Below are 112,143 nucleotides of genomic sequence, written 5' to 3'. Positions count from 1 at the left end.
GCCATTCGTATTAGATTATCTTATGGTTCATCATGCGTGGAAAATACGTAGCCAATTGATAGCCGAATGAAAGAGTCATTCTGATAAAATTGGAGGTTCCCCTCTAAGTTCAGGAAGGCTGCATAGCATGGATTCGTCATCGGACAAAAAAGAAGAACTGCGCCAACAACTGCGTGCTGCAGCGCTCGAATACCACCAGTTCCCACGTCCGGGAAAGATCGCCGTCACCCCGATCAAGGGCCTGCTCAACCAGCGCGACCTGGCCCTGGCGTACTCGCCGGGCGTCGCCGCGCCCTGCGAAGAGATCGTCAAGGACCCGGCGGCATCGTACAAGTACACTTCGCGCGGCAACCTGGTGGCCGTGATCTCGAACGGTACCGCCGTGCTGGGCCTGGGTAACATCGGTCCGCTGGCCTCGAAGCCGGTCATGGAAGGCAAGGGCGTGCTCTTCAAGAAGTTCGCCGCCATCGACGTCTTCGACATCGAGATCAACGAAAGCGACCCCGATAAACTGGTCGACATCATCGCTTCGCTCGAGCCTACTTTCGGGGGCGTGAACCTGGAAGACATCAAGGCGCCCGAGTGCTTCTACATCGAGCGCAAACTGCGCGAGCGCATGAAGATCCCGGTCTTCCACGACGACCAGCACGGCACCGCGATCATCGTCGGCGCTGCCATCCTGAATGGCTTGAAGGTTGTTAACAAGGACATCAAGAACTGCAAACTGGTCGTGTCCGGCGCCGGCGCCGCGGCCCTGGCCTGCCTCGACCTGATCGTCGACCTCGGCTTCCCGATCGAGAACATTTTCGTCACCGACCTGGCCGGCGTGGTCTATAAAGGCCGCACCGAACTGATGGACCCGGACAAGGAACGCTTCGCGCAAGACACCGCGCACCGCACCCTGACCGACATCATCCCGGGCGCCGACATCTTCCTCGGCCTGTCGGCCGGCGGCGTACTGAAACCCGAGATGGTCGCGCAGATGGCGCCGAACCCGATCATCCTGGCGCTCGCCAACCCGAATCCGGAAATCCTGCCGGAAGACGCGAAAGCCGTGCGCAGCGACGTCATCATCGCGACCGGCCGTTCGGACTACCCGAACCAGGTCAACAACGTGCTGTGCTTCCCGTACATCTTCCGCGGCGCGCTCGATTGCGGCGCGACCACCATCACGCGCGAAATGGAAATCGCGGTGGTGCACGCGATCGCCGACCTGGCGCACGCCGAGCAGTCGGACGTGGTCGCGACCACCTACGGCATCAACAACCTGGCCTTCGGTCCGGAATACCTGATCCCGATGCCTTTCGATCCGCGCCTGCTGACCCACATCGCGCCGGCCGTGGCCAAAGCCGCGATGGAAGGCGGCGTCGCCACCCGTCCGATCGCCGACCTGGACGCCTACGCCGAGAGCCTGCAGCAGTTCGTGTACCGCAGCGGTTCCTTCATGAAGCCGCTGTTCCAGGTGGCCAAGAGCGCGCCGCCTGAACTCAAGCGCATCGTCTACGCCGAAGGCGAGGACGAACGCGTGCTGCGCGCGGTGCAGGTCGTGGTCGACGAGCGCCTGGCGCGCCCGATCCTGGTCGGCCGTCCGGCCGTGCTGGAGCAGCGCATCGAGAAGTTCGGCCTGCGCCTGAAGCAGGGCGTGCACTTCGACGTCATCAACCCCGACTTCGACGAGCGCTACCGCGACTACTGGCAAACCTACCACCAGATGGTGATGCGCCGCGGCGTGACGGCCGACATGGCGAAGCTGGCGATGCGCCGCCGCCATACCCTGATCGGCGCGATGATGATCCACAAGGGCGACGCCGACGGCATGATCTGCGGCACCTACGGCACCACCTGGACCCACCTCGACTTCATCGACAAGGTGCTGGGCAAGCGTGCCGGCGCCAAGGTCTACGCGGCGATGAACTTCGTCATCACCGAGGAACGCCAGCTGGCCATGGTCGACACCCACGTCAACGAGAGCCCGACGGCCTGCGAGCTGGCCGAGATCACGGTGATGGCGGCCGAGGAGCTGGAGCGTTTCGGCATCACGCCGCGCGTGGCGCTGCTTTCGCACTCGAACTTCGGCACCTCCGACAGCGAGCCGGCCCGCAAGATGCGCGAGGCGCTGGCCCTGGTGCAGCAGAAGGCGCCGCACCTGGAAATCGACGGCGAGATGCACGGAGACGCCGCGCTCGACTCGAAGCTGCGCGCCAAGATCATGCCGCAGTCGACCCTGAAGGGCGACGCCAACCTGGTCGTCATGCCGGACATCGACTCGGCGAACATCGCCTACAACCTGCTCAAGACGGCGGCCGGCAACGGCATCGCGGTCGGCCCGGTGCTGCTCGGCTGCGCCAAGCCGGTGCACATCCTGACCCCGTCGGCGACCGTGCGCCGCATCGTCAACATGACGGCGCTGTGCGTCGTCGACGCGGTGTCGAACCGTTGAGATGATTTGAATGGCCGGGCTGATGAAAGTTCAGTCCGACTCACGATCCATTGAGTGGACTCACAGGCGAGCGTGCTCGCCTGTTTTTTCGTTCCAATACAAGTAACAATCCGTAAGCGTGCACCTACTGCAATGCTGCCTGATCAATAATGCCTGCGCCTGACAGCCTGTTGTTATGTTGCGCCTGCATCCATATTAGGCAGTGTCCTCTGTTACAATATGGGGTTGTCAGAAAAGTATTCGCCGTGCACGGCACTCATCCGGAATTCTCATACTATGCAGAAAACAACAAAAAGAGCCGTCATCACTGGCATTACTGGCCAGGATGGCGCTTACCTGGCGCAATTGCTGCTTGAAAAGGGTTACCACGTCACCGGTACCTTCCGCCGCGCCAGCTCCACCAATTTCTGGCGCATCGAGGAACTCGGCATCCAGGCCCACCCGAACCTGTCGCTGGTCGAATACGACCTGACCGACCTGGCATCGAGCCTGCGCCTGATCCAGACCGCCGAGCCGGATGAAGTCTACAATCTGGCTGCGCAAAGCTTCGTCGGCGTGTCCTTCGACCAGCCGCTGACCACCGCGTCGATCACCGGCCTGGGCGCCGTCAACCTGCTCGAGGCGATTCGCCTGGTCAATCCGAAGATTCGCTTCTACCAGGCGTCGACCTCGGAAATGTTCGGCAAGGTGCAGGCCATCCCGCAAATCGAGGACACCCCGTTCTACCCGCGCAGCCCCTATGGCGTGGCCAAGCTGTACGCCCACTGGATGACGATCAACTACCGCGAGAGCTACGGCATCTTCGGTTCGTCCGGCATCCTGTTCAACCACGAGTCGCCACTGCGCGGCCGCGAGTTCGTCACCCGCAAGATCACCGATTCGGTCGCCAAGATCGTCCTGAACAAGCTCGACGTGCTCGAGCTGGGCAACCTCGACGCCAAGCGCGACTGGGGCTTTGCCAAGGAATACGTCGAAGGCATGTGGCGCATGCTGCAGGCTGAACGTCCGGATACCTACGTGCTGGCCACCAACCGTACCGAGACCGTGCGCGATTTCGTCGACATGGCCTTCAAGGGCGCCGGTCTGGCGCTGGAATGGACCGGCAGCGGCGAGAACGAAACCGGCCAGTGCACCAAGAGCGGCAAGACCCTGGTGCGCATCTCGCCGAAGTTCTACCGTCCGGCCGAGGTCGATCTCCTGATCGGCAATCCGGAAAAGGCCAAGCGCGAGCTGGGCTGGGAGCCGAAGACCACGCTCGAAGAGCTGTGCCAGATGATGGTCGACGCCGACCTGCGCCGCAACGAGCAGGGCTTCTCCTTCTGACATGGCGGGCGCGATCCACGACCAGCAGCGCAATGCGAACCTGCGCGAAGGCGAGGGCAAGCGCGCCCTGATCACCGGCCTGCGCGGTTTTACCGGGTTTTACATGGCCCGGGAACTGGTGGCCGCTGGTTATCGCGTATTCGGCACCGTCATGCCGGGCAACGATCTCGGTACCGACGTGCTGGCAGTCGATTTGTGCGACCGCGAAGCCGTTGCCGCCATGGTCGAACAGGTGAAGCCGGATGTGGTGGTACATCTGGCAGGCATCGCGTTCGTCGCCCATAGCAACGTCGAGCAGATCTACCGCGTCAACGTCGTCGGTACGCGCAATCTGCTCGAGGCCCTCGCCGCGGTAGAGCACAAGGCTTCGTGCGTTCTGCTGGCGTCCTCGGCAAACGTATATGGCAATGCTAGCGTGTCCGTCATCGACGAAAACGTGCCGGTCGCGCCAGCCAATGACTATGCCGTCAGCAAGCTGGCGATGGAATACATGGCGCGCTTGTGGATGGACAATCTGCCGATTGTTGTCGTGCGTCCCTTTAATTACACTGGCGTTGGCCAGGGCGAGAATTTTCTGCTGCCGAAAATTGTCTCGCACTTCCGCCGCAAGGAAGCGCGCATTGAGCTGGGCAACCTCGCCATCGTGCGCGACTTTTCCGACGTCCGAATGGTTGTGAGCAGCTATCGCAAACTGCTGGCCGCCGCCCCGGCGGGAGAAACGTTCAACATATGCTCGGGGCGTAGTTATTCGCTCGGCGAAGTCATTGAACTGGTTTCCGAAATTGCAGGTTATCGCATTGACGTGCAGGTCAATCCTGCTTTTGTGCGTGCGAACGACGTTCTCAGCCTGTTGGGAAGCAACGACAAGCTGGCGCGCGTTATCGGGCCGCTCGAATCCCGGCCGCTAGTGGACACTTTGCGTTGGATGGTCCAGAGCTGACCAAACAGGCTGGTCCGAGACAGCAGGCCCTAGTGGCATGCCTGTCCTTTTCCGATCGTATCTATGCGTGTCCTCCACTTCTATAAAACCTATTATCCCGATACCGTCGGCGGTATCGAGCAGGTCATCCGCCAGCTGTGCGTCGGTACCGGCCGCCTCGGCGTGGCCAATACCGTGCTGTCGCTGTCGCGCGCGAAAAACCTGGAGCCGATCGCCTTCGAAGGCCATACCGTGCACCGCGTGCCGCTCGACTTCGAAGTCGCCTCCAACGCCTGCTCGGTGGCCTCCCTGGGCGCGCTGGCGCGCCTGGCGCGCGAGGCCGATGTCGTGCACTACCACTTCCCGTGGCCGTTCATGGACCTGGCCCACTTCGTCGCGCGCGTGAAAAAGCCGACCGTGCTCAGCTACCACTCCGACATCGTGCGCCAGAAACACCTGCTGCGCCTGTACCAGCCGCTCAAGCATCGCTTCCTGCGCAGCGTCGACGCCATCGTCGCGGCCTCGCCCGACTATCTGGAGTCCTCGGCGGTACTGGCGCGCTACCGCGCCAAGACCCGCGTCATCACGTATGGCCTGGACCAGGACACCTATCCGCAGCCGGATCCGGCACTGCTCGCGCAGTGGCGCGCGCGTGTGGGTCCGAAATTCTTCCTGTTCGTCGGCGTGCTGCGCTACTACAAGGGCCTGCACGTGCTGCTCGAGGCCGTGGCCGGCACCGACTATCCGGTCGTGATCGTCGGCGCGGGGCCGGAAGAGGAGCGCCTGAAGGCCCAGGCGCGCAGCCTCGGCCTGAACAACGTGATCTTCGTCGGCGCCGTCGGCGACGAAGACAAGGTCGCCCTGCTCACCCTGTGCTATGCGCTGGCCTTCCCCTCGCACCTGCGTTCGGAAGCTTTCGGCGTCTCCCTGCTGGAAGGGGCGATGTACGGCAAGCCGATGATCTCCTGCGACATCGGCAGCGGCACCACCTACATCAACATCGACGGCGAGACCGGACTGGTGACGCCGCCGGCCGACGCCCAGGCCTTGCGCGCGGCGATGCGCACCTTGTGGGACAACCCGGACATGGCGCGCCAGATGGGCGTGCGCGCGGGGCAGCGCTTCCAGGACGTGTTCACGGCCGAGCAGATGGCGCGCGACTATACGGCGCTGTACCGTGAAGTGATGGCGCGCCGCGCAGCCACGCCGGGTGTGGTAACGCCGGGCGTGGCGCCCGGCGCCGGCCAGGCCAGCCCGGAGTAGGCGCTCAGGCGGCCAAGGCCGCGGGCGCTTCTGCCGGCGCTTCCGCCCAGCGCACACGCACGGTGCGGATCGCCGGCAGCTGGGCGACGAACAGGTCGACCAGGGCCGGGTCGAAGTGCTTGCCCTTCTGCTGGACCAGGTAGTCCACCGCTTCCTCTTCGCTCCAGGCCCGCTTGTAGGGCCGGATCGAGGTCAGGGCGTCGAACACGTCGGCGATCGCCACGATGCGCCCGGTGAGCGGAATCGCTTCGCCGGCCAGCCCGTTCGGGTAGCCGCTGCCGTCGTATTTCTCGTGGTGGGTCAGCGCAATCTGGTGCGCCAGCTGCAGCATGCCGTCGCCATGTTCGCCGATGATCTCGGCGCCGATCGTGGCGTGGCTCTGCATCACCTTCCACTCCTCCGGATCGAGCGGCCCCGCCTTTTGCAGGATGCGGTCGGGGATGCCGATCTTGCCGACGTCGTGCATCGGCGCGGCGTGCAGCAGGTCGTCCGCTTCCTGTTCCGTCATGCCGGCCGCCAGGCCCAGGATCTGGGCGAAGTGGCTCATGCGGATCACGTGCAGGCCGGTCTCGTTGTCCTTGTACTCGGCCGCCAGGCCGAGCCGCTGGACGATGGCCAGGCGCGAGGCTTTCAGTTCTTCCATCCGCACCAGCGACAAGTGGGTACGCACGCGCGCGCGCACCACCGGCGGGCTGACCGGCTTGGTGATGTAGTCGACCGCGCCGGCCTCGAAGCCTTCCAGCTCGTCGGCCGTGTCGGACAGGGCGGTGACGAAGATCACGGGGATCGGCGCCGTGAGCGGATTGGCCTTGAGGGCCGCGCACACTTCATAGCCGTTCATCCCCGGCATCATCACGTCGAGCAGGATCAGGTCGGGCTTTTCCTTGTTCGCCAGCTCGAGGGCGCGCGCGCCGTCCTTGGCGAACAGCAGGCGGTAGTGGTCCTGCAAGATCTGGCGCAGCAACTGCAGGTTGCTCGCTTCGTCGTCGACCGCCAGGATCAGTGGGCGGTTACTGGTCATGCTCATTACTTCGTTTCCTGTAGCGTACTTATGCGGGTTGTCGTGTCAGGCATCGTGTTCGCCCAGCGCCTCGAGCGCGGCGTCGAGCTGCTGCTGGGCGAGGTCGAAATCGAAATCGGCCAGTGCCGCCTGGACCTGGGTGACGCGGGCGGCGGCCGGGTGGCCGGCCAACGCGGCCGCCAGGGCGGCCAGTGCGGTGTCGTCGAGGGCACCGCGGGCGAGCGCGTCACGCAGCGCATGGCCGGCGCGCAGGGCGCGCGGGAGGTCGGCAGCGCTTGTCGACGACGGCAGGGCCGCCGCCTGCGCCGGGCGTTCGGCGCGGATCATCAGCACCGCTGCCGCATGCGCCGCCTCGACCTTTGCCAGCGCTTCCGGCAGCAGGGCCACGCCGGCCAGCAGCTGGCCCTTCTCGCCTTCGGCCAGCTGTTCGAGCTCGGCCAGCGCATCGGCCAGCAGTTCCAGGCCGACGTTGGCGGCCACGCCGCGTGCCTTGTGGGCCAGCATGCGCAGCGACGGGTAGTCGGCGCCCTCGAGGAAGCCGCGCAGGAACTGCGGCAGCATCGCGTGCTGGCTGTGGAAGTGTTCCAGCGCGTCGCGGTAGGCTTCTTCCTTGCCGCCCCAGCGGTTCAGGCCCGCGATGCGGTTCAGTACATGGCGCTCCAGCACCGGCGCCGGCTCGGCGCACTGGCCCGACCCCAGGCCCAGTACGCGCGCGATCTCGTGCGACAGCGTGATCCAGTCCACCGGTTTCGACGCGAAACCGTCCATGCCGACTTCCGCGCTGGCGCGGCGGTGTTCGGGCAGCACGCTGGCCGTCATCGCGATCACCGGCACGCGGGCGCGCCCGGTGGCTGCCTCGTGTTCGCGGATGCGGCGCGTGGCCGTCAGGCCGTCCAGCACCGGCATCTGGAAGTCCATCAGGACCAGGTCGAATTCCTGGCGCGTGCACAGTTCGACCACGGCGCCGCCGTCGGACACCGCCGTCATCGTGTGGCCGCGGCGCGCCAGCAGCAGCTGCAGCAGTTCCAGGTTCTGCGGCACGTCGTCGGCGGCCAGCACGCGCAGCGGCGGCAGGGCGGCGGCGGTGCGCACGCGTGCCTGCTGCGGGGCGAAGCGCGCCACCACCAGCGGCAGCACCACGTGGAAGGTGGTGCCTGCGCCGACCACGCTCTCGGCCCAGATCTTCCCGCCCATCAGCTCGACCAGCTGCTTGCTGATCGTGGTGCCGAGACCGGTGCCGCCGAAGCGGCGCGTCATCGAGGCGTCCGCCTGGGTGAACGGATCGAAGATCGCCTGCAGGCGGTCCTGGGCGATGCCGATGCCGGTGTCCTTCACGCTGAAGTGCAGCTGGCCGTCCTGCTGCTCGGCGCGCAGGGTGACGCTGCCGTTTGCCGTGAACTTGATCGCGTTGTCGAGCAGGTTCGTCAGCACCTGGCGGATGCGCAGCTCGTCGCCGCGCAAGTTGGTCGGCAGCGCCGGATCATAATGAATGTCGACCTGCAGGCCCTTGGCGCGGGCATTGGCCGCCAGGGTCGAGGACAGTTCGTCGATCAGGGACAGCAAATTAAAATCGTTGATCTCGAGTTCGACCGCGCCTTTTTCCAGTTTCGCGGTGTCGAGGATCTCGTTCAGCAGGCGCAGCAGCGAGCGGCCGTTGCTGCGCACCGTATCCAGGTGGCGTCGCTGTTCCGGCGCCAATTCTCCGTCGAGCAGCACGTCGGTGAAGCCGAGGATCGAATTCATCGGCGTGCGGATCTCGTGGCTCATGTTGGCCACAAACGAGGCGCGCGCGGCCGCGGCCTGCTCGGCGGCGTCCTTGGCGTCGCGCAGCGCGTCTTCCATCGTGCGGCGTTCGCTGATATCGAGGATCACGCCGTCGAGCCAGGCCAGCTTGCCCTCGTCGTCGCGCACGCCGGTGCCGTTTTCCCACAGCCAGCGGGTCGAGCCGTCGGCATGCAGCAGGCGGTATTCGACCAGGTAGGGGCGGTCCTCCGCCAGCGCCGATTCGATCGCCTCCGACACGCGCACGCGGTCGGCTGCGTGGATCAGGGCGCCGAAGCTGCGACGGGCCGGGGCGCCCGGCGGATCGCCCACGAAGTCGCGCGCCGGGTAGCCGGCCACGCGTTCGACGGCGTCGCTGATGAAGACCATCGGGTGCGCGCCTTCGATGCGGCTGCGGTAGGAAATGCCGGGGATGGTGCCGATCAGGGAGCGGAACTGCTGCTCGCTGGCGCGCAGGGCGGCCACCATTTCGCGCCGTTCGGTGATGTCGGTGACGAAGCAAACGAACAGTTCCTGGTCGCCCAGGCGTGCGTGGCCGACCGCGACGCGGATCGGCACCAGGCTGCCGTCGCGCCGGACGGCGTCGACTTCCTCGTTGTTCGGCGCCGCGTGGGCGCTGCTGTCGCGCAGGTAGCCGAGCAGGCCGCCTTCGTTGCTGCGTTCGGCGTCCGTCATCAAGAGGCGGATGTTGCCGCCCACGATGTCGTCGCGGCGCCAGCCGAAGATCTTCTCGGCCGAAGCATTGAATTCGAGGACCGTGCCTTCGCGGTCGATCGTGATCACGCCGTCCACCGTGGTGGTCAGCAGGGCGCGCATCCAGGCTTCGCTGCGCGACAGTTCGAGATAGATCTGGCGGTAGCGCAGCAGGCCGTTCGCGCCCAGCACGACGACCGTGAACAGCACGGTGACCAGGGAGATCGCCAGTGCCAGGAAGGTCGTGTTGGAGGAATATGCCGCGTCCGGGTCGACCGTGCCGACGAAACGCGCGGCCGCCATCGCCGTGTAGTGCATGCCCGTGACGGCGCAGCCCATGACGACGGCCGCCAGCAGCAGGCGCTTGCCTTCGCTCAGGTTGCGCAGGCGCGCCAGGCCGAAACGCACCCACAGCGCCAGCGTGGCCAGCACCACGGCCACCACGATCGACAGGCCGAACATCAGGGGGTCGTAGCGCAGGTCCAGGCTCGTGCGCATGCCGGCCATGCCGGAATAGTGCATCGCACCGATACCGGCGCCCAGCAGCACGCCGCCCACGATCAGGGTGCCGGTGCCGATGCGCTCGCGCGCGATCAGGCTCAGGGCCACGAAGGACGCGCCGATGCTCGGCAGGTTCGACAGGATCGTGATCATCGGGTCGTAGTCGACCTGGGTGCAGAGGTTAAAGGCCAGCATGCCGATGAAGTGCATGGCCCAGACGCCGGCGCCGAGCGCCAGGCTGCCGGTGAACAGGAACAGGGTGCGCTGGTTGGTCTGCTGGCGCGCCTGGCCGGCGATTTGCAGGCCCATCCATGAGGCGAAAATGGCCACGAGCAGCGACAGCACGACCAGTTTCGGGTCGTAGATGCCGTAGCTGAGCATCGATGGATCGTCAGGCAACATGAAGAACGACATGGGGATTTCCGGCAAGAAGAGCGCCCAGGACGGGCGGCATTATCGTCAGTATGACATTTTCCATACGGAAAGTCTTGTGTGGATTTGTCGGAATTGCCGAAGATGCAAGCATTCTGTCGCGGCTTTGCCACCATATGGACGAGCTTGCCGCCACAGCGCCGGGTTCGTCATGCCAATCGGGTATGCTGTGCGCATGCAGGACGCTTTCCATGAGGCCCGATAGAGGTGCGCGACATGCTGATTCGACAATTTCGGTGGATGGCGCTGGCGACGCTGGCATGGCTGGGCGCCGGTACGGCCCTGGCCGACGTGCGCGTCGTGGCCGGGGAGGGGGCACGCCGCCCGGCCGCCCTGACCATCACCACCGAAGCCGCCGCCCCGTCGAGCATGCTCGACGGCGAGGGCAGGGTGGTCGGCATTTCCACCGACAAGGTGCGCGCCGCTTTCGAGCGTGCGGGCCTGGCTTATACCATCGAACTGCTGCCCTGGAAGCGGGCCTATGCCGCCGCCACCGACCGGCCCGATGCCTGCGTCTATTCCACCACCCGCACCCCCGAGCGCGAGTCCCTGTTTAAGTGGGTCGGCCCGATCGACAGTGCGGAATGGGTGCTGATGGCGCCGGCCAACCGCCGCTTCGCGCTGCGTTCGCTGGAAGACGCGCGCCCCTACCGCATCGGTACCTACAACGGCGATGCGCGCGACCAGTTCCTGCGCAGCCGCGGTTTCAAGGTCGACTCCGCGCCGAACGATTTGACCAATCCGCGCAAGCTGCTGCTGGGGCGCATCGACCTCTGGGCCGCCGCCTTGCGCATCGGCAGCCCCGTGCTCGAGCAGAACGGCTGGGCCGGGCAGATCGTGCCCGTGCTCGTGTTCAACCGGATTGACGTCTACCTCGCCTGCAACCGCGCCGTGCCGAACGAGGTGATTGCCCGCCTGAACGGTGCCATCGACGCGCTCGAACGGGACGGAACGATGAGCAAGATCGAGCGGTCCTACGATAACTGGTCGGTCAGGCAGCAGGGCAGGTAGCACCGAACGCCACCTGGACGGTCGCCGGGTGCTACTTTGCCTGGCTCCGTTGCGTCCTCGCCAAGCCTTTGCCAACATGGCCCCGTCTCATTACGGAGGTCATCATGCAGCGCGTGTTCGCCGTTTCCCTGATCAGCCTTGCCCTTGCTTGCGAGCCCGCCCTTGCGGAACCGGCCGGCGCTCCCTCGGCGCCGTCGCAGGCCAGCGCCAATCTCTCGGCCGTCGTGGTCGGCGGATCGATCCTGACGCTCGCCGCCGCCGGCAGCGTCGTCGTCGCCAGCGTGCGCACGGTCGGCGACGGGCTCGAGATCGTGCTCGAAAGCGCGGTCGACGCCAGCCGCGCCACCATACGTCTTTCGAGCAAGGCGGCGGGCGGCCTGTCGCTGGCCACCGGAACCGTGCTGGAAGTGGTGACAGCCTCCACCGGCCAGGTGCTGGTCATGTCGGGAAAGGCAATCGCCTTCCTGCCGAACGAAGCGGGCAAGGCGCTGCTTCATCATGCGCGCGCCATCTAAGTTGCTGGCAGGCGCCTTGCTGGCCGCCGCCTGCGAGGTCTATGCGGGCCAGGCCTGCGCCGAAAAACCGCTCACCTCGAGCGAGGTAGTGCGCTCGATGGACCTGGCCCAGCGCACGGTGCAAGCCCTGGAGGCCAGCGGCGCGCGCGTGGCCCTGGTCGCGCGCGCCGGCCAGGACCTCAGTCGCTACGGACTGCGCTATTCGCACATGGGAGTCGCCGTGCGCGACCATCCGCGCGGGCGCTGGACGGTCGTGCATGAACTCAACGATTGCGGCACCGCGGCCTCCGGCCTCTACTACGAGGGAATGGGCAATTTCTTCCTGACTGATTTATACCGTTTCGAGGCGCAACTGGTGATTCCCGGCGAGGCATTGCAGGAGCGCATGGCGGCTCTGTTCGCCACGCGCACACCCTTGCGCATGCACGAAGCGCATTACAACATGCTGGCCTACGTCTATTCGACCCGCTACCAGAATTCGAACCAGTGGGTGCTGGAAACGCTTGTCGCGGCCAGCGCGCCGACCGGCCAAGTGGAAACGCGGGAAGAAGCGCAGGCCTGGCTGAAGGGGATGCGCTACCAGCCGCCGACGGTCGAGGTCCCGGCCGCGACGCGCCTGGGCGCGCGCATGTTCCGCGCGAACGTCGCCTTCGATGACCACCCGTTCGACCGGCGCATGGCGGGGCAGATCGATACGGTGACGACGGATGCGGTCAGGCAGTTCGTGCGCGCTGTCGATGCGTCGGTCAGGACGCTGGTGGTCGACTGAGGGTTTCGGTGCCGCAAAAGCAAAACCCCGCGTCCTTCAGGGAAGAACGCGGGGTTTTTGTATTCGAGCGTTGGTGCCGGGAACCGGAATCGAACCGGTACGCCTCGCGGCGCGGGATTTTGAGTCCCGTGCGTCTACCTATTCCGCCATCCCGGCAACGCGCTCCGCATTATCGCTGATTTGGATTGCACCGGCAACAGTTTCCCGGTTTGAAAGAGCCTCGCGCCGTGGGACGGGAGGCGGGGCGGCGGCCGGTCCGGCCAGGGCCGCCTGCAGGGCGCGCAGGGTTGGGATCGGGCCGACGACTTCGAGCACGTGGGGGCGGATGCGCACGCTGATCGAGTGCGTGCGCCAGGCGCTGACGCCCGCCTTGGCATAGCGGATGCCGTCGGGACCGGCGCAGACTTCTGAAAATCCCATGCCGCCCAGGGCGCTGTCGAGGGTGGCGCGCATGTGGCGGGCATCGAAGCGGGTGCTGACGTCGAGCCGGCCGGGGGCGCTCTTGCACAGCGGCAGGGCCAGGCCGGCCAGCACCGGCAGCACGATGCAGGCGAGCGGGGCGTCGGGGTCGGCCACGCGCAGGACGAGCACCAGCAGCGGCAGGCCGATGGCCATGGTCAGCCCATAGGCGGCCAGCGGAGACAGGCCGCGCAGGCCAGCGCGGCGTGGCGCACCGACGATTTCCGAGAACATTACGCTTTTCATGTTGTCTCCTCTATGGGGCACTGCGATCGCATGGCTTTTGTCATTGTCGGCTTCGCTTGCGCCCTGGAGTTGACGTGACTCAAAGAAACTGGCGGGAACGCGTGCCTGGCGGCTGCGCTCCGCGCCGGCGCGCGTCAACGTGCCGAACCACCGCCACCTTGCCGATGGAGATGCCATGAAACGACCATTGTTATTACCGGGAGCCCTGCTTGGCGCCGTGCTCTCGCTTTCCCTCGCGGGCGCACCGCAGGCGCGGGCGCAGGCGATCGAACGCAGTACCGCATTGAGCACGGTGCCCGACGGCGCCGGCGGCTTCAATGCCTTTTATGGCGACACGTTTAGCGGCGAGCAAAGCGGCAGCGCCTTCGTCGACCTGTTCACGTTCACGGTCGCCGGCACGCCCTTCGATGCCGCTGCGTCCGTTACCTCGTCCTTCCTCGATTCGCCGGGCTCGAAGGACCTCTTGATCACGGGCTTCTCGCTGTACCGCTACGATCCGCAGACGCTGGCGGTGATCGGGAATGCGATCGCCGGCGTCGACCTGACGGGCTTCGGCAGCAATCCGGTCGATTCCTGGGCGGTATCCGGACTCAACCTCGCCAGCGGAGCCTATGCGCTGCGGGTCGACGGCCAGGTGGTGGGCGCGGCGGGCGGCAGTTTCGGCGCCGACCTGACGGTGTCGCCGGTGCCGGATGCGCCGGCGTATGCGCTGCTGCTGGGTGGCCTGGCCTGCGGAGCGCTGGCCTGGCGCCGCGTGCCGGGGAAAAAGAAAGCCGCCTGAGGGGCGGCTTGGGGAGGCTTAAGGAGCGCGCCGGTACAGGCGGAAGCGTTCGTCGCGGTCGGAGGCGCGCCGGCCTTCCCACAGCAGCGTGGCGCCGCGCGTGCCCCAGGTGCGCGACAGCGTGCGGTCGTCGCGCGTCTTGAAACTGTCGTGCAGCAGCACGTAGTCACATTGGCTGCCTTCGATGCCTTCGACGCCGGCGAAGGGCAGACGTCCGTAGTAGGCGAACGAGGCGCGCTGGGCCGGGCCGACATTGCTGTCGATGCAATTGGCGTCGTGCGGCAGCTTGGCTGCGAGCGCCTGCGCCACGCCGGCGTAGCTCTTGCTGTAGTTCAGGTCTGGCAGGAACAGGGTCATGAGCAAGACCCACAGCAGGATCAGGCCGCTCGAGGAGAGCACGACGGCGCGCCACAACACGGTGCGCTGGCGCGACACGCGCCAGCGCACCAGCCAGATCCAGCCGATCGAGACGGCGGCCGCCACCGTGAAGGCGACGATGCCGAATTCGGGCACGAAGCCGGGAACCAGTTTCAATGCATTGTGCGAGAGCTTGGCCGGCCAGCCGGTCAGCTTCGCGATCCAGAACAGCCAGACCAGGGCCGCGAGCGTCGTCAGCGCCATCACCGAGAACCAGTCGATGGCATTGATCGCGCCGCGTTTCATGGTCGGCAGGCCGAAGGCGGCCATCAGGGCCAGCGGCGGCAGGAGCTTGAGCAAATCGCCGTTTTCCGGCGTCGGATCGCACAGGAACAGCAGGGTCAGCGCGCCCAGGAAGGTCAGCGGCAGCACGATGTGCAGCATGTTTTCCTGGCGGCGCCAGGCCCAGATCGCCCAGCCGGCAAACGGCCAGGCCGGCCAGAAGAACCAGACGCCGATGCGGAAGAAGGCCTTCACCGAGGTCCAGCTTGGCATGGCGAGCTGCGCCATGTTGGTGCCGAACCAGGACGCCACCGGCGAGTCGCCGTAGGGTTGGATCAGGGTGGTCGGCAGCACCCAGACCAGGGTCAGGGCCAGGGCGGCGGCGGCGGCCACGCCCATGTGGCGCAATGCGTCGCCGGCCGGGACGCGGAAGAAGCGCGTGCACAGCAGCAGCGCCAGCAGCAGGACGATCGGCGACAGCGGGCCGCGCGTGAGCGTCAGCGCGCCCAGCGACAGGCCGACCAGGGCCGCGTTGCGCACGCTGGCCGTCTCGATGTAGCGCACCGCGCGGTAGAGGAAATAGGCGACCAGCGAGCCCTGCAGGGTGACGGCCAGGGTTTCATGGCTGTAGAGCAGCAGGCCGAGCGAGCCGAGGTAGATCAGGACGGTGGTGTCGGCCAGGGTACGGCCATAGGCGTCCGGTTCCGGCTGGCCACCGAAGGCCAGGCGCAGCGGTTGCGCTTCGGGCCGGCGGCCGAGGTGGAAAGCGGTGTACCAGAGCGACATGCCGCCCATTACGAAGATGCCGATGTTCGAGACGCGGGCGGCAAGCACGTCGCCCAGGATCCAGCCAAATAACTTGATGCAAACCGCACCCAGCCAGAACGTGAGCGGGCCGTCCTCGAGCGCGGGCAGGCCGGCGATGTTCGGATATAGCCAGTCGTTCAGGCCGCCGCGTGCCATCGTCCACATGATGCCGAAGCTGCCGGCGTCGTCCTTCCACGGGTCGCGGCCGATCAGTCCCGGCAGGATATACAGCAGGCCGAGCGCGAACAGGGCCCAGCGCGGCAGTGCCAGCGTGGCGGCGGCGGGGAGACGGACTGGTTTCATCGATAAGTCTGATGGTGGCGATTAATGTCGCGCTAGTATAACGAGGAATGAAAAGATGAAAAAAAAGAAGCCGGGAACCGGCTTCTTTTTCGAGGGAAGCCCGGGGAGGGCTTCTGTACAAATGGCTTAGCCGTTCGCGACCGAGGTCTTCGAACCGACGGCGCCGAACTTCTGGCGGAACTTCTCGACGCGGCCAGCGGTGTCGACGATCTTGTGCTTGCCGGTGAAGAACGGGTGCGATTCAGCCGAGACTTCGATCTTGATCAGCGGGTATTCTTTGCCTTCGTGGGTGATCGTCTCGCGGGTAGCGATGGTCGAACGGGTCACGAATTTGAAGTCGCACGACACATCGTGGAAGACGACTTCGCGGTAATCTGGATGGGTATCGGTTTTCATGTTTCTTGCCTTGGGTATGTTTGGTAGCCAAACAGCACTTCGTCGGTCGTCTTGCTTCTTGACCCGATTGCCGATCACTTGCCAGGGGTTGAGGTACTGAACCCACGATTATAAAACGGTTGGGGGTTCAAGGCAACCGTGGGGGTGTTGTGACATTTACGCGCGGGCATGCCCGCCCTACGTTACGCAACGGCCTGTGGCTGCGATGTACCGTAGGGCGGGCATGCCCGCGCGTAAACGATGCGCACCGACCGCGCGAACGAAAAAAGGGCAGCCGCAGCTGCCCTTCGTTGATGCTTTAACGGTAATTAACCGCCGCGGCGCATCATGTCAAAGAATTCGATATTCGTCTTCGTCGCACGCATCTTGTCGAGGATGAACTCCATCGCCTCGATCTCGTCCATCGAGTACAGCAGCTTGCGCAGGATCCAGATCTTTTGCAGCTGGTCCGGCTTGATGAGGAGTTCTTCGCGGCGGGTGCCCGACTTGTTCAGGTTGATGGCCGGGTAGACGCGCTTCTCGGCCAGGCGGCGCTCGAGGTGCACTTCCATGTTGCCGGTGCCCTTGAATTCTTCGTAGATGACGTCGTCCATGCGCGAGCCGGTTTCGATCAGGGCGGTCGCGACGATGGTCAGCGAGCCGCCTTCTTCGACGTTGCGGGCGGCGCCGAAGAAACGCTTCGGACGCTGCAGCGCGTTGGCGTCGACACCACCGGTCAGCACCTTGCCCGAGGCCGGGATCACGGTGTTGTAGGCGCGTGCCAGGCGGGTGATCGAGTCGAGCAGGATCACGACGTCCTTCTTCATTTCGACCAGGCGCTTGGCCTTTTCCAGCACCATCTCGGCAACCTGTACGTGGCGGGTGGCCGGTTCGTCGAAGGTCGAGGCCACGACTTCGCCGCGCACCGAACGCTGCATCTCGGTCACTTCTTCCGGACGCTCGTCGATCAGCAGGACGATCAGGGTCACGTCCGGATGGTTGGCGGTGATCGCGTGGGCGATGTGCTGCAGCATGACCGATTTGCCGGACTTCGGCGACGCCACCAGCAGGCCGCGCTGGCCCTTGCCGATCGGCGAGATCAGGTCGACGATGCGGCCGGTGATGTTCTCGGCGCCGTTCATGTCGCGCTCGAGGCGCAGCGGCTCTTGCGGGTGCAGCGGCGTCAGGTTTTCAAACAGGATGCGGTGCTTCGAGGCTTCCGGCGATTCGCCGTTAACCTTGTCTACCTTTACCAGGGCAAAGTAGCGCTCACCATCCTTCGGGGTACGCACTTCACCTTCGATCGAGTCACCCGTATGCAGGTTGAAGCGGCGGATCTGCGACGGCGAGATGTAGATGTCGTCGGTCGAGGCCATGTAGCTGGCATCGGGCGAGCGCAGGAAGCCGAAGCCGTCGGGCAGCACCTCGAGGGCGCCGTCGCCGAAGATCTGCTCGCCGGACTTGGCGCGCTTCTTGAGGATCGCGAACATCAGTTCCTGCTTGCGCAGGCGGGCTGCGTTGTCGATGTCGAGGCCGATGGCCATCTCCAGCAGCGCGGAGACGTGCATTGCCTTCAGTTCAGATAAGTGCATGTTGTGTGGGTGTCCCGTGACGGGAAATATAGGTAGGGGAGGGAACTACGTGGCTTAGTTAAACGTTGGGGAAACGGCCGGAGCCGGCCGGATCCCGTCCGGACAATGGCGGCAGTGCGGGCGCGCTGCCGCCGCTATGCGTTTTACTTCAGATGTTGCTGTCGATGAAGGCGGTCAGCTGGCCTTTTGCCAGGGCGCCGACTTTCTGCGCAGCGACGCTGCCGTTCTTGAACAGGATCAGGGTCGGGATGCCACGGATGCCGAACTGGGCTGGAACAGCCTGGTTGGCGTCGACGTCCATCTTCGCAATCGTGATCTTGCCGTCGTATTCTTTCGCGACTTCTTCGAGGATCGGGGCGATCATCTTGCATGGACCGCACCACTCGGCCCAGAAATCGACCAGTACCGGACGCTCGGACTTGAGCACGTCGGTTTCGAAAGAAGCATCGCTGATGTGTTTAATGTTTTCGCTCATGTTTTCCTCAAAGAGAGGTAAGGATCAATGTACGCCTGGAGACAAGGCCGGTTTTCTGGCTCGTCCGGCTTCCGCTTGTTGTAAGATCAGTTGCAACACAATGGTGGAGGCAATGTGCGCGAACTCAATGGGAAGGGCGTCTGGAGGACGTCAGGCGGGGGATTTAGGCCGAATAATACCTGAATTTCCAAAAAAGTGTTCGGGCGTTTGTACAAAATCTTAACACGCCTTCAGCACACTACGGCCGAGCGCAACTGGTCCAGCGCAATGGGCTTGCGGAAGATACCCGCCACGCGTAAGCCGAGCACCCGCGCCAGCTCGCCGGCGGCGTCGCGCACCCCCGAATCCATGCCCGACAGCAGGATCACGCTACCGCGAAATCCGCGCTCGGCCGCGGCCTGCAGGAACTCGATGCCGTCCATGTCGGGCAGGGCCAGGTCGCAGATCAGGACGTCCGGGCCTGCCTCGGCCAGGGTCGAGAGCGCATGGCGGGTGCTCGCCTCGGGATAGACCTCGCGCACGCCGATGGTGTGCAGCATGTCCTTCAGCATCTCGAGCATGAAATTGTCGTCGTCGAGCACCAGCACGCGCGGTGGCTGGCCTGCCTCTGGTACGGCGAGGTGATTCATACAGTTGGTTCCGGCGAATAATTGACTGTCAGCGATTATGGGCGAGAACCGGCCTCAGCGGCACATGCCGTTCAAAATTTTTGCCGATGTGTGCGTCAGACGCTGCCGTTAAACTGGATCAGGTGGCCTGGATGCCACATGGTGACGACCGAAGCCACGGCGCCCTGCGAGGTCGTCCTGCGTTTCAAGACCAGGCAGGGCGAGCGCGCGTCGATTGCAAGCAGTTCCGCCACTTCGCGCGGCGCGCCCAGCGCTTCCAGGCTGTAGGTGGCGCCTTGCAGGGGCGCAGCCACCATCAGGTGTTCGTTCGGGGTGATGCTGGAGAAATCCTGTTCCAGGTAGGCCGGCGCGCAGGCCGGATTGACCCAGCGGTCCTCGAGCTGGATCGGCACCTCGTTTTCGAAGTGGACGATCAGCGAGTGAAACAGCGGGACGCCCGGCGCCAGCTCGAACTGCAGGGCCAGCGCTTCGCTGGCCGGCGCCCCTTCCAGCAGATGCAGGCGGCTTGCATGGCGGTGCCCGCGTGCGCGCACTTCGTCGGCGATGTTGCGGATCTGGACCAGGGTAGCCTGGTACTTGCGCGGCGCGACATAGGTGCCCGAACCCTGGCGCCGGGTCAGCACCTGCTCGGCGGTGAGCTCGCGCACGGCGCGGTTGACCGTCATGCGCGAGACGCCGAACTGGCGCACCAGCGCCTGCTCGGACGGCACCAGGTCGCCTTCCTTCCAGCGCCCGGTGGCGATTTCGCCGACCAGGTAGTCCTTGATGCGCTGGAAGATGGGGGTGCTCGCTTGCGCGCTGGATTCGTCCAAACTGCTCTCCGAAAGGGGATAATGATGACCGTGAATGATGGAATTCTAGCATCGCGAATTCGAAAGCAAGCGGCAGGGTGCGCGGCATCGCCCATGCTGGCAGGATGACGCCATTCACCCACGGAGAATAAGCGCCATGAAGATCGAGACCTTCGCCGAACCCTATGCCAGTGCCGATGCGCGCTGGGCCGCCGTGCAACAGCGCGACCGCGGCGCCGACGGCGTCTTCTATTATTCGGTGCGCACGACCGGCGTGTATTGCCGGCCTTCCTGCGGCGCCCGTCCCGCGCTGCGCGCGAATGTCGCCTTCCACGCCAGCTGCCTTGACGCCGAAGCCGCCGGTTTCCGCCCCTGCCTGCGCTGCAAGCCGGACCAGCCGCCGCTGCCCGAACGTCAGGCGCAGCTGGTGGCCGAAGCCTGCCGCCTCATCGACGCCGAAGACACGCCCGACCTCGACGCCGTGGCGCGCGCGGTCGGCATGAGCCGCTTCCACTTCCAGCGCGTTTTCAAAACGCATGCCGGCGTGACGCCGAAGGCGTATGCCGCGGCGCGCCGGGCCGCGCGCGTGCGCGAGGCCTTGCTCGATACCGGCAGCGTCACCGATGCCGTGTATGCGGCCGGCTTCAATTCGAGTTCGCGCTTTTATGCCGGCAGCGAGGCGATGCTCGGCATGGCGCCTTCTCGCTTCAAGGCGGGCGGCGCAGGCGAGGAGATCCGCTTCGCGGTGGCGGCCTGCTCGCTGGGGGCGATCCTGGTCGCAGCCACCGAACGCGGCATCTGCGCGGTGCTGATGGGCGACGATCCGGAGCCGCTGGTGCGCGATTTACAGGACCGCTTCCCGAAGGCGAACCTGATCGGCGCCGATGCCGGTTTCGAACGCACCGTGGCGCAGGTGATCGGTCTGGTGGAAGCCCCGCGCATCGGCCTGGATTTGCCGCTCGACGTGCGCGGCACCGCGTTCCAGCAACGCGTGTGGGCGGCGCTGCGCGCGATTCCGGCCGGCGAGACGGTCAGTTATACCGAACTGGCGCAGCGCATCGGCTCACCTGCGGCCGTGCGCGCGGTGGCGGGAGCCTGCGCGGCCAATCCGGTGGCGGTGGCGATTCCCTGTCACCGCGTCGTGCGCAATGACGGCGGCTTGTCCGGGTATCGCTGGGGAATCGAGAGAAAGGCGGCGCTGATCGCACGGGAAAAGGACGATACCGGCCGCGCTTGACCCGTAGGGGTGGTCGAGGCCAATGGTCTTGACCACGGTTTCATTGGGCGGGTTTCCCGCCCACGCGTTCAACGCACGGGTGATTTGGCGGGCACGAATTTAGCGCTGCTTCGCCTCATCCGCCAGCGTCTTCGCCAGCCGCGTACGTCCCGTCTCGGCATACGCCTTGCACGCATTCGCATCGGCCAGCTTTCCCTTCGCCTGCCGCTCCATCAAATCGTTGGCCTCCGGATGCGCCGTCACCAGGATGTCGCAGGGCAGGGCGGCCACCCGGGCGATCGAGCGCTCGATGTCGGCCTTCGCATGCGGATACACCGTATTCCCGCTGTAGCGGAAGCCTGGCCCGGTGATCGCATTCAGGCTGTCCGCATACACCATGTTCATCGGCCTGCCGTTTTCGAAGGCCATCCAGGTCCAGCTGATGCCGCCCTTGGTATGGCCGGGCGTGTAGTGCGCCTTGATCGACACGGGCCCCAGTTCGACGGATTCGCCATCGCGCACGGCGCGCACCGGCGACACGGGCGTCATATCGGGCATGTTGTTGCCGAATTGCGGGTCGCCCTTGTCGGTCTTGCCCGTTTCCAGCACCGGTTTCGCGGCCACGCTGGTGAGCACGGTCGCGCCGCTCAGGCGCTGCAGCTCGGCGACGCCGCCCACGTGGTCGAAGTGCTCGTGCGACGTGAGGATGTAGCGGATGTCTTCCACTTTGAAACCGAGCTGGCGGATGTGCGCGGCGATCTGCACGGCCGCCTTCGGGGTGGCACCGTCGATCAGGATGTGTCCGGCGGGCGAGGTGATCAGTACCGAACTCAGGCCCGCGGTGCCGACGTAATAGCTGTTGCCATAGAGTTTGAAGGGGTCTTGCGGACCCTCCCATTCGGCCGCGACGGACAAGGCGGGGACAGCGAGAAGGCAGGACAGGAGGGCGGCGATGCGTTTCACGGGGATTCCCTATTCAGTGGTTGGATTGCTGCGGCGAAATCATAACGAAAAAACAGGTGCACGGGGCCGGCGCCTGTGTCCAAGCCCGGAGGACTTCGCTACACTCATGTTTTGCATTTCATAAACGTCAATTGGAGAGTCCATGCAGCCCACCCTGAAACAGTGTTCCGCGTTCGTCCTCGCCGCGCTGGCCCTCGCCAGCGCCCAGGCAGACACCGTCATCGTCAACGCCAACGGTTATACGCTGAACACCAAGGGTGACCTGGTGCAGTTCGCCGCGCTCGCTTTCGACGACAACGGCAAGATCCTCGCCGTCGGCAGCGCCGCCGAGGTGGCGGCCAAGGCGCCGAACGCACGCCAGGTCGACGTGAAAGGGCGCACCGTGCTGCCGGGCCTGATCGACGCCCATGGCCACGTCTTCGGCCTGGGCCAGATGCTGACCCAGCTCGACCTGTCCCAGACGGCCTCGCTGCCGGACGCCCTGAAAGCGATCGGCGACTACGCGCGCGCCAACCCGGGCCAGGGCTGGCTGCGCGGCCGCGGCTGGAACCAGGAAAACTGGAAGCTGGGCCGCTTCCCGACCGCGCTTGACGTCGATGCCGTCGTCAGCGATCGCCCGGTCTGGTTCGAGCGCGTCGACGGCCACGCCGGCTGGGCCAACAGCCGCGCCCTGGAAGCGGCCGGCATCACCGACAACACCCCGGACCCGGCCGGCGGCAAGATCATGCGCGACGCCGCTGGCCGCGCCACCGGCGTGCTGGTCGACGCGGCGAAGGAACTGGTGGTCAAAGTGCTGCCGGCCCAGACCGAGCTTGAGGGCCGCAAGGTACTCGAGCGCGCACTCGCCGAGATGGCGCGGGTCGGCCTCACCGGCGCCCACGATGCCGGCCTGGGCGTAGCGGAAGACCGCCTGTACCGCGCCTATGCCGACCAGGGCAAGCTGACGGCCCGTATCTACGGCATGATCGGCGGCACCCAGGGCGACTTCGACGTGCTGGCCAAAAACGGCCCCCTGAAAACCTACGGCAAGGACATGTACGCGCTGCGCGCCGTCAAACTGTATTCGGACGGCGCGCTGGGTAGCCGTGGCGCCGCCCTGATCAAGCCGTATTCCGACGAACCGCATTCGCACGGCCTGCTGTTCTATAAAACGTCCGAGATGGACGCGATGATGAAGAAGGCGATGGCGCGCGGCTACCAGGTCAACGTGCACGCCATCGGCGACGCAGGCAACCATCAGATCCTCGATATCTACCAGAAGGAACTGGCGGCAACGAAGAGCGCGGCCCAGCGCCACCGCATCGAGCACGCGCAGGTCGTGACCCAGGCCGACATCGGCCGCTTCAAGACGCTCGGCATCATCCCGTCGATGCAGCCGACCCACGCCACCTCCGATAAAAACATGGCGGAAAGCCGCGTCGGTCCCGAGCGCATCAAGGGCGTCTACGCATGGCGCAGCTTCCTGCACCAGGGTTCGCGCATCGCCTGTGGTTCCGACTTCCCGGTGGAGTCGCCGAACCCGTTCTTCGGCATCCACGCCGCGGTCACGCGCCAGGATGCATCGGGCCAGCCGATTGCCGGCTGGTACCCGAACCAGGCGATGTCGCTGAAGGAAGCCTTCCGCTGCTTCACGCTTGACGCAGCCTATGCGGGCCATGCCGAAAACAGCTTAGGCTCGCTGGAGCCGGGCAAGTGGGCCGATTTTATTGTCGTCGACCAGGACTTGTTCAAGGTCTCGCCCTACGACATCTATAAAACCGGCGTGCTGCAGACCTGGGTAGCGGGCAAGGCGGTGTACACGAAATAAACGTGTGACAAAATGGATTGACGAGCTTGTATAGACAACTTAGACTCCGAGCATGACTTGGCTGGCGGGCGACCGCCGGCCCTTCCTCACTCCCAGGAGCTGCCATGACCCAAGAATCGTCCTTCGATCCGCGCTTCGATCCGACGCGCACCATCCGCGCCCCGCGCGGTACCGAACTGAACTGCAAGAGCTGGCTCACCGAAGCCGCCTACCGCATGTTGCAGAACAACCTCGACGCCGAGGTGGCCGAAGACCCGCAGCGCCTGGTCGTCTACGGCGGCATCGGCCGCGCCGCGCGCAACTGGGAGTGCTACGACCAGATCCTGGCGAGCTTGCGCGAGCTCGAGGACGACCAGACCCTGCTGATCCAGTCGGGCAAGCCGGTCGGCGTGTTCCAGACCCACGAGAACGCGCCGCGCGTGCTGCTGGCGAACTCGAACCTGGTGCCGAAATGGGCCAACTGGGAGCATTTCAACGAGCTCGACCGTAAAGGCCTGTTCATGTACGGCCAGATGACGGCCGGCAGCTGGATTTATATCGGCACCCAGGGCATCGTGCAGGGCACCTACGAAACCTTCGCCGAAGCGGGCCGCCAGCATTTCAATGGCGACTGGGGCGGGCGCTGGATCCTGACCGCGGGCCTCGGCGGCATGGGCGGCGCCCAGCCGCTGGCTGCGACCTTCGCCGGCGCCGTGTCCTTGACCATCGAATGCCAGCAGAGCAGCATCGATTTCCGCCTGCGCACGCGCTACCTCGACAAGCAGGCGAAAGACATCGACGAAGCACTCGTCCTGATCAAGGAACACACGGGCAAGCGCGAGGCGATTTCCATCGGCCTGCTCGGCAATGCCGCCGACGTGCTGCCGGAACTGGTGCGCCGCGCCCGCGCCGGCGGCCTGGTGCCGGATTTAGTGACCGACCAGACCTCGGCCCACGACCTGATTCACGGCTACCTGCCGCAAGGCTGGACGGTCGAGGAGTGGAAGTCGGCGCAGGCCGATCCTGCGCAACATGCGCGCCTGAAAGCGGCAGCCGCCGCATCTTGCGCGAAGCACGTGCAGGCCATCCTCGACTTCAAGGCGCTGGGCGCCTACGCGGTCGACTACGGCAACAACATCCGGCAAGTCGCGAAGGACGAGGGCGTCGAGCATGCCTTCGACTTCCCCGGCTTCGTGCCGGCCTATATCCGCCCGCAGTTCTGCGAAGGGCGCGGTCCCTTCCGCTGGGTGGCGCTGTCGGGCGACCCGGAAGACATCTATAAAACGGATGCCAAGATCAAGGAACTGTTCCCCCACCACGCCCAGGTGCACCGCTGGCTCGACATGGCGCGCGAACGGATTTCCTTCCAGGGCCTGCCGGCGCGCATCTGCTGGCTGGGACTCGGAGAACGCCACATCGCCGGCCTCGCCTTCAACGAGATGGTCAAGAATGGCGAACTCAAGGCGCCGATCGTGATCGGGCGCGACCACCTCGACACCGGTTCCGTCGCCAGCCCGAACCGCGAAACCGAAAGCATGCGCGACGGGACGGATGCCGTCTCCGACTGGCCGCTGCTGAACGCCATGCTGAACACGGCCGGTGGCGCCACCTGGGTCTCGCTGCACCACGGCGGCGGCGTCGGCATGGGCTACTCGCAGCACTCCGGCGTCGTCATCGTGGCCGACGGCACCGACGCGGCGGCCAAGCGCCTGGCGCGCGTGCTGGTCAACGACAGCGGCTCGGGCGTTATGCGCCACGCCGACGCCGGCTACGAATCCGCCATCGCCTGTGCCAAGCGCACCGGCTTGAATCTCCCGATGATCAAGTAAGGCAGCACGAACATGAACCACGAACCAATCCACGGCTGGACCCTGAACCCTGGCGCCTTGAGCCTGTCCGACTTGCGCGCGGCCTGGGCCGCTCACTTCCCGATCGCGCTGTCGCCTGAAGCGGCGGAACCGATCGCCGCGTCGGCCGCCCTGGTCAAAACCATCGTCGACAAGGGCGACCCGGCCTACGGCATCAACACCGGCTTCGGCATCCTGGCCAAGGCCCACATCCCGAACGACCAGCTGGAACAGCTGCAGCGCAACCTGATCCTGTCGCATGCGGTCGGCACCGGCGAACTGATTTCGGACGCCGTCGTGCGCCTGATTTTGCTGACCAAGATCGGCAGCCTGGCGCGCGGCTATTCGGGCGTGCGTCCGCTGATCATCGAGACCCTGATCGCGATTTACAACGCGGGCATCATGCCGGCGATTCCGGCGCAAGGCTCGGTTGGCGCCTCGGGCGACCTGGCGCCGCTGGCGCACATGACCCTGGCCATCCTCGGCGTCGGTCCGGTGCGTTATCGTGGCGAGATCATGGAAGCGGCCGACGCCCTGCGCGCAGCCGGCATCGAACCGGTCAGCCTCGCCGCGAAAGAAGGCCTGGCCCTGATCAACGGCACGCAGGTCTCGACCGCGCTGGCCCTGCACGGCCTGTTCATGGCCGAACGCCTGGTGGAAGCGGCGATGGTCACCGGCGCGCTGTCGGTCGACGCCGCGCGCGGCAGCGACGCGCCATTCGACGCCCGCATCCACGCCGTGCGCGGCCAGCCTGGGCAGATCGCGGCAGCGGCCATCTACCGCGAACTCGTAAAGGGCAGCGCGATCCGCGCCTCGCACCTGGTCGGCGACGAGCGCGTGCAGGACCCGTACAGCCTGCGTTGCCAGCCGCAGGTGATGGGCGCCGTGATGGATCTCGTCGCCAACGCCGGCCGCACGCTGCTGATCGAAGCGAATGCCGTCACCGATAATCCTTTGCTGTTTCCCGACGATGGTGCGATTGTCTCGGGCGGTAACTTCCACGCCGAGCCGGTCGCCTTTGCCGCCGACACGCTGGCGCTGGCGATTGCCGAAATCGGCGCGCTGGCCGAACGCCGCATCGCGCTGCTGATCGATGCGAATTTGTCCGGCCTGCCGGCCTTCCTGGTGCGCGAGCCGGGCCTGAATTCCGGCTTCATGATCGCCCACGTGACGGCGGCCGCGCTGGCCTCCGAAAACAAATCGCTGGCGCATCCGGCCAGCGTCGACAGCCTGCCGACCTCCGCCAACCAGGAAGACCACGTCAGCATGGCCACCTTCGCGGCGCGCCGCCTGGACCAGATGGCGCACAATACGTCGGTTATTGTCGGGATCGAGCTGCTGGCGGCAGGGCAGGGGATCGAGTTCCACCGTCCGCTGGCCAGCTCCGAGCACCTGGAGCACGTGCACGCGCAGCTGCGCAAGCGTGTGGCGCCTTTCGATGCCGACCGTTTCTTCGCGCCGGACATCGAAGCGGCGCGCCAGATGGTCGTCGCCGGCGAGTTGTCGGCGTCATGCAGGGAGTTGTTCGCAATCCTCCATCCTTAACTCAGACAGGAGTCGTAATGGATTTCCGGTTCAAGGCAGGCGATGCACCGATGCTGCTGTCGATGCCCCATGTAGGCACCGACATTCCCGACGAAGTGGCCGCGCACCTGGCGCCCTGCGCGCTGGCCAGGGCGGATACCGACTGGCACCTGGCCGAGCTTTATGAGTGCGCGGACCGTCTCGGCATCTCGACCTTGACTGCCCGCTGGTCGCGCTACGTCATCGACCTGAACCGCCCGCCCGAGAACACGAACCTGTATCCGGGCCTGGACACGACCGGCCTCTGCCCGGTCGATACCTTCGGGCGCGAAAGCCTGTACCAGGAGGGGAAAGTGCCGGACCAGGCCGAGGTCCAGCGCCGCCTGGAGCGCTACTGGCGCCCCTACCATAATCAGCTGCGCGCCGAACTGGCGCGATTGCTGGCGCTGCACGGGCGCGTGGTCCTATGGGATGCGCACTCGATCGCCTCGCGTGTGCCGCGCTTCTTCGAGGGCCGGCTGCCGGACCTGAATTTCGGTACCGCAGAAGGCAAGTCCTGCGATCCGGGGCTGGAGAATGCGGTGGTGGGCGTGGCGCGCGCCCAGGACCGCTTCAGCATCGCCGTGAACGGCCGTTTCAAAGGCGGCCACATCACCCGCTTCTACGGCCAGCCGAAAGAGGGCGTCCACGCGATCCAGCTCGAGATGTGCCAGTGCCTGTACATGGACGAGACGCCGCCGTTTGCGTATCGGCCGGAAGTGGCGGCCGAGGTGCAGCCGCTGCTGGCCGACATGATGGGAGCGGCACTCGACTGGGTGCGCGCATGAACGCCCTGTTCGCGCGCCATGCGCTGCTTCCTGAGGGCTGGCAGGGCGACGTATTGATCGAATGGGATGCGCGCGGCAACCTGACGCGGGTGGAGCCCAGGGCGCGCCCGCCGATCGGTGTGGCCCGTGCCGACTATGTGGTGCCGGGCATGGTCAACCTGCACTCGCACGCCTTCCAGCGCGCGCTCGGCGGGCTGACCGAAAAGGCGGGCGACGGGCCCGACAGCTTCTGGACCTGGCGCGAGCTGATGTACCGCTTCGCGCAGCACATCACGCCCGAGCAGGTCGAGGCCATCGCGGCCCAGCTGTTTTCGGAGTGCCTGCGCCATGGCTACACGGCCTTGTGCGAATTCCACTATATCCAGCGCGACCCGGCAGGCGCCATGTACGCGCGGCCGGCCGAGATGGCCGAGCGGGTCGCGGCCGCCGGCCAGCAGTCCGGCATCGGACTGACCGTGCTGCCGGTCCTGTACAGCCACAGCGGCTTCGGCGACCAGCCCCTGAAACCCGAGCAGAAGCGCTTCCAGACCGACGTCGACACGGTGTTGCGCATCGTCGAGGCGCTGGCGCCGCTGCGCAATGGCCAGCTCGAGGTCGGAGCGGCGCCGCATTCGCTGCGTGCAGCCGGCATCAAACAGATCCAGGAGCTGATAGCGGCGCTGCCGAAGGAGCGGCCGCTGCACATCCACATCGCCGAGCAGCAGGGCGAAGTGCAGCAGAGCCTGGACTTCAGCGGCCGGCGTCCGGTCGAATACCTGTTCGACCAGCTCGCTGTCGACGCGCGCTGGTGCCTGGTGCATGCCACCCACCTGAACGAGGCCGAAGTGGCGCAGCTGGCCACCAGCGGCGCGGTGGCGGGACTGTGCCCGAGCACCGAGGCCAACCTGGGCGACGGCCTGTTCCCGCTCGCCGACTACCTGGCGCAGGGCGGGCGCTGGGGCATCGGCAGCGACAGCCACGTGTCGCAGAGTCCGGTGGAGGAATTGCGCTGGCTCGAGTACGGACAGCGCCTGATTCATCAGCGCCGGAATGTCGCCGCCACGCCAGCGCGGCGCGACGTGGCGCTCAACCTGTGGCAGGATGCACTCCTTGGCGGCGCCCAGGCGGCCGGACGGCCGGTCGGGGCGCTGGTGCAGGGACGCCGGGCCGACCTGCTGGTGCTGGACGCCGCCCATCCGAACCTGGACGGAGTGCTCGACGCCGACGTGCTCGGCCGTCTGGTATTCTGCGGGAACGACAACCTGGTGCGCGACGTCCTGGCAGGCGGGCGCTGGGTGGTGCAGGGCGGGCGCCACATGGCGCAGGAAGCGATCGGGCGCCGCTACCGGCAAGCCCTCCAACAGTTGCGCGAAGGTTAAGCATGAGCGAGGCGTGAGCATGAACATCCTGATTCCGTTTGCCGGCCTGTCGGCGGTCCCGTGGAAGAACGGCGGCGGCAGTACCACCACCATCGCGATCGGCCCGCCCGAGGCCGGCTTCGACGACTTCGACTGGCGCGTCAGCCTGGCGACGATTTCGGAGGACGGCCCGTTCTCGCGTTTCCCCGGCGTCGACCGCACGCTGGCCCTGGTCGACGGCCACGGCATGACGCTCGACATCGACGGCAGCGAACGCGTCATCATCTGCGAGAGCGGCCCGGTGCTGGCTTTCGATGGCGATTCAAGCGTCACTGCCAAGCTCAATCGTGGCCCGACCACCGATTTCAACGTCATGACGCGCAGCGAGCGCTGCTACCACCAGTTCGGCCGGCGCCGCCTGGACGGCAAGTCGCGTTTCGTGGCGCGCGCCGATTTGACCCTGATGTTCCTGGCCGAGGGCGACACCCTGGAAATCGCCAGCGACGCCGAGCGCATCAACCTGGTGCGCTACGACGCCGTGCTGTTCGATCCGGGCACCATCTGGTCGATCGAGGCGAACCAGGCGGTGATCTTCATTGTCGATATTTTCTACTACAACGAAGAAGAGGAATTCGAAGATGAGTGAGCGCCACGGGCCGCGCTTTGATGCGGTATTTGCGAACGTGAACCTGGCCACGATGGTCGACGGCTATGGCGAAATCCAGGATGGCGCGATCGCCGTGCAGCATGGGCGCATCGCCTGGCTCGGCCCGCGCCGCGAGGCGCCGCGTGCCGCCGTCATCCACGACTGCGACGGCGCCTGGCTGACGCCCGGCCTGGTCGACTGCCACACCCACATCGTCCACGCCGGCAACCGCAGCGACGAATGGGAAGCGCGCCTGGAAGGCGCCAGCTACGAAGACATCGCGAGAAATGGCGGCGGCATCATGTCCACGGTACGCGCCACCCGCGCCGCCAGTGTCGAAGAGCTGCTGCGCCAGAGCGCGCCGCGCATCTCGCAGCTGCTGGCCGAAGGCGTCACCACCCTCGAAATAAAATCCGGCTACGGCCTGAACCTGCAAGGGGAGGCGAACCTGCTGCGCGCCGCGCGCCGCATCGGCGAACTGCTGCCGGTCAAGGTGCGCACGACTTTCCTCGGCGCCCACGCGCTGCCGCCCGAGTTTACCGACCGTCCCGACGACTACATCGCCGAAGTCGCCGAGCGCATGCTGCCGCTGCTGGTGAAGGAAAACCTGGTCGACGCCGTCGACGCCTTCTGCGAACACATCGGTTTTAGCTATGACCAGACCGAACGGGTATTCGCCGCCGCCAAAAAACTCGGCCTGCCGGTGAAGCTGCATGCAGAACAATTGTCCGACCAGCGCGGCGCCGAACTGGTAGCGCGTTATAAAGGCCTGTCGGCCGACCACCTGGAACACCTGACCCCGGCCGGCATCAATGCGATGGCCGCCGCCGGCACGGTTGCCGTGCTGCTGCCCGGAGCCTTTTATTTCCTGCGCGAGACGCAGGCCCCGCCGATCGCCGCCCTGCGCGCCGCCGGCGTGCCGCTGGCGGTGGCCACCGACTGCAATCCGGGCACTTCGCCACTCAGCTCGCTGCTGCTGGCGATGAACATGGCCTGCACGCTGTGGCGCCTGACGCCGCGCGAAGCCCTGCAGGGCGCCACCATCAACGCCGCGCGCGCCCTCGGCCTGCAGGACCAGATCGGCACGCTGGAAGTGGGTAAGCGGGCGGATTTTGCGCTGTGGGACATCAAGCGGCCGTCCGAGCTGGCGTATGGAATCGGCTTCAATCCCTGCCAGGCAGTCGTGAATGGCGGAGTGATGCGGGCGCGGGATATCGAGCTGCCAGCGGGGTTTTGAGCGACCTGGAAAAGATCAGCTGACAAGACACGTGCTTGTCGCTGATCTGTCGAGCACTACTCATCTTTTAAAGAGACTGCAACTTCGACCGCGTCGTCGATACCGCCCGGTGCAGCATGCGCTCCGCATGAAAATCGTTCTCACGCTGCGCCGCGATCGCCGTCAGGCTGCGGTTGTAATTGTCGAGGCGTGAACGCAGCCAGGCTTTATACAGCCGCCTCGCGATCGGTCGGAAGATGAATCCCATGATGTCTCCCCTTGTGCGAAGAGCACATTGTCGAGGACACCACTTCCTTGCATTTGTGATCACTCAATCGTGCGACACCCCCGGCTGAAGCTTGAGCAGCGTCAACTCGCGCATCTCCAGCTCGGTAATGATAAGTATCGGAGAATCCGTAAGAGAGGTAAGCAATTGTAAGAACAACCACTTCCGGCGGTTTCATCGGGCTATAGTGAAATCGTTGATTTCCAGTCTCCCCTCCCCATTGACATAATGGGTTCGCCCACGGCACCTTTCGGTCCCGTGGGCTTTTTATTACCGCATCAATCAGCGCGGCGCGCCAGGTGATCGAGCGCCTCGCCTGTCACGCGGCAGATGCGCCATTCCGGCAGGATCTCGGCGCCCATGGTCTGGTAGAAGCCGATCGCCGGTTCGTTCCAGTCCAGCACCGACCACTCAAAACGGCCGCATTTGCGCTCCACCGCGATCTGCGCGAGCTTGGACAGCAACGCGGTGCCGTAGCCCTTGCCGCGGTGCGACTGGCGCACGTATAAATCTTCCAGGTACAGGCCCTTCTTGGTGAGGAAGGTCGAGAAGTTGTGGAAGAACAGGGCAAAGGCGACGACTTCGCCGTTTTCCTCGCCGATGATCGCTTCGCAGGCCGGACGGGTGCCGAACAGGCCCTCGTGCAGCAGCTCTTCGGTGGCGACGACCATGTGCTCGAGTTTCTCGAACACGGCCAGCTCGACGATCATCGAGTGGATGTGGGTGACGTCGGCCGGTTCGGCGGGACGGACGGAAAAGTGGGTAGCTGCGCTCATTGGGTTTCGGTTGCGTTGTTCAAGGTAACAGGTTGCACGGGTTTGGCTGCGGGTGCGAGCAGGGCCCAGGCCACGCTGCCCAGGCACAGGACCATGCCCAGGAACTCGACGGGACCCGGGCGGTAATGTTCGAGTTTAATCGACAGCAGCACGGACAAGACGGGCGTGATGACGCCGATGTAGACGGCCTTCTGCGGTCCGATGCGGTTGATCAGCGTGAAGTAGGCCAGGAAGGCGATCACCGAGCCGAAGATCGACAGGTAAAGCAGGCCCAGCGTATAGGAAGCGGTCGGCGGCAGCACGAAGCGCTGGCCCGTCAGCAGCACGTAGAGCGCAACCAGGGCCGTGCCCCAGAACATCGACCAGGCCGTGGTCAGCATCACGTTGCCGGACTGTTCGCGCACCTTGCCGACGACGATGCTGCCGGCCGAGCTGGCGATTGTCGCCACCAGGGCGAGAATGACGCCCAGCAGGAAGTGGCCGCTGCCGCCCGCCTGCACGTCGCGCCAGGCGGTGCCGATCGAGTGATAGAAGAGCAGGGCGACGCCGCCGGTGGCGACCGCACCGGCGCCCCAGGTACGCGGCGCGATCGGCGTGCCGTAGAACACGCGGCCCAGCACCGGCGTCCAGAACACCATCAGCGCGAACAAGACCGCCACCAGGCCCGACACCACGACTTCCTCGGCCTGGTAGGTGCAAATATACGAGAGGCCGAAGGTCGCCATGCCCTGCAACATGACCCACTTCTGGGTGCGCCAGGGCAATTGCAATTTATAGCCGCGGCCGATGCAGAGCACGAACAGCACGCTCGACGCGAGTGCGAAGCGGTAGACGACGGACACCGCCGGCGGCACCTCGCCCAGCTGCAAGGTAATGGCCCAGAAGGTCGAGCCCCAGATCAGCGAGGCAATGGTAAACAGGACAGAAGAAGGCATCGCGGAAGTATACGTGCTTTCCCTGTTTCCCGCCGTCTATACATTGGAAAAATGGGGCCTCATGCCTCCGCTGTCGCAGTGCCGCATCACGCAGCAAAAGTAGCTGCTCAGTGCGTTACGCGCGTCATATAGCCATTGCTCAGCAGGCGCACCCGTTCGCCCGGCCGGAACAGTTCGTCGGCGGCCTGGGTAATCGCGCGCAATTCGCCGCTGTCGAGCCGGACCGTGATTTCGAGGCCGGGCCGGTTGTTGACGTTCGCTTCAGTGCGTTGGCCGAGCACGCCGCCCGCGATCGCGCCGACGATGCTCGCCGCGGCGGAACCCCTGCCCTGGCCAACCGTGGAACCGGCCAGGCCGCCGAGCGCCGCGCCGCCCATGGTGCCGACGCCCGAGTCCGGATTGGCGATGAGGACATTGCGCACCGACTCGACCGTGCCGGTGCGCACGACTTGCTCGTTCTGGGTCTGGTAAGCGCGATAGACGTTGCCGGAGGGCGAAGGACTGGCGCAGCCGGCAAGCAAGGCCGCGAGAAGGAAGAGGGTAGACGCTTTCATGACGGCCTCCGAAAACGTGAGACGTTTCGGAAAGCTTACTCTTGGAGGACGGAAGGCGCCACACCCCGGTGTAGCGCCAAGCATACTCAATAGGCCAGGTTGAAACGGCGATACAGGAAGCCCAGCACGAACAGCGGCCCGATCAGCAGGAAGCGCAGGTCTTCCAGGAAAGAAGGTTTCTTGCCCTCGATCTTGTGCCCGATGAACTGGCCGATCCAGGCCACGACGAAGATGGCGATCGACAGCGGCAGCACCGTCAGCGGCGGCATCGCGGCCAGGATCGCCAGCATCAGGATCGACATGGCCAGCATGCCGACCGCGAAGGGCTTCGACAGTTGCAGGTAGTACCACATCGCGCCGATCACCGCGGCCAGGGCCAGCACCGGATGGATCGCCCACAGGATGCCGAGCAGAGAAAACACGATGACCGGCACGCACACGAAGTGAATCAGCTCGTTGGTCGGGTTGCGGTGGCTCTCGCTGTACTGGGCGAGCAGGGCATGAATGTCGCGCGAAGGTGTGGTCACGTCGGTCTCCGGTTGGAATTGTTATGCGAACGATTCTACACCGGAGCAGACCGAAAAATCAGGCCGCCGCGCTCGCCGGCACGGGCGCAGCGGGTGCCGCCCCGAGCCGCATCTGCGGATGATTCGCGAACAGTTCCGACACCCATTCCACGAACACGCGCACCTTGGCCGACATGTGGCGGTTCTGCGGATACACGATGTGCACCGGCAGCGGATCGCTGACCCAGTCCGGCAGCACCTGCACCATGCGTCCCTCCTCGACGTGGCGACTCAAGAGGTAGTCCGTCATCTGGATGATACCCAGTCCCGCCAGCCCGGCCTGCACGTAGGCGTTCGAATCGTTCAGGGCGATCACGCCCGGCATCGGCACCTCGATGCGTTCCCCATTGCGGTTGAAATCCCAGTCGTAGACCTTGCCGGTCTTGGCCGAGAAATAGTTCACGCAGCGGTGCCGCGCCAGCTCGTCCGGATGCTGGGGCACGCCGTAGCGCGCCAGGTAGGAGGGCGCGGCGGCGGTCACGAAATTGATGATGCCGACCCGGCGCGCGATCAGGCTGGTGTCTAACAGGGGACCGCCGCGCACCGCGCAGTCGACGCCTTCCTCGACCAGGTCGACGGGACGGTCGGTGCTGCCCAGCTCCAGCGTGATGTCGGGATAGCGCTCGAAAAACCCAGGCAGCGCCGGCACCAGGATCTCGCTCGACAGCCCGGTCGGCGTGTCCACGCGCAGCCGTCCGCTCGGATTGATGCGCATGCGCGACAGCGATTCCTCGGCCTCGCGCACGTCCGCCAGGATGCGCACGCAGCGTTCGTAATAGGCGGCGCCGTCGGAGGTGACGGTCACCATGCGGGTGGTCCGGTGCAGCAGCTTGGCCGAGAGCGAGGCTTCCAGCGCCTGCACCAGGGTCGAAACGCTGGCCTTGGGCAGGTCGAGCACTTGCGCGGCGCGCGTAAAACTGCCGGTGTCGACCACCTGCACGAAGACTTCCATTGCCTGCAGCTTGTTCATGTCGGCTCGATTTAACTCAGTTTTAAGCTTATTGTTCGGAATTGACGAACAATGGATTCGTAATTGCCGTCTTTATCAGATTGTAGTAGATGTCTATAGTGTGCGTACTGGAGCATCAATAACGTGGCATTTGGGAGCAGGACATGAACATTCGGGACAGCGTGGTGGCAACGATCGCAGTAGCGGTCAGTACCCTGGCGATGGCCGGGGTCGTCGGCAGCGGCGCCTATGCGCAGGCCGCAGGCGCCGAGGCACGTGGCGTGCATGCGCTGTCGACCGTCATGGCGCACACCCTGTGCACCGAATCAGTGACCCTGGCGGCCGTCTCGCCGGAGGTGGCGCGATGAACGACCGCCTGGATACCATGAACGCGATTGCCGACGAGGTCCGGGTGCGCGAACTGGAAGTGAGCGGCGAGCAAGGTCTCTTGAGGGCGCGCCTGTACGCCGCCGGCCCCGTGAAAGGCAAGCGCGATACGCTGGTCGTGTTCTTCCACGGCGGCGGCTTCATTGTCGACGACCTCGACGAATCGGACGGCTTCCTGCGCCGCCTGGCCGGCGTCAGCCATACCCCGGTCGTGCTCGCATCGAACTACACGCTGGCCACGGTGCGTCCCTTCCCGGCCGCGGTCGAGGATGCCCACGCCGTGCTGCTATGGGCCAAGAAGAACAAAACCAAGCTCGGCTGGAATGGCAAGCACCTGCTGGTGGCCGGCATCGAAGCCGGCGCCAACCTGGCTGCGGTGTGCGCCCTGATGTCGCGCGACCGCGGCGCGCCGAAACTGGCCGGCCAGATCCTGATCATGCCGATGCTCGACCCGGGCCTGTCGACCTGCTCGATGCGCGAAATGCCGCAATGCGTCGACCAGGCCAAACTGGCCGACGGCTGCGCCGCCGCCTACCGCGGCTACCTGCCGAACGCGGCCGACCGTACCCACCCGTACGCCTCGCCGCTGCAATCGAGCCGCCTGAAAAACCTGCCGCCGGCCCTGATCCTCTCGGCCGACGACGACCCGCTGCGCGACGAGGCCGAAGCCTACGGCGCCAAGCTCGCCAGCTTCGGCGTGCCGGCCACCGTCAAGCGCATGCTACCGGCGCCGCAACTGGCGGACGACCGCAACGAGTGCGCCTGCGAACGGCCGGCGCTGGCGGAAATCGCTTCCTTCATCGCTGAGCTCGAGGAGCAGGGGGCTCCTCAAGCCTAAGCCAGCACCTTCCTGAATTTCCAACGCTACTAAAAGGGCACTGCGCCATCCGGCGCGGGCGGGGCCCGCTTTTTCCTGTGATCTGACACGGGAGGGACGGGTGTCGCCTACTGATTAACATTCTCACAAGAAAAAGGGGTCAACATGAGAAATCTGACACAACTTACCAGCGCAGCAAAACCGCTGATCGCCGCACTGGCCACCGCCGGCCTGGTCGGCATGTCGCTCGCCGGCTGCGAAGACGCGACCGGCAAGACGGCCGCACCCGCCGCACCCGCCGCGCCGCCCGTCTCGGCCGCCATCGTGCTCGAGAAGCCGGTGGCCGAGACCCAGGAATTCTCCGGCCGCCTGGAAGCGGTGGAACGGGTCGAGATCCGCTCGCGCGTCAGCGGTTTCATCACCGCCGTCAACTTCAAGCCGGGCAGCGAAGTCAAAAAGGGCGACGTGCTGTTCGTGGTCGATCCGCGCCCTTACCAGGCCGAAGCCACGCGCGCCCAGGCCGCCGCCGCCTCGGCCCGCGCCAAGGCCGATCTCGCCAAGCGCGAACTGGCGCGTGCCGAGAGCCTGATGGCCGATAAGGCCATCGCCCGCCGCGAATTCGACGAAGCGTCCGCCAGCCAGAAGGAGCTCGACGCGAGCGCCGCCGCCGCGCAGGCCCAGTACGAAGCCGCACGCCTGAACCTGGCCTACACCCGCGTGGTGTCGCCGATCGATGGCCGCGTCTCGAAAGCCGAGATCACGATCGGCAACCTGGTCGACCCGGCCGCGGTGCTGACCTCGGTCGTCTCGCTCGATCGCATCTACGCCAGCTTCGACGGCGACGAGGACACCTATCTGCGCGTCGGCGCCAAGGCGAGAGATGGCGCACCGGTGGCAGTGCGCGTGGGCCTGGCCAACGAGGAGGGCTTCCCGCATGAAGGAAAACTCGAATTCGTCGACAACCAGCTCGACACCCGTACCGGCAGCGTGCGTATGCGCGCCACCTTCGAGAACAAGGATGGCGCCCTGGTGCCGGGCCTGTTCGCCCGGGTCCAGCTGGGCGCGGCCGACAGCCGCAAGGCGGTCCTGATCAACGAGCGGGCTGTGGGCACGGACCAGAGCCGCAAGTTCGTGTTCGTGGTGGGGCTTGACGGCAAGGCCGAGTACCGTCCGGTCACGCTCGGTCCCGTGGTCGACGGCCTGCGCGTGGTGCGCAGCGGCGTCAAGGCGGGAGAGAAGATCGTCGTCAACGGCCTGCAGCGCGTGCGTCCCGGCGCGCCGGTGGCGCCGCAGATCGTTCCGATGGACGGCAGCGCGCCGCTGGCGCTGGCAGCAGCGACCACCAAGGAGTAAGCCATGAACTTCTCACGCTTCTTTGTCGACAAACCGATCTTTGCGGTCGTGCTGTCGGTGCTGGTCTTCGTCTCCGGCCTGATCGCCATCTTCCAGTTGCCGGTCTCGGAGTACCCGGACGTGGTGCCGCCCTCGATCGTGGTGCGCGCCCAGTACCCGGGCGCCAATCCGAAGGTGATCGCCGAGACGGTGGCCGCGCCGCTGGAAGAGCAGATCAACGGCGTCGAGAACATGCTCTACATGTCCTCGCAAAACACCTCCGACGGCGCCCTGATGCTGACGGTGACCTTCGCCATCGGCACCAATGTCGAACAGGCCGAGACGCAGGTGCAGAACCGCGTCCAGCGCGCGCTGCCGCGCCTGCCGGAAGAGGTGCGCCAGATCGGCGTGACCACGGTGAAAAGCTCGCCCAACCTGACCATGGTGGTGCACCTGAATTCGCCGGACGGCCGCTACGACGACCTGTATCTGCGCAACTACGCCACCCTGAACATCAAGGACCGCCTGGCGCGCATCGAAGGCATGGGCGAAGTCCAGCTGTTCGGCTCGGGCGACTACGCCATGCGCGTCTGGCTCGATCCGCAAAAGGTGGCGGCGCGCGGCCTGGTCGCGGGCGATGTCGTCGATGCGATCCGCGAGCAGAACGTGCAGGTCGCGGCCGGCGTGATCGGCCAGGGCCCGGCCAAGGGCGCCGAGTTCCAGCTGACCGTTAACACGCAAGGCCGCCTGTCCACCGTCGAGGAGTTCGGCGACATCGTGGTGAAAACCGGCGAGGATGGCTCGACCACGCTGCTGAAGGACGTGGCGCGCCTGGAGATGGGCTCGAATTCCTATGCCCTGCGTTCGCTCCTGAACAACAAGTCGGCGGTGGCGATTCCCATCTTCGAGGCGCCGAACGCGAACGCGCTGCAGCTGTCGACGGACGTGCGCGCCACCATGGCCGAGCTGTCCAAAGAGTTTCCGGAAGGCGTCGAATACAGCATTGTGTACGACCCAACCCAATTCGTGCGCGAGTCGATCGACTCCGTCATTCATACGCTGCTGGAAGCGGTGGTGCTGGTCGCGCTGGTCGTGATCGTGTTCCTGCAAAGCTGGCGCGCCTCGATCATCCCGCTGCTGGCCGTGCCGGTATCGGTGGTCGGCACCTTTGCCGTGATGCTGATGTTCGGCTTCTCGATCAACACCCTGTCGCTGTTCGGGCTGGTGCTGGCGATCGGCATCGTGGTCGACGACGCCATCGTCGTGGTCGAGAACGTCGAGCGCAATATTACCAACGGCTTGAGCCCCCACGACGCGACGATCCAGGCGATGAAGGAAGTGTCGGGCCCGATCGTGGCCATCGCCCTGGTGCTGTGCGCCGTGTTCGTGCCGATCGCCTTCGTCTCCGGCCTGACCGGCCAGTTCTACCGCCAGTTCGCGCTGACCATTGCGATTTCCACCGTGATCTCGGCTTTCGCCTCGCTGACGCTGGCGCCGGCGCTGTCGGCGGCGCTGCTCAAGGCGCATGACGCACCGAAGGATGGCCTGACGCGTGCGATGGATAAAATCTTCGGGCGCTTCTTCGCCGCCTTCAACCGCTTCTTCGGCCGTGCCTCGCACCGCTACGAAGGCGGCGTGCAGACGGTCCTGCGCCGCAAGACCATGTCGCTCGCCGTGTATGCGGTGCTGGGCGTGGCCGCGCTGTTCATGTTCAAGGCGGTGCCGCCGGGCTTCGTGCCGCAGCAGGACAAGGCCTATTTGATCGGCTTCGCCCAGCTGCCGGACGCCGCCTCGCTCGACCGCACCGACGCCGTGATCCGCCGCATGTCGGCCATCGCCAAGGAGATTCCCGGCGTCGATTCCTCGGTCGCCTTCCCCGGCCTGTCGATCAACGGTTTTACGAATGCGCCGAATGCCGGCATCGTGTTCACGACCCTGAAGCCCTTCAGCGAGCGCCATGGCAAGGAACAGTCGGCCGAGGCCATCGCCGCCGAGATCAACAAGCGCATGGGCGCGGTGGAAGACGCCTTCGTGATGGTGCTGCCGCCGCCGCCCGTGAACGGCCTCGGCACCACCGGCGGCTTCAAGATGATGCTGGAAGACCGCGGCAATCTCGGCTACGACGCGCTGTATAAAGCGGCGCAGGCGATGCAGGCCAAGGCCTGGGCCGATCCGCGCCTGGCCGGTGTGTTCTCGAGCTACCAGATCAACGTGCCGCAGCTGTTCGCCGACATCGACCGCGTCAAAGCCAAGCAGCTCGGCGTGCCGCTGCAGACCATCTACCAGACCTTGCAGGTGAATCTCGGCTCGCTGTACGTGAACGATTTCAACCAGTTCGGCCGCACCTACCAGGTGCGGGTGCAGGCGGATGCCCAGTTCCGCTCGCAGCCGGAGCAGATCGCGCAACTGAAGGTGCGTAACGTGAAGGGCGAGATGATCCCGCTGTCCTCGCTGATGCAGGTGAAGGATAGCTATGGCCCGGACCGTGTGCAGCGCTACAACGCGTATGTCACGGCCGACATGAACGGCGGTCCGGCGGCGGGTGTGTCTTCGGGCCAGGCGCAAGCCATCTTCGAGCAGATCGCGAAAGAAACGCTGCCGAAAGGGATCGCCTACGAATGGACCGACCTGACTTACCAGGACATCCTGTCGGGGAACACCATGATCTTCGTCTTCCCGCTGTGCGTGCTGCTGGTGTTCCTGGTGCTGGCCGCGCAGTACGAGAGCTGGACCCTGCCGCTGGCCGTGATCCTGATCGTGCCGATGTCGATCCTGTGCGCCCTGGTCGGCGTCAAACTGACCGGCGGCGACAACAACATCTTCACGCAGATCGCCCTGTTCGTGCTGGTCGGACTGGCCTCGAAGAACGCGATCCTGATCGTGGAATTCGCCCGCGAACTCGAACACCACGGCCGCAGCGTGGTTGCCGCCGCCCTGGAAGCGAGCCGCCTGCGCCTGCGTCCGATCCTGATGACCTCGATCGCCTTCATCATGGGCGTGGTGCCGCTCGTGTTCAGCAGCGGCGCCGGCGCCGAGATGCGCCATGCGATGGGTGTCGCCGTATTCGCCGGCATGCTGGGCGTGACCTTCTTCGGCCTGTTCCTGACGCCGTTGTTCTACGTCCTGCTGCGTACTTTTGCCAAACGTTTCGAGAAAAAAGCCGTCGCCCCTGTCGTGGTGGCGGTGGAAGGAGTCGCACAATGAACTCGATGATTGCACGCGGTATTGCACCGCTCCTCGCTGCACTGCTGCTGAGCGCCTGCGCCGCGCCGGCCTTCAAACAGCCGGTGCTCGATACACCGGTGGCGTTCAAGGAGGCGGAACCGGTGCTCACCGCCGCCGACGGCAGCCGCTGGGCTCCGGCCCGCCAGGCCGAACAGCAGCCACGCGGCGAGTGGTGGCTTGCCTTCCAGGATCCGAGATTGACCGAACTGGTCGACGAAGCGACCCGCAACAACGCCAGCCTGGCTGTCGCCGCGGCGCGCGTAAAACAGGCGAGGGCGATCGCGGGTATCGCCCAGGCGGACCGCATGCCGCAGGTGGGCCTCGGGGTCCAGGCCCAGCGCGCGCGGCCATCGGCCCTGGACGCCGGCCTGCCGCAAGGCAGTCCGGTCGCGCCACAGAACAGCTACAGCGCCAGCCTGAGTGCGAGCTACGAAGTCGACCTGTTCGGCCGCGTCAGCGCGAGCGTCGAGGCGGCGCGCCAGGATGCTGGCGCCAGCGAGGCGAGCTACCGCTCGGTGCTTTTATCTCTGCAGGCCGACGTGGCGCAACAATGGTTCCGCCTGCGCGCGCTGGACGCCGAACTGGCTACCGTCGACAGCGCGGTCCGCCTGCGCGAGGAGAGCGTGCGCGTGAACCAGCGCAGGTTCGACCTGGGCGACATCGGCGAATTCGACCTGACGCGCGCAAAGACCGAATTGTCCGCCACGCGCGCCGAAGCGATCGGCCTGCAGCGCCAGCGTGCGACTGCCGAACACGCGCTGGCCGTGCTGCTGGGCCGCCCGGCCGCGCGCTTCACGGCATCGAACAGCCCCTTGCCGGAGAGCGTGGCGCTGCCTGCGATTCCGGCCGGGCTGCCTTCGAGCCTGCTCGAGCGCCGGCCCGACATCGCCGCCGCCCAGCGTGCGATGGAAGCGGCGAACGCGCGCATCGGGGTGGCGCGCGCCGCCATGTTCCCGGCCCTGAACATCAATGCGGTGGGCGGCGGCGTCGGCGGCAGCATGGCGGACGTATTCAACTGGAGCAGCCGTTCCTGGGTGCTCGGCGCGTTGCTGTCCCTGCCGATCATCGACGGCGGCCGTAACAAGGCCAACGTGACGCGCAGCGAGGCGGCGCTGGAGGAATCGGTGGCGGCTTATCGGGAGCGGGTGCTGGCCGCCTTTGCGGAGGTCGAGGACAACCTGGCCGGCGTGCGCATCCTGGCCGAGCAGGGTGTCGAAGTCGACGATGCCGTGCGCTCGGCACGCCGCTCGGCGGAACTGGCCCGCAAGCTCTACGACGCCGGCCGCTCCAGCTACCTCGACCTGCTCGACGCCCAGCGTAACCTCGCGAGCGTGGAGCGCAGCGCGGTCCAGCTGCGCGGCAACCAGGCGCTGACGACCGTCGCCCTGATCCGGGCGCTAGGCGGCGGCTGGGATGCGCCGGCGGCGTCGGAGCCGCTGGCGGCGCGTTAAGCATTTCAGAGGTGCCCTTTGCGGCGGACCTGGTGCGGTCCGCCGCTTTTTTATGTGCGGCTTGCCTTGGCCCGGCGGGGCTACAATCGCGGCATGAGCACCGCTTCCACATTGCTGACCGGCCTGGCCCCGGTTCTGGACACCAATGTCCGGATCCTGATCCTGGGCAGTTTTCCGGGCGCGCAGTCACTCGCCGCGGCCCAGTACTACGCGCATCCGCGTAATCAGTTCTGGAAGCTGGTCGGCGCCCTGGTCGGCGAAGACCTGACTGCGCTGCCTTACGCCGAGCGTTTGCCGCGCCTGCTGGCGCACGGCATCGGCCTGTGGGACGTACTGGGCGCCTGCGAGCGCGAAGGCAGTCTCGATTCCGCCATCCGCAAGCCGGCCGCCAACGATTTCGAGCGCCTGCACGAATTGTGTCCTGCGCTGGAAACGGTCGGCTTCAACGGCCAGGCCTCGGGCAAGTTCGCGCCGCAGTTCGCGCAGGCCGGCTACCGGACGCTGGTGCTGCCGTCGAGTTCACCGGCGCACATGGCGATGACGTTCGAACAAAAGCTGGAGATCTGGCGCCAGTTGCTCGTCGATGGCGGCGCTGGCCTGCCGGCGCCGCGCCAGGGCTCGCTGCTCTGAGCGGCGGAAAACCAGGCTCGTCCATACGTCCTTTTCCGATCCGTGTTACACTGCTTGCAGTCGTCGAGGCCATGAGGCCCTGGCGACATCCAGCGGCAGCCCGCAACGCGATGTGTGTAACGTCGCCGGCGACCAGCACCGCAGGATTGATTCGAGATACATTGGTCGACTTACACCGATGGGGGCACCACGCAGATAGCATGGGCGTCCAGGGCTCCGCACCTTGCAGATAGCATGGGCTGGAGCAGCGATACAAGCATTGAAAAACCATTGAAACGAAGCTCGCAGCATGCGAGCTTTTTTTTCTCCTCGCGCAGGTCGGCGTCCGGTTGCAGGCCCGGATCCAAGCCGCCGCCACTCTCTCCGCTTTTAGCGGCCTTTTCACTCTTTTCTCCGGTCCAGTCCTCGCGGGCGCTGGCAACCGGCGGCATCTTCATCGCGCTTTTGTTACGCGCCGGCTCGCGGCTTCAACTCTAAAGGAAGAACAACATGGCAAAAGAAGAACTCATCGAAATGAATGGCCTCGTGACCGAAGTGCTGCCTGAACTGCGCTTCCGTGTCGACCTGGACAACGGCCACAAGCTCGTTGCCTATACCTCGGGCCGTATGAAGAAGAATCACATCCGCATCCTGGCGGGCGACAAGGTGACGCTGGAGCTGTCGCCGTACGACCTGAACAAGGGCCGTATCGTGTTCCGTCACATCGAAACGCGCGGCGCCCCGGCGCCACGCACCGGCGGCTTCCAGCGCCGCCGCTGATCCATCCCCCGCGGCCGCAATCGACAGGCGCAAGGCCTTTCAGTTGCGGCGCGGTGCGTTCGTCATACCGCGCAAGTGCGCCAGCTTGGCCGCATAGCGCTCCCGTGTATCGCTGCGTACGCTGTTCTCGCGTGCCAGCGTCAACTGCTTCTCCGCCGTTGTCAGCTCTCCCAGCTGGAGGTTGGCCAGGCCCAGCCAGAAATGGAACTCGTCGTTGTAGGGCGCGCGCGCCACTTCGCGTGCGAACAGTTTGCGCGCCTGTTCGAACTTCCCTGCCTGGTAGGCCTTCATTCCCTGTTCAAAATAATGGTAAGGCGGCGCCGGATACAGGCGTGCCACCCGCTGGGTCATCGCCTCGGCTTCGGCCTGCTTGCCGTTCGCGGCGAGGACGGGGGCCAGGTTCTGCATTACGATCAGCGAGTCCGGCTCGCGCTCCAGTGCCACGCGAAACACCTGCTCGGCCATGAGCGGCTGGCCGCTGCGCTGGTAGATCACGGCCAGCGTGTTGTAGGCGCTCGCGAGTTCCGGATTCTTCAGCAGGGCGGCACGCGCCCACCAATAGGCTTGCGCATTGTTACCGAGGACGAGTTCCTCGGCGGCCCGGTTGTTCATGTACAGGGCGATGATTTCGGTTTCGTCGAGAAAGGTGACGCGGTTGCGGCTGGCGCCGAGCTCCGGAATGAAGTCGATGGTCAACATCGACTCGGGGTCCTGGTCGTGGAAACGTCGTGCGCTCGGCGCCAGGCTCAGGTTCACATGGGAGCTGACGAGATAGGTGGCGCGTTCGCGGTTCCAGGTTTCCTCGACCTTGACCTCCTGGTAGCGCACGGTCATGCCGAGCTCGCGCGCAAAGGCGGCGGTCATGATGACCAGCGACAGGCAATTGCCCTTGCGCGCGGCGTAGGTTTCGGAGGCGGTGCCGGTGTAGGTGGCGTCGTAGTCGAGCTTGAGGTCGCGCGGATCGTAGAGCGCATGCAGCAGGCCCATGACGGGGCCGTGTTCGCGCAGCGTCGCCTGGAACTGCGGGCTGCGCACGTGACGCTGCATGGCCGGGCTGAGCGTGAACAGGTCGTCGGCGTCGACCGCTTGCGTGGAGGGGGCGAAGGCCGCGTCCTTGAGGAGGGCGGCCACTTTGGTGTCGGACACCGGGGAGCCCAGCTGGGCACAACCGGACAGCAGGACGAGCAGCGACAGAATCCAGGTTCTCATCATTGTCTCCCAAGCCGGTTGCGATGTTTCAGTATCGTCCTGCAGGGGCGGCCTGTCAAAGCCTGCGCGAAGCGCTAATGATCGTCGTGCAGCGCTTCTTCCAGTTCGTCCAGCAACTCGGCCGTCTCGTCCTCGTCGAGCGAGAGGTAGGCGCATGCGCGTTCGCCGCCCTTGTCCCATTCGGGCGAGCCGGCGTGGCCCTGGTAGCGGCGGATCGCGCGCTCGGCCAGCAGCGAGAGGGCGATCAGCGAGCGCACGGCGTCGTCGGTGTTCTCGTCCTCGATCACGGCGTAGTCGTGGTGGTGCAGGATGGCCCACGACACCTCGCTTGACAGGCCCCAGTTGCGCGCCAGCAGGGTGCCGACGGCCGCGTGGTTGGTGCTGTGGCGCTCGTCCTCGAGCGCCGTGAACGCACGCTCCGGCTCGGCACCGGCGTCGAGGAAGGTGGTTTCGTAGTCGGGGAAGCGCTTTACCAGCAGCGGCATGCCGGTATCGCAGAACAGGCCGAAGGTATGGGCGATGTCGGGCGCGCCGATGCGCAGGCGGCGCGACAGGAACACCATCGCGTGCGAACGCTTGGTCGAGAAGTCCCAGAAATTCGCCAGCGCCGCGCTCTCGACGGGAATCGCCTCGCGCGCCAGCAGGCCGGTCATCAGCGCCGCCACTTGGTTGATCCCCAGGAACAGGATGGCTTGTTCGATCGACTTGGCGCGACGACCGCCGAACAGCGAGGAATTCGCCAGTTTGAGCAGGGCACCGGCCATGCCGACGTCGCGCGCGACGATGCGGCCGATGCGCTCGGGCGACGGGTCGCTGGAGGCGAGTTCGGCCTGCAGGTCGGCCAGCAGGGAAGGGCGCGGCGGAATGCGGATCGACTTGATCAGCGCATCGACAGGGTCGGACGGCGCGGCGGCTGCCGGAGCCGCAGGCGCAGCGGCACGCGTCGGGGCGCGTGGGGCGCTACGCGCAGGAATTGCTTTTGCGGCAACTGTACTCATGGGAAGAAGGTGCTTATAGGAAATAAAGCGAAGGCTGCCATGATAAACGATGCTGCATTTCCTTGCAGCAACAGGGCGCTTTCCGCATGGCTTGTGTGGCAAAACGGACAGAAGGGTGTTGTTGGAACGCCTAAAATCGTTTGTATGAACTCAGCCAAGCTTGCAGGAATTGATTTTTATGCACCGAGTGAGATCGTTGCGCGCCAGCTGATCGGGGTCGTGGTGCTGGTCGACGGCGTCGGCGGCCGCATCGTCGAGACCGAGGCATATGACCGCGAAGATCCCGCCTCGCACGCCTTTTCCGGTCCGACCGAGCGCAACATGGCCATGTTCGGTCCGCCGGCGCACTGCTACGTCTACCGGTCCTACGGCATCCACTGGTGCCTGAACTTCGTCTGCCGCGAGGAGGGACATGGCGCCGGGGTCCTGATCCGGGCGATCGAGCCGCTGGCGGGACTGGACGTGATGCGCGCGCGGCGCGACGCCGAGGATGTCACGGCCCTGTGTTCCGGGCCCGGCAAGCTGTGCCAGGCCCTGGAGGTGACGCGCGCCTTCAATGGCCGCTCGCTGGCGCAGCCGCCCTTCGACCTGGCGCCCGCGCCGCCGGGACTGGACATCGTCAGCGGCCCGCGCATCGGCATCTCCAAGGCGATGGACGTGCCCTGGCGCTTCGGCCTGGCCGGGTCGCGCTTCGTCAGCCGTCCGTTCCGCTGAAGCGCTCGGCCCGTCCGCCCGTAGAGGCGCCGGGCAGGGCGCGTGGGGCGCCGCGCATCGGGCTGCCGGGCGCGCGGCGATCGAGTGGATCCTGGAACTCGGCCGATTCTTCCGCTTCGGCCAGCGTCTCGAAGCCCTCGATCTTGAACACCGAGACGGCGCGCGCCAGGTTGACGGTCTGCTCGTGCAGGCTTTCGGCGGCCGCTGCCGCTTCCTCGACCAGGGCCGCGTTCTGCTGGGTCATGTCGTCCATCTGCCCGACCGCGCGATTGACCTCGGCGATGCCGTCGGCCTGCTCGGTGCTGGCCACGCTGATGCGCTCGATGATGTCGTTCACCTGCTTCACCGAGGCGACGATGTGACCCATGCTGCTGCCCGCTTCGTTGACGGAAGCGGCGCCGCCGTCGATGATCGCCACCGAATCGGCGATCAGGGCCTTGATTTCCTTGGCCGCCGCCGCCGAACGCTGCGCCAGCGTGCGCACTTCGGACGCCACTACCGCGAAGCCGCGGCCCTGCTCGCCGGCGCGCGCCGCTTCCACCGCCGCGTTCAGGGCCAGGATATTCGTCTGGAAGGAGATGCCGTCGATGACGCCGATGATCTCGACGATCTTGCGCGAACTGGCCTTGATCGATTCCATCGTCGTTACCGCGCGGTCGACCGCCTGGCCGCCGTGATCGGCCAGGCGCGCCGCTTCGGCCGCGAGATCGGTGGCCAGGCGCGCATTATTGGCGTTGTCCTTCACCGCCACCGTCAGCGTTTCCATCGCGCTGGCGGTCTGCTCGAGCGAGCCGGCCTGCATCTCGGTGCGGGTCGAGAGGTCCAGGTTGCCGGTCGCGATTTCTTTCGAGGCCGTGTCGATCGAGCGCACCGAGGTCAGGATCGAGTGCAAGGTCGTGTTCAGGGTGGCGATCGTGTGATCCAGCGCGCGCGAAGTGTCGGCGATTTCATCGCGCCCGGTGCTGGCCGTCGGGCTGGCCAGGCGGCCTTCGGCCAGCTCCGACACCACGTCCGAGATGGCGCGGATATCGAGCAGCATGGCGCGCCGCACCAGCACCGTCACCGTCAGCGACAGCGCGATCGACAGCACGACCAGCACCGCCATCGAGACGCCCAGCGTACGGAACTCGGCGCCGGCGGCGGCATAGGCTTCCTCGCTGAGGCGCGTCTCCAGCGCCGCCAGCTGGGCCAGCTGGGTATTCAGGGTGCCGAACTCCTTTTCCGCCTTCTGCATGGAATTGGTCGCGATCGACTGGTCGACCGAGGCCATCTCGATGGTGTCCAGTACCGCCTTGCGATAGGCGCCGAGTGCGGTCTGGGAGGCGTCGATCAGCTTGCGCTCGGACGGTTCGGCGACCTTCGCCAGCGCGTCCAGGCGGTTCTTGATGTCGGCGTGCTTGTTCTTGATGTCCTTGACGAGGGCATCGAGCCGGTTCTGGGCGAAGCTGCCGCTGACCCAGGCCAGCAACTGATAGATGTTGGCGTGCGCGTACTTGGCGTCGCCGGCGACGTCGGCCGTGTCCTGCAGGCGCGCCGCGCGCACCTGCACCATGTTCTCGAGCGAGGCATGCTGGCGCACCATGCCGTAATAGGCGGCGCCGGAGAGCAGCGTCAGCAGCACCAGCACCAGTCCCGGCGCAAGCAGGAGCTTCGGGCCAATCCGTAGTTTTTTCAGCATGCTTCTTTCTCCAAAATGAAAGGGCGGCCGCAGCCGCCCCGGATCTGACTGTGCTTACTTCTTGTAGAGGCCGGCTTCCAGCACGACGCCGTCGACCAGCAGGATGTAGGTCGTCTTCGGCTCGATCTTGCCGCTGGTCGGGTTCTTGTACATGTAGTCGACCCAGCCCTTGCCCTTGGCGGCAGCCAGCTCGATGATCTCGCGGCGGTATTTCTTGCCGTTCGCATCCGGCACGTCGGTCAGGTCCTTGCCGACGATCGAAGGGTTGTACGGATGGGCCAGCACGATGCCGGTCTTGACGTCGCGCAGATCGACATACAGTTCGCCCTGGACGAAATCCGGATCCTTGGCGTTGATGCGCTTCATCATCTCTTCCTTGCCTTTGGCCTTGACCAGGGCGGCACCGCGCTCGGCCATTGCGATCGCATCCTTTTCGGTCGGTTCGTTGGCCAGTGCACCGGAGCAGGCGAGTCCGAGGCACAGGGCGGTGGCAGTGGCGAGCAGCTTCATGAGAACAATCCTTTCGGTGGGTCGGCTGGGGGGAAACTTTCCTAAGTGCATTGGGAAATGTACGCCGCACTTTCAACAGGCAAATTGCGCTAACTCAAGTGCATAAAACGAGTGCGACGACAGCGCCACATGTCTTGCAACAAACACTCAATGCTTACCGGAAATTTTGTGTCGGTTTAATTGATTGTGTGCAATTCCAAGACACGCATGGGTCATAAGATGAGTTCCCGCCGGCAATTTCTTACTCAAGAATTCGCCTGTCGTCCTCCCCCACCATCTTTCCTTTTCAGGAGCATGCCGTGACCACCACCGACTCGACGCCCGCCAAGTTCAAGCCTTATACACGCCAGACCATCGCGCTTGCCCGTCAGTGGCAATGGATGAGCCCGGAGTTGCAGGAAGCAACCCAGGTCGTCTCGCATGTGCTGCCGTTTCGCGTCAACGAATACGTACTCGACCAGCTGATCGACTGGGACAAGATTCCGGACGACCCGATCTTCCGGCTCACTTTCCCGCACCGCGACATGCTTCCAAGCCGAGAATACGAGCAGCTGCGCGACCTGGTGCTGCACAAGAAGGACGACGCCGCGATCGCGAAACTGGTGCACCAGATCCGCATGCGCATGAACCCGCACCCGGCCGGCCAGATGACCCATAACGTCCCGCGCGTGAACGACGCGCCCCTGAAAGGACTGCAGCACAAGTACAAGGAAACCGTGCTGTTCTTCCCGAGCTCGGGCCAGACCTGCCACGCCTATTGCACCTTCTGCTTCCGCTGGCCGCAGTTCGTCGGCATGGACGACATGAAGTTCGATGCGCGCGAATGCACGGAACTGGTGTCCTACCTCAAAACGCACCTGGACGTGACCGACGTCCTGATCACCGGTGGCGATCCGATGATCATGAACACGCGCTCGCTCACCGAGTTCCTGGAACCCCTGCTGGCGCCCGAGCTGGCCCACATCCAGAACATCCGCATCGGCACCAAGTCGGTCGCCTACTGGCCGCAGCGCTACGTCTCCGACAAGGATTCCGACGACCTGCTGCGCCTGTTCGAACGGGTGGTCAAGGCCGGCAAGAACCTGGCCATCATGGGCCACTACAACCATGCCGTCGAACTGCGCCACCCGATCGCCCAGCAAGCCGTGAAACGCATCGTCGGCACCGGCGCCACGCTGCGCATGCAGGGCCCGCTGATCCGCCACATCAACGAAGACCCGAAAAGCTGGGCCGAATTGTGGACCACCGGCGTGCGCCTGGGCGCGATCCCGTACTACATGTTCGTCGAGCGCGACACCGGCCCGAGCGATTATTTCGCGCTGCCGCTGGCGAAAGCCCACGAGATCTTCCAGTCGGCCTATTCGATGGTGTCGGGTTTGTCTCGCACCGTGCGCGGGCCTTCGATGAGCGCCTTCCCCGGCAAGGTCGTGATCGACGGCGTGGTGACGATCAACGGCGAGAAGCTGTTCGCGCTGCAGTTCCTGCAGGCGCGCAATCCCGACTGGGTCCGCAAACCCTTCTTCGCGAAATACGATCCGGACGCGACCTGGCTCGATCACCTGAAGCCCGCTTTCGGGCGTAAAAAATTCTTCTTCGAAGAGGAGAGCGGCGATCACGGCCTGCACGCCGCGGCCGGCCGCGTGATTCCGATCGTGCAAGCCACGCACGACCGCCGCGCCAGCGACAACCAGCCCAGCGCCGCCTGATCCGGGCCGGATCGGGACGCCCTATGGCTAACCAGGACTCGCCACGCCTGTCCGGCGTGGCGGTTTTCTTCTACGTGTTCCTGCCGTTCGCGCTGGGACACTACCTCTCCTCGCTGCTGCGCAACGTGAACGCCGTGCTGGCCTCGAACCTGGTCGGCTCGCTCGCACTCACCCCGGGGCAACTGGGCCTGCTCACCAGCGCCTTCTTCTTCGCCTTCGCGCTGGTGCAGCTGCCGGTCGGGATCGCGCTCGACCGCTACGGGCCGCGCAAGGTGCAGCTGGCGCTGATGCTGGTCGCGGCCCTGGGCGCACTGCTGTTCGCGCGCGGCACGAGCTTCGGCCAGCTGGTGCTGGCGCGCGCGGTCATGGGCCTGGGCCTGGGCGGCTGCTTCATGTCGGCCGTGAAGGCGATTTCGACCTGGATCGCGCCTGGCAAGCTGCCCTCGGTGCACGGCTACCTGATCGCGGTCGGCGGCTTGGGTGCGGCGTCCGCCACCATGCCGGTGCGGATGGCGCTCCAGTACACCGACTGGCGCGGCCTGTTCCTGCTGCTGGCCGCGGGCATCGCCGCCAGCGGCGCCCTGATCTGGCTGTTCGCGCCGCGCTGCGCCGCACCTGCCGGCACGCGTCCGCCCATGCTGGCCTCGATCCTGAGCGTGTACCGCACGCCGGCCTTTCGTTCGACGATCTCGCTGGTCCTGCTGCCGCACGCGGTGTTCTTCGGGATCCAGGGCCTGTGGATCGGGCGCTGGCTGTCGGACGTGGCACGCTTTCCGGACGATGCCGTGGCCTACCTGTTGTACCTGGGCATGGCGGCCGTCATCTTCGGGGCGATCGCGGTGGGCATGATCACCGAATGGGCCGGCAAGCGCGGCGTCACGCCGCTCGACGTGGCCGGCGCCGGTATCGCCTTGTTCGTGCTGGTGCAGGCGGCCTTCGTGGCCGGCTACAGGCCGAGCTTCCAGCTGCTGTCGGTGCTGTTCACGCTGGTGGGCACGATCACCGGCATCGAGTACGCGATCGTCGCCCAGAGCATGCCGCGCGAACTGACGGGACGCGCCGCCACCTGCCTGAACCTCCTGATCTTTGTCGGCGCCTTCCTGGTGCAGGCCGGCTTCGGACTGGTGGTCGGGCTGTGGCAGCCGGATGTGGGCGGACGCTACCCGGCGACTGCCTACCAGGTGGCCTTCGGGGCGCTGGTCTTGCTGCAGGTGCCCGGCTTGTTCGGCTATGCGCGGCGCCGGTTTGGCGCCAGGCCGGAAGTGGAAGCCGACATCGAGGAGGCGCGCACACCCGCCTGAGCGGTGCATTGTTTGCTGGACGGAATCGAGCGGAGCGGTATCGGCTTACTGGCTAGAATCAAGCGATCCGTTTGTTCGATCCGTCCAGGAGACATCATGCGCGCCCGTTCTTCCTTCATCGTGGCAGCCGCCATCGTGCTTGGCCTGTCCGGCTGCGGCGACAAATCCACCCTGCTTGCCGGCGCCGGCGTCGGTCCCGCCCCCTTCCTGCCGGCCCCGAAGCAAAGCCTGATCCCGACGGTCGACATCGCACCTGCCAAGGGCTGGAACGGCGGCAAGCCGAACGCCGCCCAGGGCCTGGAAGTGCACGCGATTGCAAGCGGGCTGGATCATCCGCGCTGGCTGTACGTGCTGCCCAACGGCGATGTGCTGGTGGCGGAGACCAACGCGCCCGAGCGCCCGGACGACAAGAAAGGCATCAAGGGCTACATCATGGGCAAGGTGATGGCCAAGGCCGGCGCCGCGGTCCCGAGCGCGAACCGCATCACGCTGCTGCGCGACGTCGATGGCGACGGCGTGGCCGAGCTGCGCAGCGTCTTCCTGCAAGGCCTGTATTCGCCTTTCGGCATGGCGCTGGTGGGCGAGACCCTGTATGTGGCGAATGCGGACGGCATCGTCCGCTTCCCGTACAAGGAGGGCATGACCAAGATCACGGCCGCGCCGCAGAAGGTGGCGCCGCTGCCGGGCGGGACGATCAACCACCACTGGACCAAGAACATCATCGCCAGCCGCGACGGCAGCAAACTGTACGCGACCGTCGGCTCGAACAGCAATGTCGCCGAAAACGGCATCGAAAACGAGGTCGACCGCGCTGCCATCCTCGAGGTCGACATCGGGAACGGCGGCACGCGCGTGTTCGCCTCGGGGCTGCGCAATCCGAATGGCATGGCCTGGGAGCCGCAGAGCGGCGCCCTGTGGACGGTCGTGAACGAGCGCGACGAAATCGGCAGCGACCTGGTGCCCGACTACCTGACGTCGGTAAAGGACGGCGCCTTCTACGGCTGGCCCTACAGCTACTACGGCCGGCATGTCGACGAGCGCGTGAAACCGCCGCGCCCGGACCTGGTGGCCAAAGCGATCGCCCCCGACTACGCCCTCGGCGCCCACGTCGCCGCGCTCGGCCTGACCTTCGCGGAAGGCGCGAAGCTGGGGCCGACGTTCGCCAGCGGCGCCTTCATCGGCGAACACGGGTCGTGGAACCGCAAGCCTTTATCGGGCTACAAAGTGGTGTTTGTTCCCTTTGCCGGCGGCAAGCCGAACGGCCAGCCGGTCGACGTGCTGACCGGCTTTGTCGACCGGAACGGCGACGCCCTCGGGCGTCCGGTCGGGGTGGCGATCGACAAGGCGGGCGCGCTGCTAGTGGCGGACGATGTCGGCAATGTCGTCTGGCGCGTACGCCCCGCAGCGCGGTAGGGTGGGCGCCCCCGTGCCCACCAAAAGCATGCGCCGCGTTAGCGCATCGTCCCGGTGGGCACGGGGCGCCCACCCTACGGCTCTTACGCGCAGCTATCCACGAACCACAACGGCACCGAGGTCCAGGCAATCCCCGCAAAGCCCAGCAGCGCGGTGAGGGCCGCCGCCCAGTCCAGCAGCGCCGTATGCTCGTCGCCGCCAAAGGCCCGGCGCGCGCGCCAGGCCAGCGCAGCGCAGATCGCCAGCGCGGCGAGCGTCATCAAAGCCAGCGGCAGGCGGTGCGGATTGCCCGGCGCGAAGCCGGCCGGACTGCACTGGGCCGCCACCAGCACATAGCTGCCCGCGAAATGCGCCGCCCAGACCAGCAGCGGCAGGGTGCCGCGCATGAGCTTTCCGAATAAGCGTTCGCGCATCGATCACTCCATCAGCAAGGGCACGCCGTGCACCGCCAGCGACAGCACGATGCCTTGCAGCGTCGTGTAGTGCCAGAGCAGCGCCGTATTGTCGAGCGTTGCGCGGCTGGACGGCGACAGGCGGCCGCTCCAGGCGCGCGCGGCGAGATAGATCCCGACCAGCGCCAGCACGACCACATGCAGGCCCTGGTAGCTGAGCAGGGCGCCGATCGTCGCGCTCCATGCCTGCGCCTGCGGATCCAGGCCGGCCAGCTGGTAGCCGTGCAGGTCGACCAGGAAGGCGGCGCCGGTGCAGCCGAGCGCCGCCAGCGCCAGCCAGGGCAGGCGCCGCGTGCCGAGGCTGCGCACCGCCCACAGCATGCAGGCCGATCCCGCGGCCAGCAGGGCGCCGGCCATCAGCGGCCAGCGCAGCGCCGGCAGGCTCGCCGCCGGCGGCGGGCAGACTTCCAGGCGCATCGAGATGTGGATGTAGGCGAAGACGAAAGAGGCGAACACGGTCGCGTCCACCACCAGCATGATGATGGTCGCCCACCAGGAATGCGAGGCCCTGCCGCGCGCGCCGACCGGCAGCACCAGCGTGTCGGAGACCTTCGCCTGGCTGATCGGCGGCGTGCGGTCCGAGCCCCACAGCCAGGCGACGGTTGCGGCGATGGCCGTGATGCCGCAGGCCCAGGCCACGACATGCATTTTGACCGTCAGCAGCAGGAAGAAGCCCGCCGTTCCGGCTGCCGCCGTGAAGGGCAGCCAGCTGTCGGCCGGCAGCACCAGCAGGTGGCGCGGGGTGGCCGCGACCGGGCTGGTGACCAGGGTCTCGCGCTGGCCGCTTTCGGTGCCGGGCAGGTAATGCTGGCCGGCTTCCACTTGCTCGCACAGATTCGGCTGGTCCCACAATGGATCGGCGGAGCGCACTTCCGGGATGCTGCGCGCGTTATAGGCTTCGGTCGGCAGCCATTCGAGCGTCGACGCGTTCCACGGATTGCCGACGGGCTGCTCGGGCCGGCGCAGGGTGCGCACGACGTCGACCAGGAACAGCAGCACGCCCGCCGCGAGCACGAAGGCGCCGACGGTCGAGACCATGTTCAATCCGTTCCAGCCCATCTCACCCGGATAGGTGTAGACCCGGCGCGGCATGCCGAGCAGCCCGGTGATATGCATCGGGAAAAAGGCAATATTAAAACCGCCGAACATCAGCCAGAACACCCATTTTGCCACGCGTTCGGACAGGCGCTGGCCCTTCAACAGCGGCAGCCAGTAGTACATGGCCGCAAAGACAGGGAATACCATGCCGCCGACCAGCACGTAGTGGAAGTGCGCAACGATGAAGTAGGTGTCGTGGGCCTGCCAGTCGAAGGGCAGCAGGGCGACCATGACGCCGGTCAGGCCGCCGAGGACAAAAATGAACATGAAGCCGCCCAGGAACAGGGCGGGCCCGGTCATCCTCACCTTGCCGCGCCAGAGCGTCGCGATCCAGGCGAACACCTGGATCCCGGTCGGCACGGCCACCGCCATGCTGGCGGCCGACACGAAACTCATCGACATCACGCCCAGGCCGGCCGTGAACATGTGGTGCGCCCACAGCGCGAAGCTGAAGAAGCAGACGATCACCAGCGCCACGATGATCGCTTTACGGCCGACCAGCGGCGTGCCGGCAATCGTCGGGATCATGGTCGAGACCATGCCGGCGGCGGGCAGGAAGATGATGTAGACCTCGGGATGGCCGAAGAACCAGAACAGGTGCTGCCACAGAATCGGATCGCCGCCGCGCTCGCCGATGAAGAAGGGCCAATCAAACGCGCGCTCCATCTCCAGCAATGCCGTGCCGGCGATGATGGCCGGGAAAGCGAACACGATCATCACGGCCACCACCAGCATGGCCCAGGCATACACCGGCATGCGCGACAAGGTCATGCCCGGCGCTCGGGTGAACAGGATGCCGACGATCAGTTCGATGGCGCCGGCGATGGCCGAGATTTCAATAAAACCGATTCCGAGCAGCCAGAAGTCGGCGTTCAGCCCCGGAGAATACTGTTTACCTGTCAGCGGCGGGTACATGAACCAGCCGCCGTCGGGCGACAGACCGAAGAACAGGGTGCAGAAGAAGGCCAGGCCGCCGATCGCGTACGCCCAGTAGGCATAGGCCGAGAGGCGTGGGAAGGGCAGGTCGCGCGCGCCCAGCATGTTCGGCAGCAGGTAGACCGAGATCGCTTCGACGATGGGAATCGCGAACAGGAACATCATCACCGTGCCGTGCATGGTGAAGACCTGGTTGTACACCGAGGCGCTCATCAGGCCGTTGTCGGGCACTGCCAGCTGGGTGCGCATCATCAGGCCGAGGATCCCGGCCAGCAGGAAGAACAGCAGCGCGGTGCCGATGTAGAGCAGGCCGATGCTGGTGTTGTCGACGCGCTTGAGGAAGCGCCAGCCGGTCGGCCGTTGCCAGGGTTTTTCCAGCCGTTCCAGCTCGCCCTCGGGTCGGGGGAGGGAACTGGGCAGGCGGTCTTGGATGGCGTGGTCCGTCATGTCGTCATTTCAGCTGTTCGAGGTACACGGCCAGGGCGCGCAGCGTCTCGCCGTCGATGTCGAGCGCGGCCGGCATGCGCGCGCCCGGCTTGATGGCTTGCGGGTCGGCGATCCAGCCGGCCAGCGAACCGCGGTGGTTGCGCAGCGTGCCGGCGGCGATGTGCGTGCGCCCACCCACGTGGGTCAGGTCGGGACCGAGGCGCGCGCCTTCGGCGACGCCGCGGATCGTGTGGCAGCTCTGGCAGCGCTGCTCGAAGAAGGCGGCGCGTCCGCGTTCGACCAGTGCGTCCTGCGGCGCGCGCGCCGGCTGCGCCTCGTTCGCCAGCCAGCGCTCGAAGTCGGCCGGCGCCATGGCGACCACGTGCAGCGCCATGCGCGCATGCTGCTCGCCGCAGTATTCGGCGCACTGGCCGCGGTAGATGCCGGGTTTGTCGGCTTGCAGGGTCAGGCCGTTGACGCGCCCGGGCACGGTGTCCATCTTGCCGTTCAGGGCCGGTACCCACAGGCTGTGGATCACGTCGGTCGAGGTCAGGCCTATATAGACGGGACGGCCGGTGGGAATGCGGATCTCGTTGGCGCTGACCACTTCGCGTCCGCTGGCGGGATCGTGGTAGCGCACCTCCCACCACCACATCTTGGCGGTGACGCCGATGCTCATCGCGCCGCGCGAGGTTTGCGGCGACAGCTCGGCGCTGCGCCAGGTGCTCCAGACCAGCAGCGCGCTCAATACCACGACCGGGAATGCAATGCCGGCGCCGCCGATCCACCAGCGCGCCGAGACCTGGCGTCCCCCCTTGCCGCGCAGGCCGATGAACGTCAGCGCCATCACGGCGATGAAAATGACGGCGGCGCCGCCGAACAAGACCCAGGACAGGTGCGCGATGATGGCGGCGTCCGGACTGGCGGGGTGCAGGACCGACTGCAGCGGTGCCGTCATCGCATTCGTCATCGCAGCGTGTACAGGTAAGCGGCCATGTCGCGTGCCTCGGCCGGGGAGACGCCCAGGTCGGGCATGGCGGTGCCGGGCTTCATGGCTTGCGGGTTGTCGAGCCAGGCAGTGAGTTGCTGCGGCATGTTTGGAATCCCTCCGGCGATATAGCTGCGCAGCCCGAACTGGTCCAAAGGCGGCCCGGCATTCCCTGGCGTACCCGGCACCTCGGGAATCGCGTGGCAGGCCGTGCACTGGTATTGCGCCATCAGGCGCTGGCCCCGGGCCGGATCGCCGCCGCTCACCTGTTTCGGCGCCTCCTGTTTGCCGCAGCCGGCCAGGAATGCCAGGCAGAGCCCGGCAAGGCAGGCGGTACGGGGCAGCGCGGGAAGAATAAAGTGATAGCGCACAATTGAATTCGATAAGGCCAATGGCTCTATATAATACAAGAGAAGCGATATCATTTTTTCAACAGTGCGCACCCCACCCAACGACCGATGCCATCCAACCGTACCCGCCTGATCCTGAAAACCGCTGCCGCCACGCTGGCGCTGGCGGGGCTGGCGGGTGCCATCGGCGGTTTTATTGTGCTGCGCGCCGGCTGGTACGACACCTCGGCCACCGCCCAGCACCTGCAACCGGTGTACACGCTGCTGGAAAAGGGCATGACGTATTCGGTGCGCAACCATTCGAGCGAAGTGAGGGTGCCGCCGCTGGGCGCGCCGCAGCAGGTGAAGCAGGGCGCGCTGGTCTACGCCGCCCATTGCGCCCAATGCCATGGCGGACCCGGTTTCGCCCAGGCCAAGATCGGGCAAAGCATGCAGCCGCTGCCCGGACCCCTGATCGATGCCAGCGCGCGCTGGCAGCCGCGCGAACTGTACTGGATCACCAAGCACGGCATCAAGATGAGCGGTATGCCGGCCTGGCAGTTTCATATCAGTGAATCCGATTTATGGGCGGTGGTCGCCTTCATGGGCGTGCTGCCGACGCTGTCGGCGCGCGATTACGAGCAGGCGACGCGCGCCGGGCCTGCGTCCGCACCGGCGCCGGGAGCCGTGCGATGAGCGCGCGCCTGCTTTTATGCGTGCTGGCGCTGCTTGCCGGCTGCCAGGGCAAGCCGCCGTCGAACACGGTGCAGGGCGACCCCGAACGCGGCCGCATCGCGCTGGCCCAGCACGCCTGCCGCGCCTGCCACATCATCCCCGGCCTGACCGGGCCCGAGACCCACGTCGGCCGTTCGCTGGCGGGCCTTGCCGAGCGCCGCTTCATCGCCGGCAGCCTGCCCAACAACCAGCCCAACCTGGTGCGCTGGATCCGCGACCCGCAATCGATCGACCCGCATACGGCGATGCCGGCCGTGGGCGTGAGCGAACGCGATGCCCTCGACATGAGCGCCTGGCTGCTGACGGCAAAAGAATAAGCTTGGTATCATGCTGGCCCGTCGGACGCGCCATGGTGGCATGCGTCGAGCGGCAGAACAACGAGGGAACGACATGAGATTGGTGCGCTATGGCCGCCCGGGCAAGGAAAAGCCGGGCCTGTTCGACGATGAAGGGCGCCTGCGCGACCTGTCCGGCGTGATCCAGGATATCGATGGCGCCGTGCTGAACGAGCGCACGCTGCGCAAACTCGCCAAGATCGATACCAAGACCCTGCCGCTGGTACGCGGCAATCCGCGCCTGGGCGTGCCGGTGAAAGGCATCGGCAAGTTCATCGGCATCGGCATGAACTATGCCGACCACTGCGCCGAGACGGGCTCCCCGGTACCGGCCGAACCGGTGTTCTTCACCAAGGCGATCAGCTGCCTGAACGGCCCGGACGACCCGATCCAGCTGCCGAAAGGCTCGAAAAAGACCGACTGGGAAGTCGAACTCGGCGTCGTCATCGGCACCCGCGCCCAGTACGTGAGCGAAGAAGAGGCCCTGACATTCGTGGCGGGCTACTGCGTGGTGAACGACGTCACCGAGCGCGCCTACCAGTTCGAGATGGGTTCGCAGTGGGATAAAGGCAAAGGCTGCGACAGCTTCGGCCCGGTTGGCCCCTTCCTCGTCACGCGCGACGACGTCTACGACGTGCAGGACCTCGACCTCTACCTGGAGCTGAACGGCAAGCGCATGCAGACCGGGAACACCTCGAGCATGATTTTCACGGTGGCCCAGATCGTCAGCTACGTCTCGCGTTTCATGACGCTGGAGCCGGGCGACATCATCACCACCGGCACGCCGCCGGGCGTCGGATTAGGACGCAAGCCGCAGCGGTTCTTGAAGAAGGGCGACAAGCTACGGCTGGGGATTGCGGGACTGGGCGAACAGCAGGCGGAAGTCGTCGCGTTCCCGAAATGATGCGGTAGGGTGGGCGCCCTGTGCCCACCATCACGATGCGCCAACGCTGCGCAAGCTTCTGGTGGGCACAGGGCGCCCACCCTACGGTTATTACGGTTACTTCAGTAATGCGGCGTCGACTGCCTCCGCGAGCCGCGTCACGATCTCCGACAGCTCGCTGGCCGACACGATGAACGGCGGCGCCAACAAAATGTGATCCCCGCGCTGGCCGTCGATCGTCCCGCCCATCGGATATACCATCAGCCCGCGCGCCATCGCCTCGTTCTTGATCGCCGCATGCAGCTTGCGCTCCGGCGCGAAGGGCTCTTTCGTCGCGCGGTCCTGCACCAGCTCGATCCCGAGGAACAGGCCGCGCCCGCGAATATCTCCCACGTGCGGGTGTTTGCCGAATACGTCGCCGAGCATGCGTTTGAGCGTTGCGCCGCGCCGCTGCACCTGTTCCAGCAGGCCGTCACGCTCGATCACCTGCTGCACCGCCAGCGCGGCGGCGGCCGCCACCGGATGGCCGATGTACGTGTGCCCGTGCAGGAAGGCGCCGCTGCCGTGGCGCAGGCGCTCGACGATGGCGCCCTGCGCCAGCACCGCGCCGACCGGCTGGTAGCCGCCGCCCAGGCCCTTGGCTACCGCGATGATGTCGGGCGCCACGCCTTCCTGCTCGACCGCGAACAGGGTGCCGGTGCGGCCCATCCCGCACATCACCTCGTCGGCGATGAAGAGGATGCCGTAGCGGTCGCAGATGGCGCGCACGCCGGCGAAATAGCCGGGCGTCGGCGGGATCGCGCCGCCGGTCGCGCCCACCACCGGCTCGGCGCCGAAGCCGATCACCTTCTCGGGGCCCGCCTTGACGATGGCCGTCTCCAGTTCGTCGAGCAGGCAGGCGGTGTAGGCGTCCACGCTCTGGCCCTCGCGCCGGTCGCGGTACTCGTAGCAGGGCGATACCCGCGGCACCTCCATCAGCAGCGGCGCGAAGGGCTTGCGGCGCCATTCGTTGCCGCCGACGGCCAGCGCGCCCAGCGTGTTGCCGTGATAGCTCTGGCGCCGCGCGATGAACAGCGAGCGCCCGGTCTCGCCGGCTTCGACGAAGTATTGGCGCGCCAGCTTCAAGGCCGTCTCCATCGCCTCCGAACCGCCCGACACCAGGTACACGCCCTGGATGCCGCTTGGTGCCTTGGCGACCAGCGTCTGCGCCAGCTCTTCGGCCACCTCGGTGGTAAAGAAGGCGGTGTGGGCATAGGCGCAGCGGTCGATCTGGCGGTGCATGGCGGCGATCACGTCCGGATGGCCGTGACCCAGCGAGGACACGGCGGCGCCGCCGCTGGCGTCGAGGTAGGCGTTGCCGGCATTGTCGAAAACCGTGATGCCCGAAGCATGGGTGGCAATCGGCGGCGTCTGGCGCAGGCTGCGGTGGATGAGATGGCTCATGAATTTCCCTCCGGCAAATAGTTGACGGTTGACAATAAACTCGTCGCGCCCGGATTCCTTTGATCTTTACCGTAAGCTGTGCGAATATTTTTGTAAAGACAGTTTTCCGTTAAGACACTCGCGCCGCCGACCATGACCGATCGCCTACGTCCGATTCCCCCCAGCGAGATGACCGAAGCCCAGCGCCGCGCCGCCCAGGCCGTCATCGAAGGTCCGCGCGGCGCGCTCTACGGCCCCTTCGTGCCCCTGCTGCGCAGTCCGGAACTGCTGGAAAACGCCCAGCGCATGGGAGAGTACCTGCGCTACCGCAGCGCCATCGGGGTCAGGTTATCGGAACTGGCGATTCTGGTCACGGCGCGCCAGTGGAACCAGGGCGTCGAGTGGGCGATCCATGCGCCGATCGCGGCGCAGGTCGGCGTGCCGCCGGACGTGATCAATGCCATCGCGCGGCGCGAACGGCCGGAAGGCATGCTGGTGGACGAATCGGTGGTGCACGACTTCTGCGTCGAACTGCACCAGAACAAAGAGGTGTCGGACCGCACCTATGGCGAGGCGGTGGCCCTGTTCGGCGAACAGGGCGTGGTCGATCTGATGGGGCTGAACGGCTACTACACGTTTTTGGCGATGGTGATGAACACGGCGCGCACTGCCGTTCCCGTCTCCAGCGCGCCGCCTCTGCCTGATTAAACCCCCGTGGAGTCAGGACTCTACCCTACGATCAGTGGTATACGTAGGGTGGAGTCCCGACTCCACGCGGTATAGAGCCTGAACTCAGGCCAGCGCTTCCTTGGCCGCTTCCTCGGGCGTCAAGCCGTCATAGAACAAATCGGTGAACCACTCCACCTGCTCCTCGATATGTTCCTGCGCCTGCTTCTGCGTCGCCCCGCCGGCAACGAGAAAACCTTCGACCTCGATGCACCAGTTGATCAGCGCCAGCGTCTCTTCGTCGAGTTCTTCTTTCTTGGCCATGATGACCTCCAATGTAAAACGGGAGCCGCAGCTCCCGTTGGTTGAGGCTTGTTAAGCCAGTACCTTCTTCAGCCACGCCGAGATGTCCTGCACCTCCTCGAAGCAGAGCGAATGCTGCATCGGGTAAGCGTGCCAGTCGATCGTATAGCCGAGTTCCTTGAGGATGTCGCGCGACTGTTCGCCGCGCAGGAAGGGCACCACGTGGTCCTGGCGGCCGTGCGCCATGAAGATCGGGGTGTCGATGCTTTCCTCGGTGCGCTCGTGGACGACTTTCTCGTTGAGCGGCAGGTAGCCCGACAGGCACAGCATGCCGGCCAGCTTTTCCGGATGGCGCAGGCCGGTCTGCAGGGTCATCGCGCAGCCTTGCGAGAAGCCGGCCAGGACGATCTTCGAGGCCGGGATGCCGCGCGCCTTTTCGCGCGCGATCAGGGCCTCGACGTCGCGCTGCGAGTCGCGCAGGCCGGTCTCGTCTTCGCGGCGCGTCAGTTCGGCGCCGGTGATGTCGTACCAGGCGCGCATCACGTAGCCGCCGTTGATCGTCACCGGAATCGTCTTCGCATGCGGGAAGACGAAGCGGATGGCGGGCAGGCCCGTCAAATCGAGTTCGCGCACCAGCGGCACGAAGTCGTTGCCGTCGGCGCCCAGGCCGTGCAGCCAGATGATCGCGACCGATGGATTCGGCGCGGTTTCAATGTCGATGGTTTGCAGCAGATCGCTCATGCGTTGTCCTGGGTAGTGACGGCGGGGCGCTGCGCGGTCTTTGGCCGCCAGGTCTTGCTCACCGCCGGATTGGTTTCCATGTAGGGGCCGCCGATCAGGTCGATGCAGTAGGGGACGGCGGCGAAGATGCCGCCGGCGACCACATTCCCGTCCGCGTCTTTCAGGCCCTCGAGGGTTTCCTTGATCGCCTTCGGCTGGCCCGGCAGGTTCATGATCAGGGCCGCGTGATCAAGCGTTTCACGGATCACGGCGACCTGGCGCGACAGGATGGCGGTCGGCACGAAGCGCAGGCTGATCTGGCGCATCTGCTCGCCGAAGCCCGGCATTTCCTTGGTGCCGACGGCCAGCGTCGCCTCGGGCGTGACGTCGCGCCGCGCGGGACCGGTGCCGCCGGTGGTCAGCACCAGGTGGCAGCCGGTCACGTCGACCAGCTCGACCAGGGTCTTCTCGATCTGCGTACGCTCGTCGGGAATCAGGCGCGGCTCGATGCGGTAGGGCGTCGTGATGGCCGAGGCCAGCCAGTCCTGCAGCGCAGGAATGCCCTTGTCCTCATAAACGCCGCCGCTGGCGCGGTCCGAGACCGACACCAGGCCGATCACCAGCATCACTTCGTTACTCGTCTGCGGACTCATCGTCTTCCAATTCGTCGTCGGCCGGCGCCGCCGGTTTCTTGCCCAGCTCTTTTAAAATCTGGAACAGTTCGCGGTAGGCCTTCGGCGGCTTGTTCTCGGCCTGCTCCTTGCGCGCATTGCGGATCAGGGTGCGCAGGTGCTGCACGTCCAGTTCCGGGTGCTCTTCTAACAGCGTCGTAAGTGCCTTGTCGTCGCTCAGCAGCTTCTCGCGGCGGCGCTCGAGGGCGTGCAGCGCGGCCGTCTCGGCCTTGGAGGCGCCTTTCCAGCTGTCGATGGTGCGCTGGATGACGGCCACTTCCTCTTCGGTCAGCGTGCGCATCTTCTTGCCCACGAACTGCAGCTGGCGGCGCCGGCCTTCGTGGTTGGTGATGGTCTGGCACTCGAGGATGGCGTCCTTGACGTCGTCCGGCATCGGCACGCGCTTGACGCGGTCGCGCGGCTCGGCAACGAGTTGCGCTCCGAGTTTCTGCAACTCGTCCATCTGGCGCTTGAGTTCAGATTTGGATGGGCGTTCGTATTCTTGCTCGAACTCGTTGGACTGGAAGCCCACGGAGCCGCGGTTTGGATTAGGCATGGTATTGGATGATCCGATTGGCGCTGAGCCGATCAGTAAAAACAGTAAACGGCTGCTATGATAACTGTTTTAGGGCTCGCCACGAAAAACACGACATGAACGACTCCGTTTTTACCCACACCCAGGACCAGCTCAAAGCGCTGGCGCAGAGCGTGCTTGCATTCGCCAAGGAGCAGGGCGCGACCGATGCCTCGGTCGAGATCAGCGAGGGTAGCGGGCTGTCGGTGTCGGTACGTCGCGGCCAGATCGAGACCATCGAGCAGAACAAGGACAAGGGCATCGGCGTCACCGTCTACGCCGGCCAGCGCCGCGGCAATGCCAGCACCTCCGATTTTTCGGAAGCCTCGCTGAAAGCCACTGTGGAGGCGGCCTGGAACATCGCCCGCTTCACCGCCGAGGACGACGCGGCCGGCCTGCCGGACGCCGACATGCTCGAGATGAACCCGCGCGACCTGCGCCTGTGCTACCCGTGGCAGATCAGTACCGAGGAAGCCGTCGAGCTGGCCCAGCGCTGCGAGAACGCGGCCTTCGAGGTCGACCGCCGCATCACCAACAGCGAAGGCGCCAGCGTCTACGTCCAGCAATCGCATTTCGTCGCCGCCAACACGCGCGGCTTCATGGGCGGCTACCCGTTCTCGCGCCATACGATGTCGATCGCGCCGATCGCCGGCAAGGGCAACAAGATGCAGCGCGACGACTGGTATACCTCGGCGCGCGACCCGAAAAAGCTGGCCAAGCCGGAAGCGGTGGGCCGCTACGCCGCCGAACGCGCACTGGCGCGCCTGAACGCCCGTAAACTCGACACCCGCAGCTGCCCGGTGCTGTTCGAGGCGCCGCTGGCCGCCGGCCTGCTGGGCGCTTTCGTGCAGGCCGTATCGGGCGGCTCGCTCTACCGCAAATCGAGTTTTCTCCTCGACACCCTCGGCAAGCAGGTCTTCCCGCGCCATATCCAGATCATCGAAGACCCGCACGTCATCGGCGAAGTGGGTTCCTCGCCCTTCGACGAAGAGGGCGTGCGCACCGTGCGCCGCAAGGTCATCGACAGCGGCGTCCTGCAGGGCTACTTCCTGTCCTCGTACTCGGCGCGCAAGCTGGGCATGAAAACCACGGGTAACGCCGGCGGCTCGCACAACCTCAGCATCACCTCGGACGAGACGAAACTGGCCGACACCTTCGAGGGCATGCTGCGCAAGATGGGCACGGGCCTGCTGGTGACGGAACTGATGGGGCAGGGCGTGAACTACGTCACCGGCGACTATTCGCGCGGCGCCTCGGGCTACTGGGTCGAGAACGGCGTCATCCAGTACCCCGTCGAGGAAATCACGATCGCCGGCAACATGCGCGAGATGTTCCAGCAGATCGTCGGCGTCGGCAACGATGTTTTGGCACGCGGCAATAAATCGACCGGGTCCATCCTGATCGAGAAGATGGTCGTGGCAGGTAACTAAACCCAAGGAACAGCCATGAGCAAATTCGTCCGCATCGACAAGGAAAACAATCCGAAGAAGGCCCAGCTGCTGAACCTCGACCTGGTGGCATCGGTCGAGCTGTCGCCGCAGTCCGACCTGCTCAGTTCGGCCGACGAGAAGCGCGTCTACCTCAGCTGCCTGGCGCATGACAAGACGGTGATCGCCACCGTGCACTTCGACACCGTCGAGGATGCGCACGCGTGGGTACAAAAACACCTGGACGTGCAGCTCTAAACGGCAGCGTCATGGCTGCCAACAAGACGCTGCCGACCCCGGTGGATGCGTACGCCTATTTGGCCGCCATCGACGACCCGGCGCGGCGCGCCGACTGCCAGGTCCTGAGCGGCTTGATGGAGCGGATCACGGGTCAGCCGCCGGTGATGTGGGGCGCCAGCATCGTCGGTTTCGGCAGCTACCATTATCGCTATGCCAGCGGGCGCGAAGGCGATGCGCCGCTGGCAGGCTTCGCGCCGCGCAAGGGAGACATCAGCATCTACCTCAGCTGCGATATGGGAGCGCGCGCGGACCTGCTGGCGCAACTCGGCCGGCACAAGATGGGCAAGTCCTGCCTGTATGTGCGCAGGCTCGACGAGGTCGACGTGACGGTGCTGGAACAACTGGTGCGCGAATCGATCGCCGTCACCGAGGCGCTGTACGGCTCCGCACAGGTCTGAATCCTGCGCGGCTCAGGTCCGGGCCGTCGCCTTATCTACCTTGTGCAGCGCCCGCGCGACGCTGGCGGCCAGTTCGGCCAGCTGGAAGGGTTTGCGCAGCACCATGTCTTCGCCGATCACCTGTTCGATCGCGTGCATGTCGGCGTAACCCGTGGCGATGATGGTCGGGACGTCCGGGAAGGCCAGGCGTGCCTGCTGCACCAGTTCCGCGCCCGTCATCCCGGGCATCAGGTAATCCGTGATGATCAGGTCGGGGCGCCCCTGTTCCAGCTCGCGCAGGCCCGCCTCGCCGTCGGAGGCGTGCGAGACCGTGTAGCCGAGCGCGCCCAGCGATTCGACCATCGAGTCGCGGACAAAATCGTCGTCTTCGACCACCAGGATGTGCGCACCGGGAAGCGGCGTGGCCGTCAGCGCGGGCGCCGCGGCCGGCGCCGCAGCCGTTTCGCTGCCGGCCGCGCGCAGCCAGATTTCCACCGTCGTGCCGACACCCTGTTCGCTCAGGATGCGCGCCGCGCCCCCCGATTGCTGGGCCATGCCGTAGACCTGGGACAGGCCGAGACCGGTCCCCTTGCCGACGCCCTTGGTGGTGTAGAAAGGTTCGAACACGCGCGCCGCGATTTCGGGCGGCATGCCCGAGCCGTTGTCGGCCACCGCGATGCGCACATACTCGCCCGGCGGCAGCAGGCCGTCCGGCGGATCGGCGCGGACGGCCGTGAAGCGCAACTCTCCGCCGCCGTCCATGGCGTCGCGCGCATTGATGGCGAGGTTCAGCAGCGCCATCTCCATCTGGTTGGTGTCGGCCACCACGCTGGTGCCGGCGGCATCCACCTCGAACTGCAGGCGCACGCTCGATCCGAGCGAGGTGGCGACCAGTTCGTGCACGCCTTCGAACAGGGTATGGACGTCGAGCGGGCGCAAGTCCAGGCTCTGGTTGCGCGAGAAGGCCAGCAGCTGGCTGGTCAGCTTGCCGCCGCGCTGGCAGGCGCGGCGCGCCACCTCGGCGCGCTGTTTCGCCACCTCGTCCTTCGACAGCAGGAGGATCAGGTCCATGCTGCCCTGCACGACGTTGAGCAGGTTGTTGAAGTCGTGGGCGATGCCGCCGGTGAGGCGGCCGACCGCTTCCAGTTTCTGGAACTGGACCATCGCCTGCTGGACCCGCTCCCGTTCGATCACTTCGTTCATCAGGCGGTCGTTGGCCTGGGCCAGGGCGCGCGTGCGTTCGTCGATGCGCGCTTCCAGCGTCTCGTTCAGGTGCACCAGCGCTTCCTGGCTCTGGCGCAGGCTCTCGGCGGTGCGCTCGCGGTCGAGCAGCACGTCACGTGCGTGGTACTGGCGGCGCCGCGCGCGCAGGGCGGACAGGGCGGCGCTGCGCAGGGTCTGGGCGTTCAGCGGACGCTCGAGCAGGACCACGTTGCCGAGTTCCTCCAGGCGCGCCCGGGCGCCGTCGGCCGGCACGCCAACCAGCCGGGTCAGCAGCACGACGAAGGGAAAGTCGGACCAGTGTTCCTGGGCGTCGAGCCAGGCGCGCAGGCGCGCCATGTCGACGCCTTGCAGGGCTTCCTCGGCAACGATGGCGGCGCCCGCACCGGCGGCGATGGCGGCGACGAAGGCGTCGAAGCCGGGGACGGCATCGCAGGCGAAGCCGTCGCGCGCCAGCACCGAGCACATGACCTGCGCGTCGCGCCCGTGCGGCGCGAAGATCAGGATGCGTTCGTCGGCCAGCTTACTCGCTTGCATGGGGCGGCATTGCCATCATCGGGGTCGAGCCGTGGTAGCTCGGCAGGCCGCTCAGGACGCCCTCGAAGCCTTCCAGCGGCGCGCCGATGCGCACGCCCTCCTGGCCGAGCTGCAGCTCGTGGATGGTGAGCGCGTGGCTCGCGGTGCGGCTCTTGATGACGGTGATGGCGCGCCGCAGGCGGCCCTGCGATTCGAAGAAGCGCAGCAGCACCGTGGTATCGGCCAGGTAGCTCAGGTCGACGTCGGAGCGGACCTCGCCGATCAGGCCGTGCTGGCCCAGCACCAGTACGGTGGTCACGCCCTGCTGGTTCAGGTAGGACAACAGTTCGTGCATTTGCAGCACAAGGTACTGCTCGCCCGGCATCGCCTGCAGGTAGGCGTTCAGGCTGTCGATGGCGATGAAGCCCACGCCGTGCAGCTCGACGGCGTCGCGCAGCATCTGCGCGAACTCGCCCGGCGACAGCTCGGCCGGATCGATGTGGGTGAGGCGCAGCTGGCCGCTGTCGGCATACGGGCGCAGGTCCATACCGAGCGCGTTATTGCGGGCGAAGAAAGTGCCGAGGCCTTCGTCGAACAAATAGAACGATGCCTTTTCGCCGCGCCCGAGCGCCGACAGCAGGCAGCGCGCCGACAGCGTGGTCTTGCCGATGCCCGAGGGTCCCACCACGAGCGTATTGGTGCCGCTGACTAGGCCGCCGCCGAGCAGCTGGTCGAGGCCCGTCGAACCGGTCGGGCGCGTTTGCGGCGTGAAGTCGCGCAGGTGCTCGGCCGCCACCAGGCGCGGGAACATCGTGATGCCGCCGGTTTCCAGCACATAGTCATGGTAGCCGCCGCGGAAGCGGATGCCGCGCATCTTGATGATGTTGACGCGGCGGCGCTCCTTGCCGAATTCCTTGGCGATCTGTTCGAGGCTGATGACGCCGTGGGCGATGCTGTGCAGGTGCTGGTCGGACGCGCTGGTCTTGTCGTCGAGCAGCAGCACGGTGCAGGAGCGCGAAGCGAAGAACTGTTTTAAAGCCAGGATCTGGCGCCGGTAGCGCAAAGGATTCTGCGCCAGCAGGCGCATTTCCGACAGGCTGTCGAAGACTACGCGCAGCGGCTTGACCTGGTCGACCTCGTTCATCACATTACGCGTCGTCTCGGCCAGTTCGACTTCCGACGGGTGGAAGACCGACTGCTGGGCGTCGATGTCGAGCGCCTCGTCGCCGGCCAGTTCGAACAGCGCCAGCGCATCGAGCGACCACCCATGGGTGGCGGCCACCGCGCGCAGCTCGTCGGCGGTTTCGGACAGGGTGATGTACAGGCCGCGCTCGCCGCGGGCGGCGCCGTCGAGCAGGAACTGCAGCCCGAGCGTGGTCTTGCCGGCGCCGGGCGAACCCTCGACCAGGTAGATGCGCTGCGGCGTCAGGCCGCCGCCGAGGATGTCGTCGAGGCCGGCGATGCCGGTCGACATGCGCGGCTGCGGCGTGGGCTCTGCAGCGCGGAGCGAGGGAACGGAATTCATCGAAACGACCTATCGGGTAGCGGAGATGCCGCCGGGTGAAGGGACAAAGCCGTCAAATCCGGCAATGCTGATGACCCGATTATAGAGCGATTTGTGGCCGCGACAAGCCCACGCGTGCTCGTCAGGCCGCCTCGATGCGCGCCAGGCGCTGGCCGTAAATGCCCCAGGTGACCTGGACGCCGTCGACCTGGCCGCGCAGGGCCCAGCCGGTGCCGATCTTCTCGACCGTGATATCGGTTTCCAGCTCTTTCGCCAGCTTCTCGGCCCAGCCGCGGGCCGCGCCCTGGCCCTTGAACAGTTCCTGGCCGTTGTAGATGACGGTGGCGTCGAAGACGGGGGCGGAAAAGATGCTCATGGTGTGTGTTCGTTGGAGAGTGAAAAACGCCCCGGCTGGCGGGGCGTAGGGAAGCTTACTTCAATGCGCGGATCGACTGCAGCACCGGCTGCAGCACCGCCGCACCGAGGCGCGCGCTGCGGGCGCCATCCCAGCCGACCTGCGGGTCCGGGTCGTTGGCGTTGTCCTTGAACGGCAGTTCCAGGGTCAGCGACAGGCAGCCGAAGGCGTGCGTGATGTGGGGCGAACCCATGGTCAGCGTCTCTTCTGTGTAGGGCGATTCGCCGTAGCCGTGCACGTCCTGGAAGTCGGGGCTGGCGATTTTAAAATCGTCGCTGAAGCGCTTCTGGGCGGCGGCCTGCTCGGCCGTGAAGTTCGGCAGGGCTTCGCTGCCGGCCACGAACACGTAGGGCAGGCCCTCGTCGCCGTGCACGTCCAGGCACAGGTCGACGCCGGTTTCATGCATCTTCTGCTTGACCAGGAAGACTTCCGGGCTGCGTTCCATGGTCGGGTTCAGCCACTCGCGGTTCAGGTTGGCGCCGGCGGCGTTGGTGCGCAGGTTGCCGCGCACCGAGCCGTCCGGGTTCATGTTCGGGACCACGTAGAACACGGTCTCGTTCAACAGCTGGCGCCCGAACGGATGGGCAGGATCGAGCAGGGCGTCGAGCATGCCTTCGACGAACCATTCCGCCATCGTCTCGCCCGGGTGCTGGCGCGCGATGACCCAGACCTTTTTCTTGCCTTCGGCTGGCTCGCCGATAACCAGCATGTTCAGGTCGCGGCCGTCGACGGTCGAACCCAGGTCGACCATGCGCACGTGTTCGCTCATCTGGGCGCGGTCGAGCAGTTCCAGGTGGCGTTCCCACGAGTAGGGCTCGAAGTAGGCGTAGTAGACGCTGTCCATGCCCGGCGTGTGGGTGATCGTCATGACCTGGCCATCGTAGGAGGTCGGCACGCGGAACCAGTTGATGCGGTCATAGCTGGCCATTGCCTGGTAGTCTTCCCAGCCGGCCGGATATGCGGCCTGGCCGGCATTCAGGAAGCGGATGGTGCAGGCCTGGCCTTGCGCGCCTTGCAGGCGGAAGTAGAACCACTGGATGATGTCGGCGTGCGAATCCTTGCGGATGTTCAGATCGATGGCGTTGGCGCTCGTGGCGTTCACGACCTCGATCGCGCCAGCGTCGAACTGGCTGCTGATCTTGATAGACATGGTGTGTCCTGTAGATGGAAGGCGTAAAGCCGAGATCATACTCGGTTTCAGGCCGTGTTTGAGGGTGCGGATGGTCACACGATGAAACCGCGTGCGCATGAATGCGCACCCTACGGCGGCGTTGGTGGAGCGCGTAGGGTGCGCATTCATGCGCACGCCGTCCGACCGGCTGCTCAGCCGCGCAATCCGCCAAAGCGCTGATAAAACGCCTCGTCGGCCGACGGCGCCGCCTCATCCTCGCGCCTGAGCACCGCATCGATATGCACCTCGGCCTGCGCATACACCAGCAAATAAATCGCCCGCGCCACGGCATAGGCATCCGACCCCGGCCACGGATCCGGCAGCAGCTCGATCGGCAGCATCGGGTCATGCAGCTGCAATCGCCGGTAGGCGTGGATCAGCAGCGAGCGCACCGCGAACGCATCCGCCGGCGCCAGCGCCGGCGCGGTACGCAACAGCTCGAGCAGCGGCGTGAAGCGGGCGATGAAGTCGACGTAGCTGCGCGCCACGGCCGTCAGGTCCCAGCCTTCGCCGACCAGTTCGCCCAAGGGGCGCGAGCCGACGTCCGGCAGCTCGGCAGCGCTCAGCACGAACACCTTGTCGCGGCCGCCCGTGCGGTCCAGCGCGTCGAGCAAGCCTTCGGCGTCCGCGGCCGGATGGGCCAGCATGCCCGGCCCCAGCATGGCAAAACCTGCCCATTCGAGTTCCTTCCTCACCGCCGTCCGCAGATCGCCGTCGATGCTGCCGTTGGGCGCGAGTACCAGGGTCCAGCGGCCATCCCAATGCAGGCCGGGCGGGGCATAGATGCGGCGGTCGGCGCGCTGGAAGCGCGGCAGGGAGCGCGGCTCGAAGGCGTAGCGGCTGCGCCGGCCTTCTCGGCTGGCGTTGAGCCAGCCTTCCTGCACCAGGCGGAACACGCTGGTACGCACCAGGCGGTCGGTGACGCCGAGCGGGGCCAATAACTCAATCAGGCTGCCCAGCCAGACGGCGCCGCCGTGGGGCGCGATGGCGTCGCCCATCACCGTCATCACGAGCGATTTTGAGCGCAATGGCTCGGCGGAAAGTGCCTGTTCAATCCACTCGTTGCTGGTTAGCTGTTGCATAAAATCACTTCTCAATATGATTCAAAATTTTGGTGTACATCTCGTTTTCTGTATCGTATTATTGTTGGACGATGTTTGCAATGGGAGACTGACCATGTACGCACAGATGGTGGAAACGGGCCTGAAAAAGGTCCAGACGAACGAAGACATGAGTGCCGAGGAGCAGGCCTTCCAGGCACGCATCGATGCCGGCGTGAAAATCGAAGCGAAGGACTGGATGCCCGACGCCTACCGCAAGACGCTGGTGCGCCAGATCTCGCAGCACGCGCACTCGGAAATCGTCGGCCAACTGCCTGAAGGCAACTGGGTGACGCGCGCGCCGACCCTCAAGCGCAAATCCGTCCTGCTGGCCAAGATCCAGGACGAAGCCGGGCACGGCTTATATTTGTACAGCGCCGCCGAAACCCTGGGCGTGTCGCGCGACGAGCTGCTGGCCGCCCTGCACTCGGGCAAAGCCAAGTATTCGAGCATCTTTAACTATCCAACCCTGAGCTGGGCCGACATGGGCGCGATCGGCTGGCTGGTCGACGGCTCGGCGATCATCAACCAAGTGCCGCTCTGCCGCTGCTCCTATGGTCCGTATGCACGCGCCATGATCCGCGTCTGCAAGGAAGAGTCCTTCCACGCGCGCCAGGGCTACGACATCATGATGAGCCTTGCGAAAGGCACGCCGGAACAGAAGGCGATGGCCCAGGATGCGCTGAACCGCTGGTGGTGGCCCTCGCTCATGATGTTCGGCCCGTCGGACGCCGAATCGGTCAACAGCGCGCAGTCGAGCAAGTGGCGCATCAAGCTGTTCTCGAACGACGAACTGCGCCAGCGCATGGTCGACCAGACCGTGCCGCAAGCCGAATACCTGGGCCTGACGATTCCCGACCCCGACCTCAAGTGGAACGAAGAAACCGGCCACTACGACTTCGGCGAGATCGACTGGAGCGAATTCCACAACGTCTTGAAGGGCAACGGCCCCTGCAACCGCGAACGCCTGCGCACGCGCGTCAAAGCCTGGGACGACGGCGAATGGTTCCGCGACGCCCTGGTCGCCCACGCCGACAAAGCCGCTGCTCGCAAAGCCGCTGCGTAGAACGTAGAACCGTAAGGTGGGCGGCTTTGCCGCCCACGCGTCACGCCCGCATATCGAAACGGTGACCCAACACCGTCACCAACATCCTGAAACACCGGAGACAATCATGAGCAAAGAATGGCCCCTGTGGGAAGTGTTCATCCGCAGCCAGCACGGCCTCGCCCACAAGCACGTCGGCAGCCTGCACGCCCCTGACGCCGAAATGGCGATCAACAACGCGCGCGACGTCTACACGCGCCGCAACGAAGGCGTCTCGATCTGGGTCGTGCGCGCCGCCGACATCGTCGCTTCCAGCCCCTCCGACAAGGAAGCCCTGTTCGAGCCGGCCAACAGCAAGGTCTACCGTCACCCGACCTTCTTCCCGATGCCGGAAGAAGTCAAGAACCTGTGAGCGGCGCCATGGATGACGCAAAAATCCAGTACCTGCTGCGCCAGGGCGACAACGCCCTGATCCTCTCGCAGCAACTCAGTCAACTGTGCGGCAAGGGCCCGGCCCTCGAAGAAGACATGGCGCTGACCAACGTCGCGCTCGACCTGCTGGGCCAGACCCGCATGTGGCTGACCTATGCCGGCGAGCTCGAAGGGCAAGGACGCGACGAAGACAAGCTCGCCTACCACCGCGACGCCCACGACTTCCGGAACGTCCTGCTGGTCGAGCAGCCGAACGGCAGCTATGCCGAAACGATGGTGCGCCAGTTCCTGTTCGATACCTGGCACTACTTCCTGATGCAGGGCCTGCTGCAATCGAGCGACCCGCGCATCGCCGAGATCGCCGAAAAATCGTTCAAGGAAGTCACCTATCATTTGCGCCGCAGCGGCGATTTGATGGTGCGCCTGGGCGACGGCACCGACCTCAGCCGCCGCAAGATGCAGGCTGCGCTCGACGACCTGTGGATGTACAGCGGCGAAGTCTTCCTCTACGACGAGATCGACAACGCGATGGTCGAGCAGGGCGTGGCCCCGGCGATGGAGGGCTTGCGCGCCTCCTTCCTCGACCACGTGAACGACATCCTGACCGAAGCCACGTTGACGATGCCCGATCCTGGCGCCTGGATGCAGCGCGGCGGCAAGCAGGGCCGCCACAGCGAGCACCTGGGCTACATCCTGGCTGAGATGCAGTTCCTGCAGCGCGCCTATCCGGGAGCGGAGTGGTAATGAACGCGCAGAGCGTCACGCTCGAGCAGGTCTGGACCTGGCTCGGCGAGGTGCCCGATCCCGAGATCCCGGTGATCTCGGTCGTCGACCTCGGCATCGTGCGCGACGTCGCCTTCGAGGGCGACGAGTGCGTGGTGACGATTACCCCGACCTATTCGGGTTGCCCGGCGATGCAGGTCATCAGCGAAGCCGTCACCGAGGCCCTGCATGCGAAGGGTCTGGGCAAGGTGAAGCTGGTGAACCAGCTGTCCCCGGCCTGGACCACCGACTGGATGAGCGAGACCGGCAAGGCGGCCTTGAAGGGCTATGGCATCGCGCCGCCCGTGCAGCAGGCGATCGACATCAGCGGCCTGCGCGGCGGCGTCAAGCGCGGCACGTTCAAAGAGCCCGAGATCACCTGTCCGAACTGCGGCTCGAAGCACACCCAGCTCACCAGCCAGTTCGGTTCGACCCCGTGCAAGGCTTTGTATAAATGCCTGGACTGCCGCGAACCCTTCGATTACTTCAAGTGTCACTAAGCACACCATGAGCAAATTCTATCCACTCACCGTCGCCAAGGTGAAGCACGAGACGCGCGACGCGGTCGCCGTCACCTTCGCCGTGCCGCCGGAACTGAAATCCACCTTCGCCTACCAGCAGGGCCAGCACCTGACCCTGCGCGCCATGATCGAGGGCGAAGACGTGCGCCGTTCGTACTCCATCTGCTCGGCCGTGCAGGACGAGCAGCTGCGCGTGGCGATCAAGAAGACGCCGGGCGGCCTGTTCTCGAACTGGGCCAACGACAGCCTGAAACCCGGCGCGACGCTCGAAGTCATGCCGCCGATGGGCCACTTCAACGTGCCGCTCGATCCAGGCAGCGAACGCCACTACCTGGCCTTCGCGGCCGGCAGCGGCATCACGCCCATCCTCTCGATCATCAAGACCACCCTGCTGGCCGAGCCGAAGAGCCGCTTTACCCTCGTCTACGGCAACCGTGCTTCCTCGTCGGTCATCTTCCGCGACGAGCTGACGGACCTGAAGGACATCTACATGGGCCGTTTAAAGCTGGTCTACGTGATGAGCCGCGAGCAGCAGGACATCGAACTCTTCAACGGCCGCATCACGGGCGAAAAGTGCAGCGCCTTCCTGAAAAGCTGGATCGACATCCAGGATATCGACGTCGCCTTCATCTGCGGCCCGGAAGACATGATGCACGGTGTCTCGAAATCGCTGCAGGATGCTGGCATGGCCAAGGAAAAGATCCGCATCGAGCTGTTCGCGGCCAGCATCCCGAAGCATGAGCACAAGCCGCGCCCGGTGGCGGAGGGCACCCGTCACCAGACCGAAGTCACCGTGATCATGGACGGCAGCGCCGCCAGTTTTACCATGGACAAGGACAAGGAATCGATCCTGGATGCGGGCCTGCGCGCCGGCATCGACATGCGCTATTCCTGCAAGGGCGGCGTCTGCTCGACCTGCCGCTGCAAGGTCGTCGAGGGCAATGTCGAGATGGACGTGAACTACGCACTGGAAGACTACGAGGTCGCACGCGGCTTCGTGCTCAGTTGCCAGGCTTTCCCGATCACGGACAACGTGATCATCGATTTCGACCAGCACGAATAAATAAAACTGGAGGAGACACCCCATGAGCTACGAATCGATTCAATACCAGGTAGAAGAGAGCGTCGCCGTCCTCACCCTGAACCGCCCCGACCGCCTGAACAGTTTTACCCAGGCCATGCACCTCGAAGTGCGCGACGCGCTCGAGAAGCTGCAAGCGGATAAGTCCGTGCGCGTGCTGGTCCTGACCGGCGCCGGCCGCGGCTTCTGCGCCGGCCAGGACCTGGGCGACCGCGCCGTCGCGCCAGGCGCACCGGGTGTGGACCTGGGCGAATCCGTCGAAAAATTCTATGCGCCGCTGGTGCTCACCTTGCGCAGCCTGCCGCTGCCGGTGATCTGCGCCGTGAACGGCGTGGCCGCCGGCGCCGGCGCCAACCTGGCCCTCGCCTGCGACATCGTCCTCGCCGCCAAATCCGCCAGCTTCATCGAAGCCTTCTGCAAACTCGGCTTGATCCCGGACACCGGCGGTACCTGGCATTTGCCGCGCCTGATCGGCATGGCGCGCGCCACGGGCCTGGCCATGCTGGGCGAGAAGCTCTCCGCCGAAAAAGCCGAACAGTGGGGCCTGATCTGGCGCGCCGTCGACGACGAAGCGCTGATGAGCGAGGCCATGGCCATGGCCAAGCACTTCGCCACTGCGCCAACGAAAGGTCTCGCCTTCACCAAGAAGGCGCTGCAGGCCAGCTACGCGAACACTCTGCCTGACCAGTTGAAACTGGAAGGCGAGATGATGCGCGAACTCGGCTACAGCCACGACTACCGCGAAGGCGTCGCCGCTTTTATCGCCAAGCGTCCGGCCCAGTTCAAGGGGGAGTAATGGAGGCACTGGCAAGGGAGAGTGTCGTTGCCGTCATCGGCAGCGGCGCCATGGGTTCGGGTATTGCCCAGGTAGCGGCCAGCAGCGGCCACCAGGTGCGCCTGTTCGATACGCGCGCAGGCGCGGCGGCGAACGCGATCGTCGAGATCGGCAAGGTCTACGCCAAGCTGGTCGAGAAGGGCCGCATGGGCGCGGCCGAAGCGGATCTCGCACGCGAACGCCTGCAGGCCGTGAACACGCTGGGCGAGGTCAAGGACGCCGCGCTGGTCGTGGAAGCCATCGTCGAGAATCTCGATGCGAAACGTACCCTGTTCGCGCAGCTGGAAGACATCGTCGATGCGCGCGCCATCCTGGCGACGAATACCTCCTCGATCTCCGTGACCGCGATCGCCGCACAGCTGCGCCATCCGGAACGCCTGGTCGGCATGCACTTCTTCAATCCGGTGCCGCTGATGGCGCTGGTGGAGGTGGTCAGCGGCCTGGCGACGGACAAAGCTGTCGCCGATACCGTCTACGCCACCGCGCAAGCCTGGGGCAAGGACCCCGTGCACGCGAAGTCGACGCCTGGCTTCATCGTCAACCGCGTCGCCCGTCCCTACTATGCCGAAGCCCTGCGCCTGCTGCAGGAGGGTGCAGCCGACGCGCCGACGCTGGATGCGGTCATGCGTGAATGCGGCGGTTTCCGCATGGGGCCTTTCGAGCTGATGGACCTGATCGGCCACGACGTGAATTTCTCGGTCACGCAGTCGGTGCACGCCGCCTACTACGGCGACCAGCGTTTTACGCCCTCGGTACTGCAGCAGGAACTGGTGAACGCCGGCTTCCTCGGCCGTAAATCGGGCCGCGGCTTCTATCGCTACGGTGCTGATGCTGGTAAGTCGACTGTGCAGACCGAGCCGCATGCGGTGCGCCCGCAGACCGTCGGCATCAGCATCGCGCGCGAAGTGACGAGCAGCGTCCTCAGCCCGATGGAAGCGCGCCTGAGCAGCGCCGGCTTCACCGTCGCGCACCGCGAGCCGCTGCAGGGCGCCGAAAAGCACGAAGCGCCGGCCCTGCACACCAACGGCGCCGCGATTTTTCTCACCGACGGCCGCACCGCCACCGAACGCGCTGCCGCCAACAACCACCCGAACACGGTCGTCTACGACCTGCTGTTCGACCATGCGAAGGCCACCCGCATCGCGCTGGCGCGCGCCGACCAGTGCGGCGAAGAGGCCTACCAGGCCGCCGTCGGCCTGTTCCAGGCGGCCGGCTTCGAAGTCACGCGCCTGGACGACGTGCCCGGCATGGCCGTGATGCGCACGGTCGCCATGCTCGCCAACGAAGCGGCGGACGCCGTGAACCAGGGTGTGTGTAGCGCGATTGCCGTCGACATCGCGATGCAAAAAGGGGTGAACTATCCGCGCGGGCCGCTGGCCTGGGCCGATACGGTCGGCATCCACCACATCGTCACCGTGCTGGCGAACCTCGCCGCCACCTATGGCGAAGACCGTTATCGCGTCTCGCCCCTGCTGCGCCGCAAGCTCGCCGCCAACCCATTCGGAGCCCGTTTCCATGCACAGTGATCCTCAGGCATTGGCCGAACTGGCCGGCAAGACCATGTACGAACGCGACCCGGCCAGCCAGGCGCTGGGCATGAAGCTCGACGAGATCCGTCCCGGCTATGCGCGCATGAGCATGCGCGTGCGCGCCGACATGCTCAACGGGCATGCCACCTGCCACGGCGGCTTTACCTTCATGCTGGCCGACAGCGCGTTCGCCTTCGCCTGCAATTCGCACAATTTCAATACGGTCGGCGCAGGCTGCACGATCGACTACCTGGCGCCGGGCCGTGAAGGCGACCTGTTGATCGCCGAGGCGGTCGAGCAGGCGCTGCAAGGTAAAACCGGCGTCTACGACGTCACGGTGAAAAACGAAGAAGGGCGCACGATCGCGCTCTTCCGCGGCAAGTCGCACCGCGTGAGCGGGATGGTGACGGACGCCGCATAAAGTCCAGAGCTAGATAAGGAGGCACAACATGGTCCAACGTATTCCATCGCCAGGCGATCTGGAACCGATCGAACGCGCCAGCCGCGACGAGCTGCAGGCGCTGCAACTGGAGCGCCTGAAATGGTCGCTGCAGCACGCGTATGAGAACGTGCCGCACTACCGCAAGGCCTTCGACGAAGCGGGCGTGCATCCAGGCGACCTGAAGACGCTCGCCGACCTGGCGAAATTCCCCTTCACCGAAAAGAAGACCCTGCGCGACAACTACCCGTTCGGCCTGTTCGCGGTGCCGCGCGAGCAGGTGGTGCGCGTGCACGCCTCCTCCGGCACCACCGGACGTCCGACGGTGGTCGGCTACACGCAGAAAGACATCGATACCTGGGCCGATGTCGTCGCGCGCTCGATCCGTGCGGCCGGCGGCCGTCCGGGCGACATGGTGCACGTCGCCTACGGCTACGGCCTGTTCACGGGCGGTCTCGGTGCCCACTACGGCGCCGAACGCCTGGGCTGCACGGTGGTGCCGATGTCGGGTGGCCAGACCGAAAAGCAGGTGCAGCTGATCTGCGATTTCCAGCCCTCGATCATCATGGTGACGCCGTCCTACATGCTGAACATCGTCGAGGAATTCAAGCGCCAGGGCCTCGATCCCGCCGCTTCGTCGCTGAAGGTCGGCATTTTTGGGGCGGAACCCTGGACCAACGAGATGCGCCGCACCATCGAAACGGAGGCGGGTATCGACGCGGTCGACATCTACGGCCTGTCGGAAGTGATGGGGCCGGGCGTGGCGAGCGAATGCATCGAGAGCAAGGATGGCCCGGTGATCTGGGAAGACCACTTTTATCCCGAGATCATCGACCCGGATACCGGTGAGGTGCTGCCGGACGGCGAAGAGGGAGAGCTCGTCTTCACCTCGCTGTCGAAAGAGGCGCTGCCGATCATCCGCTACCGCACGCGCGACCTGACCCGCCTGCTGCCGCCCACCTCGCGCTCGATGCGCCGCATGGGCAAGATCACCGGCCGTTCGGACGACATGCTGATCATCCGCGGCGTGAACGTGTTCCCGAGCCAGATCGAGGAACTCGTGTTGAAGATGCCGGCGCTGGCGCCCCAGTACCAGCTGGTCGTGGCGCGCGACGGCCACCTCGACACGCTGGAAGTCTTCGGCGAGCTGAAGGAAAACACGCACACCGAGGACAGCATCGCCGCGCTGGCGAAGGAACTGCAGCACTGCATCAAGACCTATGTCGGCGTGACGACCAAGGTGACGCTCACGCCGCCGATGGGCATCGAGCGCACGATGACGGGTAAAGCCCGCCGTGTGGTCGACAAGCGTCCAAAGAATACATAAAGAGGAGACAGACATGACTGACGCATTCATCTGCGACGCCATCCGCACCCCCTTCGGCCGCTATGGCGGTTCGCTGGCCAGCGTGCGTGCCGACGACCTGGCGGCATTGCCGATCGCCGCGCTCATGGAGCGCAACAAGGACGTCGACTGGGCCATGGTCGACGACCTGTACTGGGGCTGCGCCAACCAGGCCGGCGAAGACAACCGCAACGTCGGCCACATGGCCGGCCTGCTGGCGGGCCTGCCGCCCGAAGTGCCGGGCAATACCATCAACCGCCTGTGCGGCTCCAGCCTGGACGCGGTCGGCATCGGCGCGCGCGCCATCCTGTCCGGCCAGGCGAATTTGATCATCGCCGGCGGCTCCGAGAGCATGACCCGCGCGCCTTTCGTGATGGGCAAGGCCGACAGCGCCTTTTCGCGTGCCGCCAAGATCGAGGACACGACGATTGGCTGGCGCTTCGTGAACCCGCTGATGAAGGCAAAATATGGCATCGACTCGATGCCGGAGACGGCCGAGAACGTGGCCAAGGATTTCAACGTGAACCGCGCCGACCAGGACGCCTTTGCGATCCGCAGCCAGCAGCGCTGGGCGCGCGCCAATGCGGCCGGCCTGTTCAAGGACGAGATCGTGCACGTGACCCTGCATTCGAAAAAAGGCGAGTCGCGCGTGTTCGACACGGATGAACATCCGCGTCCGGACACCACCATCGAAGCGCTGGCGAAATTGAAAGGCGTCGTGATGCCGGACGGCACCGTCACCGCCGGTAACGCCTCGGGCGTGAACGACGGCGCCTGCGCGCTGCTGATCGCATCCGGCTCGGCCGCCGAGCGCTTCGGCCTGACGCCGCGCGCCCGCATCATCGGCATGGCGACTGCCGGCCTGCCGCCGCGGATCATGGGCTTTGGACCATCACCGGCGACGAAGAAGGTGCTGGCGCAGACGGGACTTACCATCGGCCAGATGGATGTCATTGAGCTGAACGAAGCCTTTGCCGCCCAGGGTCTGGCCGTGATGCGCGACCTGGGACTGGCCGACGACGCCGAACACGTCAACCCGAACGGCGGCGCGATTGCGCTGGGTCATCCGCTGGGCGCATCGGGCGCACGCCTGGTCACCACCGCTGCCTATCAATTGCAGCGTACCGGCGGCCGCTACGCGCTGTGCACGATGTGCATCGGCGTCGGCCAGGGCATCGCCCTCATCATCGAACGGGTGTAAACATATGGTCAAAGTCTACGAGATCGACGGCGTGCGCCCGGTGGTGCACCCGACCAGCTACGTGCACCCGACGGCGGTGCTGATCGGCGACGTGATCGTCGGCCCGCGCTGCTACATCGGCCCGCTGGCCTCGCTGCGTGGCGACTTCGGCCGCCTGATCCTGGAAGAGGGCGCCAACGTCCAGGACTGCTGCGTGATGCACGGCTTCGAGGACGGCGAAACCGTCATCGAAGTCGACGGCCACATCGGCCACGGCGCCGTCCTGCACGGCTGCCGCGTGGGCCGCAACGCCATGGTCGGCATGAACGCCGTCGTCATGGACGGCGCCGTCGTCGGAGAAGAATCGATCGTCGCCGCCATGAGCTTCGTGAAAGCCGGCATGGTCATCCCGCCGCGCAGCATGGTGATGGGCACGCCGGCGAAAGTGATGCGCGAGCTGAAAGACGAAGACGTCAAGTGGAAGAGCTTCGGTACGAAGCAGTACCACCAACTGACGACGCGCTCCCTGAACACGATGCGCGAGGTCGAAGCTTTTACCGAAATCGAACCCAACCGCCCGGTCTTCGACTTCAGCACGACCGGCGGCCACGCGCCCAAAAAATAATCTATACGTAGGGTGGACTCCCGAGTCCACGCGTTTGCGGCCTCCGCAAACCACCCGCGCAAACGAATCCTGAGGAGACAACAAATGGCAAACCCAAGCACCCTGCAAAGCTGGATCGCCGGCCGCTGGATCGGCCAGGAAGCCGCATCCCCGCTGCACAGCGCCCTGGACGGCCGCCTGGTCTACCATACCCACGCCGAGAAGATCGACTTCGACGAAGCCGTCACCTACGCCCGCAAGACCGGCGTCCCGGGCCTGATGAAGCTCGACTTCCAGACCCGCGCCCAGCGCCTGAAGGCCCTGGCGCTCTACCTGATGGAGCGCAAGGAAGAGCTGTACGAGATCTCGCACCTGACGGGCGCGACCCGTCCGGACAGCTGGGTCGACGTCGAAGGCGGCATCGGCACCCTGTTCGCCTACGCCAGCATGGGCTCGCGCGAACTGCCGTCCTCGAACGTGCTGCACGAAGGCCCGGCGCTCAACCTAGGCAAGCGCGGCGGCTTCGCCGGCACCCACATCCTGGTGCCGAAGGGCGGCCTGGCCGTCCACATCAACGCCTTCAATTTCCCGATCTGGGGCCTGCTCGAAAAATTCGCGCCGAGCTTCCTGGCTGCCATGCCCTGCATCGGCAAACCGGCCACCGCGACCAGCTACCTGACGCATGCCGTCGTCAAGATGATGCATGAATCCGGCCTGCTGCCGGAAGGCTCGCTCCAACTGGTGATCGGCTCGACCGGAGATTTGCTGGACCGCCTGACCGGGTTCGATGCCGTCACCTTCACCGGTTCGGCCGACACCGCCGCCAAGCTGCGCGCCAATCCGAACCTGATCCGCGAATCGGTGCCTTTCACGGCCGAAGCGGATTCGCTGAACGCCGCCATCCTGGCACCTGACGTGACCCCGGACGATCCGGAGTTCGACCTGTTCGTCAAGGAAGTGGCACGCGAGATGACCGGTAAAGCCGGCCAGAAGTGCACGGCGATTCGCCGCATCATCGTCCCCGAACAGCACGTCGACGCGCTGGGCGAGCGCCTGCGCGACCGTCTGTCGAAAGTCGTCGTCGGCAATCCGAAGATGGAAGGCGTGCGCATGGGCGCGCTGGCCTCGATGGACCAGCACCGCGACGTGTCGGAGCGCGTCGAGATGCTCGCGCGCGGCAACGAGGTCATCTTCGGCGCCCATCACGGCTTCAATCCGGTCGGAGATGATGCCGCCAACGGCGCCTTCTTCTCGCCGACCCTGCTCCTGTGCCGCAACGCGTCGATCAACACGGCCGTGCACGACATCGAAGCTTTTGGTCCGGTCAGCACCATGATGACCTACCGCGACATCGACGAAGGCCTGCACCTGGCCGCGCTGGGCCGCGGCAGCCTGGTCACGACGCTGGCGACCAAGGACCCGATGATCGCCGCGCACGCGGTGCCGATCGCCGCCGCCTCGCACGGCCGCGTGCACATCCTGGACCGCGAATCGGCGGTGGACAGCACCGGCCACGGTTCGCCGCTGCCGCAGCTGAAGCACGGCGGCCCTGGCCGCGCCGGCGGTGGCGAAGAATTGGGCGGCATCCGTGCGGTAAAGCACTTCCTGCAGCGCGCGGCGGTGCAGGGCTCGCCGACCATGCTGACGGCCGTCACGGGAGAATACGTGCGCGGCGCCGCGGTCAAGGAAACCGAGGTGCACCCGTTCCGCCGTCACTTCGAAGAGCTGGAGATCGGCCACTCGCTGCTGACCCACCGCCGTACGGTGAGCGAAGCGGACATCGTCAACTTCGGCGGCGTCTCGGGCGACTATTTTTATATGCACTTCGACGAGATCGCGGCCAAGGACACCCAGTTCGGCAAGCGCATCGCGCACGGCTACTTCGTGCTGTCTGCGGCGGCCGGCCTGTTCGTGTCGCCGGCGCCGGGTCCGGTGCTGGCCAACTATGGCCTGGACAACCTGCGTTTCGTGGCGCCGGTCGCGATCGGCGACACCATCCGGGCGCGCCTGACCTGCAAGCGCAAGGTCGACCGCAACCGTACCGACGAGCAGGGCCGCGGCCAGGGCGTGGTGGCCTGGGACGTGCAGGTGACGAACCAGAACGACGAACTGGTGGCAAGTTACGATATCCTGACGCTGGTACAGAAACGCGCGAGCTGAGCCCATCCTGAAAGAGGGGAGCCGGCTTGCACATGCAGCTCCCCCAAACTGGAAGGAAAATGTATGCGGTTAGACCTGAGCAGTATCCCCGTACTGACCGGAACCGGCTATCCGGAACCGTTCGCCGACATCGTCAACGGACGCAGCCGGCAGGCACTGGGCGAGGCCGGCGGCCTGACCCAGTTCGGCGTCAACCTGGTCGAATTGAAACCGGGCGCGGCCTCCTCGCAGCGCCACTGGCACACCCATGAGGACGAGTTCGTGATGGTGGTGTCGGGCGAGCTGATGCTCGTCACCGACGAAGGCGAAACCCTGATGCGGGCCGGCGACTGCGCCGCTTTCCCGGCAGGCCGCCCGAATGGCCACCACCTGGTCAACCGCAGCTGGGGCAACGCCCTGTTCGTCGCGGTCGGGCCGAATATCCCTGCCGACAAGGCGACGTATCCGGACATCGACCTGATGTACGACGGCGCGACCGGCAGTTATTTGCACAAGGATGGGACGCCGTATCCGAAGCGGGATGCGAATGCGGCCGCGCCTCAGCCGCCGGTGGAAGAGCATACGCTCGAGCCGCGGGTGTATCGCCACGAGTGACGTGTAGGGTGGGCATTCATGCCCACGCGGTCGTGCATTCGCATATCGCACCGTGTCTGGATGGCGCTACAGGCAATCGGCTGCGTTCTGCTGTTCGATTTGCATACGCCGCACCGCGTGGGCACAAGTGCCCACCCTACGAGCCGCAGGCAATTTTTAAGCGGCCATCCGCGGTGCGCACAACCCGCAAATCCGCATAATCGAGCACCCCGAACACATCCGTCTCCATCGGATGCGTATGCGTCAGCGTCACGACGATACTGTCCATCCCGGCCGCCTTGGCCGACTGCAGGCCCGCCTGCGTATCCTCGAACACCAGGCACTCCGCCGGCGCAAACCCCAGCTTGCGCGCGCCCAGCAGGAAGGGATCCGGCGCCGGCTTGCCGTGCTCCACATCCTCGCCCGCCACCAACAGGCGGTGCGAAGGCAGCCCGGCCGCGGCGAGACGCGCCTTGGCCAGTGCGCGCGGCGCCGAGGTGACGATGCCCCAGCGTTCAGGCGGCAGGCTGGAGAGAAAAGCCGCCGCGCCATGGATGGCCTCGATGTCGGCGACGTCCTCGATCTCGGCCGCCGTGATCCAGGCCGCTTCGGCAATCGGATCGACGCCGGGCAGGCCGAGCTGGCGGATGGTGTCGTGGGGGCGCTTGCCGTGCAGGGTCGAGAAGAAGGTGGAAACGTCGAGGCCATGGCGCTCCGCCCAGGCGGTCCAGACCCGTTCGGCCGACTTGATCGAGGTGAGAAGGGTGCCGTCCATGTCGAACAGGAAGGCGGCAAAACTGCGGTCGTGCGGGAACATGCTCATGGCGCGCCTCAATCCAGTTTGCGCGCGTAGCGCTCCTTGACGACCTGGCTGATGAAGGTCGACAGGCCACTGCCCAGCGTCGCCAGCCGTTGCATCTCGGCGATGTTTTCCGCGCCGGCGCTCTGGTCGGTGTAGAGATAGCGGTCGCCGCCGGTAAAGCGGATGGTGATCGAGCGGTCGCCGATCTCGTAGGCGACGACGCCCGATTCGCCGCTCAGGTTCTTGTAGCGTTGCATGCCGTTCCCCGTGCTGAAGTGGTGCGAGGATTGTAGGCATGAAAAGACGCGCGCTCTGTGCTGCTTCCCACAATGCGCGCTGCCGGCAAGCGGCTGCCGATCAGTCGGCGTAGGTACCGGATTTCTTGATGATCGGCCCCCACTTGTCGATTTCCGCCTTCAAATGCGCGCGCAAGGCGTCAGGTGTCGCGCGGTTCGGGGCCACCGGGTCGGTACTGAGGTCCGCAAGGCGTTGCTTGACCGTGGGGTCCGAGACGGCGTGCTGTAATGCGCTGCTCAGCCGGTTCACCACGTCCTTGGGCGTCGCCTTCGGGGCATACAGGCCATGCCAGACCGACAGTTCGAAGCCGGGCAGACCGCTGCTCGCCAGTGGAGGCAAGCCCGGCAGGCTGGCGACCGCATTTTTGTACGTGACGCCATAGGCCTTGACCTTGCCGGTCTTGATGTGGCCCATCGTGTTGGTGGCCTGGTCGCACATCAGGTCGACCTGTCCACCCAGCAAGTCGTTCATCGCCGGCCCCGTGCCTTTGTAGGGTACGGTGGTGAGCTCGACGCCGACGGCGCTCATGAAGAGCATGCCGCACAGGTGCGAGGCCGCGCCGATCCCCGCGTTGGCAAGCGTCACTTTCTCCTTGTTCGCCTTGAGGTAGGCAAGCAGCTCCGGCATGTCCTTCGCCGGGAAGTCCTTGCGCGCAATGAGGGTCGAGGTCGCGTCGGTGGCGAGACCGACCGGTTCGAAACTATCGATGCTGCTGTAGGAGAGCTTGCGGTACAGGCTCGGTGCCGTGGCATGCCCTACGTGATGGAGAAAGATGGTGTAGCCATCGGGATTGGAGCGGGCCGCGCGCGCCGCGCCCAGGGTGCCGCCCGCGCCGCCCACATTCTCGACAATGATCTGCTGCTTCAGGTCGTTACCCATGGCCTGGGCCAGCAGGCGGGCGATGGTATCGGTGGGGCCGCCGGCCGCGAAGGGAACGATCATCGTGATCGTCTTGTCCGGGTAGCCCGCCGCATGTGAGGCGGGGCTTGCCGTCAGCGCAAGGCAGAGAAGGGATGTCGGGAATGCGGTCTTCATGCTGTTGTCTCCGTGAAGTGGGGTAAACCGGGATTACCTCTACAGCCGTACCGGTCTTGCTGCCGGTGTGCGTGGACCATGGACGCCGCGGGCAGAAAAGGTTCTGCCGACGCATCGAGTCGATATCAACACAGATTAATGCCGGGAATGCATCCGATCATTCACCGCAATTCACTTCTGATGTAAGAAAAAGTGAAGACTCGGCGCTCACGCCGCCGGTGCCACCGACGCCCCTTCGATGCTATGCCGCGCCAATGCCGCGGCAACGAAGCCACCCGCTTTCATCTCTTCGACGAAGCCGGCGAGGAAGGCTGCGGCCTCGAGACCGCGGCTCTTCGGCGTGCCCATCGCCTGCTGGATCACCATGAAGCGCTCGCCCAGCAGGCGCAGTCCGCCCAGGCGCCTGGCGTCGGCTTCCAGCTGCTGTTTGACCCCGGCCGCGACGTCCGCGCTTTCTTCCAGGAAGACATCGACCACCGTCGGCGAGGTCGGCGAGCGCACGATTTGCGCCTGCTTCAGGGTGCGCGTCAAGTAGAGGTCGTAGGCGCTACCCTTGCCGACCACCACGCGGTGCGCAGCCACGTCGACCTCCTCGTTGGCGCGCAGCGGCGAGTCGTCCTTCACCAGGTAGCAGCCCTCGATCAGGACATACGCGCTGGTGAACGCGATGTGCTCGCCGCGCAGCGGGTCGATGGCGAAGAAGCCGATGTCGGCATCTTCCCTGACGACGACCTCGACCGATTTACCCGCGGCGTCCACGACCACCATTTCCAGTTCCACGCCCAGCCGTTTGGCAAACTCGGTCGCCAGGTCGACCGACACGCCGGCCGCATTGCCCGCCGCATCGCGGTAGGCGAGGATGGGATTGCCCAGGTTGATGGAGGCGCGCAGCTTGCCGGCAGGGGTGAAAGCGGCTTTGAGGGCAGCAGACATGGTCATTTGAGCAGGCGTTCAAAAGATGGGATTGGTGTCATCATACCGCCCGCGCCAGCACGGGCATGGCCGTGATCACCGTCCCACGCACCCCATTGCGTCCGCCACGCTTGACCGCATACAGCTGCTCATCGGCGGCTGCAATCAGCGCCTCGAAAGTGGCCGGCGGCGACGGATGGCGGGCCGGCACCGACGCCACGCCGAAGCTGGCGGTGGTCGACACGAGGCTGCCGTTTGCCGTCATTGTCGCCGCCTCGGCGAAGGCATGCCGGATTCGTTCCGCCAGAACCTGGGCGCCGGCCAGTTCCGTCTGCGGCAGCACCAGCAGGAATTCCTCGCCGCCGTAGCGAATCACGCTGTCGATCCCTTCGCGTGCCATGGAGCGCAGCAGGCCGGCGAATTCGCTCAGCACTTCGTCGCCCGCGGCGTGGCCGTGGGTGTCGTTGATGCGCTTGAAGTGGTCGATGTCGCAGAGGATGACCGACAGGGCGGTGCCGTAGCGGCGGGTCCGCGCCAGCTCGGCGTCCAGCATGCCGCTCTGGAACACCCGGCGGTTGAGGCAGCCGGTCAGCGGATCGCGGTCGGCCAGCTCCTGCAGCAGCATGGTCGAACGAAACTGCTCGCGCTGGGCGAGGTGGAAGCGGCGCGCGGCGATATAGCCGAGGGCATTGCCGAGGATGAGCATCAGGACCAGCGCCACCAGGTCGTCCAGTTTGAGGCCGCCCTGGACCAGCAGCATCGCCGCAAACACCACGCTCGAGCCGATGCCGATCGCCAGCGCATAGATGAAGCGGTTGGGGAAGATGACGTAGATCGCCATCAGGATCAGCGCATGCGACATCAGGTTCCATGCCATCGCCTCGGGCTGGTACCAGCACAGGACCGGGAAGACACCGACGCCGATGCCCAGCACCGCGCAGGTGGACCGCAGCGAGACCTGCACCGAATCCGGATGGCGCGAAATGGCGGCCCAGGCGCCCAGCGCGGCCAGCGCGACGACGAGACGCAGGGCGACCATGGCCCAGGCGGTGGCGGTGGGGCCCAGCGTCGCGATATCGGTCAGCCCGAACAGCACATAAAAGCCTGCCGAAAACAGCAGGCTGACTTTTAGCTGGGCATTGCGCTCAGGGAGGCAGTGACGGGCGAAGCGGTCTTCGAAGGCGCGGTCCGCGAATTCGGCGCGCCTGCGGTCGATCGTCAGGGGGAGGGTGGGCAAATAGTGGACTGACACGGCATCTTTCGGCATTCAATGACCAAGCAACGACGGATCTGTTGACGCACTGTTGAGTCCGCCCCGTCCGGCAGACCAGAGCATTTTAACCCAAGCGCAGGTCTGAAGTTGCTATTTTGAAATGCAAAATGGATAAGCGGGCTCAAGTGCTTTCAGCGAACGAAGCCAGCTGCAAATAAGGCTTTTCTCCATCACTTTTTCTTGTTGACAAAAGATTTAGCACTGCTACTATGTCGTCACCCGATATATCGAGTCTCAATGTATCGGGTGCAGGTATATCGAGTGCGCGCGGTTCCACTTTCGACAAAGGCAGAAGGCATGAGCGATCAATTCGTCACCAAATTCAAATTCTTCTGGGATGACGCCGACCACGCGCTCGAGGCCTGGCTGCAGGACATGGCGCGCCAGGGCTTGCACCTGCACAAGGTAGGGATCCTGCGTTGCTGGTTCGTGTTCCGCCGCGGCGCGCCGGCCGAGATGAGCTACCGGCTCGACTTCCAGGCCAGGCGCGCGAAAGCGGACTATTTCCAGTTGTTCGCCGATGCCGGATGGGAGCACGTGGACCAGGTGCTGGGCTGGCAGTTCTGGCGTGCCCCGGCGCGTGCGGGACGCAGCCCGGAAATCTTTACCGACGTCGAATCGCGCATCCGCAAGTATCAACGCCTGATCTGGCTGTTCGCCCTGGCCTGGCTGCCGTTTTTCATCATGCTGCCCTTCCGTCACCCCGGCGAGGCGACGCCCAGGAGCATCGGAATGCTGCTCGGCATAGCCGTCGTCACCCTGTACGCGGTGCTGCGGCTGGTGCTGCGCATACGCAGGCTGCGCAATCCGACGTCCTAGGACGGCACACGCAGGCTCCCGCGGCACACCACTTTTACTCTGTTCGAGGAGTTTTTGAATGAAATTGCGTATTTCATGGGCCTTGCTCGTCCTGATGTTTTACGTCCCGGCCTGGGTCCATGCGGCCAGTAGCGGACGGGAGTGTCACCTGCCCGGCAGCAAGGAGCCGCTGCGTTGCCATAGCGTCGCGGTGCCGCTCGACCCGCAGCGCCCGACCGGTACGCAGCTGAAGATTCACGTGACGGTGGCGCCGGCGTTTCGCCAGGTGGCGAGCCCGGACCCGCTGTTCGTGCTGGCCGGCGGGCCGGGCGAGGCCGGCTCAAACGTGGTGGCCACGCTCGGCACGATGTTCCAGCGGGTGCGCGCCACCCGCGACATCGTCTTCATCGACCAGCGCGGCACCGGCCTGTCGGGCAAGCTGCGCTGTCCCGGCGACCCGGTCGACGAGGCCGCGAACGAGGCCGAGATGCAGGCCGCCTTTGCGCGCTGCCTCGGCACGCTGGTGCATCCGCTCAAGTTCTATAGCACCGCGAATGCCGCGCACGACATCGAACGCGTGCGCCTGGCGCTGGGCTACGGCAAGGTCAACCTGTTCGGCGGTTCCTACGGCACGCGCCTCGGGCAGCACTATGCGCGCAGCTATCCGGGCAGCGTGCGCAGCCTTGTCCTCGATGGCGTGGCGCCGCCCGAGCGGGTGATTCCGGCCAGCGCCACCTACTCGCAGCGCGCGCTCGATTCGGTATTCGAACGCTGCGCGGCGGACCGGGCCTGCGCCCGCGCCTTCCCGGCCCTGCGCACCGAGTTCGACGCCCTGCTGGCGCGCGTGAATGCCGGCGCCGTGACCCTCGACTTCGCCCATCCGCGCACGGCGCAGGCGACGCGGGTGCCGCTGTCGAACATGCGTTTCGCCTACACGATCCACAACAGCCTGTATGCGCCGCAGACGAGCCAGCGCCTGCCTTACCTGATCCACAGCGCTTACCAGGGCAACTGGGGCCCCTTCGTGGCGCGCGGCTTTACCGGCGCCGACCTGTCGCCGGAAGGCTATCTGGCGCTGCCTTTGTACGTGGCCGTCGTCTGCGCGGAAGACGTCCCGCGCCTGACGCCCGCGTTACGCGCGTCCGACGAAGCCGGCTCCTTCCTGCGTGGTCACGCGGAGCGGATCGCCGCACTGTGCAAGCTGACCGGCGTAGCGGCGGCCGCCGCGCCACCAGGCGGTCCGATCGCGGCGCCGGCCCTGCTGCTGTCGGGCGCGCTCGACCCGGTCACGCCGCCCTCGGGCGCCGCCAGCGCCGCCAAGGCCATGCCGAAGGCGCAGCAATTGGTCGTGCGCGCGGCCGGTCATGGCGTCGCCGCCCTGGGCTGCGCGCCGCGCCTGCTGCGCGCATTTCTCGATCGCCCGGAACAGGCAGTGGACCAGCGCTGCCTCGAGGAGATCGCGATTCCCCCATTCCAGCTCGGCCACGCCGGCACCCATCCCTGAAGGACGCGCCATGATCGAAGTGACAGACATCCACAAACGTTTCGGCGCCGTGCACGCGCTGGCCGGCGTGAGTTTTACTGCCGCCGACGGCCGCACCACCGCGCTGCTCGGCCCGAACGGCGCCGGCAAGACGACCCTGATGCGCACCCTCGTCGGCCTGCTCAGCCGCGACCGCGGCATGGTCAGCATCGACGGGATCGATCCGGCCGCCGATCCGCTCGGCGCACGCCGCAACATCGGCCTGCTGACCGACCAGTTCGGCCTCTACGAACGCCTCAGTACCCGCGAGTACCTGCGCTATTTCGGGCGGATCAACGGCATGGACAAGGCAGCGATTGCGCGCCGCATCGACGAAGTGACCGAACTGCTGGGACTGGACGACATCCTGGATCGCCCTTGCCGCGGCTTTTCGCAGGGCCAGCGCATCAAGGTGGCGCTGGCCCGGACCCTGCTGCACCGGCCGCGCAACCTGCTGCTCGACGAGCCGACGCGCGGCCTGGACGTGATGAGCACGCGCGCCCTGCGGCGCGCGCTGGCGGCCATGCGCGCCGAAGGTTGCTGCATCATCCTCGCGACCCACGTGATGCAGGAAGTGACGCAGCTGTGCGACGACGTGATCGTCATCGCCAAGGGACAGACCGTGGCGCAAGGCTCGCCGCAGGAACTGTGCAGGCAAACCGGTATCGCCAGCCTGGAGGACGCATTCGTTCACCTGGTCGGCACGGAAGAGGGGATCGCAGCATGAAGCGCCACACCACCACACCGCTCTGGTTCGTCGTCATGCACAAGGAACTGCTGGAGGCGCTGCGCGAGAAGCGCACACTGACCATGCTGCTGATGCTGACCTTGCTGTATCCGGCGCTGGTCGGCTTCTTCCTGCACACCACGATCGAGCGCAGCACGCGCACCGAGAAGGCCGGCATCGAACTGGCCGTCATCGGCGGCGCACAGGCCCCCAACCTGCTGGCGCACTTGCGCGAGAAAAGCGTCAAGGTGAGCGAGCGCGCTCCCATGGACGATACCGCCATCAAGGCGCTGCTGAGCGAGAAGACATTCGTGGGCGTGCTCAGGCTGGAGCCCGAATTCAGCAGCTACTATGCCGAGGTCCGCCCGGCGCCGCTCGCCTTGTGGTTCGATTCGTCCGTCGACAAGGACGAGCAGCGGCGCGAGCTGGAAGGCATCCTGCGCGACTACGCCAACGGCATCGCGGGCGCCCGCCTGGAAGCGCATGGCGTGTCGCAGGCCGTCCTCGTGCCCCTGCGCCTGGAGCGCTACGATACCAGCGACGGGGCCGGCGGTGCCGGCAAGCGCATCGGCCTGTATCTCGGCATGTTCTTCGTGCCGGTCTTCCTGTTCGGCCTGTCCATGGCCATCGATACCACCGCCGGCGAACGCGAGCGCCGCTCGCTTGAGGTGCTGATGGCCCAGCCGATGCGTGCACGCGAGCTGGTGGCCGGCAAGTGGCTGGCCGCCTCCGCGCTGGCCGCGATCGGCCTGGGCTGCGAACTGATCGTCGCCCACGGCGTGCTGTCGCTGCTGCCGCTGGAAGAAATCGGCCTGTCCTGGCGCCTGAGTATCCCGATGCTGGCGCTCGTGATCGCGGCCGCCTTGCCCCTGTGCCTGTTCGTCGGCGCCGTGCAGGTCGCGCTGGCGATGAACTCGAAGACCTTCAAGGAAGCGCAGGCCAGCGCCGGCATCCTGACTACGCTGCCCATGCTGCCCCTGATGATCATCCCCATGCTCGACCTGAGCACGCAGACCTGGATGTATGCGGTGCCGGTGCTGGGGAACCAGACCATGTTCCAGGCGATCGCCGCGGGCAAGGCGATCGGTGCGCTGCCGTATCTGCTGACCTGCGTGCTGCCCCTGCTGCTGGCCTGGGCGGCGATGGAATTCGCCGCGCGCAGGATGCGCAGCGAGCAGTATGTGATGGGGATCTGAAGCGGTATCTTGTAGCGGGCATGCGCGGCGCTTGACCTGGCCGCCATGCCCGGCCAGAATGGCAGTCCATTCACACGCCCCGGGGAGACGAACATGGTCCAGCCTGATACCGCCCTCCGGTCGGCCGCCTGATCCGCTCGTTCATCGCGACGATGTCCCGGGCGCATTAGCGCCGACCTTCCAATTTTCGACACACGCTGCCTCGCAGCGGTTCGCGCACGCCTGTTGCGCCCATCGAACTGGAAAACACATCGTCATGATCGACCTCGATTTCACCACCCTGCACGGGATCGGATTCAAGCAGCATTTCGTTTCACAACTCGCGGCCGTCTCGCCGCAACACCGCCTTGCCCGCGTCACCGCAGTCCAGCGCGACTGGCTGAGCGTCGACGATGGCGCGCAGGTGTTGAGCGCACGTCATTTGCGCCATACCGAGCCGCCCGTCGTCGGCGACTGGGTGCTGCTTGTCTCCAGCGGCTCTGAACACTGGATCGACATGATCCTCGAACCTGCTACCCGCCTGACACGCCGCACGCCTTCGGGCCGGCAGGCCCTGGCCAGCAACGTCGACACGGCCCTGCTGCTGATGGGCCTCGACCAGGACTTCAATCCGCGCCGCATGGAGCGCTATATCGCGCTGGTGCGCGCCTGCGGGGTGGCCCCGGTGATGGTGCTGACCAAATCGGACATCGGCGTCGATGCCGCGGACAAGATTGCCCGCTTGCGCGAGCGGATTCCGGATGACGTGCCGGCGCTGACCCTGCATCCGGCCGAACAAAGCGACAGCGGCCCGCTCGCACCCTGGATGGAAACGGGGCAGACGCTGGTGCTGCTGGGTTCCTCGGGCGTCGGCAAGTCCACGCTGACCAACGCCTTGACCGGCAGTGCGCAGGCAACGGGCGGCACGCGTCGGGGCGACGACCACGGCCGCCACACGACGACGGCGCGCTCGCTGCACCGCTGTCCGGGCGGCGCCTGCATCATCGATACGCCGGGACTGCGCGCCTGGCAGCCGGATGCGGACGAGGACGAGCTGGAATTGGCCTTCGACGACATCGCCGCGCTGGCCGCAAGCTGCCAGTTCCGCGACTGCGCGCACGAAAGCGAGCCGGGATGCGCGGTGCGTGGCAGCGTAGATGCGGACCGCCTGCAGAACTACCGCAAGCTGCTGCGTGAGGTCCGGCGCGCCGAGCAGACGGCGCTGGAGCGCATTGCCGAGCGCGGGAAGTGGAAGGTGCTGATGAAGGAGGCCAGGCAGCGCGGCCGCGACAAGCGCGGCGCATGACCGTCCTTAAGCGAACAAGCTCGTGCGCGCGTTGTTGCTGATCGCCAGCGTCGCCGGATGGCGCAGGCGCCGCTCGGTCGTGATGGCGTAGACCTGTTCCACCACCTCGTCGATCCGGCCGAGGGCGACGACGCCATACTGCGCGATCACCTGCGCGGCGATGGCCGTCGGCGCGAAAAAGACGCCGGCGCCCGATTGGCCGAAGGCTTTCATCATGGCGCTGTCGTCGAACTCGCCGACCACGCGCGGGTGTACCGCGTGCTGCTCCAGCCACTGCAGCAGGCGGTGGCGGATCGCGAAGTCCTCGCCGGGCAGCAGCATGGGCGCCTCATGCAGGCAGACCGGAAAGTGCGGTTCCAGGGTGGTGGCCAGTGCGGCGCTGGCAAAGACCGTCATCGGGCTTTCGCCGAGCAGGTGGTTGTAGGCCCGGACACTGAAGTGCGCAGGGATCTGGCGATCCGCGATCACCAGGTCCAGGCGGTGCACGGCGAGATCCGCCACCAGGTTGTCGAGCCGCCCCTCGCGGCAAATCAGGCGCACCGGTTCGGGCATCGCCAAGGCCGGTTCCACCAGGCGGCAGGCGATCAGCTTGGAGACGGAATCGGCGCAGCCGACCCTGAACGACACGGTCGTGCTCAGGCGCTTGTCGCGCACCAGTTCGAGCAATTCATCGCCGGTCGTGAAGATCTCTTCGGCGTAGCGCATGACGCGGCGGCCGGCATCGGTCAGCTCCAGGTTGCGCCCGACGCGCCGGAACAATTCCACGTCCAGGCTCTGGGCAAATTCGGACAACTGCCCGGAGATCGAGTGCGGCGTCAGGTGCAGCTGCGCGGCGGCCTTGGCGATGCTGCCTGTCTTGCCGACCATCCAGAAATAACGCAAATGCTTGTAGTTAAGGGCGGACATGGCTTTTCCACACATCGTAAAAATCGATGAATCAGCAAAGTATATTCGATTTGTGCGATGTCACCGGGTTGCCTATAGTCGAGACACCCACTTACAGGAGAACCATCATGCGTATCACCATTCAAGCCAACGGTTTCACGATGACGCACGCCCTGCGTGCCTACACCGAGCAGCGCCTGGCAAGCGCGCTGGGCTGGGCGCGTACGCGTATGCAGAGGCTGGTCGTGCTACTGTCCGACATCAATGGCCCGCGCGGCGGTGTCGACAAGCGCTGCAAGATCCAGGTGCAGCTCGGCGGCGGACGCGCTGTCGTCATCGAAGAAACGGAGGCCGATCTGTATGCGGCCATCGATCGCGCCGCCGAGCGCGCCGACCGCGCCCTGGTGCGCCAGGTGGAGCGCAGCCGCGATTTCGCCCGCGAGCGCATACCGGCGCAGCTCGACAACATGGGCACGGCTGCCTACACCGCGGCGGCGGCCGACGATGCCGCCGACCCCACGGCACGCAAGCGATGACTGACAGGAGCGCATCATGAATGGTCTGGAAAGCATTGCAAGCGGCCCGATGTGGGCCGTGTTCGTCGGTTTCGTGATCCTGATGCTGGCGCTCGACTTGTTCGTCTTCGGCGGCAACAAGGCGCACAAGGTCAGCGTCAAGGAAGCCGGCATCTGGTCGCTGGTCTGGGTCAGCCTGGCGCTGCTGTTCAACGGCGGCTTGTGGTGGTATCTGAAGGGAACGGTGGGCGCCGAGGTCGCCGACCAGAAGGCGCTCGAGTTCTTCTCGGGCTACCTGATCGAAAAAGCCCTGTCGGTCGACAACGTGTTTGTCTTCCTGCTCATCTTTACCGCGTTCCAGGTGCCGCAGCAATACCAGCGCCGGGTCCTGATTTACGGTGTGCTGGGCGCCATCGTGATGCGCGCCATCATGATCAGCGCGGGCGCATGGGTGGTCAGCGAATTCAGCTGGGTGCTGTACCTGTTCGGTGCATTCCTGCTCTACACCGGCCTGCGCATGCTGGTGGCGGTGGACAAGGAGCCGGACGTGGCGAACAACCCGGTGCTGCGTTTCGCACGCAAGCACCTGAAGGTGGCCGAAGGCGACCATGGCGAGCGCTTCTTCGTCACGAAGAGTGGGGTGCGCTACGTGACGCCGCTGTTCCTGGTGCTGATCCTGATCGAGGTGACCGACCTGGTATTCGCCGTCGATTCGATCCCGGCCATTTTCGCGATCACGACCGACCCGTTCATCGTGTTCACCTCGAACATGTTCGCGATCCTGGGACTGCGCGCGCTGTACTTCCTGCTGGTGGACGTGGCCGACCGCTTCCACTTGCTCAAGTATGGCCTGGCGATGGTGCTGACCTTCATCGGTACCAAGATGCTGATCATGCCCTGGTACCACGTGCCGGTGCAGGCATCGCTGACCGTCGTGGCGGTGCTGATCGCAGGCAGCTGTATCGCCAGCGTGTTCATCACCAAGAAGGAAGAAGTGAAGTAAAAAAACAGAAGGCCCGGACAACCGGGCCTTCTTCTTTTAGCCTTACAACTAGTCTTTCAACTGGCCACGCACGCGTTCGATCGCCTTGCGCACCTGGTTCGGCGCGGTGCCACCCACGTGGTCGCGCGCGGCGACGGAACCTTCCAGCGTCAGCACCGCGAACACGTCGTCCTCGATCAGCGGCGAGAAGCCTTGCAAGGTCTCGAGCGACATTTCCGACAGGTCGACGCCGGCCTGGTCGCAGGCGCGCACCGCATGGGCCACGGCCTCGTGCGCGTCGCGGAAGGGCAGGCCCTTTTTCACGAGGTAGTCGGCCAGGTCGGTGGCCGTCGCATAGCCCTGCAGGGCCGCGGCGCGCATGTTGTCCGCCTTGACCGTGATGCCGCCGGCCATATCGGTAAAGATGCGCAGCGTGTCGAGCACGGTGTCGACGGTGTCGAACAGCGGTTCCTTGTCTTCCTGGTTGTCCTTGTTGTAGGCCAGCGGCTGGCCTTTCATCAGGGTCAGCAGCGAAGCCAGGTGACCGTACACGCGGCCGGTCTTGCCCCGCGCGAGTTCCGGCACGTCCGGGTTCTTCTTTTGCGGCATGATCGACGAGCCGGTGCAGAAGCGGTCGGCGATGTCGATGAAGCCGATGCGCGGGCTGATCCACATGACCAGTTCTTCCGACATGCGCGAGACGTGCATCATGATGAGGGAGGCGGCGGCCGTGAACTCGATCGCGAAGTCGCGGTCGGAGACGGCGTCCAGCGAGTTGTGGCAGACGTCCTCGAAGCCCAGGGTTTTTGCCACGCGCAGGCGGTCGATCGGGAAGGTGGTGCCGGCCAGGGCGGCGGCGCCCAGCGGCAGGCGGTTCACGCGGCGGCGCGCATCGAGCATGCGCTCGGCATCGCGGCCGAACATCTCGACGTAGGCCAGCATGTGGTGGCCGAAGGTGATCGGCTGGGCCACCTGCAGGTGCGTAAAGCCCGGCATGATGGTGTCGAAGTGGCGCTCGGCCACGTCCGTCAGCGCGCTGCGCAATTGATTCAACAGGGCCACCACGTCGTCGATCGCGGCGCGCACGTACAGGCGGATGTCGGTTGCGACCTGGTCGTTGCGCGAACGGCCCGTGTGCAGGCGTTTTCCCGCATCGCCAACCAGCTCGGTCAGGCGCTTTTCGATGTTCAGGTGCACGTCTTCCAGGTCGAGCAGCCACTCGAAACTGCCGGCTTCGATCTCGCTCTTGATCTGCGCCATGCCGCGCTCGATTTCGCTGCGGTCGCTTGCTGTGATGATGCCTTGCGCGGCCAGCATCTCGGCGTGCGCGAGCGAACCCTGGATGTCGAACATGGCCAGTCGCTTGTCGAAGAAGACGGAGGCCGTATAGCGTTTGACGAGGTCCGACACGGGTTCGGAGAAGCGTGCCGACCAGGCTTCGGCTTTTTTGGAGAATTGTTCGGTCATGGTGGGAGGTTCCGTTGGATTTGCTCGATTATAAACTGCCGCCGGCGTGCCTCGCCGAAGGCCCCGGCGGATGACAAGCGCGCCGAAATCGCCGATTATTCAACTGTTAACAGATTCTGATCGAGGAAAAACAATGAAACGATGGCTCAGCGTCGGCCTTGCCGCAGCGATGTGCACCGGTACGGTATCCGCCGCCCAGCAGGCGCAATCGGCGCAAGCTGTGACACCGGCGGCCCAGCCGGTACCGCAGGTGCATACTGCGCCGGCCCAGCCCACGGTGACCAAGGAAGCCGACGGCGCCTCGGTCGACAGCATCGTCGCCGCGCTCTACGACGTGATCTCCGGCCCGGCCGGCGCGCCGCGCAACTGGAACCGCATGCGCGCGCTGTTCGCACCGGACGCCAAGCTGATGGTCGTCGTGCCCAACCGCGAAGGCGGCGGCTTCGCCCTGCGCAGCATGACGGTCGAGGATTACATCAGTCGCAACATGAGTGCCTTCAATACGAGCGGCTTCTACGAGCGCGAAATCGCCCGCACGACCGATGCCTTCGGCCAGCTGGTGCACGTATTCAGCACTTATGAATTGCTGCGCTCGCCGAACGATCCCAAACCCTTCATGCGCGGAATCAACAGCATCCAGCTGGCGCACGACGGCAAGCGCTGGTGGATCGCCAACCTGGTCTGGCGCGCCGAAGATGCGGGTCTGACCTTGCCGGATCGCTACCTCCAGAGCCGCCAATAAACGCGCGGCAATCGAATCTTGACGTTTGTGCAAACGGCGTAGAATTGGCTTTTTTGCCAGATTCGCCAGTCACATGACTACCAACGACTCCAGCTTCGAGGTCAGCACCGACCAGTCGCGGCTCGACATTCCGATGATCTACCGCTTCCTCAGCGAGCAATCGAGCTGGGCGGTAGGGATCTCGCGGCCGATCGTCGAGCGCGCGATCGAAAATTCCCTGTGCTTCGGCGCCTATATCGACGGCCGTCAGATCGGCTTCGCCCGCGTCATCACCGACTTCGCGACCTTCGCCAACCTGGTCGACGTGTTTGTGGTACCGCAGTACCGTGGCCACGGCTACGGCAAGCAGCTGGTGGCCGCCGTGCTGCGCCATCCGAGCCTGCAGCGCCTGCGCCGTTTCATGCTCGCGACCACCGATGCGCAAGGTTTATACGAACGCTTCGGTTTCACCACGCCGCGCAATCCCGAGACACTGATGGAGCGTTACTTCCCGAACATTTATCTCTCCTGAGAAAGCTCAACACGGCGCCGTCCCTCTCGAATCAGGCTTAGCATTTAGCTTGAAGAGGGAGAGTGTCTTATGTGGCCGATTGCTGGTTCCGTTGCGCTTGCCGTTGCTCTGCTTACTACCCCGGCTGAAGCCGCCGAGGTGACGGCTACCAAGGGTTCGCTCGTCATCATCGGCGGCGCCCTGCGTCCCGATAACGCCGCAGTCTGGGAACGGATCGTCCAGCTTGCCGGCGGAAAAGGCGCGCGCATCGCCGTCTTTGCTTCCGCCTCCGCCAATCCCGAAAAATCCGGCGCCGCCCTGGTCGACCGGCTCAACAAATACGGCGCCAACGCCTTCTTCGTTCCGGTCGCCGTGCGCCTGACCGGCACCGACTACCAGGCCGCGGCCGACAATCCCGAACTCGCAGCCGCCGTGCGCGGCGCCAGCGGCGCATATTTCGCCGGCGGCGACCAGGCGCGCATCACGCGTGCGCTGCGCCGCCCCGACGGTTCCAACACCATGGTCCTCGACGCCCTGTGGGACCTGTACCGGCGCGGCGGCGTCATCGCCGGCACCAGTGCCGGCGCCGCCATCATGAGCAGCACCATGTTCGGCCACCCGAAGCCCGTGCTCGCCACCCTGAAACTAGGCCTGACTGACGGCCAGGAAATCACGCCCGGCCTCGGCTTCATCGGCGACGATGTCTTCGTCGACCAGCATTTATTGGTGCGCGGCCGCTTCGCACGCATGCTGCCGGCCATGCTGCAAAAGGGCTACAAGCTGGGACTCGGCATCGACGAGAACACGGCAATGATCGTGGGGCCGAATCGCGACGTCGAGGTGATCGGCTACAAGGGCGCGCTGGTGGTCGATTTGTCCGCCGCGAATGCGAAGCAGGGCGACTTCAACGTCAGCAACGTGCGCCTCAGCTACCTCGACAACGGCGACCGTTTCAATATTGCCCGCCACAGTTTTACACCCGCCCCGGATAAAGCCGACGGCCGCCTTGACCCGGCCCGGCCCTACTACCGCGAGCCGCTGTTCTCGGCCGACATCCTCGGCAATAGCACCGTGGTCGACCTGATGGGCAAACTCATCGACAGCGACCAGCCCGAAGCCATCGGCCTCACCCTCGATAGCGCCAATTCCGTGCAGCCGGACCTCGGCTTCGAATTCAAGTTCTCGCGCACGGGCGAGAGCGTCGGCTACATGTCGGCCACGACCGAGGCGTATTCGGTCTACAACGTGCGGCTCGATATCCGGCCGATCGTGGTCAAGAGGCCGTTGTACCAGTACAAATAGGCGGCAGGCTAGCGATGCGGGGACGTGCGCTGCGCGATATAGCGGTCGAATGCGGCCGGCAGTTCCTGCAAAGACAGCGCGCCGCTGGTCTCGCCCGCGGGCGCCACGATGCGGATTTCGCCTACCCGCGTTTCGACATCGAATTCGCCCAGGGCCTGGTCGAGAAACAGGTAGGCCAGCGAACGATAGGTGTCGTGTTCCGCCGCGTCGTAGCCGGGGATCATGATCGTGATACCGGCTTTGTCGCCTTGGGCGTGCAGCAAGACCATCACCGTCGCCGCCTTGATCTTCCTGTCGCCGTATCCGATGTCCATGGGCACGCGCCGTGGCCGGTATTTGACGATGATCCAGTTCTGCAAGGCCGGCGCTGCAGCGTACAGCGCTTCGACCTTGGGAAACGCAGCGCGGATGCCGTCGGCGCTGATGACGAACTCGCGCTTGCCGTTCTGCTTGGGACCGAATTCGAATACCAGGTCGGGATCCACCTTGTGCATCGCCCGCTGGAGGCGATCGAAGATCCGTTCCTGGTCGCGCTCGAAATCGAACAACATCGACTCGTTGGCCTGGAACCAGGTCCAGAATTCCTGTTCCGGCGTCGTCGCGGCGCGTGCTGGGAGCGCTGCAGTCAGCGCCAGCAGCATGACCTGGAAAATTCGCTTCATCTGTATCCGATGTTTGATTGGGTGCTGAACATGATAGAGGGCGATTTGCAAACACAAATCCTGGCCTGAAGCCGGGCCGCCTGAGCCGGCGCTGTTCACAGGCAGCGCGGCCGGATGTCCTCGCGCAGTAGTTTCTGCTGCGCCTCGGCCGTCCGCACGTTCGGATCGTGGCCGGCGCGCGGCACCAGCACCAGCTTTTTCACGGGCGCCCTGATCGCATCGTAGTAGCGCTGGGTGACGGCCTGCGTGGTCAGCAGGTCTTCGGTCCCTTGCACCAGGTAGACCGGCAGTTTGAAGTCGGTGCCGAGTTTATATAAGTCGATCGTGGATGCCATGCCGTCGTCCTGCATGCCGACGAACTGGATGAAGGAATAATCTTCGCCGCCTTCGTAGTCGGCCAGGGCCTGCGGCGTTGCGTACAGCGCGCCCGGCGCCATCCAGGCCTTGGGCATCGGCTCGGTACGCAGCGCTTCGTACTTGCGCATGGCGCGGCGTTCGATGCCGAAGGAGCGCGGGTTCTTCCAGGGTGGCGGGCCGAGCGCTTCGATGGTCGATACCGTTGCCGTGTCACCGGCCGCGCGCGCCAGTTCGAGCAGCCTGGCGTGGCCGTCGGTGTTCTGGTGGTGGCCGACGAATTGCGCCGTGCCGAGGTAGGCGCAGAACTGGTCCGGATCGGCCTTGGCCATGTTCACCGCCAGCACCGAGCCCCAGGAGCCGCCCATCAGGATCAGCTTGCGCTTGCCGAGCCGTTCGCGCACGTGGCGCGCCACGGCCAGGCCGTCGTCGCGCAAGCCCTCGACGGTTAGCTTGTCGTCCTCGCCTGGCTTGTTGCGGCCATAGGTCATGCCAGCGCCGCGCTGGTCCCAGTGCACGACCGTGAAGTCCTTGCGCCAGGCGGCGTCGGGGCCGTTCGCGTACAGGCTTTGCGGATTGCCCGGCCCGCCGTGGGCGATCAGGATGACCGGATTGGCGCAGCTGTCGCCCTGCATCGTGACCCATTGCTCGATGCCGTTGATGCGTACAAAACCCTGCTCGTCGACGCGTTGTCCTGGTGACGTGCATGCCTGCGCCATGCAGGCGAAGGGAAGGGCCAGCAGGGCGCCGGCGAGGAGTTGCAGGGTACGCATCGGGACTCCAAATCTTGTCGTTCAGTAATCATCGGTGGACGCTGCACCGGCGTCAACAAGAATCGGGTATGCATCGGCGCTGTCCGGAATCGCCTGTGTCAGGATTACAATGCCGGGATTCGTTTTCTCGAGGACTCCCTATGCTTCGTACTCTTTCGCGCCTGCTCGTTGCTGCCTCCCTGCTGGCATCCGGGCTGGCACAGGCTGCGCAACCGGCTACCATCCGCGTCGACTACACCCACAGCGGCAATGCGCTCTCGGACAGCTACGCGCTGGAGCAGGTGCTGGTCGAGCCGCTGCCCTGGCCGGGCGACACCGCGCGCAGTTTCGACGACACGAACCGCGGCCAGAACCGGGTCGAGGTGGCCGATGCGAAGACGGGAGACCTGCTGTATTCGCGCGACTTTTCGACCATCTTCGGCGAGTGGCGCACGACCGACGAGGCCAACAAGATCAGCCGCAGTTTTCACGAGTCCGTGCGCTTTCCGAAGCCGGATCGCCCGGTGCGCGTGCGCATCCTGAAGCGCGACGAGAGGAATGCGTTTTCGGTGGCCTGGAGCGTGGAGATCGATACCGATGCGCCCGACGTGGTGAGGAAGCAGCCGCCGGCACCGGCCACGCCGATCCCGGTGAAAGTCAGCGGCCCATCGCCGCAGAAGGTCGACCTGCTGATCCTGGGCGACGGCTACACCGCGGCCGACATGAAGAAGTTCGAGGCGGATGCGCGGCGCCTGTCGCAGCACCTGTTCACGGTCTCGCCTTTTAAAGAGCGCGCGAATGACTTCAACGTCTGGGCGCTGGCCGTTCCGACCGTCGAATCGGGCGTCTCGCGCCCCTCGACCGGCGTGCACCATGCCTCCAGGCTGGGCACGCGCTACGATATCTTCGGCAGCGAACGCTACGTGCTCACGCTCGACAACCGCGCGCTGCGCGACATCGCCCAGTACGCGCCCTACGAATTCATCGAGATCCTCGTGAACAACGAGACTTATGGCGGTGGCGGCATCTTCGGCCAGTTCAGCACCGCGGCGGCATCCAACGAATGGGCGAACTACCTGTTCGTGCACGAGTTCGGCCACCACTTCGCCGGCCTGGCCGACGAGTACTACACCTCGCCGGTGGCGTATGCGGCCAGCAGCACGCGCATGGAACCGTGGGAGCCGAATGCGACGGCCCTGCGCGACCCGTCGAAACTGAAATGGGCGAAGCACGTGAAGGCGGGCACGCCGCTGCCGACGCCATGGCCGAAGGCGGAGTACGAAGAATACTCGCGCGCCTACCAGAAGCGGCGCGCCGCGCTGCGTGCCGAGAACCGTCCGGAAAGCGAAATGAATGCGCTGTTCAGGGAAGACCTGGCGCGTACCAGAGCGCTGTTCGAGAAGCAGCCGCACCGCCACACGATTGGTGCCTTCGAGGGGGCCAACTACGAGGCCAAGGGTTACTACCGGCCGGCGATGCAATGCATCATGTTCGACCGCAGCGAGGCGTTTTGCCCCGTGTGCCAGGATGGGATCACGGACATCATCGACTTGTATGCGGGGGCGGCGGCACGCTAAAAACCGCTTGATGTTGCGCAACAACGGTCTGTGTGATGGCGAACAGACCCGTTGTGCATGGAGGCATATTCTGGGCTCGTCGTTAATAAAAAGTTAAACAAGCGGGAGAGAACCCGCACCCACCATATGCATCGAAAGGACAACATCATGAACAAACTGCTCGCCACCCTGATCGCCGGTTTCGTCGCCACCAGCGCCTATGCGCAGACCGCCACCACGACCACGACGACGACCACGGCGCCGGTCACGACCACCGCCAACACCGAAGCCGTCGTGAAGGCTGAAGCCCGCGCCGAAGCCGACGTCGCCAAGGCCGAAGCGAAGGAAATGAAGACGGCCGCCAAGGCCGACGAGAAAGCCGCCAAGGCCGTCGCCGACGCGCAGGAAAAGAAAGCCAAGGCCCACGCCAAGGCCGTGAAGGCGCATGCCAACGCCGCCGAAAAGGTCAGCAAGGCCGATCCGGAAGACCGCGCCAAGGCGCTGGCCAAGGCCGAAGAGAAGGTGTCGGAAGCGAACCTGAAGGCCGAGAAGACCATGATCAAGGCCGACGAAAAGGCGCTCAAGGAGCAGGTCGACGCAGCGGCCGACAAGGCACAGGCAGCGGCCAAGACCGAACAGGTGCGTGCCGAGGCGATGGCCGATGTGCACAAGGCGGCGGCCAAGAAGTAATTTGATTTGATGCCATGAAAAATGCCGGCGTGAAGCCGGCATTTTTTTGATCACACGGTAACGCAACCGTAGGGTGGACGGGTCCCCCGTCCACGCGTTCAACGCACGGATGCAAACCGCGCGTGGCATTTTAACGGTGCTTGGACGCGTGGACGGCAAGCCGTCCACCCTACATCACTCGCCCGTCGAACGCATCGCCAGGTCCGTCGCCTTCAGCTTCTGCGACAGTGGCTTGCCTTTGCGCGCGCGCTTGCCGAAGTGCGGTTCCAGGCCCGATGCGTACAGCTCCACCGTGCGCGGCTTGGAGCCGGCCCAGGTGCCGATCACGTTCACGCCTTTCTGGCTGATCGGCTGCGCGGCCAGCAGCTTCTCTTTCGGCTCGAGTTCCATCAGCGTCACGCCGCGGCCGCCGTTGGTCAGCACCTTCATTTCGTCGATGCCGAACACCAGCACGCGGCCCTTCTCGGAGAGGCAGGCGATCGCGCCGGCCGCGTCGGAGACGATCCGCGGTGGCAGCGGCAGGGCGCCGTCGTCCAGCGTGATGAAGGATTTACCACCCTTCAGGCGGCTGACCATGTCGCCGGCCTTGGCGATGAAGCCGAAGCCGTTGCTGGTCGCCAGCAGCAGTCGCGTGTCGGCGGTGCCGGCGAAGTAGTGCAGCAGCCGCACGCCGCCGGACAGATCGACCAGGGTCGTGATCGGCACGCCGTCGCCGCGCGCACCCGGCAGGGCGGCCACCGGCACCGAATACGTCTTGCCGTTGTCGCCGATGCCGACCAGCGAGTCGACCGTGCGGCACTCGAAGGCGTTGAGGAGCGAATCGCCCGGCTTGAAGGTGAACTGCGCCGGGTCGTGGCCGATGCCGGTACGCGCGCGCACCCAGCCCTTCTCGGAGATGATCACGGTGACCGGTTCGTCGATGATCTTCTGTTCTGCAACCGCCTTCTGCGCCTCTTCGATCAAGGTGCGCCGCGCGTCGCCGAACTGTTTCGCATCGGCTTCGATCTCGCGGATGATCGTGCGCTTCATCGTCGACGGATTGGCCAGGATGTCTTCCAGCTTTTCCTTCTCTCCGCGCAGCTGCGACAGCTCCTGCTCGATCTTGATCGCCTCCAAGCGCGCCAGCTGGCGCAGGCGGATCTCGAGGATGTCTTCGGCCTGGCGTTCGGACAGATTGAATTCCGCGATCAGGGCCGCCTTCGGCTCGTCCGAATTGCGGATGATGGCGATCACCTTGTCGATGTTCAGGAGGACGATCTCGCGGCCTTCCAGGATGTGGATGCGGTCATTGACCTTGCCCAGTCGGTGCTCGGTACGGCGGCGCACCGTGGTGAATCGATAGTCGATCCATTCCTGGATGATTTCGTTCAGCCCCTTCTGGCGTGGACGGCCGTCGCCGCCGATCATCACCAGGTTGATCGGCGCCGAGGTCTCGAGCGAGGTATGCGCCAGCAGCAGGAGCATGAATTCGTTCTGGTCCTGGTTCTTCGACTTCGGCTCGAACACCAGGCGCACCGGCGCTTCGCGGCCGGATTCGTCGCGCATCGTGTCGAGCGAGTTCAGGATCGTCTGCTTCAGCGCGATCTGTTCCGGGGTGAGCGTCTTCTTGCCCAGCTTGACCTTCGGGTTGGTCAGCTCTTCGATTTCCTGCTGCACTTTCGCGGCCGAGGTGCCCGGCGGGAGTTCCGTCACCACTGCTTGCCATTGGCCGCGCGCCAGCTCCTCGATCTTCCAGCGCGCGCGCACCTTCATCGAACCGCGGCCGCTGGCGTACATGTCGGCGATCTGCGACGCCGGGGTGATGATCTGGCCGCCGCCCGGGAAGTCCGGACCCGGCATCAGGGTGATCAGTTCCGCATTCGAGATCTTCGGGTTGCGGATCATGGCGACGGTGGCGTCGGCCACTTCGCGCAGGTTGTGCGAGGGGATCTCGGTGGCCAGGCCGACCGCGATGCCGGAGGCGCCGTTCAAAAGAACCATCGGCAGGCGCGCCGGCAAGGTGCGCGGCTCCAGCGTGGAACCGTCGTAGTTCGGCTGGAAGTCGACGGTGCCCATGTCGATTTCGTCCAATAACAGGCGCGAAATCGGGGTCAGGCGGGCTTCCGTATAACGCATCGCCGCGGCGCCGTCGCCGTCGCGCGAGCCGAAGTTGCCCTGGCCGTCGATCAGCGGATAGCGCAGCGAGAAGTCCTGGGCCATGCGCACGAGGGCGTCGTAGACCGACTGGTCGCCGTGCGGGTGCAGCTTACCGAGCACGTCGCCGACCACGGCGGCCGATTTGCGGGGCTTCGCGGTCGGGCCGAGGCCCAGTTCATTCATCGCGTACAGGATGCGGCGCTGGACCGGCTTCTGGCCGTCGGAGACGTCGGGCAGGGCGCGGCCCTTGACGACCGAGACCGCGTAGTCGAGGTAGGCGCGTTCGGCGAAGGTCGACAGGGTCAGCGTTTCGATGTCGTCGCTTGGCTCGGCAGCTTGTTCGAAGAGGTTTGCTTGCGTAGTCATATTCAGTCTTTTGTTCGATTCATTTGACGTTGTACCGCGTGCGCACAAGTGCGCACCCTACGTAGGGGTGGGCGAGGCCAATGGCCTCGACTACGGTTTCATCGCGCATTCATGCGCACGCGGTTTCGTGCGGTTAAACACCGCAAACCATCAAATATCCGCTTCGGTTTCGTTCCCGTGTTCCTCGATCCACGCGCGGCGGGCGGCGGCTTCGCCTTTACCCATCAGCATATTGAAGCGCGCGCTGGACTCGCCGTGGTCGAAGCCGCCCAGGGCCACCGGCAGCAGGCGCCGGGTATCCGGGTTCATGGTCGTTTCCCACAGCTGCTCGGCGTTCATCTCGCCCAGGCCCTTGAAACGGGAGATGTTCCAGCTGCCTTCCTTGAGGCCGTCCTTTTTCAGCTTGTCCTCGATCGCCAGCAGTTCGCCGTCGTCCAGCGCGTACAGCTTCTGCAGCGGCTTCTTGCCGCGCGGCGGGACGTCGACGCGGTACAGCGGCGGACGCGCCACGCAGATGTGGCCGTGCTTGAACAGGGCAGGGAAGTGCTTGAAGAACAGGGTCAGCAGCAGGACCTGGATGTGCGAGCCGTCGACGTCCGCGTCCGACAGGATGCAGATCTTGCCGTAGCGGAGTCCCGACAGGTCAGGCGAATCGCCCTGCGAGTGCGGATCGACGCCAATCGCCACCGAAATGTCGTGGATCTCGTTGTTCGCGAACAGGCGGTCGCGGTCGGTTTCCCAGGTGTTCAGCACCTTGCCGCGCAGCGGCAAAATCGCCTGGAATTCCTTGTCGCGGCCCATTTTCGCGGAACCGCCCGCCGAGTCGCCCTCGACCAGGAACAGCTCGTTGCGCGTGATGTCCGAGGATTCGCAGTCGGTCAGCTTGCCCGGCAACACGGCCACGCCCGAGGATTTCTTCTTCTCGACTTTTTGCAGCGAGCGCATGCGCGACTGCGCCTGCTTGATGACCAGGTCGGCCAGCTTCTTGCCGTGCTCGACGTGCTGGTTCAGCCAGAGTTCGAGCGGCGGTTTCGTGAAGGTCGACACCAGTTTTACCGCATCGCGCGAGTTCAGGCGTTCCTTGGTCTGGCCCTGGAATTGCGGGTCCAGCACTTTCGCGGACAGCACGAAGGAGACGCGGGCGAACACGTCTTCCGGCAGCAGCTTGACGCCTTTCGGGAGCAGGCCGTGCAGTTCGACGAAGCCCTTCACGGCGCCATACAAGCCGTCGCGCAGGCCGGACTCGTGCGAGCCGCCGCTTGGCGTCGGGATCAGGTTGACGTAGGACTCGCGCACCAGGCCGCCTTCCTCGTTCCATGCCACGACCCAGGCCGCGCCTTCGCCTTCGGCAAAGGCTTCGTCGCCGGCCGGGGCGTACTGCGCGCCTTCGAACAGCGGGATCACGGTCTGGCCGCTCGAGGTTTGCGCCATCGCTTCGGTGAGGTAGCCGCGCAGGCCTTCGTCGTAGCGCCAGGTCTGGACGTCGCCGGTTTTCGCGTTGGTCAGCGTGACGGTCACGCCCGGCAGCAGCACGGCCTTGGAGCGCAGCAGGCGCACCAGTTCCGTCATCGGGATGTTCGGGGTGTCGAAATATTTACCGTCCGGCCAGGCGGTGACGCGGGTGCCGTTCTTCTTGCCGCCGCGCTCGAAAGGCACGGACGTCAGGGGCTCGATCACTTCACCGTCAGCGAAGACCAGGTTGTGGATGCCGTTACCGTCCTCGTCCTTGCGCCAGACGGTAATTTCGAGGCGCTTCGACAGCGCGTTGGTGACGGACACGCCGACACCGTGCAGGCCGCCCGAGAAGGCATAGGCGCCGCCCGAACCCTTGTCGAACTTGCCGCCGGCGTGCAGGCGGGTGAACACGATTTCGACCGTGGACACGCCTTCTTCCGGGTGGATGCCGACCGGGATGCCGCGGCCGTCGTCCTCGACGGTCACGGAACCGTCGACGTTCAGGGTCACGCCGATGTTGCTGCAGTAGCCGCCCAGCGCCTCGTCGGAGGCGTTGTCGATCACTTCCTGGATGATGTGCAGCGGGTTCTCGGTCCGGGTGTACATGCCCGGACGCTGCTTCACGGGCTCGAGTCCTTTCAGGACGCGGATGGATGATTCGCTGTAATCGGGTGCGGGTTTCTTGGTTGCCATGCTGATCAGTGTTTTATCGAAAGCCTGCGCATTCTATATCTTGTCGGGAGGAAAAAGCAGGAGGGGCCGCTTGCAAATGCGCGGATTGTTCTTGTCAACGCGTGGAAACGTGACTAGATTGGTACGCAAGCTTGCTACGTCAAGCGGCCCCGAGAACCGTTGAGCGGAAGGCATTCATAGAGACTACTACTGTACATGCATACAGTAATAATCGCAAGACTTGCCATCTTACCGCAGTCCGCCACACAACAGCTTTCAGGTCGCAGCCGTCGCAGGCACCGGATGATCATCATGCATGCACAAAAAACACCGACTGCAGTCAGACTGCTCGGCTTCTCGCCCTGTGCCACTGCGCACCTGGCGAGCTTGCTGGCCGGGGCGCCCCGCTCCGGACCGCTGTATGCCTGCCTGCACGAGGACAGCCTGCAGGAACCCGACATCGTCCTGGCCGACGGCACCAGCCCGGCGGCCCTGGCCTGGCTCGACGGCATGCGCTGTCCGCCGCCGGCCCTGGTCATCGGCGGCATGGCCCGCGCCAGCTACACGCAGCTGTCGCCACCCTTCGAACCCGACGAACTGTACGCCTGCATGGCCAAGCTGCTGGCCGAACGGCACCGTGCGCTGGCGCTGCTCAGCGCGCGCGGCGAACCGCTGCTGGCGGAGCGCCGGCGCCGTCCCAGGCTCGGACCGGATGCCGGCTGCCCCTCGGAACGCCAGCCGCCGCGCGACGGCAAGGTGCTGATCGTCGACAAGGGCGGCGCCTTCCGCGATCACCTGGCCGGCCTGGTGGGACCGAGCCGCCTGGCGATCGCCTGGACCGACAGCGCGCCGATGGCGGTGCGCCTGTGCGACGAGACGCCGGTCTCGGTGGCGATGATCAACACCGCCGCGCCCGGGATCGACCCCTATGGCTTGAGCCGGGACATCAAGGCCCAGCAAGGTGCGGAGAAGACGGCCGTGGTGCTGCTGGTCGGCCGCACTTTTACCTATGACAGCACGCTGGCGCACGGCGCCGGGGTGCGCGGGCTGCTCGACAAGCCGGTCGGCGACCGCAGCCTGGTCTGCATGCTGCAGCGGCTGACGTCATTGCCGGAGATGCCGGCGTGATCTGAACTCATCCGGTGTCACTTTGTTACAACTTCGAATCGTGCGCGGCAGTGACGGGGCTATATTGGTCCCATGGCAGACGAACAAGTGAAGCAGCGCGGCGAAGCGCCCGGTCCGCCGCAGGAAAACCGTACTGAAACCCCGCAGCGCATTCCCGATCGCCGCGCGGGCAATGGCGCGCCGCGTTACCAGCGTCCCGGCGATACGCCCTTCGCCCTGGCCGGACGCGTCCTGAGTTCGCGCTGGCGCGCGCTGCGCGACCGCTTCAGCCGCGACTTCATGCGCCGCACCCTGCGCATCGGCGTCTCGGCCCGTATTTTTCATCCCGAACCCGGCGCCACCGGCCTGCGCAGCAAGAACCTGCAATACCTGGAAGAGTCGATTGCCCAGTGGGTGATGTCGCGCGACGTGCTGGTGTTCATGATTCCGACGGTGAACACGAACGGCCTGCTTCACCCCAGCAACATCACCCTGCGCCACTACGCGCGCCACCTGGATGGCCTGGTGCTGCAGGGAGGCGCCGACGTGTCGCCGCAGACCTATTCCGAATCGCCCACCCGCCCCGAATGGAGCGGCGACCGCGCCCGCGACCTGTATGAACTGGAACTGCTGCACGAATTCGTCGAGGCCGGCAAACCGGTGCTGGGCGTCTGCCGCGGCTGCCAGCTGATCAACGTGGCCTTCGGCGGCACCCTGTACCAGGACGTGGCGACCAATGTGCCGGCCGCGCTGGCCCACGTGCACACCGACTACGACGCCCATCGCCACGCGATCGAATTCCCGCCGGGTTCCTCGCTGGGCCGCATGTTCCCGAACGCGCAGAGGCCGATCGTCAATTCCATCCACCACCAGGCGGTCAAGGAACTGGGGCGCGACATCCGCATCGAGGCCATGTCCTATCCGGACGGGATCGTCGAGGCGATCCGCTACGACAAGGCCGATTTCGTGATGGGCTTGCAGTGGCACCCGGAATTTCACCGCGCCGGCGGGACCGACCTGCTCGACTGCACGCCGGTGCTGGACGAGTTTTTACGGGCGGCGCGCGAGACACGCTTGTAAACCGCTTGCATCGCTCATCCCTCTTGATCATAATGAGAATCATTCTCATTCACGACATGATTGAAAAGGGACTGCCATGCACCATCCACTTACCGAGAACGCGACGGCCTCGCCCATGCCCCAGCGCGACGCTGTCATGCTCGCCTCCGTGCTGCACCTGATGTCCCACTACACGGCGCGCGACGAGAAGGACAAACCCTGCGTGCGCCTGGCCTCGGTGATCGAGCGCCATCTGTGCGCGCTGTCGCGGCTGCCCGACCTCGATCCCGTGCTGCGCGCGACCTGCGAGCAGCTGTGCGAACGCTGGGCGGCGCTGGTGGACGAGGCGATGCCGCGGCCGGTCAAGCGCAATTTCATCGAGCGGATCATGCGCACGAGCAGAGTAAGCCCGGCGTAATAGGGTTTTGTAGTTGTAGGGTGGGCAGCAATCAGTCCACCGGACTGATTGCGCCCACGCGGTACGGCAGGTGAACAATCGAAGAGCACGAGAAGGACAGGTACCGAAATGTAAGGTCCGTTTCGATTGATCATCCGTACCATACCGCGTGGGCATGAATGCCCACCCTTGTATCTTGATCGAGTTGGTGGTTAGCTATCACCAGCAGAGGTGAAGACCAGCTTGGGCCCACCCTTAAGGCTCGACCTTGGAAGGTAGATCAAGCCCTTCACCTCGTTCCCACACCA

Annotated in this window: 108 protein-coding genes and 1 tRNA gene; 62 read left to right on the top strand and 47 right to left on the bottom strand. The window is 65.5% G+C overall.

The features are described 5' to 3' along the window. Window positions 1–127 precede the first annotated feature (127 nt). The 4 genes from C2862_RS14900 to C2862_RS14885 all read left to right on the top strand — a co-directional run bounded on the left by C2862_RS14900 (window position 128) and on the right by C2862_RS14885 (window position 5,945). The gene (locus C2862_RS14900; protein ID WP_136220924.1) at window positions 128–2,440 is read left to right on the top strand and encodes an NADP-dependent malic enzyme; all 2,313 of its coding nucleotides are present in this window, start codon (window positions 128–130) and stop codon (window positions 2,438–2,440) included. Window positions 2,441–2,716: 276 nt separating this feature from the next. Further along, the gene (gene gmd, locus C2862_RS14895) at window positions 2,717–3,763 is read left to right on the top strand and encodes a GDP-mannose 4,6-dehydratase (protein WP_136220923.1); all 1,047 of its coding nucleotides are present in this window, start codon (window positions 2,717–2,719) and stop codon (window positions 3,761–3,763) included. A gap of 1 nt (window position 3,764) precedes the next feature. Next, window positions 3,765–4,703, top strand: coding sequence for a GDP-mannose 4,6-dehydratase (locus C2862_RS14890; RefSeq protein WP_136220922.1), 939 nt, complete (start codon window positions 3,765–3,767; stop codon window positions 4,701–4,703). Window positions 4,704–4,766: 63 nt separating this feature from the next. Further along, the gene (locus tag C2862_RS14885) at window positions 4,767–5,945 is read left to right on the top strand and encodes a glycosyltransferase family 4 protein (protein ID WP_136220921.1); all 1,179 of its coding nucleotides are present in this window, start codon (window positions 4,767–4,769) and stop codon (window positions 5,943–5,945) included. A 4-nt stretch (window positions 5,946–5,949) separates the two neighbouring features. Here C2862_RS14885 and C2862_RS14880 read toward each other — a convergent pair whose 3' ends face one another. Together C2862_RS14880 and C2862_RS14875 are read right to left on the bottom strand one after the other, a co-directional pair. Further along, the gene (locus C2862_RS14880; RefSeq protein ID WP_136220920.1) at window positions 5,950–6,972 is read right to left on the bottom strand and encodes a two-component system response regulator; all 1,023 of its coding nucleotides are present in this window, start codon (window positions 6,970–6,972) and stop codon (window positions 5,950–5,952) included. Window positions 6,973–7,011: 39 nt separating this feature from the next. Beyond that, window positions 7,012–10,356, bottom strand: coding sequence for an MHYT domain-containing protein (locus C2862_RS14875; protein ID WP_136220919.1), 3,345 nt, complete (start codon window positions 10,354–10,356; stop codon window positions 7,012–7,014). A gap of 234 nt (window positions 10,357–10,590) precedes the next feature. Here C2862_RS14875 and C2862_RS14870 point away from each other — a divergent pair, with 234 nt between their 5' ends. The 3 genes from C2862_RS14870 (at window position 10,591) to C2862_RS14860 (ending at window position 12,669) form a co-directional block, all read left to right on the top strand. Further along, complete coding sequence (locus C2862_RS14870; RefSeq protein ID WP_229467446.1) at window positions 10,591–11,385, top strand: ABC transporter substrate-binding protein; 795 nt, start codon at window positions 10,591–10,593, stop codon at window positions 11,383–11,385. A gap of 113 nt (window positions 11,386–11,498) precedes the next feature. Next, window positions 11,499–11,900 (top strand): hypothetical protein, encoded by a 402-nt coding sequence (locus C2862_RS14865; protein ID WP_136220918.1) that lies wholly within the window; start codon window positions 11,499–11,501, stop codon window positions 11,898–11,900. Then, entirely contained in the window at window positions 11,884–12,669 is a 786-nt protein-coding gene (locus C2862_RS14860; protein WP_136220917.1) for a DUF2145 domain-containing protein, read from the top strand. The genes C2862_RS14865 and C2862_RS14860 overlap by 17 nt, the downstream gene beginning before the upstream one ends. A gap of 71 nt (window positions 12,670–12,740) precedes the next feature. Here C2862_RS14860 and C2862_RS14855 read toward each other — a convergent pair. Together C2862_RS14855 and C2862_RS14850 are read right to left on the bottom strand one after the other, a co-directional pair. Beyond that, a tRNA-Leu gene (locus tag C2862_RS14855) sits at window positions 12,741–12,825 on the bottom strand. After that, complete coding sequence (locus C2862_RS14850; RefSeq protein WP_136220916.1) at window positions 12,808–13,374, bottom strand: hypothetical protein; 567 nt, start codon at window positions 13,372–13,374, stop codon at window positions 12,808–12,810. The genes C2862_RS14855 and C2862_RS14850 overlap by 18 nt, the downstream gene beginning before the upstream one ends. 175 nt (window positions 13,375–13,549) lie before the next feature. On the opposite strand from C2862_RS14850, the gene C2862_RS14845 reads away from it, so the two are divergent. Next, window positions 13,550–14,155 carry an FxDxF family PEP-CTERM protein gene (locus C2862_RS14845; RefSeq protein ID WP_136220915.1) on the top strand — a complete coding sequence of 202 codons (606 nt, stop codon included), beginning with the start codon at window positions 13,550–13,552 and terminating at the stop codon, window positions 14,153–14,155. Window positions 14,156–14,173: 18 nt separating this feature from the next. Here the strand turns inward: C2862_RS14845 and C2862_RS14840 are convergent, their stop codons facing one another. The 6 genes from C2862_RS14840 to hutC form a co-directional block, all read right to left on the bottom strand. Then, entirely contained in the window at window positions 14,174–15,904 is a 1,731-nt protein-coding gene (locus C2862_RS14840; protein ID WP_136220914.1) for a glycosyltransferase family 39 protein, read from the bottom strand. 126 nt (window positions 15,905–16,030) lie between these two features. After that, window positions 16,031–16,300, bottom strand: coding sequence for a type B 50S ribosomal protein L31 (locus C2862_RS14835; RefSeq protein ID WP_136220913.1), 270 nt, complete (start codon window positions 16,298–16,300; stop codon window positions 16,031–16,033). Between the two features lie 308 nt (window positions 16,301–16,608). Then, a complete protein-coding gene (gene rho, locus C2862_RS14830; RefSeq protein WP_136220912.1) occupies window positions 16,609–17,871 on the bottom strand; it encodes a transcription termination factor Rho in 1,263 nt (420 codons plus the stop codon). 148 nt (window positions 17,872–18,019) lie between these two features. Beyond that, on the bottom strand, window positions 18,020–18,346 hold the full coding sequence (gene trxA, locus C2862_RS14825) for a thioredoxin TrxA (RefSeq protein ID WP_136220911.1): 327 nt from the start codon (window positions 18,344–18,346) through the stop codon (window positions 18,020–18,022). A gap of 230 nt (window positions 18,347–18,576) precedes the next feature. Continuing rightward, window positions 18,577–18,975, bottom strand: coding sequence for a response regulator (locus tag C2862_RS14820; RefSeq protein ID WP_136220910.1), 399 nt, complete (start codon window positions 18,973–18,975; stop codon window positions 18,577–18,579). Window positions 18,976–19,070: 95 nt separating this feature from the next. Then, window positions 19,071–19,787 carry a histidine utilization repressor gene (gene hutC, locus C2862_RS14815; RefSeq protein ID WP_136220909.1) on the bottom strand — a complete coding sequence of 239 codons (717 nt, stop codon included), beginning with the start codon at window positions 19,785–19,787 and terminating at the stop codon, window positions 19,071–19,073. Window positions 19,788–19,923: 136 nt separating this feature from the next. On the opposite strand from hutC, the gene ada reads away from it, so the two are divergent. Further along, window positions 19,924–21,003, top strand: a complete 1,080-nt coding sequence (gene ada, locus C2862_RS14810; protein WP_136220908.1) for a bifunctional DNA-binding transcriptional regulator/O6-methylguanine-DNA methyltransferase Ada — start codon at window positions 19,924–19,926, stop codon at window positions 21,001–21,003. A 99-nt stretch (window positions 21,004–21,102) separates the two neighbouring features. On the opposite strand, the gene bla is transcribed toward ada, so the two are convergent. Next, window positions 21,103–21,945: a subclass B3 metallo-beta-lactamase gene (gene bla, locus C2862_RS14805; RefSeq protein WP_168710069.1), complete on the bottom strand. Its 843-nt coding sequence runs from the start codon at window positions 21,943–21,945 to the stop codon at window positions 21,103–21,105. Between the two features lie 142 nt (window positions 21,946–22,087). Here bla and C2862_RS14800 point away from each other — a divergent pair, with 142 nt between their 5' ends. The 7 genes from C2862_RS14800 to hutI all read left to right on the top strand — a co-directional run bounded on the left by C2862_RS14800 (window position 22,088) and on the right by hutI (window position 31,149). Continuing rightward, window positions 22,088–23,752, top strand: coding sequence for an amidohydrolase (locus C2862_RS14800; RefSeq protein WP_136220906.1), 1,665 nt, complete (start codon window positions 22,088–22,090; stop codon window positions 23,750–23,752). Window positions 23,753–23,856: 104 nt separating this feature from the next. Next, window positions 23,857–25,560 carry a urocanate hydratase gene (gene hutU, locus C2862_RS14795; RefSeq protein WP_136220905.1) on the top strand — a complete coding sequence of 568 codons (1,704 nt, stop codon included), beginning with the start codon at window positions 23,857–23,859 and terminating at the stop codon, window positions 25,558–25,560. 12 nt (window positions 25,561–25,572) lie between these two features. Beyond that, window positions 25,573–27,123: a histidine ammonia-lyase gene (gene hutH / locus C2862_RS14790; RefSeq protein ID WP_136220904.1), complete on the top strand. Its 1,551-nt coding sequence runs from the start codon at window positions 25,573–25,575 to the stop codon at window positions 27,121–27,123. Window positions 27,124–27,140: 17 nt separating this feature from the next. Then, complete coding sequence (gene hutG, locus C2862_RS14785) at window positions 27,141–27,929, top strand: N-formylglutamate deformylase (protein WP_136220903.1); 789 nt, start codon at window positions 27,141–27,143, stop codon at window positions 27,927–27,929. After that, window positions 27,926–29,287: a formimidoylglutamate deiminase gene (locus C2862_RS14780; RefSeq protein WP_136220902.1), complete on the top strand. Its 1,362-nt coding sequence runs from the start codon at window positions 27,926–27,928 to the stop codon at window positions 29,285–29,287. Before hutG ends, C2862_RS14780 begins: the two co-directional genes overlap by 4 nt. A 19-nt stretch (window positions 29,288–29,306) precedes the next feature. Then, window positions 29,307–29,912: a HutD family protein gene (locus C2862_RS14775; protein WP_136220901.1), complete on the top strand. Its 606-nt coding sequence runs from the start codon at window positions 29,307–29,309 to the stop codon at window positions 29,910–29,912. Further along, on the top strand, window positions 29,905–31,149 hold the full coding sequence (gene hutI, locus C2862_RS14770; RefSeq protein WP_136220900.1) for an imidazolonepropionase: 1,245 nt from the start codon (window positions 29,905–29,907) through the stop codon (window positions 31,147–31,149). Before C2862_RS14775 ends, hutI begins: the two co-directional genes overlap by 8 nt. Before the next feature lie 67 nt (window positions 31,150–31,216). Here hutI and C2862_RS14765 read toward each other — a convergent pair whose 3' ends face one another. The 6 genes from C2862_RS14765 to C2862_RS14740 form a co-directional block, all read right to left on the bottom strand. Further along, window positions 31,217–31,396 (bottom strand): hypothetical protein, encoded by a 180-nt coding sequence (locus C2862_RS14765; RefSeq protein ID WP_136220899.1) that lies wholly within the window; start codon window positions 31,394–31,396, stop codon window positions 31,217–31,219. Window positions 31,397–31,692: 296 nt separating this feature from the next. Then, entirely contained in the window at window positions 31,693–32,190 is a 498-nt protein-coding gene (locus tag C2862_RS14760) for a GNAT family N-acetyltransferase (protein ID WP_136220898.1), read from the bottom strand. Next, the gene (locus C2862_RS14755; protein ID WP_136220897.1) at window positions 32,187–33,125 is read right to left on the bottom strand and encodes a DMT family transporter; all 939 of its coding nucleotides are present in this window, start codon (window positions 33,123–33,125) and stop codon (window positions 32,187–32,189) included. The genes C2862_RS14760 and C2862_RS14755 overlap by 4 nt, the downstream gene beginning before the upstream one ends. A gap of 107 nt (window positions 33,126–33,232) precedes the next feature. Beyond that, window positions 33,233–33,679 carry a glycine zipper 2TM domain-containing protein gene (locus C2862_RS14750; RefSeq protein WP_136220896.1) on the bottom strand — a complete coding sequence of 149 codons (447 nt, stop codon included), beginning with the start codon at window positions 33,677–33,679 and terminating at the stop codon, window positions 33,233–33,235. An 86-nt stretch (window positions 33,680–33,765) separates the two neighbouring features. Further along, window positions 33,766–34,206 carry a DUF962 domain-containing protein gene (locus C2862_RS14745; RefSeq protein WP_210735997.1) on the bottom strand — a complete coding sequence of 147 codons (441 nt, stop codon included), beginning with the start codon at window positions 34,204–34,206 and terminating at the stop codon, window positions 33,766–33,768. Between the two features lie 58 nt (window positions 34,207–34,264). Beyond that, window positions 34,265–35,215 carry a LysR family transcriptional regulator gene (locus tag C2862_RS14740; protein ID WP_136220895.1) on the bottom strand — a complete coding sequence of 317 codons (951 nt, stop codon included), beginning with the start codon at window positions 35,213–35,215 and terminating at the stop codon, window positions 34,265–34,267. Between the two features lie 143 nt (window positions 35,216–35,358). Between C2862_RS14740 and C2862_RS14735 the strand changes: the two genes are divergently transcribed. From C2862_RS14735 to C2862_RS14710, 6 genes are all read left to right on the top strand, one after another. Further along, complete coding sequence (locus C2862_RS14735; RefSeq protein WP_136220894.1) at window positions 35,359–35,562, top strand: hypothetical protein; 204 nt, start codon at window positions 35,359–35,361, stop codon at window positions 35,560–35,562. Continuing rightward, complete coding sequence (locus C2862_RS14730; protein WP_229467445.1) at window positions 35,559–36,419, top strand: alpha/beta hydrolase; 861 nt, start codon at window positions 35,559–35,561, stop codon at window positions 36,417–36,419. The genes C2862_RS14735 and C2862_RS14730 overlap by 4 nt, the downstream gene beginning before the upstream one ends. Before the next feature lie 144 nt (window positions 36,420–36,563). Next, entirely contained in the window at window positions 36,564–37,751 is a 1,188-nt protein-coding gene (locus C2862_RS14725; RefSeq protein WP_136220893.1) for an efflux RND transporter periplasmic adaptor subunit, read from the top strand. 3 nt (window positions 37,752–37,754) lie between these two features. Beyond that, window positions 37,755–40,934, top strand: a complete 3,180-nt coding sequence (locus tag C2862_RS14720) for an efflux RND transporter permease subunit (protein ID WP_136220892.1) — start codon at window positions 37,755–37,757, stop codon at window positions 40,932–40,934. Then, complete coding sequence (locus tag C2862_RS14715; protein ID WP_136220891.1) at window positions 40,931–42,406, top strand: efflux transporter outer membrane subunit; 1,476 nt, start codon at window positions 40,931–40,933, stop codon at window positions 42,404–42,406. The genes C2862_RS14720 and C2862_RS14715 overlap by 4 nt, the downstream gene beginning before the upstream one ends. Before the next feature lie 93 nt (window positions 42,407–42,499). Further along, complete coding sequence (locus C2862_RS14710; protein ID WP_136220890.1) at window positions 42,500–43,036, top strand: DNA-deoxyinosine glycosylase; 537 nt, start codon at window positions 42,500–42,502, stop codon at window positions 43,034–43,036. A gap of 170 nt (window positions 43,037–43,206) precedes the next feature. On the opposite strand, the gene C2862_RS14705 is transcribed toward C2862_RS14710, so the two are convergent. Beyond that, window positions 43,207–43,473: a hypothetical protein gene (locus C2862_RS14705; protein ID WP_136220889.1), complete on the bottom strand. Its 267-nt coding sequence runs from the start codon at window positions 43,471–43,473 to the stop codon at window positions 43,207–43,209. A 52-nt stretch (window positions 43,474–43,525) separates the two neighbouring features. Here C2862_RS14705 and infA point away from each other — a divergent pair, with 52 nt between their 5' ends. Next, on the top strand, window positions 43,526–43,795 hold the full coding sequence (gene infA / locus C2862_RS14700) for a translation initiation factor IF-1 (protein WP_136220888.1): 270 nt from the start codon (window positions 43,526–43,528) through the stop codon (window positions 43,793–43,795). A 39-nt stretch (window positions 43,796–43,834) separates the two neighbouring features. Here infA and C2862_RS14695 read toward each other — a convergent pair whose 3' ends face one another. After that, complete coding sequence (locus tag C2862_RS14695; protein ID WP_229467444.1) at window positions 43,835–45,004, bottom strand: tetratricopeptide repeat protein; 1,170 nt, start codon at window positions 45,002–45,004, stop codon at window positions 43,835–43,837. 74 nt (window positions 45,005–45,078) lie between these two features. Beyond that, window positions 45,079–46,002 carry an HDOD domain-containing protein gene (locus tag C2862_RS14690; protein WP_136220886.1) on the bottom strand — a complete coding sequence of 308 codons (924 nt, stop codon included), beginning with the start codon at window positions 46,000–46,002 and terminating at the stop codon, window positions 45,079–45,081. A 144-nt stretch (window positions 46,003–46,146) separates the two neighbouring features. Between C2862_RS14690 and C2862_RS14685 the strand changes: the two genes are divergently transcribed. Then, entirely contained in the window at window positions 46,147–46,716 is a 570-nt protein-coding gene (locus C2862_RS14685) for a DNA-3-methyladenine glycosylase (RefSeq protein WP_136220885.1), read from the top strand. On the opposite strand, the gene C2862_RS14680 is transcribed toward C2862_RS14685, so the two are convergent. Continuing rightward, window positions 46,697–48,394 (bottom strand): methyl-accepting chemotaxis protein, encoded by a 1,698-nt coding sequence (locus C2862_RS14680; RefSeq protein WP_136220884.1) that lies wholly within the window; start codon window positions 48,392–48,394, stop codon window positions 46,697–46,699. The genes C2862_RS14685 and C2862_RS14680 overlap by 20 nt on opposite strands. Window positions 48,395–48,448: 54 nt before the next feature. Then, complete coding sequence (locus C2862_RS14675; RefSeq protein ID WP_136220883.1) at window positions 48,449–48,904, bottom strand: cache domain-containing protein; 456 nt, start codon at window positions 48,902–48,904, stop codon at window positions 48,449–48,451. A gap of 299 nt (window positions 48,905–49,203) precedes the next feature. On the opposite strand from C2862_RS14675, the gene C2862_RS14670 reads away from it, so the two are divergent. From C2862_RS14670 to C2862_RS14660, 3 genes are all read left to right on the top strand, one after another. After that, window positions 49,204–50,610 (top strand): KamA family radical SAM protein, encoded by a 1,407-nt coding sequence (locus C2862_RS14670; RefSeq protein WP_136220882.1) that lies wholly within the window; start codon window positions 49,204–49,206, stop codon window positions 50,608–50,610. A 23-nt stretch (window positions 50,611–50,633) separates the two neighbouring features. Further along, the gene (locus tag C2862_RS14665; protein ID WP_136220881.1) at window positions 50,634–51,911 is read left to right on the top strand and encodes an MFS transporter; all 1,278 of its coding nucleotides are present in this window, start codon (window positions 50,634–50,636) and stop codon (window positions 51,909–51,911) included. Window positions 51,912–52,007: 96 nt separating this feature from the next. Continuing rightward, window positions 52,008–53,324, top strand: a complete 1,317-nt coding sequence (locus tag C2862_RS14660; RefSeq protein WP_136220880.1) for a sorbosone dehydrogenase family protein — start codon at window positions 52,008–52,010, stop codon at window positions 53,322–53,324. Window positions 53,325–53,407: 83 nt separating this feature from the next. Here C2862_RS14660 and C2862_RS14655 read toward each other — a convergent pair whose 3' ends face one another. From C2862_RS14655 to C2862_RS14640, 4 genes are read right to left on the bottom strand one after another with little or no spacing between them, the layout of a single operon-like run. Then, the gene (locus C2862_RS14655; protein WP_136220879.1) at window positions 53,408–53,737 is read right to left on the bottom strand and encodes a hypothetical protein; all 330 of its coding nucleotides are present in this window, start codon (window positions 53,735–53,737) and stop codon (window positions 53,408–53,410) included. Window positions 53,738–53,740: 3 nt separating this feature from the next. Then, window positions 53,741–56,257 (bottom strand): cytochrome c oxidase subunit I, encoded by a 2,517-nt coding sequence (gene ctaD / locus C2862_RS14650; protein WP_136220878.1) that lies wholly within the window; start codon window positions 56,255–56,257, stop codon window positions 53,741–53,743. A 4-nt stretch (window positions 56,258–56,261) separates the two neighbouring features. Further along, window positions 56,262–57,194, bottom strand: a complete 933-nt coding sequence (locus tag C2862_RS14645) for a c-type cytochrome (RefSeq protein WP_136220877.1) — start codon at window positions 57,192–57,194, stop codon at window positions 56,262–56,264. Between the two features lie 8 nt (window positions 57,195–57,202). Beyond that, window positions 57,203–57,595 carry a cytochrome c family protein gene (locus C2862_RS14640; RefSeq protein WP_229467443.1) on the bottom strand — a complete coding sequence of 131 codons (393 nt, stop codon included), beginning with the start codon at window positions 57,593–57,595 and terminating at the stop codon, window positions 57,203–57,205. Between the two features lie 87 nt (window positions 57,596–57,682). Between C2862_RS14640 and C2862_RS25750 the strand changes: the two genes are divergently transcribed. The 3 genes from C2862_RS25750 (at window position 57,683) to C2862_RS14630 (ending at window position 59,527) form a co-directional block, all read left to right on the top strand. Further along, window positions 57,683–58,249, top strand: a complete 567-nt coding sequence (locus C2862_RS25750; RefSeq protein WP_229467442.1) for a cytochrome c — start codon at window positions 57,683–57,685, stop codon at window positions 58,247–58,249. Beyond that, window positions 58,246–58,605 carry a cytochrome c family protein gene (locus C2862_RS25745; protein WP_229467441.1) on the top strand — a complete coding sequence of 120 codons (360 nt, stop codon included), beginning with the start codon at window positions 58,246–58,248 and terminating at the stop codon, window positions 58,603–58,605. Before C2862_RS25750 ends, C2862_RS25745 begins: the two co-directional genes overlap by 4 nt. 73 nt (window positions 58,606–58,678) lie before the next feature. After that, window positions 58,679–59,527: a fumarylacetoacetate hydrolase family protein gene (locus C2862_RS14630; RefSeq protein WP_136220875.1), complete on the top strand. Its 849-nt coding sequence runs from the start codon at window positions 58,679–58,681 to the stop codon at window positions 59,525–59,527. A gap of 96 nt (window positions 59,528–59,623) precedes the next feature. Here C2862_RS14630 and C2862_RS14625 read toward each other — a convergent pair whose 3' ends face one another. Then, on the bottom strand, window positions 59,624–60,949 hold the full coding sequence (locus C2862_RS14625) for an aspartate aminotransferase family protein (protein ID WP_136220874.1): 1,326 nt from the start codon (window positions 60,947–60,949) through the stop codon (window positions 59,624–59,626). Window positions 60,950–61,081: 132 nt separating this feature from the next. On the opposite strand from C2862_RS14625, the gene C2862_RS14620 reads away from it, so the two are divergent. Then, window positions 61,082–61,636, top strand: coding sequence for a carboxymuconolactone decarboxylase family protein (locus tag C2862_RS14620; protein ID WP_136220873.1), 555 nt, complete (start codon window positions 61,082–61,084; stop codon window positions 61,634–61,636). A gap of 84 nt (window positions 61,637–61,720) precedes the next feature. On the opposite strand, the gene C2862_RS14615 is transcribed toward C2862_RS14620, so the two are convergent. From C2862_RS14615 to yjgA, 4 genes are read right to left on the bottom strand one after another with little or no spacing between them, the layout of a single operon-like run. Further along, on the bottom strand, window positions 61,721–61,918 hold the full coding sequence (locus tag C2862_RS14615) for a hypothetical protein (protein WP_210735995.1): 198 nt from the start codon (window positions 61,916–61,918) through the stop codon (window positions 61,721–61,723). Between the two features lie 51 nt (window positions 61,919–61,969). After that, on the bottom strand, window positions 61,970–62,638 hold the full coding sequence (locus tag C2862_RS14610; protein WP_136220872.1) for an alpha/beta hydrolase: 669 nt from the start codon (window positions 62,636–62,638) through the stop codon (window positions 61,970–61,972). Beyond that, window positions 62,635–63,270, bottom strand: a complete 636-nt coding sequence (gene mog / locus C2862_RS14605) for a molybdopterin adenylyltransferase (protein ID WP_136220871.1) — start codon at window positions 63,268–63,270, stop codon at window positions 62,635–62,637. The genes C2862_RS14610 and mog overlap by 4 nt, the downstream gene beginning before the upstream one ends. Next, window positions 63,251–63,844 carry a ribosome biogenesis factor YjgA gene (gene yjgA / locus C2862_RS14600; RefSeq protein WP_136220870.1) on the bottom strand — a complete coding sequence of 198 codons (594 nt, stop codon included), beginning with the start codon at window positions 63,842–63,844 and terminating at the stop codon, window positions 63,251–63,253. Before yjgA ends, mog begins: the two co-directional genes overlap by 20 nt. A gap of 95 nt (window positions 63,845–63,939) precedes the next feature. Here yjgA and pmbA point away from each other — a divergent pair, with 95 nt between their 5' ends. The 3 genes from pmbA to C2862_RS14585 are packed head-to-tail and all read left to right on the top strand — an operon-like array spanning window position 63,940 to window position 65,987. Next, complete coding sequence (gene pmbA, locus C2862_RS14595; RefSeq protein ID WP_136220869.1) at window positions 63,940–65,292, top strand: metalloprotease PmbA; 1,353 nt, start codon at window positions 63,940–63,942, stop codon at window positions 65,290–65,292. A gap of 15 nt (window positions 65,293–65,307) precedes the next feature. Beyond that, complete coding sequence (locus C2862_RS14590) at window positions 65,308–65,547, top strand: hypothetical protein (protein ID WP_136220868.1); 240 nt, start codon at window positions 65,308–65,310, stop codon at window positions 65,545–65,547. Window positions 65,548–65,558: 11 nt separating this feature from the next. Next, window positions 65,559–65,987: a DUF1801 domain-containing protein gene (locus C2862_RS14585; protein WP_136220867.1), complete on the top strand. Its 429-nt coding sequence runs from the start codon at window positions 65,559–65,561 to the stop codon at window positions 65,985–65,987. 12 nt (window positions 65,988–65,999) lie between these two features. Here the strand turns inward: C2862_RS14585 and C2862_RS14580 are convergent, their stop codons facing one another. From C2862_RS14580 to paaX, 5 genes are all read right to left on the bottom strand, one after another. Then, window positions 66,000–67,724 (bottom strand): response regulator, encoded by a 1,725-nt coding sequence (locus C2862_RS14580; RefSeq protein WP_136220866.1) that lies wholly within the window; start codon window positions 67,722–67,724, stop codon window positions 66,000–66,002. After that, the gene (locus C2862_RS14575) at window positions 67,711–69,177 is read right to left on the bottom strand and encodes an ATPase domain-containing protein (protein WP_229467440.1); all 1,467 of its coding nucleotides are present in this window, start codon (window positions 69,175–69,177) and stop codon (window positions 67,711–67,713) included. Before C2862_RS14575 ends, C2862_RS14580 begins: the two co-directional genes overlap by 14 nt. A 172-nt stretch (window positions 69,178–69,349) precedes the next feature. Next, window positions 69,350–69,583 (bottom strand): hypothetical protein, encoded by a 234-nt coding sequence (locus tag C2862_RS14570; RefSeq protein WP_136220864.1) that lies wholly within the window; start codon window positions 69,581–69,583, stop codon window positions 69,350–69,352. A 55-nt stretch (window positions 69,584–69,638) separates the two neighbouring features. Next, complete coding sequence (locus tag C2862_RS14565) at window positions 69,639–70,772, bottom strand: M14-type cytosolic carboxypeptidase (RefSeq protein ID WP_136220863.1); 1,134 nt, start codon at window positions 70,770–70,772, stop codon at window positions 69,639–69,641. Window positions 70,773–70,945: 173 nt separating this feature from the next. Continuing rightward, entirely contained in the window at window positions 70,946–71,875 is a 930-nt protein-coding gene (gene paaX, locus C2862_RS14560) for a phenylacetic acid degradation operon negative regulatory protein PaaX (RefSeq protein ID WP_136220862.1), read from the bottom strand. Between the two features lie 94 nt (window positions 71,876–71,969). Here paaX and paaA point away from each other — a divergent pair, with 94 nt between their 5' ends. The 13 genes from paaA (at window position 71,970) to C2862_RS14495 (ending at window position 84,420) form a co-directional block, all read left to right on the top strand. Then, window positions 71,970–72,959 carry a 1,2-phenylacetyl-CoA epoxidase subunit PaaA gene (paaA, locus tag C2862_RS14555; protein WP_136220861.1) on the top strand — a complete coding sequence of 330 codons (990 nt, stop codon included), beginning with the start codon at window positions 71,970–71,972 and terminating at the stop codon, window positions 72,957–72,959. A 106-nt stretch (window positions 72,960–73,065) separates the two neighbouring features. Continuing rightward, the gene (gene paaB, locus C2862_RS14550) at window positions 73,066–73,350 is read left to right on the top strand and encodes a 1,2-phenylacetyl-CoA epoxidase subunit PaaB (RefSeq protein WP_020651929.1); all 285 of its coding nucleotides are present in this window, start codon (window positions 73,066–73,068) and stop codon (window positions 73,348–73,350) included. A gap of 8 nt (window positions 73,351–73,358) precedes the next feature. Next, entirely contained in the window at window positions 73,359–74,114 is a 756-nt protein-coding gene (gene paaC / locus C2862_RS14545) for a 1,2-phenylacetyl-CoA epoxidase subunit PaaC (RefSeq protein ID WP_136220860.1), read from the top strand. Continuing rightward, window positions 74,114–74,632 (top strand): 1,2-phenylacetyl-CoA epoxidase subunit PaaD, encoded by a 519-nt coding sequence (gene paaD / locus C2862_RS14540; RefSeq protein WP_136220859.1) that lies wholly within the window; start codon window positions 74,114–74,116, stop codon window positions 74,630–74,632. Before paaC ends, paaD begins: the two co-directional genes overlap by 1 nt. 7 nt (window positions 74,633–74,639) lie before the next feature. Next, entirely contained in the window at window positions 74,640–75,716 is a 1,077-nt protein-coding gene (paaE, locus tag C2862_RS14535) for a 1,2-phenylacetyl-CoA epoxidase subunit PaaE (RefSeq protein WP_136220858.1), read from the top strand. A 22-nt stretch (window positions 75,717–75,738) separates the two neighbouring features. After that, entirely contained in the window at window positions 75,739–76,530 is a 792-nt protein-coding gene (paaG, locus tag C2862_RS14530; protein ID WP_136220857.1) for a 2-(1,2-epoxy-1,2-dihydrophenyl)acetyl-CoA isomerase PaaG, read from the top strand. Further along, window positions 76,530–78,095 carry a 3-hydroxyacyl-CoA dehydrogenase PaaH gene (gene paaH, locus C2862_RS14525; RefSeq protein ID WP_136220856.1) on the top strand — a complete coding sequence of 522 codons (1,566 nt, stop codon included), beginning with the start codon at window positions 76,530–76,532 and terminating at the stop codon, window positions 78,093–78,095. The genes paaG and paaH overlap by 1 nt, the downstream gene beginning before the upstream one ends. Next, window positions 78,085–78,519 (top strand): hydroxyphenylacetyl-CoA thioesterase PaaI, encoded by a 435-nt coding sequence (gene paaI, locus C2862_RS14520; protein WP_136220855.1) that lies wholly within the window; start codon window positions 78,085–78,087, stop codon window positions 78,517–78,519. Before paaH ends, paaI begins: the two co-directional genes overlap by 11 nt. Window positions 78,520–78,547: 28 nt before the next feature. Next, window positions 78,548–79,864, top strand: a complete 1,317-nt coding sequence (gene paaK, locus C2862_RS14515; protein WP_136220854.1) for a phenylacetate--CoA ligase PaaK — start codon at window positions 78,548–78,550, stop codon at window positions 79,862–79,864. 13 nt (window positions 79,865–79,877) lie between these two features. Next, window positions 79,878–81,083, top strand: coding sequence for a 3-oxoadipyl-CoA thiolase (pcaF, locus tag C2862_RS14510; protein ID WP_136220853.1), 1,206 nt, complete (start codon window positions 79,878–79,880; stop codon window positions 81,081–81,083). A gap of 4 nt (window positions 81,084–81,087) precedes the next feature. Continuing rightward, complete coding sequence (locus C2862_RS14505) at window positions 81,088–81,687, top strand: phenylacetic acid degradation protein PaaY (RefSeq protein WP_136220852.1); 600 nt, start codon at window positions 81,088–81,090, stop codon at window positions 81,685–81,687. A gap of 84 nt (window positions 81,688–81,771) precedes the next feature. After that, on the top strand, window positions 81,772–83,826 hold the full coding sequence (paaZ, locus tag C2862_RS14500) for a phenylacetic acid degradation bifunctional protein PaaZ (protein ID WP_136220851.1): 2,055 nt from the start codon (window positions 81,772–81,774) through the stop codon (window positions 83,824–83,826). 63 nt (window positions 83,827–83,889) lie between these two features. Then, the gene (locus tag C2862_RS14495; RefSeq protein ID WP_136220850.1) at window positions 83,890–84,420 is read left to right on the top strand and encodes a cupin domain-containing protein; all 531 of its coding nucleotides are present in this window, start codon (window positions 83,890–83,892) and stop codon (window positions 84,418–84,420) included. Window positions 84,421–84,556: 136 nt separating this feature from the next. Here C2862_RS14495 and C2862_RS14490 read toward each other — a convergent pair whose 3' ends face one another. From C2862_RS14490 to C2862_RS14470, 5 genes are all read right to left on the bottom strand, one after another. Next, on the bottom strand, window positions 84,557–85,222 hold the full coding sequence (locus C2862_RS14490; RefSeq protein ID WP_136220849.1) for an HAD-IA family hydrolase: 666 nt from the start codon (window positions 85,220–85,222) through the stop codon (window positions 84,557–84,559). Window positions 85,223–85,230: 8 nt separating this feature from the next. Then, the gene (locus C2862_RS14485; RefSeq protein WP_136220848.1) at window positions 85,231–85,458 is read right to left on the bottom strand and encodes a hypothetical protein; all 228 of its coding nucleotides are present in this window, start codon (window positions 85,456–85,458) and stop codon (window positions 85,231–85,233) included. A gap of 100 nt (window positions 85,459–85,558) precedes the next feature. Beyond that, window positions 85,559–86,533: a tripartite tricarboxylate transporter substrate-binding protein gene (locus tag C2862_RS14480; protein ID WP_136220847.1), complete on the bottom strand. Its 975-nt coding sequence runs from the start codon at window positions 86,531–86,533 to the stop codon at window positions 85,559–85,561. Between the two features lie 207 nt (window positions 86,534–86,740). Further along, window positions 86,741–87,472, bottom strand: a complete 732-nt coding sequence (locus C2862_RS14475; RefSeq protein WP_136220846.1) for a transporter substrate-binding domain-containing protein — start codon at window positions 87,470–87,472, stop codon at window positions 86,741–86,743. Between the two features lie 34 nt (window positions 87,473–87,506). After that, entirely contained in the window at window positions 87,507–88,697 is a 1,191-nt protein-coding gene (locus C2862_RS14470) for a GGDEF domain-containing protein (protein WP_168710068.1), read from the bottom strand. A gap of 318 nt (window positions 88,698–89,015) precedes the next feature. On the opposite strand from C2862_RS14470, the gene C2862_RS14465 reads away from it, so the two are divergent. The 5 genes from C2862_RS14465 to rsgA all read left to right on the top strand — a co-directional run bounded on the left by C2862_RS14465 (window position 89,016) and on the right by rsgA (window position 94,246). Continuing rightward, on the top strand, window positions 89,016–89,537 hold the full coding sequence (locus C2862_RS14465) for a DUF2812 domain-containing protein (protein ID WP_168710067.1): 522 nt from the start codon (window positions 89,016–89,018) through the stop codon (window positions 89,535–89,537). Between the two features lie 58 nt (window positions 89,538–89,595). Continuing rightward, a complete protein-coding gene (locus C2862_RS14460) occupies window positions 89,596–91,020 on the top strand; it encodes an alpha/beta fold hydrolase (protein WP_136220843.1) in 1,425 nt (474 codons plus the stop codon). Between the two features lie 10 nt (window positions 91,021–91,030). Next, on the top strand, window positions 91,031–91,765 hold the full coding sequence (locus C2862_RS14455) for an ATP-binding cassette domain-containing protein (RefSeq protein ID WP_136220842.1): 735 nt from the start codon (window positions 91,031–91,033) through the stop codon (window positions 91,763–91,765). After that, window positions 91,762–92,961: an ABC transporter permease gene (locus C2862_RS14450; protein ID WP_136220841.1), complete on the top strand. Its 1,200-nt coding sequence runs from the start codon at window positions 91,762–91,764 to the stop codon at window positions 92,959–92,961. Before C2862_RS14455 ends, C2862_RS14450 begins: the two co-directional genes overlap by 4 nt. A gap of 256 nt (window positions 92,962–93,217) precedes the next feature. After that, the gene (rsgA, locus tag C2862_RS14445) at window positions 93,218–94,246 is read left to right on the top strand and encodes a ribosome small subunit-dependent GTPase A (protein WP_136220840.1); all 1,029 of its coding nucleotides are present in this window, start codon (window positions 93,218–93,220) and stop codon (window positions 94,244–94,246) included. Window positions 94,247–94,252: 6 nt separating this feature from the next. Here rsgA and nhaR read toward each other — a convergent pair whose 3' ends face one another. Continuing rightward, entirely contained in the window at window positions 94,253–95,152 is a 900-nt protein-coding gene (gene nhaR / locus C2862_RS14440) for a transcriptional activator NhaR (RefSeq protein ID WP_136220839.1), read from the bottom strand. 107 nt (window positions 95,153–95,259) lie between these two features. Here nhaR and hpf point away from each other — a divergent pair, with 107 nt between their 5' ends. Then, a complete protein-coding gene (gene hpf / locus C2862_RS14435; protein ID WP_136220838.1) occupies window positions 95,260–95,667 on the top strand; it encodes a ribosome hibernation-promoting factor, HPF/YfiA family in 408 nt (135 codons plus the stop codon). Between the two features lie 16 nt (window positions 95,668–95,683). Next, the gene (locus C2862_RS14430; protein WP_136220837.1) at window positions 95,684–96,649 is read left to right on the top strand and encodes a TerC family protein; all 966 of its coding nucleotides are present in this window, start codon (window positions 95,684–95,686) and stop codon (window positions 96,647–96,649) included. A gap of 48 nt (window positions 96,650–96,697) precedes the next feature. Here C2862_RS14430 and argH read toward each other — a convergent pair whose 3' ends face one another. Then, window positions 96,698–98,095, bottom strand: a complete 1,398-nt coding sequence (gene argH / locus C2862_RS14425; protein ID WP_136220836.1) for an argininosuccinate lyase — start codon at window positions 98,093–98,095, stop codon at window positions 96,698–96,700. A 133-nt stretch (window positions 98,096–98,228) separates the two neighbouring features. On the opposite strand from argH, the gene C2862_RS14420 reads away from it, so the two are divergent. The 3 genes from C2862_RS14420 (at window position 98,229) to C2862_RS14410 (ending at window position 100,629) form a co-directional block, all read left to right on the top strand. Then, the gene (locus C2862_RS14420; protein WP_229467439.1) at window positions 98,229–98,837 is read left to right on the top strand and encodes a hypothetical protein; all 609 of its coding nucleotides are present in this window, start codon (window positions 98,229–98,231) and stop codon (window positions 98,835–98,837) included. Window positions 98,838–98,910: 73 nt separating this feature from the next. Next, on the top strand, window positions 98,911–99,348 hold the full coding sequence (locus C2862_RS14415) for a GNAT family N-acetyltransferase (protein ID WP_136220835.1): 438 nt from the start codon (window positions 98,911–98,913) through the stop codon (window positions 99,346–99,348). A gap of 69 nt (window positions 99,349–99,417) precedes the next feature. Further along, on the top strand, window positions 99,418–100,629 hold the full coding sequence (locus C2862_RS14410; RefSeq protein ID WP_136220834.1) for a cyanophycinase: 1,212 nt from the start codon (window positions 99,418–99,420) through the stop codon (window positions 100,627–100,629). An 8-nt stretch (window positions 100,630–100,637) separates the two neighbouring features. On the opposite strand, the gene C2862_RS14405 is transcribed toward C2862_RS14410, so the two are convergent. Beyond that, the gene (locus C2862_RS14405; RefSeq protein WP_136220833.1) at window positions 100,638–101,291 is read right to left on the bottom strand and encodes a hypothetical protein; all 654 of its coding nucleotides are present in this window, start codon (window positions 101,289–101,291) and stop codon (window positions 100,638–100,640) included. 95 nt (window positions 101,292–101,386) lie between these two features. After that, complete coding sequence (locus C2862_RS14400; RefSeq protein WP_136220832.1) at window positions 101,387–102,418, bottom strand: alpha/beta fold hydrolase; 1,032 nt, start codon at window positions 102,416–102,418, stop codon at window positions 101,387–101,389. Between the two features lie 140 nt (window positions 102,419–102,558). On the opposite strand from C2862_RS14400, the gene C2862_RS14395 reads away from it, so the two are divergent. Both C2862_RS14395 and C2862_RS14390 read left to right on the top strand, forming a co-directional pair. Next, window positions 102,559–103,974: an IgA Peptidase M64 gene (locus C2862_RS14395; RefSeq protein WP_136220831.1), complete on the top strand. Its 1,416-nt coding sequence runs from the start codon at window positions 102,559–102,561 to the stop codon at window positions 103,972–103,974. A gap of 147 nt (window positions 103,975–104,121) precedes the next feature. Continuing rightward, entirely contained in the window at window positions 104,122–104,643 is a 522-nt protein-coding gene (locus C2862_RS14390) for a hypothetical protein (protein WP_136220830.1), read from the top strand. A gap of 174 nt (window positions 104,644–104,817) precedes the next feature. Here the strand turns inward: C2862_RS14390 and parC are convergent, their stop codons facing one another. Continuing rightward, window positions 104,818–107,145, bottom strand: a complete 2,328-nt coding sequence (gene parC, locus C2862_RS14385; protein ID WP_136220829.1) for a DNA topoisomerase IV subunit A — start codon at window positions 107,143–107,145, stop codon at window positions 104,818–104,820. Between the two features lie 150 nt (window positions 107,146–107,295). After that, window positions 107,296–109,293 (bottom strand): DNA topoisomerase IV subunit B, encoded by a 1,998-nt coding sequence (locus C2862_RS14380; protein WP_136220828.1) that lies wholly within the window; start codon window positions 109,291–109,293, stop codon window positions 107,296–107,298. Between the two features lie 291 nt (window positions 109,294–109,584). On the opposite strand from C2862_RS14380, the gene C2862_RS14375 reads away from it, so the two are divergent. From C2862_RS14375 to C2862_RS14365, 3 genes are all read left to right on the top strand, one after another. Continuing rightward, a complete protein-coding gene (locus tag C2862_RS14375) occupies window positions 109,585–110,400 on the top strand; it encodes a response regulator (protein ID WP_136220827.1) in 816 nt (271 codons plus the stop codon). 72 nt (window positions 110,401–110,472) lie between these two features. Continuing rightward, complete coding sequence (locus tag C2862_RS14370; protein WP_136220826.1) at window positions 110,473–111,459, top strand: gamma-glutamyl-gamma-aminobutyrate hydrolase family protein; 987 nt, start codon at window positions 110,473–110,475, stop codon at window positions 111,457–111,459. Window positions 111,460–111,535: 76 nt separating this feature from the next. Beyond that, window positions 111,536–111,856 (top strand): hypothetical protein, encoded by a 321-nt coding sequence (locus C2862_RS14365; protein ID WP_229467438.1) that lies wholly within the window; start codon window positions 111,536–111,538, stop codon window positions 111,854–111,856. Window positions 111,857–112,143 lie beyond the last annotated feature (287 nt).

The sequence above is a fragment of the Massilia sp. Mn16-1_5 genome, from assembly GCF_004798585.1.
GTDB lineage: Bacteria > Pseudomonadota > Gammaproteobacteria > Burkholderiales > Burkholderiaceae_D > Telluria.
The sequence above is the reverse complement of the archived record's forward strand: the minus strand, read 5'-3'. Positions and strand labels throughout refer to the sequence as shown.

Coding starts and splice junctions, on each gene's coding strand:
- C2862_RS14900 (WP_136220924.1), top strand. CDS start 128: ATGGATTCGTCATCGGACAAAAAAGAAGAACTGCGCCAACAACTGCGT.
- gmd (WP_136220923.1), top strand. CDS start 2,717: ATGCAGAAAACAACAAAAAGAGCCGTCATCACTGGCATTACTGGCCAG.
- C2862_RS14890 (WP_136220922.1), top strand. CDS start 3,765: ATGGCGGGCGCGATCCACGACCAGCAGCGCAATGCGAACCTGCGCGAA.
- C2862_RS14885 (WP_136220921.1), top strand. CDS start 4,767: ATGCGTGTCCTCCACTTCTATAAAACCTATTATCCCGATACCGTCGGC.
- C2862_RS14880 (WP_136220920.1), bottom strand. CDS start 6,972: ATGAGCATGACCAGTAACCGCCCACTGATCCTGGCGGTCGACGACGAA.
- C2862_RS14875 (WP_136220919.1), bottom strand. CDS start 10,356: ATGTCGTTCTTCATGTTGCCTGACGATCCATCGATGCTCAGCTACGGC.
- C2862_RS14870 (WP_229467446.1), top strand. CDS start 10,591: ATGCTGATTCGACAATTTCGGTGGATGGCGCTGGCGACGCTGGCATGG.
- C2862_RS14860 (WP_136220917.1), top strand. CDS start 11,884: ATGCGCGCGCCATCTAAGTTGCTGGCAGGCGCCTTGCTGGCCGCCGCC.
- C2862_RS14850 (WP_136220916.1), bottom strand. CDS start 13,374: ATGAAAAGCGTAATGTTCTCGGAAATCGTCGGTGCGCCACGCCGCGCT.
- C2862_RS14845 (WP_136220915.1), top strand. CDS start 13,550: ATGAAACGACCATTGTTATTACCGGGAGCCCTGCTTGGCGCCGTGCTC.
- C2862_RS14840 (WP_136220914.1), bottom strand. CDS start 15,904: ATGAAACCAGTCCGTCTCCCCGCCGCCGCCACGCTGGCACTGCCGCGC.
- C2862_RS14835 (WP_136220913.1), bottom strand. CDS start 16,300: ATGAAAACCGATACCCATCCAGATTACCGCGAAGTCGTCTTCCACGAT.
- rho (WP_136220912.1), bottom strand. CDS start 17,871: ATGCACTTATCTGAACTGAAGGCAATGCACGTCTCCGCGCTGCTGGAG.
- trxA (WP_136220911.1), bottom strand. CDS start 18,346: ATGAGCGAAAACATTAAACACATCAGCGATGCTTCTTTCGAAACCGAC.
- C2862_RS14820 (WP_136220910.1), bottom strand. CDS start 18,975: ATGAATCACCTCGCCGTACCAGAGGCAGGCCAGCCACCGCGCGTGCTG.
- ada (WP_136220908.1), top strand. CDS start 19,924: ATGAAGATCGAGACCTTCGCCGAACCCTATGCCAGTGCCGATGCGCGC.
- C2862_RS14800 (WP_136220906.1), top strand. CDS start 22,088: ATGCAGCCCACCCTGAAACAGTGTTCCGCGTTCGTCCTCGCCGCGCTG.
- hutU (WP_136220905.1), top strand. CDS start 23,857: ATGACCCAAGAATCGTCCTTCGATCCGCGCTTCGATCCGACGCGCACC.
- hutH (WP_136220904.1), top strand. CDS start 25,573: ATGAACCACGAACCAATCCACGGCTGGACCCTGAACCCTGGCGCCTTG.
- hutG (WP_136220903.1), top strand. CDS start 27,141: ATGGATTTCCGGTTCAAGGCAGGCGATGCACCGATGCTGCTGTCGATG.
- C2862_RS14780 (WP_136220902.1), top strand. CDS start 27,926: ATGAACGCCCTGTTCGCGCGCCATGCGCTGCTTCCTGAGGGCTGGCAG.
- C2862_RS14775 (WP_136220901.1), top strand. CDS start 29,307: ATGAACATCCTGATTCCGTTTGCCGGCCTGTCGGCGGTCCCGTGGAAG.
- hutI (WP_136220900.1), top strand. CDS start 29,905: ATGAGTGAGCGCCACGGGCCGCGCTTTGATGCGGTATTTGCGAACGTG.
- C2862_RS14765 (WP_136220899.1), bottom strand. CDS start 31,396: ATGGGATTCATCTTCCGACCGATCGCGAGGCGGCTGTATAAAGCCTGG.
- C2862_RS14760 (WP_136220898.1), bottom strand. CDS start 32,190: ATGAGCGCAGCTACCCACTTTTCCGTCCGTCCCGCCGAACCGGCCGAC.
- C2862_RS14755 (WP_136220897.1), bottom strand. CDS start 33,125: ATGCCTTCTTCTGTCCTGTTTACCATTGCCTCGCTGATCTGGGGCTCG.
- C2862_RS14750 (WP_136220896.1), bottom strand. CDS start 33,679: ATGAAAGCGTCTACCCTCTTCCTTCTCGCGGCCTTGCTTGCCGGCTGC.
- C2862_RS14740 (WP_136220895.1), bottom strand. CDS start 35,215: ATGAACAAGCTGCAGGCAATGGAAGTCTTCGTGCAGGTGGTCGACACC.
- C2862_RS14735 (WP_136220894.1), top strand. CDS start 35,359: ATGAACATTCGGGACAGCGTGGTGGCAACGATCGCAGTAGCGGTCAGT.
- C2862_RS14730 (WP_229467445.1), top strand. CDS start 35,559: ATGAACGACCGCCTGGATACCATGAACGCGATTGCCGACGAGGTCCGG.
- C2862_RS14725 (WP_136220893.1), top strand. CDS start 36,564: ATGAGAAATCTGACACAACTTACCAGCGCAGCAAAACCGCTGATCGCC.
- C2862_RS14720 (WP_136220892.1), top strand. CDS start 37,755: ATGAACTTCTCACGCTTCTTTGTCGACAAACCGATCTTTGCGGTCGTG.
- C2862_RS14715 (WP_136220891.1), top strand. CDS start 40,931: ATGAACTCGATGATTGCACGCGGTATTGCACCGCTCCTCGCTGCACTG.
- C2862_RS14710 (WP_136220890.1), top strand. CDS start 42,500: ATGAGCACCGCTTCCACATTGCTGACCGGCCTGGCCCCGGTTCTGGAC.
- C2862_RS14705 (WP_136220889.1), bottom strand. CDS start 43,473: ATGAAGATGCCGCCGGTTGCCAGCGCCCGCGAGGACTGGACCGGAGAA.
- infA (WP_136220888.1), top strand. CDS start 43,526: ATGGCAAAAGAAGAACTCATCGAAATGAATGGCCTCGTGACCGAAGTG.
- C2862_RS14695 (WP_229467444.1), bottom strand. CDS start 45,004: ATGAGAACCTGGATTCTGTCGCTGCTCGTCCTGCTGTCCGGTTGTGCC.
- C2862_RS14690 (WP_136220886.1), bottom strand. CDS start 46,002: ATGAGTACAGTTGCCGCAAAAGCAATTCCTGCGCGTAGCGCCCCACGC.
- C2862_RS14685 (WP_136220885.1), top strand. CDS start 46,147: ATGAACTCAGCCAAGCTTGCAGGAATTGATTTTTATGCACCGAGTGAG.
- C2862_RS14680 (WP_136220884.1), bottom strand. CDS start 48,394: ATGCTGAAAAAACTACGGATTGGCCCGAAGCTCCTGCTTGCGCCGGGA.
- C2862_RS14675 (WP_136220883.1), bottom strand. CDS start 48,904: ATGAAGCTGCTCGCCACTGCCACCGCCCTGTGCCTCGGACTCGCCTGC.
- C2862_RS14665 (WP_136220881.1), top strand. CDS start 50,634: ATGGCTAACCAGGACTCGCCACGCCTGTCCGGCGTGGCGGTTTTCTTC.
- C2862_RS14660 (WP_136220880.1), top strand. CDS start 52,008: ATGCGCGCCCGTTCTTCCTTCATCGTGGCAGCCGCCATCGTGCTTGGC.
- C2862_RS14655 (WP_136220879.1), bottom strand. CDS start 53,737: ATGCGCGAACGCTTATTCGGAAAGCTCATGCGCGGCACCCTGCCGCTG.
- ctaD (WP_136220878.1), bottom strand. CDS start 56,257: ATGACGGACCACGCCATCCAAGACCGCCTGCCCAGTTCCCTCCCCCGA.
- C2862_RS14645 (WP_136220877.1), bottom strand. CDS start 57,194: ATGACGGCACCGCTGCAGTCGGTCCTGCACCCCGCCAGTCCGGACGCC.
- C2862_RS25750 (WP_229467442.1), top strand. CDS start 57,683: ATGCCATCCAACCGTACCCGCCTGATCCTGAAAACCGCTGCCGCCACG.
- C2862_RS25745 (WP_229467441.1), top strand. CDS start 58,246: ATGAGCGCGCGCCTGCTTTTATGCGTGCTGGCGCTGCTTGCCGGCTGC.
- C2862_RS14630 (WP_136220875.1), top strand. CDS start 58,679: ATGAGATTGGTGCGCTATGGCCGCCCGGGCAAGGAAAAGCCGGGCCTG.
- C2862_RS14625 (WP_136220874.1), bottom strand. CDS start 60,949: ATGAGCCATCTCATCCACCGCAGCCTGCGCCAGACGCCGCCGATTGCC.
- C2862_RS14620 (WP_136220873.1), top strand. CDS start 61,082: ATGACCGATCGCCTACGTCCGATTCCCCCCAGCGAGATGACCGAAGCC.
- C2862_RS14615 (WP_210735995.1), bottom strand. CDS start 61,918: ATGGCCAAGAAAGAAGAACTCGACGAAGAGACGCTGGCGCTGATCAAC.
- C2862_RS14610 (WP_136220872.1), bottom strand. CDS start 62,638: ATGAGCGATCTGCTGCAAACCATCGACATTGAAACCGCGCCGAATCCA.
- mog (WP_136220871.1), bottom strand. CDS start 63,270: ATGAGTCCGCAGACGAGTAACGAAGTGATGCTGGTGATCGGCCTGGTG.
- yjgA (WP_136220870.1), bottom strand. CDS start 63,844: ATGCCTAATCCAAACCGCGGCTCCGTGGGCTTCCAGTCCAACGAGTTC.
- pmbA (WP_136220869.1), top strand. CDS start 63,940: ATGAACGACTCCGTTTTTACCCACACCCAGGACCAGCTCAAAGCGCTG.
- C2862_RS14590 (WP_136220868.1), top strand. CDS start 65,308: ATGAGCAAATTCGTCCGCATCGACAAGGAAAACAATCCGAAGAAGGCC.
- C2862_RS14585 (WP_136220867.1), top strand. CDS start 65,559: ATGGCTGCCAACAAGACGCTGCCGACCCCGGTGGATGCGTACGCCTAT.
- C2862_RS14580 (WP_136220866.1), bottom strand. CDS start 67,724: ATGCAAGCGAGTAAGCTGGCCGACGAACGCATCCTGATCTTCGCGCCG.
- C2862_RS14575 (WP_229467440.1), bottom strand. CDS start 69,177: ATGTCGACCGGCATCGCCGGCCTCGACGACATCCTCGGCGGCGGCCTG.
- C2862_RS14570 (WP_136220864.1), bottom strand. CDS start 69,583: ATGAGCATCTTTTCCGCCCCCGTCTTCGACGCCACCGTCATCTACAAC.
- C2862_RS14565 (WP_136220863.1), bottom strand. CDS start 70,772: ATGTCTATCAAGATCAGCAGCCAGTTCGACGCTGGCGCGATCGAGGTC.
- paaX (WP_136220862.1), bottom strand. CDS start 71,875: ATGCAACAGCTAACCAGCAACGAGTGGATTGAACAGGCACTTTCCGCC.
- paaA (WP_136220861.1), top strand. CDS start 71,970: ATGTACGCACAGATGGTGGAAACGGGCCTGAAAAAGGTCCAGACGAAC.
- paaB (WP_020651929.1), top strand. CDS start 73,066: ATGAGCAAAGAATGGCCCCTGTGGGAAGTGTTCATCCGCAGCCAGCAC.
- paaC (WP_136220860.1), top strand. CDS start 73,359: ATGGATGACGCAAAAATCCAGTACCTGCTGCGCCAGGGCGACAACGCC.
- paaD (WP_136220859.1), top strand. CDS start 74,114: ATGAACGCGCAGAGCGTCACGCTCGAGCAGGTCTGGACCTGGCTCGGC.
- paaE (WP_136220858.1), top strand. CDS start 74,640: ATGAGCAAATTCTATCCACTCACCGTCGCCAAGGTGAAGCACGAGACG.
- paaG (WP_136220857.1), top strand. CDS start 75,739: ATGAGCTACGAATCGATTCAATACCAGGTAGAAGAGAGCGTCGCCGTC.
- paaH (WP_136220856.1), top strand. CDS start 76,530: ATGGAGGCACTGGCAAGGGAGAGTGTCGTTGCCGTCATCGGCAGCGGC.
- paaI (WP_136220855.1), top strand. CDS start 78,085: ATGCACAGTGATCCTCAGGCATTGGCCGAACTGGCCGGCAAGACCATG.
- paaK (WP_136220854.1), top strand. CDS start 78,548: ATGGTCCAACGTATTCCATCGCCAGGCGATCTGGAACCGATCGAACGC.
- pcaF (WP_136220853.1), top strand. CDS start 79,878: ATGACTGACGCATTCATCTGCGACGCCATCCGCACCCCCTTCGGCCGC.
- C2862_RS14505 (WP_136220852.1), top strand. CDS start 81,088: ATGGTCAAAGTCTACGAGATCGACGGCGTGCGCCCGGTGGTGCACCCG.
- paaZ (WP_136220851.1), top strand. CDS start 81,772: ATGGCAAACCCAAGCACCCTGCAAAGCTGGATCGCCGGCCGCTGGATC.
- C2862_RS14495 (WP_136220850.1), top strand. CDS start 83,890: ATGCGGTTAGACCTGAGCAGTATCCCCGTACTGACCGGAACCGGCTAT.
- C2862_RS14490 (WP_136220849.1), bottom strand. CDS start 85,222: ATGAGCATGTTCCCGCACGACCGCAGTTTTGCCGCCTTCCTGTTCGAC.
- C2862_RS14485 (WP_136220848.1), bottom strand. CDS start 85,458: ATGCAACGCTACAAGAACCTGAGCGGCGAATCGGGCGTCGTCGCCTAC.
- C2862_RS14480 (WP_136220847.1), bottom strand. CDS start 86,533: ATGAAGACCGCATTCCCGACATCCCTTCTCTGCCTTGCGCTGACGGCA.
- C2862_RS14475 (WP_136220846.1), bottom strand. CDS start 87,472: ATGACCATGTCTGCTGCCCTCAAAGCCGCTTTCACCCCTGCCGGCAAG.
- C2862_RS14465 (WP_168710067.1), top strand. CDS start 89,016: ATGAGCGATCAATTCGTCACCAAATTCAAATTCTTCTGGGATGACGCC.
- C2862_RS14460 (WP_136220843.1), top strand. CDS start 89,596: ATGAAATTGCGTATTTCATGGGCCTTGCTCGTCCTGATGTTTTACGTC.
- C2862_RS14455 (WP_136220842.1), top strand. CDS start 91,031: ATGATCGAAGTGACAGACATCCACAAACGTTTCGGCGCCGTGCACGCG.
- C2862_RS14450 (WP_136220841.1), top strand. CDS start 91,762: ATGAAGCGCCACACCACCACACCGCTCTGGTTCGTCGTCATGCACAAG.
- rsgA (WP_136220840.1), top strand. CDS start 93,218: ATGATCGACCTCGATTTCACCACCCTGCACGGGATCGGATTCAAGCAG.
- nhaR (WP_136220839.1), bottom strand. CDS start 95,152: ATGTCCGCCCTTAACTACAAGCATTTGCGTTATTTCTGGATGGTCGGC.
- hpf (WP_136220838.1), top strand. CDS start 95,260: ATGCGTATCACCATTCAAGCCAACGGTTTCACGATGACGCACGCCCTG.
- C2862_RS14430 (WP_136220837.1), top strand. CDS start 95,684: ATGAATGGTCTGGAAAGCATTGCAAGCGGCCCGATGTGGGCCGTGTTC.
- argH (WP_136220836.1), bottom strand. CDS start 98,095: ATGACCGAACAATTCTCCAAAAAAGCCGAAGCCTGGTCGGCACGCTTC.
- C2862_RS14420 (WP_229467439.1), top strand. CDS start 98,229: ATGAAACGATGGCTCAGCGTCGGCCTTGCCGCAGCGATGTGCACCGGT.
- C2862_RS14415 (WP_136220835.1), top strand. CDS start 98,911: ATGACTACCAACGACTCCAGCTTCGAGGTCAGCACCGACCAGTCGCGG.
- C2862_RS14410 (WP_136220834.1), top strand. CDS start 99,418: ATGTGGCCGATTGCTGGTTCCGTTGCGCTTGCCGTTGCTCTGCTTACT.
- C2862_RS14405 (WP_136220833.1), bottom strand. CDS start 101,291: ATGAAGCGAATTTTCCAGGTCATGCTGCTGGCGCTGACTGCAGCGCTC.
- C2862_RS14400 (WP_136220832.1), bottom strand. CDS start 102,418: ATGCGTACCCTGCAACTCCTCGCCGGCGCCCTGCTGGCCCTTCCCTTC.
- C2862_RS14395 (WP_136220831.1), top strand. CDS start 102,559: ATGCTTCGTACTCTTTCGCGCCTGCTCGTTGCTGCCTCCCTGCTGGCA.
- C2862_RS14390 (WP_136220830.1), top strand. CDS start 104,122: ATGAACAAACTGCTCGCCACCCTGATCGCCGGTTTCGTCGCCACCAGC.
- parC (WP_136220829.1), bottom strand. CDS start 107,145: ATGACTACGCAAGCAAACCTCTTCGAACAAGCTGCCGAGCCAAGCGAC.
- C2862_RS14380 (WP_136220828.1), bottom strand. CDS start 109,293: ATGGCAACCAAGAAACCCGCACCCGATTACAGCGAATCATCCATCCGC.
- C2862_RS14375 (WP_136220827.1), top strand. CDS start 109,585: ATGCATGCACAAAAAACACCGACTGCAGTCAGACTGCTCGGCTTCTCG.
- C2862_RS14370 (WP_136220826.1), top strand. CDS start 110,473: ATGGCAGACGAACAAGTGAAGCAGCGCGGCGAAGCGCCCGGTCCGCCG.
- C2862_RS14365 (WP_229467438.1), top strand. CDS start 111,536: ATGCACCATCCACTTACCGAGAACGCGACGGCCTCGCCCATGCCCCAG.